The organism is Thalassobacterium sedimentorum, from assembly GCF_031127905.1.
Lineage (GTDB): Bacteria > Verrucomicrobiota > Verrucomicrobiia > Opitutales > Coraliomargaritaceae > Thalassobacterium > Thalassobacterium sedimentorum.
Genome location: NZ_JARXIC010000005.1, coordinates 57,672 through 173,014 on the forward strand (window position 1 = coordinate 57,672; position 115,343 = coordinate 173,014).

At 48.4% G+C, this 115,343-nt stretch carries 87 protein-coding genes and 1 pseudogene (2 of these 88 cut by a window edge); 43 read left to right on the top strand and 45 right to left on the bottom strand.

The window, feature by feature from the left end; translation table 11 throughout:
* Window positions 1-109, bottom strand: partial view of an MFS transporter gene (locus tag QEH59_RS04330; RefSeq protein ID WP_308984125.1) — the beginning only. The gene continues 1,292 nt to the left of window position 1, outside the view; the window shows 109 of its 1,401 coding nt (coding positions 1-109); it begins with the start codon at window positions 107-109; the stop codon falls past the left edge of the window.
* A 257-nt stretch (window positions 110-366) separates the two neighbouring features.
* On the opposite strand from QEH59_RS04330, the gene QEH59_RS04335 reads away from it, so the two are divergent.
* The gene (locus QEH59_RS04335) at window positions 367-1,092 is read left to right on the top strand and encodes a DNRLRE domain-containing protein (protein ID WP_308984126.1); all 726 of its coding nucleotides are present in this window, start codon (window positions 367-369) and stop codon (window positions 1,090-1,092) included.
* A 103-nt stretch (window positions 1,093-1,195) separates the two neighbouring features.
* Entirely contained in the window at window positions 1,196-2,551 is a 1,356-nt protein-coding gene (locus tag QEH59_RS04340; RefSeq protein ID WP_308984127.1) for a GH1 family beta-glucosidase, read from the top strand.
* A gap of 15 nt (window positions 2,552-2,566) precedes the next feature.
* On the opposite strand, the gene QEH59_RS04345 is transcribed toward QEH59_RS04340, so the two are convergent.
* The 4 genes from QEH59_RS04345 to QEH59_RS04365 form a co-directional block, all read right to left on the bottom strand.
* Window positions 2,567-4,360 carry a heparinase II/III domain-containing protein gene (locus QEH59_RS04345; RefSeq protein WP_308984128.1) on the bottom strand — a complete coding sequence of 598 codons (1,794 nt, stop codon included), beginning with the start codon at window positions 4,358-4,360 and terminating at the stop codon, window positions 2,567-2,569.
* Window positions 4,361-4,438: 78 nt separating this feature from the next.
* Complete coding sequence (locus tag QEH59_RS18970; RefSeq protein ID WP_425609234.1) at window positions 4,439-5,143, bottom strand: type II secretion system protein; 705 nt, start codon at window positions 5,141-5,143, stop codon at window positions 4,439-4,441.
* A gap of 44 nt (window positions 5,144-5,187) precedes the next feature.
* A complete protein-coding gene (locus QEH59_RS04360; RefSeq protein ID WP_308984129.1) occupies window positions 5,188-7,296 on the bottom strand; it encodes a hypothetical protein in 2,109 nt (702 codons plus the stop codon).
* Window positions 7,297-7,476: 180 nt separating this feature from the next.
* A complete protein-coding gene (locus QEH59_RS04365) occupies window positions 7,477-9,849 on the bottom strand; it encodes a glycosyl hydrolase family 28 protein (protein WP_308984130.1) in 2,373 nt (790 codons plus the stop codon).
* Between the two features lie 463 nt (window positions 9,850-10,312).
* Between QEH59_RS04365 and QEH59_RS04370 the strand changes: the two genes are divergently transcribed.
* Window positions 10,313-13,642 (top strand): hypothetical protein, encoded by a 3,330-nt coding sequence (locus QEH59_RS04370; RefSeq protein WP_308984131.1) that lies wholly within the window; start codon window positions 10,313-10,315, stop codon window positions 13,640-13,642.
* Window positions 13,639-14,397: a hypothetical protein gene (locus tag QEH59_RS04375; RefSeq protein ID WP_308984132.1), complete on the top strand. Its 759-nt coding sequence runs from the start codon at window positions 13,639-13,641 to the stop codon at window positions 14,395-14,397. The genes QEH59_RS04370 and QEH59_RS04375 overlap by 4 nt, the downstream gene beginning before the upstream one ends.
* Window positions 14,398-14,471: 74 nt before the next feature.
* Here the strand turns inward: QEH59_RS04375 and QEH59_RS04380 are convergent, their stop codons facing one another.
* Window positions 14,472-16,325 carry a carbohydrate-binding protein gene (locus QEH59_RS04380; RefSeq protein ID WP_308984133.1) on the bottom strand — a complete coding sequence of 618 codons (1,854 nt, stop codon included), beginning with the start codon at window positions 16,323-16,325 and terminating at the stop codon, window positions 14,472-14,474.
* A gap of 27 nt (window positions 16,326-16,352) precedes the next feature.
* The gene (locus tag QEH59_RS04385) at window positions 16,353-19,163 is read right to left on the bottom strand and encodes a glycoside hydrolase family protein (protein WP_308984134.1); all 2,811 of its coding nucleotides are present in this window, start codon (window positions 19,161-19,163) and stop codon (window positions 16,353-16,355) included.
* 150 nt (window positions 19,164-19,313) lie between these two features.
* Here QEH59_RS04385 and QEH59_RS04390 point away from each other — a divergent pair, with 150 nt between their 5' ends.
* Window positions 19,314-20,357 (top strand): LacI family DNA-binding transcriptional regulator, encoded by a 1,044-nt coding sequence (locus tag QEH59_RS04390; RefSeq protein WP_308984135.1) that lies wholly within the window; start codon window positions 19,314-19,316, stop codon window positions 20,355-20,357.
* Window positions 20,358-20,698: 341 nt separating this feature from the next.
* On the opposite strand, the pseudogene QEH59_RS04395 reads toward QEH59_RS04390, so the two are convergent.
* Both QEH59_RS04395 and QEH59_RS18865 read right to left on the bottom strand, forming a co-directional pair.
* Window positions 20,699-21,548: pseudogene (locus tag QEH59_RS04395) on the bottom strand (DUF4372 domain-containing protein).
* A gap of 500 nt (window positions 21,549-22,048) precedes the next feature.
* A complete protein-coding gene (locus QEH59_RS18865; RefSeq protein ID WP_345785324.1) occupies window positions 22,049-22,282 on the bottom strand; it encodes a helix-turn-helix domain-containing protein in 234 nt (77 codons plus the stop codon).
* Window positions 22,283-22,351: 69 nt separating this feature from the next.
* Between QEH59_RS18865 and QEH59_RS04400 the strand changes: the two genes are divergently transcribed.
* The 3 genes from QEH59_RS04400 to QEH59_RS04410 are packed head-to-tail and all read left to right on the top strand — an operon-like array spanning window position 22,352 to window position 24,128.
* Entirely contained in the window at window positions 22,352-23,116 is a 765-nt protein-coding gene (locus QEH59_RS04400) for a hypothetical protein (RefSeq protein WP_308984136.1), read from the top strand.
* 19 nt (window positions 23,117-23,135) lie between these two features.
* A complete protein-coding gene (locus QEH59_RS04405) occupies window positions 23,136-23,654 on the top strand; it encodes an HNH endonuclease (RefSeq protein ID WP_308984137.1) in 519 nt (172 codons plus the stop codon).
* Window positions 23,655-23,678: 24 nt separating this feature from the next.
* Window positions 23,679-24,128: a 5' nucleotidase, NT5C type gene (locus QEH59_RS04410; protein WP_308984138.1), complete on the top strand. Its 450-nt coding sequence runs from the start codon at window positions 23,679-23,681 to the stop codon at window positions 24,126-24,128.
* A gap of 503 nt (window positions 24,129-24,631) precedes the next feature.
* On the opposite strand, the gene QEH59_RS04415 is transcribed toward QEH59_RS04410, so the two are convergent.
* Complete coding sequence (locus tag QEH59_RS04415; protein ID WP_308984139.1) at window positions 24,632-24,838, bottom strand: hypothetical protein; 207 nt, start codon at window positions 24,836-24,838, stop codon at window positions 24,632-24,634.
* Window positions 24,839-24,998: 160 nt separating this feature from the next.
* Here QEH59_RS04415 and QEH59_RS04420 point away from each other — a divergent pair, with 160 nt between their 5' ends.
* The 4 genes from QEH59_RS04420 (at window position 24,999) to QEH59_RS04435 (ending at window position 28,224) form a co-directional block, all read left to right on the top strand.
* Entirely contained in the window at window positions 24,999-25,412 is a 414-nt protein-coding gene (locus tag QEH59_RS04420) for a type IIL restriction-modification enzyme MmeI (protein ID WP_308984140.1), read from the top strand.
* Between the two features lie 453 nt (window positions 25,413-25,865).
* Window positions 25,866-26,507, top strand: a complete 642-nt coding sequence (locus QEH59_RS04425; RefSeq protein WP_308984141.1) for a GIY-YIG nuclease family protein — start codon at window positions 25,866-25,868, stop codon at window positions 26,505-26,507.
* Between the two features lie 71 nt (window positions 26,508-26,578).
* Complete coding sequence (locus QEH59_RS04430) at window positions 26,579-27,583, top strand: AAA family ATPase (RefSeq protein WP_308984142.1); 1,005 nt, start codon at window positions 26,579-26,581, stop codon at window positions 27,581-27,583.
* On the top strand, window positions 27,580-28,224 hold the full coding sequence (locus QEH59_RS04435) for a DUF3226 domain-containing protein (protein ID WP_308984143.1): 645 nt from the start codon (window positions 27,580-27,582) through the stop codon (window positions 28,222-28,224). The genes QEH59_RS04430 and QEH59_RS04435 overlap by 4 nt, the downstream gene beginning before the upstream one ends.
* Before the next feature lie 319 nt (window positions 28,225-28,543).
* Here the strand turns inward: QEH59_RS04435 and QEH59_RS04440 are convergent, their stop codons facing one another.
* Window positions 28,544-29,974, bottom strand: a complete 1,431-nt coding sequence (locus QEH59_RS04440; protein WP_308984144.1) for a MobA/MobL family protein — start codon at window positions 29,972-29,974, stop codon at window positions 28,544-28,546.
* A 151-nt stretch (window positions 29,975-30,125) separates the two neighbouring features.
* Between QEH59_RS04440 and QEH59_RS04445 the strand changes: the two genes are divergently transcribed.
* Window positions 30,126-30,440, top strand: a complete 315-nt coding sequence (locus QEH59_RS04445; protein WP_308984145.1) for a hypothetical protein — start codon at window positions 30,126-30,128, stop codon at window positions 30,438-30,440.
* A gap of 472 nt (window positions 30,441-30,912) precedes the next feature.
* Window positions 30,913-31,161 (top strand): hypothetical protein, encoded by a 249-nt coding sequence (locus tag QEH59_RS04450; RefSeq protein WP_308984146.1) that lies wholly within the window; start codon window positions 30,913-30,915, stop codon window positions 31,159-31,161.
* A 1,190-nt stretch (window positions 31,162-32,351) separates the two neighbouring features.
* Here the strand turns inward: QEH59_RS04450 and QEH59_RS04455 are convergent.
* The 4 genes from QEH59_RS04455 to QEH59_RS04470 form a co-directional block, all read right to left on the bottom strand.
* Window positions 32,352-32,756, bottom strand: a complete 405-nt coding sequence (locus QEH59_RS04455) for an RNA recognition motif domain-containing protein (RefSeq protein ID WP_308984147.1) — start codon at window positions 32,754-32,756, stop codon at window positions 32,352-32,354.
* 272 nt (window positions 32,757-33,028) lie between these two features.
* Entirely contained in the window at window positions 33,029-33,472 is a 444-nt protein-coding gene (locus tag QEH59_RS04460; protein WP_308984148.1) for a 23S rRNA (pseudouridine(1915)-N(3))-methyltransferase RlmH, read from the bottom strand.
* 83 nt (window positions 33,473-33,555) lie between these two features.
* Window positions 33,556-34,350, bottom strand: coding sequence for an endonuclease/exonuclease/phosphatase family protein (locus QEH59_RS04465; protein WP_308984149.1), 795 nt, complete (start codon window positions 34,348-34,350; stop codon window positions 33,556-33,558).
* A 26-nt stretch (window positions 34,351-34,376) separates the two neighbouring features.
* Complete coding sequence (locus tag QEH59_RS04470; RefSeq protein WP_308984150.1) at window positions 34,377-35,153, bottom strand: hypothetical protein; 777 nt, start codon at window positions 35,151-35,153, stop codon at window positions 34,377-34,379.
* 234 nt (window positions 35,154-35,387) lie between these two features.
* On the opposite strand from QEH59_RS04470, the gene QEH59_RS04475 reads away from it, so the two are divergent.
* From QEH59_RS04475 to QEH59_RS04500, 6 genes are all read left to right on the top strand, one after another.
* The gene (locus QEH59_RS04475; protein WP_308984151.1) at window positions 35,388-36,827 is read left to right on the top strand and encodes a phospholipase D-like domain-containing protein; all 1,440 of its coding nucleotides are present in this window, start codon (window positions 35,388-35,390) and stop codon (window positions 36,825-36,827) included.
* Window positions 36,828-36,840: 13 nt separating this feature from the next.
* Entirely contained in the window at window positions 36,841-37,251 is a 411-nt protein-coding gene (locus tag QEH59_RS04480; protein ID WP_308984152.1) for a PGPGW domain-containing protein, read from the top strand.
* Window positions 37,252-37,312: 61 nt separating this feature from the next.
* Complete coding sequence (locus tag QEH59_RS04485) at window positions 37,313-37,540, top strand: dodecin (protein WP_308984153.1); 228 nt, start codon at window positions 37,313-37,315, stop codon at window positions 37,538-37,540.
* A gap of 147 nt (window positions 37,541-37,687) precedes the next feature.
* Window positions 37,688-39,331 (top strand): peptide ABC transporter substrate-binding protein, encoded by a 1,644-nt coding sequence (locus QEH59_RS04490; RefSeq protein ID WP_308984154.1) that lies wholly within the window; start codon window positions 37,688-37,690, stop codon window positions 39,329-39,331.
* A gap of 126 nt (window positions 39,332-39,457) precedes the next feature.
* Window positions 39,458-41,194: a DNA repair helicase RadD gene (gene radD / locus QEH59_RS04495; RefSeq protein ID WP_308984155.1), complete on the top strand. Its 1,737-nt coding sequence runs from the start codon at window positions 39,458-39,460 to the stop codon at window positions 41,192-41,194.
* Between the two features lie 225 nt (window positions 41,195-41,419).
* Window positions 41,420-42,331: an ion transporter gene (locus tag QEH59_RS04500; RefSeq protein ID WP_308984156.1), complete on the top strand. Its 912-nt coding sequence runs from the start codon at window positions 41,420-41,422 to the stop codon at window positions 42,329-42,331.
* 94 nt (window positions 42,332-42,425) lie between these two features.
* Here QEH59_RS04500 and QEH59_RS04505 read toward each other — a convergent pair whose 3' ends face one another.
* Window positions 42,426-42,890 (bottom strand): MarR family winged helix-turn-helix transcriptional regulator, encoded by a 465-nt coding sequence (locus QEH59_RS04505; RefSeq protein ID WP_308984157.1) that lies wholly within the window; start codon window positions 42,888-42,890, stop codon window positions 42,426-42,428.
* 371 nt (window positions 42,891-43,261) lie between these two features.
* On the opposite strand from QEH59_RS04505, the gene QEH59_RS04510 reads away from it, so the two are divergent.
* Window positions 43,262-44,596 (top strand): MATE family efflux transporter, encoded by a 1,335-nt coding sequence (locus QEH59_RS04510; RefSeq protein ID WP_308984158.1) that lies wholly within the window; start codon window positions 43,262-43,264, stop codon window positions 44,594-44,596.
* A gap of 113 nt (window positions 44,597-44,709) precedes the next feature.
* On the opposite strand, the gene QEH59_RS04515 is transcribed toward QEH59_RS04510, so the two are convergent.
* Both QEH59_RS04515 and QEH59_RS04520 read right to left on the bottom strand, forming a co-directional pair.
* Window positions 44,710-44,835 (bottom strand): hypothetical protein, encoded by a 126-nt coding sequence (locus QEH59_RS04515; RefSeq protein WP_308984159.1) that lies wholly within the window; start codon window positions 44,833-44,835, stop codon window positions 44,710-44,712.
* A gap of 274 nt (window positions 44,836-45,109) precedes the next feature.
* Entirely contained in the window at window positions 45,110-46,000 is an 891-nt protein-coding gene (locus QEH59_RS04520; protein ID WP_308984160.1) for a helix-turn-helix transcriptional regulator, read from the bottom strand.
* A gap of 76 nt (window positions 46,001-46,076) precedes the next feature.
* Between QEH59_RS04520 and QEH59_RS04525 the strand changes: the two genes are divergently transcribed.
* The gene (locus tag QEH59_RS04525) at window positions 46,077-47,960 is read left to right on the top strand and encodes an FAD-dependent oxidoreductase (RefSeq protein WP_308984161.1); all 1,884 of its coding nucleotides are present in this window, start codon (window positions 46,077-46,079) and stop codon (window positions 47,958-47,960) included.
* Between the two features lie 106 nt (window positions 47,961-48,066).
* On the opposite strand, the gene QEH59_RS04530 is transcribed toward QEH59_RS04525, so the two are convergent.
* The 5 genes from QEH59_RS04530 to QEH59_RS04550 form a co-directional block, all read right to left on the bottom strand.
* Window positions 48,067-49,380, bottom strand: a complete 1,314-nt coding sequence (locus QEH59_RS04530; protein ID WP_308984162.1) for a sulfatase-like hydrolase/transferase — start codon at window positions 49,378-49,380, stop codon at window positions 48,067-48,069.
* Window positions 49,380-50,942, bottom strand: coding sequence for an alpha/beta hydrolase (locus tag QEH59_RS04535; RefSeq protein ID WP_308984163.1), 1,563 nt, complete (start codon window positions 50,940-50,942; stop codon window positions 49,380-49,382). Before QEH59_RS04535 ends, QEH59_RS04530 begins: the two co-directional genes overlap by 1 nt.
* A gap of 15 nt (window positions 50,943-50,957) precedes the next feature.
* On the bottom strand, window positions 50,958-52,475 hold the full coding sequence (locus QEH59_RS04540) for a sulfatase family protein (protein ID WP_308984164.1): 1,518 nt from the start codon (window positions 52,473-52,475) through the stop codon (window positions 50,958-50,960).
* Between the two features lie 61 nt (window positions 52,476-52,536).
* Window positions 52,537-54,921, bottom strand: a complete 2,385-nt coding sequence (locus QEH59_RS04545; RefSeq protein WP_308984165.1) for an Nramp family divalent metal transporter — start codon at window positions 54,919-54,921, stop codon at window positions 52,537-52,539.
* Between the two features lie 100 nt (window positions 54,922-55,021).
* The gene (locus tag QEH59_RS04550) at window positions 55,022-58,597 is read right to left on the bottom strand and encodes a sialate O-acetylesterase (protein ID WP_308984166.1); all 3,576 of its coding nucleotides are present in this window, start codon (window positions 58,595-58,597) and stop codon (window positions 55,022-55,024) included.
* 161 nt (window positions 58,598-58,758) lie between these two features.
* Between QEH59_RS04550 and QEH59_RS04555 the strand changes: the two genes are divergently transcribed.
* A complete protein-coding gene (locus tag QEH59_RS04555) occupies window positions 58,759-60,939 on the top strand; it encodes a sialate O-acetylesterase family protein (RefSeq protein ID WP_308984167.1) in 2,181 nt (726 codons plus the stop codon).
* Window positions 60,940-61,286: 347 nt separating this feature from the next.
* Here QEH59_RS04555 and QEH59_RS04560 read toward each other — a convergent pair whose 3' ends face one another.
* The 13 genes from QEH59_RS04560 to QEH59_RS04620 all read right to left on the bottom strand — a co-directional run bounded on the left by QEH59_RS04560 (window position 61,287) and on the right by QEH59_RS04620 (window position 84,778).
* On the bottom strand, window positions 61,287-62,684 hold the full coding sequence (locus tag QEH59_RS04560; protein ID WP_308984168.1) for a sialate O-acetylesterase: 1,398 nt from the start codon (window positions 62,682-62,684) through the stop codon (window positions 61,287-61,289).
* A gap of 220 nt (window positions 62,685-62,904) precedes the next feature.
* Complete coding sequence (locus QEH59_RS04565) at window positions 62,905-65,427, bottom strand: sialidase family protein (RefSeq protein ID WP_308984169.1); 2,523 nt, start codon at window positions 65,425-65,427, stop codon at window positions 62,905-62,907.
* Window positions 65,428-65,710: 283 nt separating this feature from the next.
* Window positions 65,711-67,402 carry an autotransporter-associated beta strand repeat-containing protein gene (locus QEH59_RS04570; RefSeq protein WP_308984170.1) on the bottom strand — a complete coding sequence of 564 codons (1,692 nt, stop codon included), beginning with the start codon at window positions 67,400-67,402 and terminating at the stop codon, window positions 65,711-65,713.
* Between the two features lie 95 nt (window positions 67,403-67,497).
* Window positions 67,498-68,289, bottom strand: a complete 792-nt coding sequence (locus tag QEH59_RS04575) for a hypothetical protein (RefSeq protein WP_308984171.1) — start codon at window positions 68,287-68,289, stop codon at window positions 67,498-67,500.
* Window positions 68,286-71,528, bottom strand: a complete 3,243-nt coding sequence (locus QEH59_RS04580; protein ID WP_308984172.1) for a helix-hairpin-helix domain-containing protein — start codon at window positions 71,526-71,528, stop codon at window positions 68,286-68,288. Before QEH59_RS04580 ends, QEH59_RS04575 begins: the two co-directional genes overlap by 4 nt.
* A gap of 518 nt (window positions 71,529-72,046) precedes the next feature.
* Window positions 72,047-73,441, bottom strand: a complete 1,395-nt coding sequence (locus tag QEH59_RS04585; protein WP_308984173.1) for an arylsulfatase B — start codon at window positions 73,439-73,441, stop codon at window positions 72,047-72,049.
* A gap of 53 nt (window positions 73,442-73,494) precedes the next feature.
* Window positions 73,495-74,904, bottom strand: a complete 1,410-nt coding sequence (locus tag QEH59_RS04590; RefSeq protein WP_308984174.1) for a sulfatase — start codon at window positions 74,902-74,904, stop codon at window positions 73,495-73,497.
* 139 nt (window positions 74,905-75,043) lie between these two features.
* Window positions 75,044-76,411 (bottom strand): MFS transporter, encoded by a 1,368-nt coding sequence (locus QEH59_RS04595; RefSeq protein WP_308984175.1) that lies wholly within the window; start codon window positions 76,409-76,411, stop codon window positions 75,044-75,046.
* Window positions 76,412-76,519: 108 nt separating this feature from the next.
* Entirely contained in the window at window positions 76,520-78,361 is a 1,842-nt protein-coding gene (locus QEH59_RS04600) for a sulfatase family protein (RefSeq protein WP_308984176.1), read from the bottom strand.
* Between the two features lie 16 nt (window positions 78,362-78,377).
* On the bottom strand, window positions 78,378-79,616 hold the full coding sequence (locus QEH59_RS04605; protein WP_308984177.1) for a trehalase family glycosidase: 1,239 nt from the start codon (window positions 79,614-79,616) through the stop codon (window positions 78,378-78,380).
* A gap of 33 nt (window positions 79,617-79,649) precedes the next feature.
* The gene (locus QEH59_RS04610; RefSeq protein WP_308984178.1) at window positions 79,650-81,941 is read right to left on the bottom strand and encodes a family 78 glycoside hydrolase catalytic domain; all 2,292 of its coding nucleotides are present in this window, start codon (window positions 81,939-81,941) and stop codon (window positions 79,650-79,652) included.
* Window positions 81,942-82,040: 99 nt separating this feature from the next.
* The gene (locus QEH59_RS04615; protein ID WP_308984179.1) at window positions 82,041-82,688 is read right to left on the bottom strand and encodes a hypothetical protein; all 648 of its coding nucleotides are present in this window, start codon (window positions 82,686-82,688) and stop codon (window positions 82,041-82,043) included.
* Window positions 82,685-84,778, bottom strand: a complete 2,094-nt coding sequence (locus tag QEH59_RS04620; RefSeq protein WP_308984180.1) for an alpha-L-rhamnosidase-related protein — start codon at window positions 84,776-84,778, stop codon at window positions 82,685-82,687. The genes QEH59_RS04615 and QEH59_RS04620 overlap by 4 nt, the downstream gene beginning before the upstream one ends.
* Window positions 84,779-85,347: 569 nt before the next feature.
* Here QEH59_RS04620 and gspG point away from each other — a divergent pair.
* The 11 genes from gspG to QEH59_RS04675 all read left to right on the top strand — a co-directional run bounded on the left by gspG (window position 85,348) and on the right by QEH59_RS04675 (window position 97,950).
* Window positions 85,348-85,803, top strand: a complete 456-nt coding sequence (gspG, locus tag QEH59_RS04625; RefSeq protein ID WP_308984181.1) for a type II secretion system major pseudopilin GspG — start codon at window positions 85,348-85,350, stop codon at window positions 85,801-85,803.
* Between the two features lie 51 nt (window positions 85,804-85,854).
* The gene (locus QEH59_RS04630; protein WP_308984182.1) at window positions 85,855-86,364 is read left to right on the top strand and encodes a pilus assembly FimT family protein; all 510 of its coding nucleotides are present in this window, start codon (window positions 85,855-85,857) and stop codon (window positions 86,362-86,364) included.
* Entirely contained in the window at window positions 86,354-86,881 is a 528-nt protein-coding gene (locus QEH59_RS04635) for a hypothetical protein (protein WP_308984183.1), read from the top strand. Before QEH59_RS04630 ends, QEH59_RS04635 begins: the two co-directional genes overlap by 11 nt.
* A gap of 80 nt (window positions 86,882-86,961) precedes the next feature.
* Window positions 86,962-87,528 (top strand): hypothetical protein, encoded by a 567-nt coding sequence (locus QEH59_RS04640; RefSeq protein ID WP_308984184.1) that lies wholly within the window; start codon window positions 86,962-86,964, stop codon window positions 87,526-87,528.
* On the top strand, window positions 87,512-88,780 hold the full coding sequence (locus tag QEH59_RS04645; RefSeq protein WP_308984185.1) for a type II secretion system minor pseudopilin: 1,269 nt from the start codon (window positions 87,512-87,514) through the stop codon (window positions 88,778-88,780). The genes QEH59_RS04640 and QEH59_RS04645 overlap by 17 nt, the downstream gene beginning before the upstream one ends.
* Entirely contained in the window at window positions 88,780-90,096 is a 1,317-nt protein-coding gene (locus QEH59_RS04650; protein WP_308984186.1) for a hypothetical protein, read from the top strand. The genes QEH59_RS04645 and QEH59_RS04650 overlap by 1 nt, the downstream gene beginning before the upstream one ends.
* Entirely contained in the window at window positions 90,093-90,641 is a 549-nt protein-coding gene (locus tag QEH59_RS04655) for a hypothetical protein (protein ID WP_308984187.1), read from the top strand. Before QEH59_RS04650 ends, QEH59_RS04655 begins: the two co-directional genes overlap by 4 nt.
* Before the next feature lie 24 nt (window positions 90,642-90,665).
* Window positions 90,666-94,547 carry a secretin N-terminal domain-containing protein gene (locus QEH59_RS04660; RefSeq protein ID WP_308984188.1) on the top strand — a complete coding sequence of 1,294 codons (3,882 nt, stop codon included), beginning with the start codon at window positions 90,666-90,668 and terminating at the stop codon, window positions 94,545-94,547.
* A gap of 2 nt (window positions 94,548-94,549) precedes the next feature.
* Window positions 94,550-94,912: a hypothetical protein gene (locus tag QEH59_RS04665; RefSeq protein ID WP_308984189.1), complete on the top strand. Its 363-nt coding sequence runs from the start codon at window positions 94,550-94,552 to the stop codon at window positions 94,910-94,912.
* Between the two features lie 23 nt (window positions 94,913-94,935).
* Window positions 94,936-96,672 carry a GspE/PulE family protein gene (locus tag QEH59_RS04670; protein ID WP_308984190.1) on the top strand — a complete coding sequence of 579 codons (1,737 nt, stop codon included), beginning with the start codon at window positions 94,936-94,938 and terminating at the stop codon, window positions 96,670-96,672.
* A gap of 9 nt (window positions 96,673-96,681) precedes the next feature.
* Complete coding sequence (locus QEH59_RS04675; RefSeq protein ID WP_308984191.1) at window positions 96,682-97,950, top strand: type II secretion system F family protein; 1,269 nt, start codon at window positions 96,682-96,684, stop codon at window positions 97,948-97,950.
* Here QEH59_RS04675 and hisB read toward each other — a convergent pair.
* Window positions 97,947-98,549 (bottom strand): imidazoleglycerol-phosphate dehydratase HisB, encoded by a 603-nt coding sequence (hisB, locus tag QEH59_RS04680; RefSeq protein ID WP_308984192.1) that lies wholly within the window; start codon window positions 98,547-98,549, stop codon window positions 97,947-97,949. The genes QEH59_RS04675 and hisB overlap by 4 nt on opposite strands.
* Window positions 98,531-99,622 carry a histidinol-phosphate transaminase gene (gene hisC, locus QEH59_RS04685; RefSeq protein WP_308984193.1) on the bottom strand — a complete coding sequence of 364 codons (1,092 nt, stop codon included), beginning with the start codon at window positions 99,620-99,622 and terminating at the stop codon, window positions 98,531-98,533. Before hisC ends, hisB begins: the two co-directional genes overlap by 19 nt.
* A 142-nt stretch (window positions 99,623-99,764) precedes the next feature.
* Here hisC and QEH59_RS04690 point away from each other — a divergent pair, with 142 nt between their 5' ends.
* Window positions 99,765-100,652: a nucleotidyltransferase family protein gene (locus QEH59_RS04690; RefSeq protein WP_308984194.1), complete on the top strand. Its 888-nt coding sequence runs from the start codon at window positions 99,765-99,767 to the stop codon at window positions 100,650-100,652.
* 1 nt (window position 100,653) lies between these two features.
* Here the strand turns inward: QEH59_RS04690 and hisD are convergent, their stop codons facing one another.
* Window positions 100,654-101,949: a histidinol dehydrogenase gene (gene hisD / locus QEH59_RS04695; RefSeq protein ID WP_308984195.1), complete on the bottom strand. Its 1,296-nt coding sequence runs from the start codon at window positions 101,947-101,949 to the stop codon at window positions 100,654-100,656.
* Window positions 101,950-102,201: 252 nt separating this feature from the next.
* Between hisD and QEH59_RS04700 the strand changes: the two genes are divergently transcribed.
* The 8 genes from QEH59_RS04700 to QEH59_RS04735 all read left to right on the top strand — a co-directional run bounded on the left by QEH59_RS04700 (window position 102,202) and on the right by QEH59_RS04735 (window position 109,758).
* Window positions 102,202-102,954 (top strand): hypothetical protein, encoded by a 753-nt coding sequence (locus QEH59_RS04700; RefSeq protein ID WP_308984196.1) that lies wholly within the window; start codon window positions 102,202-102,204, stop codon window positions 102,952-102,954.
* 98 nt (window positions 102,955-103,052) lie between these two features.
* Window positions 103,053-103,904, top strand: a complete 852-nt coding sequence (locus tag QEH59_RS04705) for a hypothetical protein (RefSeq protein WP_308984197.1) — start codon at window positions 103,053-103,055, stop codon at window positions 103,902-103,904.
* 22 nt (window positions 103,905-103,926) lie between these two features.
* Window positions 103,927-106,140, top strand: coding sequence for a TonB-dependent hemoglobin/transferrin/lactoferrin family receptor (locus QEH59_RS04710; RefSeq protein ID WP_308984198.1), 2,214 nt, complete (start codon window positions 103,927-103,929; stop codon window positions 106,138-106,140).
* Between the two features lie 24 nt (window positions 106,141-106,164).
* Complete coding sequence (locus QEH59_RS04715; RefSeq protein ID WP_308984199.1) at window positions 106,165-107,028, top strand: heme/hemin ABC transporter substrate-binding protein; 864 nt, start codon at window positions 106,165-106,167, stop codon at window positions 107,026-107,028.
* Complete coding sequence (locus tag QEH59_RS04720) at window positions 107,029-108,084, top strand: FecCD family ABC transporter permease (RefSeq protein WP_308984200.1); 1,056 nt, start codon at window positions 107,029-107,031, stop codon at window positions 108,082-108,084.
* A gap of 1 nt (window position 108,085) precedes the next feature.
* Entirely contained in the window at window positions 108,086-108,901 is an 816-nt protein-coding gene (locus QEH59_RS04725; RefSeq protein WP_308984201.1) for a heme ABC transporter ATP-binding protein, read from the top strand.
* On the top strand, window positions 108,898-109,449 hold the full coding sequence (locus tag QEH59_RS04730) for a HugZ family pyridoxamine 5'-phosphate oxidase (RefSeq protein ID WP_308984202.1): 552 nt from the start codon (window positions 108,898-108,900) through the stop codon (window positions 109,447-109,449). Before QEH59_RS04725 ends, QEH59_RS04730 begins: the two co-directional genes overlap by 4 nt.
* Window positions 109,450-109,455: 6 nt before the next feature.
* A complete protein-coding gene (locus QEH59_RS04735; protein ID WP_308984203.1) occupies window positions 109,456-109,758 on the top strand; it encodes a DUF2470 domain-containing protein in 303 nt (100 codons plus the stop codon).
* A gap of 64 nt (window positions 109,759-109,822) precedes the next feature.
* On the opposite strand, the gene QEH59_RS04740 is transcribed toward QEH59_RS04735, so the two are convergent.
* The 6 genes from QEH59_RS04740 to bamA all read right to left on the bottom strand — a co-directional run.
* Window positions 109,823-110,518, bottom strand: coding sequence for a hypothetical protein (locus tag QEH59_RS04740; RefSeq protein ID WP_308984204.1), 696 nt, complete (start codon window positions 110,516-110,518; stop codon window positions 109,823-109,825).
* Window positions 110,519-110,594: 76 nt separating this feature from the next.
* Window positions 110,595-112,142 (bottom strand): glutamine-hydrolyzing GMP synthase, encoded by a 1,548-nt coding sequence (gene guaA / locus QEH59_RS04745; protein WP_308984205.1) that lies wholly within the window; start codon window positions 112,140-112,142, stop codon window positions 110,595-110,597.
* Window positions 112,143-112,504: 362 nt separating this feature from the next.
* Window positions 112,505-113,458: a ribose-phosphate diphosphokinase gene (locus tag QEH59_RS04750; protein ID WP_308984206.1), complete on the bottom strand. Its 954-nt coding sequence runs from the start codon at window positions 113,456-113,458 to the stop codon at window positions 112,505-112,507.
* 11 nt (window positions 113,459-113,469) lie between these two features.
* Window positions 113,470-114,522, bottom strand: a complete 1,053-nt coding sequence (gene lpxD / locus QEH59_RS04755; protein WP_308984207.1) for a UDP-3-O-(3-hydroxymyristoyl)glucosamine N-acyltransferase — start codon at window positions 114,520-114,522, stop codon at window positions 113,470-113,472.
* 69 nt (window positions 114,523-114,591) lie between these two features.
* The gene (locus tag QEH59_RS04760; RefSeq protein ID WP_308984208.1) at window positions 114,592-115,134 is read right to left on the bottom strand and encodes an OmpH/Skp family outer membrane protein; all 543 of its coding nucleotides are present in this window, start codon (window positions 115,132-115,134) and stop codon (window positions 114,592-114,594) included.
* Window positions 115,135-115,177: 43 nt separating this feature from the next.
* Window positions 115,178-115,343, bottom strand: partial view of an outer membrane protein assembly factor BamA gene (gene bamA, locus QEH59_RS04765; RefSeq protein ID WP_308984209.1) — the end only. 2,219 nt of this gene lie beyond the right edge of the window; 166 of the gene's 2,385 nt are visible here — the last part of the coding sequence; the start codon falls outside the window, past its right edge; it ends in the stop codon at window positions 115,178-115,180.

The following is a 115,343-nucleotide window of genomic DNA, read 5'->3' on the forward strand; positions in this document are numbered from 1 at the left end:
AAGTCCCGATTGTGCACAGCCCCGCATTGGTTGCGGTATCGTTAACTGAGAAAGCTAAAATTTGCCAGGGCTTGGCACGATGATAGTGGGTTGGGTGTGTTTCGCTCATAGTGATAACATGAATTCAAATGAAGCGCGCCCAAAGAGGAGTAGTTCCCGTCTATCCCGAGTGAGGTATTTGGGCGGCAACTAGAGACTTACTTCCCTAAAGGTATAACAGAACTCAATCCGCCATGTTACAGTCACACAAAACACCACCCGACAGATATGTGACTGTAACATACTCGTTTCGCTTTTCCTCAATGCTACTTTTGGCGAAACTATAAAGACTTTATTCCCGCTAAAACAAAATCAAAACCTATGAATATGAAGTTATCTCACTCCGCCTATTCACTTGCAGCTCTGCTTGCTGCCTTAGCATCCTTACCAATGGTTGTCTCCGCCGAGACACTTGACTTGGTAGCATCAGCCGACGGATTCATCCGAACTGGTCAAATCGTCGATAATGTCCAAGACACAACTGAAGCGAACCTCCTTCTGGTAGGCAACGTGAGTGCGTCGGATGAATTACGCGGTTTCTTACAGTTCGACCTCTCGGATCCATTACTCACAGGTGCCACCATCAACAGTGTCACGCTCACACTCACCATCGGAGGGGGAGACAGCAGTTCGGTTGATGGAGTAGACACACTCAACCTTTACCAGACAAATACAGCGTTCACTGAAGGTGGTGCCCAATGGGACACTCCTTGGACTACCGATGGCGGCGACTTAGATGCACTTGTCGCAAGCGCCACTGCTGATGCTGGAACAGTTATCACAGGCGACACTGTTAGTTTCTCTGGGGGCACACTGGACACGGCTGTTTTCAACACAATCGGCGGTTCCATCGGCTTGATTCTTTCAGTCGACTCGATTGATGCAGCCCGCAGCATCTTCCGCTTCACTTCAAGAACTCCAGTCGGCAACCCAGCTTCATATGTGCCTGTCTTAAGCATCGACTACACCGCAACAGTCCCAGAGCCTTCGACCTACGCCTTACTCGCTGGCCTATCTGTTATCGGTCTCGCAGTGATGCGTCGCCGCAAGTAGTTTATTTCAAATACATCCCCAAAGGCCTGTCGATGTAAAGCGGCAGGCCTTTTTTATTACATTTCACGATAACCCAATTCGCATTAATCGCGTTCCATTCACCATGATCCGAAGTCAGCCACTCTCTTTCCCTAAAAGCTTCCAATGGGGCTTTGCCGCGGCAGCCCCACAAATCGAGGGTGCTGCCTTTGAAGATAATAAAGGTCCCTCGATCTGGGACACCTTTGCCCGCATCCCCGGTAAAGTATTGAATGGAGACACGCTCGACGTCGCCTGCGACCATTATCATTTATACGAAAAGGATCTCGAGTTAATGGCTAAACTCGGCGCCAAAAACTATCGTCTCTCGATTTCCTGGCCACGTATTTTCCCCAAAGGGCGCGGCTCCGTAAATCCGCTCGGCATCGACTTCTACAATAGAGTGATTGATGCCTGCCTGCTCCATGGTGTGACCCCATGGGTCACAATGTTCCACTGGGATCTACCGCAAGCCCTAGAAGAAGACTTCGGAGGCTGGCGGGATCGCCGCACCGCTGATGCCTTCGGCCCTTACGCAGACACTTTAGTCAAATCTCTCGGTGATCGCGTTAAAAACTGGATCACAATCAACGAAATTTTCTGCTTCACACAGGATGGATATGGCAACGGCACCAAAGCTCCGGGAGCCAAAGAGTCGGAGCAAGTCGTCAACCAAACCTATCACACCGCCCTACTCGCACATGGCGAAGCCGTCCGGGCCGTACGGCAATACGGAGGCCACGGAGCACGTGTCGGCATCACGGATAACCCAATCCCGACCATTCCTCTGACGGAGACCGAAGGCGACATCGAAGCCGCACGACAAACATTTATTGAAATCAATTCACGCGTGCTCGAACCACTGTATAGGGGAGAATATACCGACGCTTATTTTAAAGTTGTGGGTCCAAATGTGGCCCATTTCCAGCAAGAAGATTTTGATCTGATCAGCCAAAAAACTGATTTCCTCGGACTCAATGTATATACTGGGCAGTTCGTGCGAACGGGAGCAAACGGCAGTCCTGAAATTCTCCCCTTTCCAAAATCGTATCCCACCGCAGATGCCACATGGCTGGCTCATGCGCCGCAGGCAATTTACTGGTGCGCCCGCCATGTCGCGGAGATTTATGAGGTGCCCTCAATCATTATTACAGAAAATGGTGCCGGCTATGACGATGCGCCTCCGGTCAATGGAGAAGTGCTGGATCTGCATCGGCGCGACTACGTCCGCAATTACCTGCGCGAGTTACACCGCTCGATTGGAGACGGTGTCCCTGTCGACGGTTACTTCCTCTGGTCGTTCATGGATAACTACGAGTGGATGGACGGCTATCAACGGCGCTTTGGTGTTGTTTACAATGATTATGCCACCCAGCAACGCACCCCGAAACTCAGTGCAAAGTGGTTCGGCCAAGTCATGGCCGAAAACCGTATCCTATAATGCTCAATCCACGCCTCACCAATCCGACATTGGCGGCATGGCTTGATCCGACTCCGACACAGTTCCCGGAATCAATTTGATCGAAATGCGCGCGATGCTGGATGCCGCTAAATTAAAAGTCACACACAGGAGCTTCGCTCCAGGATTCGGTGCATCATATTCGTTCCTCGGCTGGGAAATATCAATCACCTCCAAGATTGCAGATTCCGGTGAAAGCAATTCAAACAGTAAAGTCTGCTCCGACTGTTTCAGAAGGGCCCGGTTCGGATACGTCAAATCCACATCGGCATGAGTCACCATAGCCCAGCGAACTGCCGAAGTCCGGTTCAGCGATTCCAAGTCATCTTCAATCTGCACAATGCCATCCTGATAAACTGCAACACCTCGCTGGGCCGATTTCAACTGGCCGCCATACACCGCACTGGTATCCACAATCGTATACTGCTTCGATGCGTCTGCATGATGCGCAACAATCGGCGCAACCCCATCCACCAGCTGTGGTGCTCCATCCACCATCAATACGCCATGCCCCTGACTGCCGAAGCGAAAGACTTTCCAACGATCTCCCCCCCAAATATCCAACCCAGCGGCCTCTAATTCATGATAAGGCTGTGTGCCCAAGTCCACCGCCCAACGAACTCCATCGGACTCCATAACAAACTGTCCCACATCCATATGCCCGTGACTCGCTCCGGGAGAGCCCCCCTTCAACCCCACGAAAGTAGCGTCGTCATCCGTCCAACTCGTGCGATGAAAAGCCACAGGATTTTCGCCATGCCCCACCCAATGCGTTTGCATCGACCCACTACTTTGATAGCATCCAACCCGCCAAATCAATAAGAGCGGCAACATGCGATCATCGCCGATCAAGCGAGCACCTTGTGTTCGCAGATGCCGTAAATTATGCTCCGACAAACGAACCAACTCAGATTGGTTTTGCTGTTGGGCAAACCAATATAGTTCCGGTCGTATTCCCGGATTAGAACCTGAATCCGAATAATTAAAGAAAACGCCGGATGGCCCCACAGCATGTAGAATATACTCGGCTGATGCCATAAACCCAGGCGTTTTGGAAAGATCAAAATCGCTGCCCAAAACTCGCTCCAAAGCTGCCATCATCATAACCGAGTAACTTGTGCCATAGGCCCAATAACCCGGCCCTTCGGGATAAGCCCCATCGGGCGCATACATAATCAATCCCGATTGAACCTGGGTCAGAGCACGGTTCACAATTTCCAGAGAAACCTCGGGCGTGTCCTCGTAGATTGACAACGCCCCAAGAACCATGCCTCCGTGACAGACTTGATTCCAATTATTTGGATAGTTCAGCCACCACATTTTTGAATCCAGCGAAGCCTTTAGCCCTAAATTCAAAATGGCATTTCGAATCGTCACCTGACTATCCATTGTCAATGAATGATAGAGGCCGTCGTAACCGACTGCTAAAGCGGTAGTCATCTCCGCAACATCTAGAAAATGATCCGGATTCCAATCTTCAAAAGCAGCAACCGCCAGCATTTCCTGCTCCGCACGCAGTGTATAAATCTTTGAATCAGTTAAGCGGTAGGCCATTGACCAATACATTATCCTACGCAAACATTCACGCGAAACGCCAAGTAAACGACGACCTTCAAGTTGGCGCTCAAGAATAGGTTCATCCAATAGTCGATCCGCCTGCTGAATCACATAATCAGACAAGTCTGACATCAAAGGACCAGCATTCACCCGCTCTCGTAGCAGCGCCACATCGTCCTCAGAATAGAACAGGCGAGGATGCCCTTCCTTAGTTAATTCAAATCCTCGTATCATGGGATTTCCACGGAAGACAGCACCCCGTCGTCAACAGATACATACATAAAAAAACGAAAAATGCGTAGCCTCATCCGACTATTGAACAGCAGTCGCCCGGGGATCATAGTCCAAAGGCATCGCACTGACATGACCATCCAGATACAGGAAATTACGCGTCGTCCCATGCACTGCCTCAGTCGGAGTATTATTCGGACTGGCATTGCCCAAGGTTCTCCAGATCTCGGCATCCAGATCAAACATAGCCACCGCATCTGCAGGATTTGCCAGTTGACTGAGCAATAAGCCTTTCGCTCCGTAACTTTTCCCAAAGGGGCGACCTGTCATTCCATTATTCATTAAGACCGCATTATTTGCCAAATAACTCGCATGCGTCGAATCCAAGGCGGCCTCACTTGCTGGACACTGCATAACCTCAACATCCCCTTCCCCGTTCGTGATCTCAAAATACGGCAACAAATAGGTAACCAGAGTAAATTTATCTTTGTTTGTATAGTTATACTCAGCACTAATTTGACCATATAGGCCGGCATCACGCCCGGGGAGCTCTCCATTATTTTCACCTGCATATAATAAAATCGCTTCACCAATGTGCCTCAAATTCGACGCGCATTGGGTTTGCTGTGCAATGCGGCGAACCTTCCCCAAGGTAGGTATCAAAATACCCGCCAAAATCGCAATAATGGCAATGACAACTAGCAATTCGATTAGAGTAAATCCATTCCGGATGAACCGATTCTTTTGGATGTGACGCCGAGGGATCGAGTATGAAGTGTTTGTCATGGGGAAGCTATTTAGGGGGGGATTGAGTCGCGGGGATATTGAGGTCATTTCATCGAATTCACAAGCTTTCCTCGCTCGCGGTATTCATACATATTTTCTCCAATCTCACGTGCCGTTTGAGTGAGTTCTTCATAAGGTGTGTCGCCCACATCGACAAACCCAATTGCATAGCCTTCGCCATCCCAACGCCCCGTCAAAGGTTGATCACGAAACTGAAACCAATGCGTGCCCACGATAAAGGGATTCGCCAACGCCCCTTGAAGGAAGCGCGCATATGCAAATGCACGCTCGTCCTGAGTGAGACCAACAGGCGCTAAACCCGGGGCAAACATGCCACGATCATAGACACCAAAATGAAACTCTCCGATCATGATCGGCATATCCGGGAAATCTTGCTGCCAGAGGTTAGCGACACCATGCGAATAGATGTTCACACTCAACACATCGCAATACTTCTCAGCCGCTTCATACAAATCACGGCGAACTGCATCTGTCCCGATGAAACGGCAGCCCAAATACAAACGATGCGGTGCTACATTTTTCACTGCGGCGCGGCTCAGGCGGAAATATTGATCTACCGCTTTGACGAAGAACGTATGCGAATCCTTCCGGTATCCCTTGGACTTCGGCACATCTGTGCGCTCCAACAGGCTCTCCCAGTTCGGATATTCCGTCTCCCACGCTGTGTTCAATTTCTCAACCGTGACATATTTCACTTTGAGATCTTTCACCAACTCCTGTTTAGCTGCTTGCTTTGCAGGGCTTTTCAACACCTCATCGGTGAAAATTTGGCGATTTCGATTACCAAAGTTCAGCTCATTATCGATGAAATAGCCAATACACATCGGATCTGTCAGTGATTTAAGTATTAGCGGATCCCGCTCTGCTGCATCGACGAGCAAGGATTCCATCGCACGCACATATTCCGCATCAAACACATCATAAAACTTAAGTGCTTTGCCGGGAATCTGAGGCAGCCGGTCATCGTGATCGACTAATTCCGTCGTGTAAGGCACGCCCCCCATCAACATCAGATCCGAATGCCCCCAATTACCGATCGTATTGATGCCCCAATGCTCCAGCCGTTGAACCAAAGTTGAGAAGAATTCCGCTTCGTAATCCTTACGTTGATATTTTTTTTGCAAGTTCCAGTGTGTGAAGGCCAAATCCGACTTTCCTTCGACATCAAACCCAAACCACTTTTGATGATCCTTCACTGGAGTGGCATCCGTATGCGCACGCAAGACATCCAAACCCTGCGAGAAAAAGAGCTGCCCTGACGGATCGACTAAATACCACTTACCTTCGTATTTTTCAACACGAAAGGCCCCCGTCGCTTCCAACTGCGGACCGTCGGCCCAGCCACCGTATTCATTCCACGCTGACGGGCGTTTCGATGCGCTAAGCTCACGTGACTCCTTTTTTCGAGCCTCTACTAAGTCTTCAGCATTATGGACTTTCTCCGGCCATTCCTGATGCATGTTTTGTCCATACTTATCAATAAATGGCAGAAATGCGTCCTCAGCCACTCTATAAGAAACATCCGGATCGCCTTCCAAGCGCACATTTGAAATCTCACAATTGACTAAGCCATCATCCTTACGCTCGTAAGGCCATTGCATTTGCAACTCAAACCAATTGATTGCTTTCGAATCAACAGTCTTGGGCCCTGGAATTCCTTCTGGCGCCTGATACAGTTCACGATGCGGAATTAAAATACGGACTGTGCGACGCTCTCCGGGGTTCAACGCGATCCCCGAGTTTATTTCTGAATAGTCATCTGTCTCCTTATCTCCACTCGAGAGGTGTAGCGTTAGACGCAATTGCTTGTCTTCCGACAAATTCTCGATGTCCATCGCCAGCGCGTTCCCTCCAGAAAAATCCCAAAACTCCTCCCCCGCCTTCGGCAAAAAGCGCACTCCCGAATACCAAGCCGGATCATCAAAGCGCATCCGAAACTCGCCCTGCTTGACGTTAGTCCACTCAATTTTAGCCGATCGTTTGGCTTCGATCTGATCCTTTGAAAAAGGAAGCCTGGCAGCGGATGCAGAACTCGCAAAGGCAGCGAGACCCAAGATGCTTAAGCACTGTAACGCGCGTTGAAAAAGCCGTGAGCCTGAAGTGGCTTTAAAGCGAAAAGAAGTATATTTCATTTTAATTAGGGGTTGAATTTAATCATTAGCTAGAATGATGGCATTGGTTGTATAAGAGAAAAGGCTGAGAGGAAAGTTACTGTCACATGGATTGTAACTGCGACTGGTTTGAAGTAATGCACCTGAGCACACGGTCCAAGATAACTGCGCCATGTGTCATGGGATCGGAAGCGACCAGAACTATTTGGCAGAAAGCTTGAAAGCATCCAGCTCGATACGGTGCCCATCAGACATCCGATGCTTTCCGGTCACAGACAATCGCAACGCAAGCACCCCAGAAGAATCCAATTCAAGTTCGCCACAATCAATCACTTTGTATTCGGGACGCGGTGAATAAAAATCGATTTCCTTTACGAGCGAAGCTCTATTTAAACTCAATTTGGCGATACCTCCGTTTGGCGAAGTCCGCACCAGAATAGCCAATTCATACGAGCCCACAGCAGGCACTGAAATATCATGCTCGACGTAGTCTCCGGATGCATTTGCATCGAAAACTCGCAGACGCCCATGACTGGCATCCGACACATCGGCGATGTATTGTGCAGCCCCCTGAACGCGCGACTCACAGGCTTCCGCTTCAAAGGTTCCGGGAGCGCTTTCACGAGCTGAAGGCAGGGGTTGGTTAAAGGCAATATCCGTTACATAATCATTGACCGTAATCTGATCGAGCGAATCAACTGCGACTCCGGCATTGACACAATTATTAAATCGAACCGCGTTGATACGGTGCGTTGAGTCGTATCCACGAAGACGGATACGTCCGCCATTCATTTGAACATTCTCAAAAATAAGTCCATGGAAATGCCCCATTTCACTTAGGTAACCAGTTGAATTACTGTATCGGGTTTTGTCTATGTAGAAGTCAATTGGATTGGACGGTTTTTCAATCACGATATTCTCAAAGCGCAGGTTCTCCATCCAGGCCCAATCCGAGTAGTCACTGTAGATTCCAGCACCTGCATGTTGAAGAATATCTACATTGCGAATCGTTATATCACGCCAGAGCTGCGCTTCCATCGAAGCGCCAATGCGGATTCCGTTACCCGCGCCCGTATTCCAAATAACAACATTATCTGCCAAAGCGTTTTCCGTAATCATTTCGCCATTCTCCTCAGCATCCAACGAGTGCCAGCCAAGGCCATCATCTTCTGCTCGAATAAAGCTGTCGCGCACCACAAAATTTTTCACTGCGTCAATATCGACCCCATCGGTGTTCACACCGATTCCAAAAAGATTCATTTGAGAAACCTCAATGTTCTTCGAATTCAAATAAAGTGATTGCCACCAAGTGTCATTGCTGCGGACACCGATCCCATCGACCTTGATATTCTCCGCATGATCAAACAAAATACCGTGTAACTTCTCATTGCGCAGCGCATATCCGGAAGTATCCAAGATTCCACGTCCCAAGACCTTCACATTTTGAACTGCAGTGGCTTCGATCCGCCCCCGCACCAGTGCGCCTGGCGCGAAATAAACCGTCTGCCCACTCTGAGGGCGAATCACACCCGCATAAGTTACGCCTGGTTTAAAATAAAGGACATTGGCATCCTCAGGAGAAGGCACATCCACTTCTTCAGGCGTCGCGATAATCGCCAGCGGCTTCCGCCCGGGAATCTGCACCACCAGCTTCAAAGGCTCATCCAATGTAAACCGAATCGCATTCTCCATTCGCTGTGCATTCAGATGATGCCGATCCGGCTTCACACTGAAATCTGAAAAGGAATCCTGCACCATGACATCGACTAAAACTGGCTCATCTCGCATCGTGAACATAGCCACATCAAAATCGTAAGGCTCCGATTTCACTTCGATACGATGCCCACCAACAACCACATAATAGCGTGAACTATCTGGAGCTTCCAAATAACCGGGCACAGGCACCACTCCATCGACAGGCATTTCAGGCTGCCCGGGAAGCGGTGCTCTCAACGCCGCCACCGCCGCTGCCACCTCAGGTGAAGGCTCATAGTCGATGAGCAAACGTGTTTTCCCTGATTTGAAACGAAAAACGCTCCGTTCCTGATTCTCCACATCCAACTTAACTAAAAAAGAAATCGATTGCCCTCTAGCCTCTTGAACCGTCCGAGCCAAGGCATCGCTCTCAAAAGTCAACCACTGCCCGGCAGACACATTCCGTGGATTCGCCTCCACACTCGCCAAAATCGGCCCAAAATCGCCTCCGGGGCGGGACCATCTGGCTCCAAGACCATTCTGCAACCAGTCCACAGAAACCTCTTCAAAATCACGAGATAATGCATGTAGATTCATCTGCTCGAAACCTGATGCACTTCCACCTCCTGTATCACGTCCATGACACTCAAAAACTAATTTGACGCTACGGATCTTCGCTCCTTGCAATTCGGGGCGCGATAAATCATAAGACAAAACAGCGCGTAAGGAATCGTCTTTCGCTTCAGTGTCCCCCACAAGGAAAAGCACATTTCGAGTATTCTGAGCACTGTTCGCCGATAACTTATTTCGGATGAAGCCATCAGCGGAAGAGCCGAGCGAAAGCACCTCCGCAGACGAAACGCCCGTAATGAGGAGCATAGAACTCATCGCGGTCAATAGCCGGAAGGTAGAAAAAATCGAAGAAGGGAAAAGCATTAGTCGCTTGGGTTAGATAAGACAAATAAAGAAGTTCAGAATATGCAGTAAACTTAGGACGAAAGAAAACCCATCAATAAAAGTTACTGTCACACCCGCTGGCGAATATGCCTTCAGGAAAGGTTTGAGCATTCGCACAGGCGTCAAGGAATCCACGTTAGTCGCAAAGTTTTGGGGAAGCGGACAATAAGACGGACCGGCTAGGATGAGATAGTCAGTTATGTCATAAGTTTTGTGACAGTAACGCCCCCCCGAAGGTTCTAAACTCCAGGCAAACTGCTATTTTCAAATTCATTGAACCGCCACCTTCGCTTCTTTGATCGCTCTTCTTGAGTCCTCAAACAAGTAACCCCCTAATTCTCACACCTCCAAAACAATCGTCAATGGAGATAAATTCCTAAAACACATGTCTCGCTACGCCCCCGATCAAGTTTACAGTGTAAAAAGGCACGGTAAGTGCCCCAACCAAGGCTTTGCTCTTGTAATCGCGCTGAGTCTCATGGCATTCATGCTATTGCTTATTCTCGCTATAGTGTCTTTCACAGAGGTGGAAACCGCTAATGCAAATACCTCGAAATCGGTAACGCAAGCACGCCAGAATGCGCTGCTCGGATTGCAGATTGCCATCGGTGAGACCCAAAAAACACTCGGACCCGATCAGCGGATCACGGCCAGCTCGGACCGGTGGGATACTGACCCATATGATAGCGATGACCGGTCGCTCACGACTGGAGAGATCCTAGAGACCGATGGAATTGAGATCGGGCGCCAGCACTGGACAGGCATTTGGAATTCAACTACAAATGCTTCAGGTCGCCCTGAAACTCAATTCCGTCAATGGCTCGTCTCAGGCTATCCCGAAAGTCATAATGCCTCTCCAAATGACGTCTACTCTGGAGCCCCTACTTTTGACCAAAGTGTCCTCCTCTATACGGGGCATACAGACATTGAAGTCGGCAAGGAAGACATTGCAACCGGATCAAATATTGAGGGGCGCTACGCATACTGGGTCGGCGATGAAGGCATCAAAGCGAAAGTTAATTTGGCTCCAACAAATACTCTGAACGACCAGATCTCGGCTCAAACTACCGGAATCTCTTCACTGACTGATTCCGAATGGTTCACACAATCAACAGATGCAGAGATCCGCAAATTAAGCACTCCAGGCGAATACAAAATATTAGAGAAGAAATACAAAGGCAGCACTCCCGACAGCTACACACATTTCAACGATCTCACTTATTACGGCTTCGGACTTTTAGCAGACAGCCACAAGGGCGGTCTTAAAAAAGACTTAACCACCGCGCTTTTCGATACCGCGAACCAACCTGCTGAACAAATCTTCAACCCCACAAATGATGCAACGCCCACTTCGGCCGACCCAGGCGGGTCCCAGTGGGATCAATTGCGTTCATGGCTACAGACGCCACTCAACGCATCCAACGAGCTCCCGATTCAGCCATCCAGCGAATCTCAGGCGGGCATCTACCCCGTCGTCACGGGGTTCCAAGTGTATTGGGTTCCCACTTACGACCCCGAAGATAGTGATGGGAATACGCCTGTCCGTCTCAATTTCATGCCTTCGGTCACTTTATGGAATCCGTATGATGTGCCATTGGAAAGTGCCACCTACACGATCACCTTTGGACGCACTCTGATGAACGGAGGCAGTTTCGATAACTTTGTCAGTTTTTGGCGAAACTGGAACCTATATATCAAAACCGGTGGCACCACCTTCTACGAAGAAATGCAGGAACAAAACGCCCCCCTTCAACTGCATTTTACCACGGGCACCATCCAACCGGGCGAAGCCCTCGTGTTCAGTCCACCCACTGAAAACAAATCATATGACTTTAACAATCCATCCACGACCGATGCTGTGCTCGTCCGGGGATACAATCCAGGTTACGCATTTTATATCGACACCGCCCTCGAATGGAATGCCTCACAAAGCATCAGAGAATACCGCTGGGGTGGCTCCACAAGCCGTGTGCACGCACTCAAGATGTCGCTGGGCACTGGTAGTAACGCTATCCCTTTGCAAGTCGCGGTCTACATGACAGACAGCCCCGCAGTCGGACTCAGTTGGGCATCTAACTTCGAACCGATGTATCCCTCTCCTCTCCCTTCAGATCCGATGGATACTTTAGCGCTGCCCAATGCCTATGGCTATAAATTGCTCCATACCTTTATCGAAAACCAGCCTGTTTGGAATACAAGCGCAGCCAACCTCTCTCCCGCAACTCGTAAATGGCTCACTAATTTCAACCCCCGAGCGGCCACACTGGGCCCTTCGCCGCTCACTTTCGGCATGCCGACCTCATGGACCAGTGATGCCGCAACATTGAATCCGTCCTACATCCTCAGCCTACATCGTAGAGGCACCTATATGGACGATGGATTTGCCTCCTATGATTTGGCTGAAAATGTCAACGTGGGTTATTCCGAAAACCAAAGCAGTGCCACCCACACAATCCTCTTTCAATCGGCTCCCGAACGCGAGGAATTACATTCAATCGGTCAATTGATGCATGCGCCGCTTTTCAACGACCTCCCACTGAACCTGAATGGCGATCCCAACTATGCAAACGGCCTAGAGGAACGCTTTAGAAATGCACGTTTCGGGAATTTGATACCCGCTTACGCAATCGGCAATAGCGCAGCCGATCCCAATATCGAACTCGACGAAACTGAACGCACTTGGAATACCTCCGGCTACGAAAGCATTTATCAATTTCAAGGCACCCACCACGATGTATCCTACAAATTAAACGCAGCCCTCTGGGACCATTATTTCTTCTCCACACTACCCAGTAGCACCGCAAATAATACCCCGGAAAACACCCGCCTGATCCGTTTAACCGAAGAGGGCATAGAGCCTCGATCGGACACCGACCAAGCGGCAGCTGATCTCGCTATCAATGGAGCATTCAACATCAACAGCACTTCCGTCGAAGCATGGCGCGCCCTGCTCGCGTCCTTCTATCAAACCGATGTCATTCTAAACGACAACAGTCAGGTCTCTGCCGATCCAGCCAACCCCAGTTCCTCCATTCTGCGAATCAACAAACCACACGGCGGCACCACACTCACCCCCTCCACAAGTGATGACGAATCCTACATCGGCTATCGCAGCTTACAAGCGTCTGAGATAAATGCCTTGGCCGAATCCATCGTAGAAGAAGTCAAACTACGCGGCCCCTTTGCCAGCTTAGCCCACTTCATCAATCGTATGCCGGACACTGATGGCACTTTCGACGAGAGCACGGATGCCTTTCGATTAAAAGGAACTTTAGCCGCCGCTCTGGAAAAAGCAGACATCAACATAAGTCTTCAGCAAAATGCAAATCTTGAGGCTCAGAATACCGGCATCACCGGCATGCAAGCTCAGGCCGAAAGCGGCTGGCGCACGGAAAACCTCCCCGGATGGCTCAGTCAAGCCGATCTACTCGCTCGCCTCGGTAGCACCCTATCCGCACGCTCCGACACTTTCCGAGTGCGCACCTATGGTGAAGCCATCAACCCTGTCACCGGCGAAACGGTCAGCGCACGTTGCGAAGCCATTATTCAACGTATCCCCGAATATGTGGATAGCCTGAATAATCCTCCGGAAACTCCCTATGATGCCGCCGAAGCGAGCGCGCAGGGCTACGCTCCGTTAACCCAAACCAACCTGAGCTTTGGACGTCGCTTTGTGATCCTTGATTTCCACTGGCTCGAAGACTCCGACGTATGAAAACGATCCACTCTATTCTCATTTTTCTCACACTGCTACTCGCCCATTCACTTCCGGGGCAAGAGGAGGCCCCCACCGTCCAGATAAGCTTCCAAGCGTTTCTCTGGCCGAGCCATGCCCCGCTGGCCGCAAACAGTAGTCAAGACGGACCGTCAAACCAGACTCAAGCAAACAGCACCTACATTCCGCCGGAAGTCGCCTACTTGGAGAGCGGCAAAGGGAGCGAACGCAGTTTCCAACTTTTGGATGACCGGCGAACCGACGTAATGAACTACCGTGGTCCGGAGGCGCTCACTTTCTACAAAGCTGGCACAGCGATGGCCGCCCCCGGAGCACGCGTTGAATTAGGCCGGTTAAAAATCCCCCCAAAAGCCAAGGAATTAACTATATTCTTTTTCCCCTTGCCCAGCGGTGGCTACAAAATTTTCTCCATCGAAACCTCCCCCGCAACTATCCCTCAGGGGAGCACTTTGGTTTATAACTTATCCACCACACGCCTAGCGTGCAAATTAGACGAAACCAACTTCACTATCGATCCCGGGCAATCAGCTGTCAAAGCGTTTAGCCTGCCCGACAAACACTACCAACCCATATTGGTCGCCTCACTCAGCCGTGAGGGAAAATGGAAGCGAAGCCTCGCCAGAAAACTCATTGTCGACCAGAATGATCGACTCCTGCTAATCATTTACAATCTAGAGGCAAATCCGGATAGTTTCAATCTATTGCGACTCGTTTTCCGCCCTGATTCAGATTGACAAGAAAGCGTCATTTCGACAATAAAAAAGCGCAGCATACGTCTATGCTGCGCTGCACTTAGACAAGCCTCCACTTAGAGCTTGCTAATCTCAAATTTGTTGAGTTTCCATCCGCTGCTTTCGACAAGAACTCGCATTACTTGCCATCCAGCATCAAGGGTAACATCAACCGTCACATCATCCCAGTCCTGCAATCCTCCTGTACTTGAAAAACTAACAGGCCCGGTCTTATCAACATCATTAAATTCAATACGAAATTGGCCACCCACCGTTGAAGCAACACGCGATGAGATACGATAAGCACCTGGTGAAGTGACCCGAACCGTGTAGGTAATCCACTCACCGGAAGCGAACCAGCCGAGATTATAACCGCCTTCACTACAAACCTCAATGTCGACGTCACTCGGATCCAATCGATAGGCCCCGCCTGAATTCTTAGCAGTTGTATCATGATAGGCGACACTAGGGCCTCCTACATCAAAATCTTCCGCTTCGATGGTTCCAGCAATGAGATGATAATTCTCTCCTTCAAGCCAAGTAAAACGCTCCCAGCCACCGACACTGTTTCGATCACACCACATGGCACTCGCTCCGTTATTGGAGGACACATACTTCCCGTTACTACCTTGCAAGGAAATTCTATTATTATTCCCGTAGGTAGTCCAAGTAAATTGCTCCCAAGTTGAAGGCCAGTTTCGGTTGCACTGCATCGCGATTTGGCTGTTCTCCCCGGAGACAAACTTGCCGTTCGAAACACTCCGCAAAGTCACTTTACCATTCCCAGCATCTTCTACTAAAAACTGCTCATAACGATCATAGTAATAATCGTCAACACCGCACCACATAGGATCACCACTGGCTTCACAACTGACAAACTCACGATTATATCCACGCAATGTAATGATCTTGCCAACGGGAGGTCCAGAGATGCCCGGCCAACTGCCGAAATCAGGAACCCACCCAATAAACGCATCGTCAATCTGCGCCTTAAAACGAGTGTCGTCAGCCATCTGCCCAATCGTATAAAAGTTCAACCAAGAGGTCCAAGTGTTCTCCATTGCCTGAACATCATCGGACACATTACGAGCCGGATTTGGATAAGGCGTCAAATCTGTCTCAAATTCGGTGCACACCAAGGGATACCCAAGGTCTTTGACCGCGTAAATATAGTCTTCAAGGTCCTGCCCTTGTCCTGCATACGCGTGAAAAGCGATGGATGCTTTGGACCAGTCGATACCACTTCCTAGGCCAGCGACATCTGTAGGCACTCCAGTAGCACCTGCCACACCGCCACCACCTGCGGCATAACTAAAGAACATTACATGCGTGTCAGGCGCATGTGCTCGTATAACATCGTACGCTTGCCGATTCATGTTAACTGTCGACGTAGCATAGGGCGGATTATTACTATCATAGTGCTCTGGCTCATTCTTAATTTCGAACAGCACATGCGTCTCGTCTTTGTATCGATCAGCATAAAAGTCCCAGAAATTCAAGATGTAGGCGATATCATTACCACTGTCTCCAATTGTTAATACGAGATACAGGTCTTCTTCCTTTGTCCACTGCACATAGGTGTCAATATAGTGCGCACGACTACCAACTGGAATGCTCGGCTTCTCTCCGTAAAGATGTAAGGTATTCATGCCTCTTGTTTTGATATCAATCAGGACCTGCTTCGGGGGCATATTCACACCATAGAGACTATCCGTCGCAGTCATACAGCCACGCAGCATCTCACCGGTATCGGTGGCCACAGTTCCATTCTTGATTTGCACTCGACCACGGACTGCGTATGCCGAGGTTGTCGCCAAGCCGAACCCGACAAGTAGTAGGCTGGTGAATCGTTTCATGTTTTGTATCTCTTTCATGGTTCCTTTCTCTTTGTTATTAGGATCATTCGAAAGCACCACGGAGTATTCCGTCATGCTGATTCTAACCCGGTCAATGAAACACTACGGCTCCGCCACACGAAGCCGGTAAAAGATACGATCCGGACCTAGCTCCGACTTTACTTTGAGTCGCAGCTGTATATCGGATCCGTCTTCCGATCGAATGCTCTCAAATTCAAACTCTGGCCATTTCGCCAAACCTTCCAGATTCCATGACCACTCATTCGCCCCGATGGCAATGGATGCCATCGTGTCCCACTCCGAAAGATCCGATGAAACTTCGACGCGACAATCCAACAATGCTGGTATCGGATGTTTCCATACATATTGACATTCGCCATCCGTCCCCAAACTCAGTAGAGTGGAATCACTCAATTGAATGGGATGCGTCCCGATCATGTATTCAAATAGATTCACGACTCCATCTCCGTCCGGATCGTTCGCATCACTGCCGTCGCCCGTATTAGCACTGCGACCGAAGTAATCGTCACGCCAGGCCTGCAAGTCACTCAGAATCTTGAGTTCATCTATACGCACGTGATAGCCGGAACTCGCGACCGAACTTCCAACAATTTCGATGCGTAAGCGATAACTACCCCCTGCGGCCAAATCCTGAGGCCCAAAGTCCCAGATCTGCTCAAGCTCTGTGGTCTGATACAAGTCTTCCGTCCCGATCAGCGCATCGTTCAAATAGACATTGACCCGCGCCGACTCGGGTGTTCCCCACCCTCCGAGCTTCAGTCGATAATGACCACTATCACTGACTGAAAATGTATGCTCCATCGAATCACCGACCGCTCTACCGATGAAAACACGACGTCGCCCTTTAAGCGCACTGGGAAAATCCTCAATGTATTGGACACCTCCGCGAGTCGTCGATTCCAAGTCAGCGAGCACAAAACTCCCAGGATCCAAACTCGGGTAAGGCGTCAATTTCTCATCAAAACCGATATCCGTGACAAAGGCATTGACGCTGATATCCGATAAACTATTAACTGGATCACCTTGGTTCACACAGTTAATAAAACGAAGATTGTTGATCCGATGCGTGTCATCAAATCCGGCAAAGCGGATCAGACCGCCCTGCATCGTCACACTCTCAAAGACGACTCCGTCCATATGCCCCCGTTCATTCAGATAACTGGTTGAATTACTATAAATCGTGGTTCCGATATAGAAATCAATCGGCTTGGACGCTTTCTCGATCACGATATTCTCAAAGCGTAAGTTCTCCATCCATGCCCAATCGGAGTAGTCACTATAAATACCAGCACCAGCGTGTTGCAGGATATCCACATTTCGAATTGTGATATTGCGCCAGAGCTGTGCCTCCATTGAAGCCCCGATGCGAATCCCGTTCCCCGCACCCGTATTCCAGATGACGATGTTATCCGCCAGAGCATTCTCCGTAATCATCTCTCCATTCAGTGCGGCGTTCAGCGAGTGCCAGCCTAGTCCATCATCCTCCGCTCGAATAAAACTATCACGCACCACAAAATTTTTAACCGCATCAATATCGACGCCATCTGTATTCACCCCAATCCCGAAAATATTCGAGTGAGCAACCTCCACATCCCGGCAGTTCAAATACAGCGTTTGCCACCAAGTGTAAAAACTACGCACGCCGATGCCCTCCACAATGATGTTCTCACTATTTTCAAATAGAATTCCAGCATTCCCTTCAGAACGCACCGAATAACCAGCCGTTTCAAGAATACCACGCCCACAAACCCGGACGTCACTCACACCTTTAGCTTCAATTCGTCCTTTAACTAAAGCTCCGGGCGCAAAATAGATCGTTTGACCGCTTCGTGGCCGTATCACCCCCACGTCTTGTATGCCAGGCCAAAAGTAGCGCACGTCAGGATCCGATGGATCGGGCAAACCTCTTTCCAACGGAGTTACGATGATTGCCAGAGGTGTGCGCCCCGGAATCTGCAAAACCATGTTCCGAGCGCTCTCAATTTGAAAATGAAGCCGATTTCCCGAACGACTCACTTCAAGACCATACCGATCCGGCTTCAGTGTATAACTCGTAAAATCACTTGCACATTCGATATCAATTGCCACTACCCCATCCCCCATCGTGAACATCGCAACATCAAAACTGTAACGCTCGGCCTTAACAGCGACTGATCTCCCACCAGCCATGAGTGAATATCTAGCACTATCCGGACGCTCCAAGTGACCGGGCACTGGCACAACGATCTCACTAGGCGTGTAGTCGACCAGTAATACAGGCTGTAATTCATACGCTGCCGACCTTGAGCAAAAACGAAAAACCGAGCGTAATTGATTCTCTATACGGAGCTTGAGCAAAAGCGCATAGTCTCCTCCTATTGATTTTATAAAATCTTCCGTTAGATAGGGACTGCTGAATACAATCACGTCCTCTTCGTCAACTGTCGCCGGGTTCGCCTGAACACGATCTAATAAGGCACCGAAATCTCCTCCTCCATTCTGCCATAAATCTGAGTTGCTGCGGTGATACCAATCGACTTCCGACTCAATATAATCCACATCCAGCCTATGTAGATCCAGGTCTATTAAGTCATGAAGACTCCCCCCGCTGCTTAAATCTCTTGAGCTAATGGTTAGAATAAGCTGAACACGATTGATCTGAGTTCCCACTAATGCCGAATGCCGCGTATCAAAGCTTAGAAGACCTCTCAAATAGTCATTCGGTGTTAAGGTATCTCCTACAATGAAAATACCATTGGATTCATTACTGGTATTGGCAGCACTCTGTGAGGCCCGAATAAATGCATCGCGACTCGCACGAATCTCCAGAGTCGATCCGCCGACTGACAAAGCTGAAAGCAGAATACATACCGCGATGGGAAGGAATCGAGAAAACGCAAAGCAATTTCTCATTAATAATAACTCAGACATGATTTAGGGTAAAGCTGCCAAAGCGAATTAGCAGATTACTTTTTGCTCTGGAGGGTAAGCAGATTTAAACAATTTCAGTAAAACCTCCAAATATGAATTGCCCTGACAGTGTTACTGTCACACAACTATACCATGTCTGCCCCTCCTGAAAAAGAAGCTGTTTCTCTTCGCCACTTAGCTCAAGTGACTGGTGTTTCTCGAATGACGGTTTCTCGCGCTTTTAAAGAAGACGCATCAATTAAACCGGAACTTCGGAAGAAAATTCTCAAAGTCGCCAAAGAGCTTGGTTATGCTCCAGATACAATGGTGAGCGAACTGATGACTAGCTTCGCGAGCCGACGACCGATCAATTATCAGGAAACATTTGCAGCCATCTGGTGGCCGGAGCGTTGGAAACATATTGATTCCGGACACGGGTTCGAAGCCGACATCTACCATGGCTTAAATGAGGGCGCTCAATTGCATGGTCGGCGTATAGATCATTTTGTCCTGACCAAGGATATGCCGCCTCGAGTCATCTCCCGTATGCTTGAAGCCCGAAACATACACGGCGTCATTCTCACGCCACCGGCCTCTGCGGAAATCGAGGCTCCAAAATTAGATTGGAGAAAACTCAGCACGGTCACCATCGGAAGTTCTCTGCGCGAACCCAAGTTTCACCGAGCCCAGGCCAGTCACTATAACGCGATGATCCAAGCGCTGGAAATCCTTCAAGGCCGTGGTTATAAAAGTCCCTGCCTACTGGTTCGTAGCGATGTGGAACGTCGAATGCTCCGCGCTTACACAGCCGCCTTTCTCGCATGGGAATATCCCCACGAACACATTTGGCATGCCGTCACTCCTGGTTCGGAAGGCCTCTCGGCTTGGCTAAAGAAAATCGAGCCCGATGTCATCATCGCAGACTGGGATCCTTGGATCGACTATATACCAACAGATGATAAAGCCTGCGGCTTCGTCTCTCTAGCCGTGCGCGATGAAAATGGCCCCATCACTGGCATCTATCAAAATACGGCTCGAATCGCAAAAGGTGCTATTGACCTACTCGTGCGCGCTCGCTTAACCCACGAAGTTGGGGAACCACTTGAACCACTCTTAATGTTAACCGCTGGTGCATGGATTGAAGGAAGTAGCCTGCCCTCCTCATCTAATCCTAACCAAGAAAAGTGCTCCAACTAATCAAATCGATTACTTCAATATTCTGATTATTCTCAATAATTGGCACTTCGTAAACTGGATCATACAAATGACCGTCACCGCCTTCTACATAAGAACCAATAAACATATCCACTATGGTCGATTAATGCATAAGCTAAAAGTGCTGAATGCACAATCAGCCCCCCTCCTGTTAGCATTATAGTTCATTGCTTTTCTAGAACATTTCTCACAGTCAACCCATAGTAGGATTCGAAGAGGCGCCAGGCTGAGAGTTTAAGCTGATTCGATGGTATTGATTGAACTATGTCAGTATTGAAAACAGGCTGTTTGCTTCGAACTTGTTCGTATGCTGTCCCACAAGATTAGAGAGCAAATCTTGGTAAAAATGCGGTTTTCGGCTGGATACACATTCGCCACTTGTCACCTGCTGTCCCATAGAATCGCAGCGTATCACAGAGTTGAAATCGATCCCAGACGACGCTTCGAATCATGGTAAACAAGCGAGCAAAGCTATGCGGCCAGTCAGAGTTCCACGCTTAAAAACGCAGCAACACATACAAAAGCAAGGCTGACCCAAGCTGCCAACGGATGGCTTGTTTTGAGTGTCCGAGGAAATCGCAGATCTGAAGAGTCTGCTTGAAAAACACTTCGACAGCCCAGCGAGCTTGATATGGATCAAGCACGCTCGATGGTGCCCAGTCCATGTTGTTAGTGATGAAAACCATTTTGATCATTTTACCATCGACCTAGACTAGAGCCACAATCCGGCGCATTCGTTTTGGATAATTCCCTTTAGACTTCTTGGTTTTGAGAGTGATCTCATCATCGCTCAAAATATTGCCTATGACTTTACGCTTTTTACAGATATGATACTGCATGTGATCTTTCGACCACGTGACCCAGAAAATGCCGAGCTTGGTCAATGAGAATAGATGCTGGAAGTGCAATTTAGCTGCCACTTTACGCCTGCGGTGCTTGGCCCAGTCCATGCAATTAGCAACCAGCGCAATGGTCGAGAAATCGATACTGTAAACGGCTTTTTTAAATCGATGGGGAAGTCCGTTGTAGCGCATCGCAGACATCGTTCAGCCCGGTTGAACGAATCAGTTGCGCATAGAGAAGGCAGACCACATGGCTCCATGCCAAAAATGTCCGACTCTTTTTATCGACCCCATACTCCGAGGCTAAGTTACGAACCATCCCGACAGGGATGAGCTTGCAAAGCTGATTAAATACGACGTGACTGTGTTTGGTTTTGGTTTGTTCACGCTCGGTTTCCTTGGTCGGAAACCACCGAAAAGCCAACCACTTTTTAACTTTTAGCTTATCCCTATGGGATGGCAGTGAACATTTCTGTGAAGACTTGCTCGATTCAAGAGCTGACATTTACTATTATTTACTGTCTACTCAAAAGGCTCACTCACGACTCAATGCTATACATATGCAACTCTGCAGAGCTACAAATGAACCAGTTCAAAGCCTGCACAATAGAAAAAGCACACGCACGAATTTTGAGAATGAGTGCCACGCACCTAAGCCAATCCCAGAATCACCAGATTCGAGAACAGTGAAAAAGTTAATAATGAGACTTAAATAATTTAGGCGTTAAGTTCATCAACTATATACGTCCATTCGCCCCCCCCTAACTTCTACAAAAAATCAAGACAATGCTAAATCCAGGACGATTGGATTCTCAATGGTATGCTGAATCTTCAACTTAGCTCTGGCCTCAACGCTTCCACTTCCATCACGATTTGGGATGGCTGTACCCCTAAAACAGTCGAGAGATTAAAGACAGTGTGCAAGGTGGGTTGGCGCAAACCTCGTTCATACAAGGAAATCGCGGTGCTGTGCATACAGGCACGATGAGCTAACTCTTCCTGAGAAAAGCCCGCAGCTTTACGATGCGCTTTTAATACCTGCCCAAATGCTTGTCCGAATTCCACTAAGACAAATGTATCAATTTATACCTTGAAATAACCACAGACATTTGTCTTAGTTCGATTGTATTATCTATGAGTAAAAACTTAATCGAAGCCCTAGAAAACTACACAGGTAAAACGATCTGCTACACTGGTGGAAAAGGATCTGGAAAGACGACCTACGCGACATTAATGGCGCTTGTGACCAGTGAGAATCGCGAAGAACTAGCAATCGCGACACTCGACCTAGATCCGACAACCCCGTATAATCAAGACTCTCTGTTGCGTAACAGTATCGACCTAGACATCCCTCAAATTGAGTACGATTTAAGCAGTGCTGCACTAAGCGCCGAACTTGGAAAATATCAGTTAATCATAATTGATTTACCACTGAAAGATGATCTGCCGATCCAGCTACAGTCCAAAGCTGCTCAACGAAAAATGGCGCACAAGTCAGACCAAGAGAAAGACAAATACTGCAAAGAGTGGTATCAATCTTTCTTAAAATCGATGAGGTCCGCCTTGTTCATTCTGCCTGGCAACGAGATAGGACGTGCCACATACGACGCGATGAAATTGATCTCTAAGTATGATTTATCAACACCCACAACTGGTCTCAAATACTTCGACGCTCCGACACCCGACGGCTTAATCTATTTCCCGAAAATCGGTGAGGTTTTTGAAGAAATGAATATCGAATTATCCCAAGGAGCCGAACCGCTGACGCAGTCCGATGAGTTTGAAGGCATTATACACATGGTGTATGACGAAGACTCCAACCTCCTGTTTGACGATGATTATCGACTGCACTACGAGTCCATTTTATGCGCTGAGATCGAGCATAGCATGATATTTTAAATTATAATAAACGATAAGAATGCCAGCACTTCCCGTTCGAGAATTCAATATCCAGTTTAATGCAACTTCAAAGGTGCTACAAAAATTTGTAGCAAAGAAAGCAAACAACAATACGCAATGGTGGCATACCGGCCCAATAATGTGCCCGCAAGAAGACTGGCTTTTCATTTTTAAAAGTCTAAATTACCACTGTGTTTATTGCCTTAAAGCTCTCGATTCATCAACTGAGGAATTAATTACTGCGAAGCTTGACCACATCATTCCGCCCATGCATTTCACTCAAGATGACAGCCCTGACCATGAGCAAAATTTAGTCCCCTGCTGTTGTCTCTGTGCAGCAATAAAGCAGGGAATCACCATCGATATCCGCAGCGACCGTCTTCATCTGTGGAGCACACGAAAAGCTTATCTCGCTAGGTTACGCGAGATAATCAAAGAGATCAAAGATCAAGTCAAAGTCGATACGATGCAGTATGTGGATGCTTCGATACATTACCCGTGGGATGACTCTCCTGAGTATGCAGATTTCGTCGATTGACTGACACCACTTGATCAAAATCCCATGCAGAAAAGAATCTACATAGACATGGACGGAGTCCTGTGCGACTTCAAAGCAGCCTACTACAAGGCAAAGAAGACACACCCAAATATCGAATTTCCGCAGAGCATCCCTGGGCTATTCGAAGACTTAGATCCATGGCCAGATGCGATCAAATCGGTGTACTATTTACGGAGTGTTGCTGACGTCTATGTGCTCTCAGCACCGTCCGTGAAAAACCCTCGAAGTTACATGGAAAAGCGAATCTGGATCGAGCAGCACTTCGACTACGAATTCGCCAAACGGCTGATTCTTGCAACCAACAAATCACTGATGATAGGCGATTACTTAATTGATGATTATGACAGCGGGAACGGCCAAGAGAGTTTTACTGGCGAGCATATTCATTTTGCTTCGAAGCGTTTCCCAGACTGGCAATCAGTCTTAGATTATTTGTCGAAGAAAATCGCCTAAGCTAAATGTTCTTTCGCGTAAAACCTGATAGCCCAAACCATAATTAACCCGAAACTTCGACTAACATGGAGAGCGGTTCCTTGAATCAAGAATAGACCTAAAGCTGTGATTAAAAACGAGATCTTGCGCAAAAGTCGAATCATCGAAATTTAGAAACTTTAACGATCACATTTAGAGAGAAGCGCAGGACCAACCCATCAAAAACGACCAATTTCACGATCAAATAATGCTCCTACCTCGAAACCATTTTTAATCAAAAATGCAAAAACGAAATTCAGGGAGACACCCAATGGAAACTTCAAAAATGTAAGAAATCGTCACTCTACATATTCTAAAATCAACGCTTCTTAGAATTCAAAAATGGCCAAAATGAAGAAAATGGACGCTGACCGTAGCCTCCAATGGTTAAGTGCGCCCTTCCCTCGAACTTTAAAAGCCACAGATACTGCCCTGGAACACACCCCACCCACTCGAAAACGCACCAAATCCATAACACCGATCGCTTATCGCATCACGCCCCCACGCCTCAACATGGCCTGTCGATCCGCGAGTTTAGCATACCCTGTTGTCGGCTCTGTCGCCCGACCTTGAGCCTCTAAGTATTCAAGCACGGCAATATAATCGTCCTGAGTTAATCGCCCGGTAATCATTCCCAATTTGGCAGCAATTCGATATGTCTGCGCTTCACCGACTTCTAATTGTCTCTTCATGCCGAAGAGATACCGAATGGCAAAGCGCTAAGGAAACCCGCCAAATGGCAAGCTCCTCAAGCGGCTAAACTTGTCATTTTCGCTTCTGCCCATGGGATTGCTGCGATCAAACTAGATTTCAGACTTGCCCCGTTTACCAGCATCTAACGAAATACTGGGCATGTTGCCAGCCTCGCAGAATTCCACCCCCGCAATCGAAACATTCATCGCACGATGGGAAAAGGCCGAAGCTGCCGAACGTGCGAACTACCAAATGTTTCTTGCCGAACTGGCTGACCTGCTCGACGTCCCACATCCCGATCCCGCCGGAGCTGACAACGAGTTTAACCAATACGTCTTCGACTGTGCCATCACTCGTCAGAAACCCGACGGCACAGCCACCACCGTGTGGGCCGATTTGTATAAACGCGGCTGCCTTAAGTTAGTTATGGTCGAACGCAAAATATTAAGATCAGAATCACAAAAAATCACCATACCTAAAAAAAGCCCACGCCCCTTCGGCGAAATCATTCCTCACACCATAGAAGATGGGCAATCACGTGTCGAATGCAGGTTCGAGAACGAAACGATCTGACTCTCGCAGGCCTTGATGGCGGAGTTGTTTGGGCGCTCAAATAAAACGATTAATGAGCATCTAAAGAACCTATTCACGGAGAAAGAACTCATCGCTGAGACAACTATCTGGAAATTCCGGATAGTTCAAATTGAGGGCTAACGAGAAGTTGTTCGCGAAATCGAGCACTATAATAGATCAGTCATCTTACACTTCAACGAGCGCAACGTCCTACACGGCTCTGGAACGGTCAGCAAAGAGAAGCCGACATCAAAGCATCTTCTTAGAACGTATGTCATGCCCTCACACCAACTCGGCGAGAAAGAAACTGCCTTTCGTCATACTCCTGAAACGTATGTCGATTGAAATGACAAATGGATGGACAAGGCTCCGCTACACGATGGGACAGCTCTTCAATACCCTTGAAAACGCTTGTTTACGCATTAAAAACTAACAAAACCAGTGCCCAACAAAATGAACTCGAAAACTTGCGGCCACATATACTTCCTCACAAACCCGTCACTTTCAGGCTTGATCAAAATCGGTTACACCGAAAGAGAGCTCAACCGCCGCATTCATGAACTACGCGGCACTGGTGTCCCAACACCCTTTGTTTTAATCGCTGCTTTTTACGTGCATTTACCAAAGTCTGTGGAAGGTGCAATCCATAGACACCTGCGGTCATATCGAATTAAACGTGATCGTGAGTTCTTCAAAATAGCCGCTAGCAAAGCGTTGGATATGTGCGCAGGAATCATCTACCCGGCTCTTGCTTGCGACGAGGCGGAAGAATCGTTAAAAAGCATACAGAGCACACAATTGTCACAACCGCATTGCACGCTTCTAGAGTTGGCTTTTGGTGCTACACCTTTTTACGATCTACTTGAAATCTATTCCAGCGACTATGATACGCATCATCAAATAGTCCAAAGCTACGTGGACGACCTTGTAGAGTTGTGCCTTTTAAAGAAAACAAAGTATGGCTATGAATTGACTCCAGCAGGGAGAAAAACCTGCTTCAATCATCCCGGAGTCGATCTGGGTGCATACTTGGAAGCCCCATCCTCTCCCTCATGCAAAGATCCGCGACTGGATTACCTCGAGTCGCGTGATTGACGAGCAGGCAACAGTCTGCTTGATAAGTGAGACTAACAACAAACATCCAACCATCGGAAACCAGCACTTTCATGATCCAACAGCTCAATATACAGAATTTAAGGGGCATCGAATCGGTCACTTTCAAAGACCTCGGGCGCGTCAACCTGATCATAGGAGGCAACAACGCCGGAAAAACCTCCATTCTAGAGGCTCTGACTTTGCTGACCGGCGATCAACAACAACTTCAGCACTTGCCTGCCCTCTTCCGCGAAGTGGATCAGAATGATGAATGGAATGCTTTTTGGCCTTTTCTGGCACGCAATGGAAAGACAAAGGAACTCCAAGTCGCGGCCAACCAGGACCATGTGGTGCGTGTGGTTGGTAACTCAGACAATAATAATAACAACGACCTAAGCATTCGGCGCGCGGGTAACGGAACAAAAAACACTCTAATTCAAGAAAGTTCCATTGTTTCATTTACTCACAAACAAACCAATCGAGCCGAAACCCCTTGGCGCTTACGCATACTTTCGACCACGCAGCCTACACCAAAGACCACTTCCGAACTATTCAATACGGCAATTCCCTCCGATCCTGACAACGAGCTGAAATTGGAAGAACTTCTGAAAGCCTCCATTGAGCCACGATTACGCCGCATGCGCTACCTGAAGCCCCCCGGCTTTAAGCACCACATCGTCATGGTGGATCTAGGAAATGGCACGATGATCCCCTTCACTCAAATGGGGCAGGCTTTTGCCCGAGCGCTACATATTTACTGCGAGATTTTCGCGCACCACCCCGACATCCTAATCATCGATGAGATCGAGAACGGCCTTTACCACGAAGGCCTGGACGATTTCTGGAGAGGTCTCCTGCAAATTCTGGAGGATCGCCAAGTCCAGCTTTTTGCCACCACACATAGTCGAGAATGCATGGAATCCGCTCAGCGCGCAAATGTGAATATGCCCGCCCCCACCAGCTTACGCTACCTACGCCTCGACAGAGACGTCGAACAGCCCGAAAAGATCATCGGCACTACTTTCGACAGTGAAACCATGGCTACAGCCATTCAGTTTGGGGATGAAATGCGATGAGACGACCGATCGAAAAATACGGCCTAATCCTTGGTGAAGGACGCGACGATTGCGTTGTTTTCAAAAAAATTGCTCAAGCCGCTGGACTGTCTGGATTGGAATTCGAGGAACTAGGCGGCAAGGACAAGTTCGTACAGCGACTCACGCAGCTCAGCTTGAGCCCAGAGTTTACGCGCGGACAAATTAACAGGATTCTAATCACACGGGATGCCGATGGTTCGTGGGAAGCTGCTCTACATTCGCTCAGTGATGCAGTCGCCCGTGTTTTCGGACATGCAATAACGAAAACTCGCGAATGGGTCTCCGTGAACGAACACTGTGAAATCGCCCTTTGGATTGTTCCCGGCGATGATCAATCTGGCATGCTCGAAACGCTCTGTTTACAAGCAGCCAAAGAAGCCACACCATCAGATTTCGAATGCTTGGATCAATTTGCTGCCTGTCTTAAACAGCAAACAGATGCGCCACTACACGAAAAGGAAAAATTCGCTATCTGGAGCTTAGTGGCTCAAGAGAAACAACTCCCTAGGCAGCGACTCTCACTCCCCCGAGCTGTTGTCAATATCCCGCTGAATTGGCAGGATCCATTGTTCAGCGACCTGACGGAATTGATGTCAGAAGCCTCCATGCGGCACAGCTAATCGTTATTGGATTTTGAGCTTCCCGGTGCCCATCTCTGGTTATGCAGCGCTAAGCCAGTCGCCCATGCAATTCGCTCAGCACCTAGACTCTTACCACATCCCGGAGGGCCGCAGAGAAGAATACGTTGTCGCGCACGATACCCAAACTTTACCAAGCGACTGCGAGCCGCACATTCCTTCTCGATTCGTAAGAAGCGCTGTTCAATTATTTCAGGCAAAACTATCTGGTGTCGGAGTTGATCATGTTTAAGCACTTGCACCAGTGGTGCAGAATCTCTGCCGACTCGATTGATTAAATCAACCCCCTGCAAATAAAGAACTAAAGATCATCAAAAGGATCTGGCTCTAGCTGAGGTGGGAGTAGATCGGGGGAGGAAGGCTCATCCTCTAGCTTGTTGCACTGCTCGTCGTCCCAAAGAATACTCCTCCGAAGGCTTTCCAAAGTCTCCTCTAGAGGAGGCAGTTTATTCAGAATATCATTAGTGCTTAGTTGCTCTTCAACCCTCGATTCGGCGACAGGAATCGAATCATCTAGGTTAAATGAGGTAAAAAGGCGGCGAGCCCCTTCGTCTGTGATGTAACGATTACCATCACTACCTAGATACCAACCAGGAACAATTTCCTCAAATAACTCATCAGGCCCGAAAAGGTCGGAGACACGTCGCCACTCCTCCCTCTCTGCGAATCCACCCACCTCTTCGACTTCAGCAGCGAAGTGCTCATCCTCAGCCTCATCGATTCCGACAGCCTCTGCGCTTTTCAGTGTTTTCGATTTAGGCTGTTCCTCAGCCACGACTGACTCTTCCACTTTACTTGGCTCCGGCGGAATCTCAGCAATTCCCTCAAACAACTCATCAGGTCCGAAAAGGTCAGAGATACGTCGCCACTCCTCCCACACAGCTAATCCACCCGCCTCTTCGACTTCAGCAGCGAAGAGCTCATCCTCAAGCTCTTCGTGATAAAGCTCGTCCAATTGCTTCTCAGTTTCCAGCATCTCAGTCGAGTGTTTAATGCGCTCCTCTTCCATACGCTCTCTCTCACACTGATCAAAACTAGGATCATCACATTCGAGAGAAATCCCGTTACGTTTCAACGCGGTACGAGCGGGCCCCATGTGTTTACTAGGCTCTTTCTTAATACCACGAGCTCTATTGCTGAGGTGACTAATCTCAGGGAGTTCTGCAAATCGTGCAAACTCATTGTAAATATCCGCCCACTCTTTCCTAACATCTAACAGCGTCTTACTGTATTCAGCCCCATTCCATCGCCGATCTTTAAGCCGAGCGAATTTACCGGTTACCGGATCAACTGGCCGTGCGGTAAAAAGAAGGTGCGCGTGATAATTACGCGGATCCCCCTTTCTGCTGGGAGCGTGAATCGCAGACTCCACAGCAACACCATATTTCTGGCTCAAAAACCTCGAGTAACTTTCGACCAAAACGACGCGCAAGCCATCTCCACAAGCATGCGGCAAAGCAAAACGGACCTCACGCCCGACAACAGCATCTCTCCGCCTTTCAGCGGCCTCAGCGGCATTCCACAACTTGGCCCGCAATTCGTCCTGAATCTCCCCCTGGGTAATAGGATAGCCAACAACACCACTATAAATAACGCCCGACTTATGGCCGTAGTCATGTGTGACGCCGTAATGATCGTCACAAATGATACTGGCAGTCCGATAAGCAGCCGCAGCACAGACAGAGCGACCTTTCCCGCGACTGATGGCAGATACTGATAGGTGATAAATCATAGATTACTATAATAGCACGTACCATATCGACCTATTCTGAGTAAATGAGCCGAATCCTACCTATCTCGGGGGTGCCTGTCGGAACTGCTATACTAAGACACGCGATTAGAACTCACTGCAAAACGCAGGGGCATATCGCCGATGTAAAAATATGAAAAGAGATCAAAGAAAAAAGAAGTTAATTGCAGCTCGCGATTCAAAGCACAAGCAAGTCGAACAGCTTAATGCTCAAATTCGACAAATCGAGAACCTCGAAAAGCAGGAACTCAAAAAGAGCACGGATAGACTGCGCTATATAATTGGCGCCGTTATACTCACTAAATATCGTAGTGATGTGACAGACAAAGCCTACAAGCATATGACAAAGAAAGAGAAAAAATGGGCAGAGGAAACCTTCCCAGATCTGTTCCCTGCGAGTCCCCCTCCCAATGATTTAAAGTTAACAGCAGACGAACCGTCGAACTGATTAAAGCCAAACGCCCCACATAGTTTAGTATGTGGGGCGTTTTTTGCTCAAAATAATCGATGCATCATCCGTCATTATTAGAAATTACGGGATACTGACAGTAGTAAATAGGAGATTCAGGAATGTATCCGTTAACAACCAAAACAACTAGCGATCTAGCGTGAAACGGTCCTAAATCTCCCCCCCCGACCTGACTCTCAACTAGCTCTCCGAGCTGATATTGTGAGATTAAGCACACCAACCAATCCAGCAAAAAATAGGACATAAAGACCTACACTGCAAAGACTTAAAACCAGAAAAACAACCTCCCTTGCAGTTCACGCCTTCCAATTCTAAATAAAGTAAGCGACAAATATAATACAAAATAGCCCTCTCATCAGTATACTTGTAAAAGATATCTTTTCATCAAAATCACGCGAAAAAATGAGATAATCACTTTTTTCGCTAGGGGCATAAAAAAAATCGCTACTATATGGCCATGGTGAAACATATATTAGAAAATTCTGACGACTTCAATGATGCAAAATATGTCGACGCGGAGGGCTTACTCGTTGCCCTCTTTGCCGAAGAATCTAGACCATCCCTTCGCTGGGTCCGGAAAATGCAAAAGCAGCGGGTTATTCCTTTTTTAAAAGCCGGTGGATTGGTCAGATTCGACATCGCAGAAGTGAGAGCATCCCTCAGACGAAATAATATGATCGAGCCAACTGACGATATATAAATGCCGTTAATGGTATCAATGGATTCAATTATAAATGCTGAGCATTGATAGTAATTGAATTCTGTAAATTGGAGTAAAAACTACACTCCGTCATGCTGATCCGTTTTAAGCTCGGGATGTCAAACAGGACCAGATCGGCTAATATGAGGTGAAAACAGTCATGGAGCGTTTAACGACTCGGCCTGCATTCGATGAATACTGTTTAGCCACATCTTGAATTCATCTAATCCCCTCTCAGGCTGCAAAGGCTTAGACTTAAATCAGGTGTAGAGCTTTTAGAACACTACGGCACTGAACTGCTCACATCCACGATCTGCAAATACGTCGAGACCAACGTCGTCGCATCGCAGATAAATACTCTAAGCTGCAGGATTTCCGGAACGACCTGCCACCTAGCAGTGTGGATCAGATCTGATGGATCATCGTTCCCTTCGCTTAATTTGAAGATAAAAAATCAACTCAAACACAACCGATCCAATCTAGTAATCGCCGAGTTGGCTTCACATCTAAAGCACACATTTTCCCAATGAAGGTGCTACAACTCACTGTGCACGCAGCTACTTGAGTAATCGAACCGAACTACTCGACCAAATAGGCACCCAAGAACAAAAACTACCCATTAGTTCTGGACTCATCAAAGGCGGGCTAAATACGTGATACAATACAGAATGGATTATTTATAGGGTTGGTGGCGTAAACAAAGCGCAGTGATCTGCTAGATCAGCTGATGATAAACCAAAATCAGCAAACTCCTAGATATTCCTTCGTAGCGAACTTGAAGTGCAGTCGATAAGTTTCGATATAGCGATCTACACCCTTCAAAATATTTGCCAAACATTTGCCAAAAAACGTTCAAAAATGTGCGTCTATTATCATAAAAACGAATTCCGAGCATCCCATAAAATGCTCTAAATTAAGCACAAATGAACAAACATGAAAACAAGTGAACAGAGAGCACGGGTTCGACTCCCGCCACCTCCACCATTTGACCACCCTTGACAGGGTGCGACAGAAGTGAACTAGACACCTCACAATCAACAACTTCCAACACACCATTGGAAGTTTTTTTTCTGTGAATAGGTTGGCATTTACCCAGAATCAAAGAGAGCAAGTCTCCATGCGGCAGCACAAAAAAACGGACTCCGAATATACGAAGCCCGTTTGCAAATGATTAAGTGAATCTAGTCGAACTAGTAACTGTCGCGACCACCACGGCCACCACGATCACGGTCGAAACCGCCGCGACCACCACGGTCACCGCCACGGCCGCCACCGCGGTTAAAACCGCCACGACCACCGCCACCATTGCCGCCGCCGTAACCACCGCCGCCACCTTGTGGGCGTTCTTCACGGGGACGTGCTTCGTTGATGGTGAGGGCACGACCAAGGAATTCCTCGCCGTTCAAGCCTTCGATTGCTGCATTCATTTCTTCAGGAGTTCCCATCGAGACGAAAGCGAAACCGCGGGGGCGGCCTGACTCACGGTCTTTGACGATGAAAACGTCGCTTACGGTCCCGTGTGCTTCGAAGAGCTCACGAAGATCACTATCAGTCGTGTCGTAGGACAGATTGCCTACATACATCTTTGTATTCATTTATTTACCTTTATCTTTGGGCTATCCCACTTGCTTCTTTGCTTTGAGTTTCGCTGGAATGCGAATTCGACCTGACTGAATACATTTTTACTTTATCCAACTGATGCTACCCATGCTCTGAATGTTAACATGTGTTATAGTAAGCCCATCCTTATTAACAGTTCTGACGAAATAGCAAGGCACATTATTCATCCAAATGTGAGATTTAAGTAACAGAATCATCGACCTGCTATCGCATCGTTAAAAAACCGCTAGAACCTAAGGAAATGCCCCTATTCATGATGGTATTTCGAACCATTTTGAATCGAAACAGCACGGTAGAGTTGCTCGCAAACTAGCATTCGAGCAATTTCGTGAGTAAAAGTCAGCGGTGAAAGCGCGAAAAGTTGATGTGCATGCTGCTTAACTTCATCACTGAGACCATAGGCACCACCGATAATAAAGACAGCAGGTCGGCCCTGCAGTGCATACAGTTCATCTGCCAATTGCTGTGAACTACGTGTCTCTCCCTCTTCTGCCATCGCGTAGATACGGGCATCACTGCGTTTAATCAAAGCTTCTCGTATGCGCAGTCCTTCACTAGCAACGTCGCCGTCTTTAAGTTCGATCAACTCGAAATTCCCCTGCCGTTGCAAGCGCTTACAAAAATCGCCACACAACGCCGCCAACGAGCGATTCTTCATTTTGCCGATGGCGATTACAGTGTAGCGAAACATTATGCGAAATTAGGAATTAGAAATTAGGAGGTAGGAGCAGATGGGATCAGAGCTAAAGGAATATCAAGTGAAAAGAGTTATTCTTAATTCCGAATTTTCAGCTCCACCAAGACTGGTCGGTGATCACTCACATAACTGCGCAACACTTCGCTGGATCGGACTTGGTAGCTGGGAGGCACAAAGACGAAATCTAGCCCATGTACCGGTAACAGCGACGGAAACGTACGACTTTTCCGCCCGCTGGGGCATAGGGTATATTCGCATTGATCTTGTAAATAGCTGAACAAATGACGCACCGCATCACCTAGCTTGCCGGAGCCACTATTAAAATCACCACAGACAATGGGCGATAGGTGCGGCGTTCCAGCCTCAGTATACTTTTTGTCATCCAAAAACTGAATCAAGCGCTCAACCTGCTCAATACGTCGCACTCGCGAGCGAAAGTCGAGGTGCAGATTCACCACCGGTAAGATGCCCTGCGCGGTCTTCAACTCAGCACACATGAAGCCCTTTTCACCAAGCGAGGCGTGCCCAAATGCGATATGTTCAGCATGCACGATGGGAAAATGGGAGAGCAGACCATTTCCGTAAGCAAGCGGCAATTTACCTGAACGTCGATTATGCACCCCGAGATACGCATGCGTATAATCGGTTTGCGCTTTGATTGAGTCGAGCAAATGGATGCCGCGATTCCAATGCGAATCTTCATCGACTTCTTGTAAAGCGACTATATCGGCCCCAACTTGATTGAGCAAATGTGACACCCGCTTGAGACTGCGCTCAATCCCACGGGCCGAATGAAATCCTTGGTAAGTGGACAAACCACGCCCATGCGCGATGTTCAAAGTCAACACCCGCAGGATATCTGAATCAGACATTCGCTTACTCAGCGAGCTCACCTTCTTTAAGCACCATTAGCATCTTGTAACGATTTAGCATAGAGCGATACAGACTTGAACAATGTATCGGCAAAAGATGCGATAGTAACGAGAATCAGCTGTAACTCGATATCCGAAAAAGCGAGCGACTCACCTTCTTTGAACACTTTACGCTGGTCGATCAGCTTACCCTGAGGCTTCTCGGAATCGGCCCCCCGCTGTAGAATTTTAATCGTTTTAAGCTCAAGCACCAGCTCACCATTTTCATCCAGTTGTGCCTCCTTGACCACGCCGCCCTGCTGCATGAATGCCTGCATGATAAATCCAAGCGAAATGATCGAATCCTCCAACTCGCACATAATGCCGTAGTCCTGCTCCAAACGGTTAAACTTTTCGTCCAACTGAGCAGGAACGAAGGCCTGCTGTGCTTTCTGAGCTTCTTGCTGCGCTTCTGGGCTCACATTTGAATTGGCCTTGGTCGCCTTGACCAGAGCCAGAAAGAAATGAGCATTATTCATCCCCGTTACTGCGAGGTTTAGACAATCACCAATCACCTGACGCACCAATAAGTCGCGCGCATAGGCCTGCATTTGCTCAAAATTCTGGTGCCGGGCCGCTGCAGGCATAATTTTAGTCGCATTTACACAGGTATTATACGCCTCCTCCTGCACGCTCTCCCTAGCGGCCAGGTTGAATGCTAGCATATCGAAATGACGCTGCAATCCAGCCATAAACTGCTGGGCTATTTGTTGTAAATTGACCTGCTGAGGCTGGCCTTGGTTCGGTTGTGGATTTTCTGACATATAACTGGTAGGCAATCAATATTAATAAGAGGCACAATACCTGAATCTAAATTTTACAATTTTCATAATCAAACACCAATGCAAGTGCTCGAGCCGAACTCTCAACCTAACTAAACCCTACAGATCAGCCGATACTGTTCGTCACAAATCTCTGCAAGAGATCACAAAACCCACGAAATAGATGGCTGTAAATTATCGTCGCACTCATAGTATAACCTACATTGAATCAATACTATGTGGACTTGGATAAATGAGCAGATAGTCGATCCGCTAATACAGCTACTGGGCGGCAGCCTAGTCTTTATACTCACAAATTTTACTGCGATCCTAGGCTTTGTCCTCGCGCTGCTAATCATCCGCCGTGTGTTCGAGGAAAAACGCAATCCCAGTAATTTCTTTGCATGGTTTTTTATCGTCATCTTCATGCCCATCATCGGCGTCCCACTCTACTTCATGTTCGGCGGTCGCAAGAGTCGCAAATTGGTCAAAAATAAGCTGGAAGTCACCCACCGTGCGCTCGATATCGTTCAGCAAAGATCCGGCATCAATCGCGCGATTCAGCGTACGCATAGCCAAGGTAATCATTTCGAACTGCTGCCCAATGGCGAAGCAGCCTTCCAACGTATGTGTCACGAAATCGAGACCGCTGAACATACGATACATATCGCCACCTACATACTTGGCAACGATATCACTGGCCAAGCAATCGTCGATCGGCTCACAGAGCGTGCTCAAGCAGGCATTCAAGTGCGTCTGCTGCTCGACTCACTAGGCAGTTGGAATTGTACCCGGGCGGCCCGTTACAAGATCCGTCAGGCAGGCGGCAAAGTCGCCATGTTTATGCCAGTGCTCCCGATCCAAACGCAAACCTCTTCCAACCTGCGCAACCACCGAAAAATCGCCATTTTCGACAACTATCGCGCTATTACCGGTGGACAAAACCTCGACACCCGCTTCATGGGAGCTCATGCCAACTCCGAACGTTTCATCGATTTCAGTGTTGTCACGCAAGGCCCAGCCGTCGCCACCTTCACCCATACTTTTATAGCTGATTGGGCCTTCTCCAACAAAGAATCCCCCGCCCGGTACCAGGCTCTGCTACAGTATGTCCCTGAAGAAGCTGGCAACAGTACCACTGAAATCATTACCAGCGGCCCCGATGCCCCCAACGATCCACTCTGGGAACAAATCGTACGCATCATTCAAGAGTTTAAGCAGCATCTCACCATCATTACTCCCTATTTCATTCCCGACGAGGTCATTTTTCGCTCCCTCATAGTCAAAGCACACACAGGACGCCATATTCGCCTGATACTCCCACTCAAATCAAACCAAGGCCTCACCGACATCGCCCGCTATCATTATTTAAGACAACTCGACAAAGCTGGCGTGGACATTCAATTTTACACTCCTCGAATGATGCACGGCAAACTCATACTGGCTGATGGCAAAATCGCGATGACTGGATCCGCCAATATGGACATGCGCTCACTCTTCGTTAATTTCGAAATTGGACAACTCCATTACACAGTTCGCGATATCACCTTACTCACCCAGTGGGCGGAAACACTCATGCAAGACTGCATTAGCTACCGAGAAGCCATCCGCAGGCGTGATCTTATGCCCAACCGCATGATCGAAGACCTGGTGCATCTGATTGCTCCCATGCTCTAAACCTCCCCTCTCCATGTTACAGAACTTCCTCTCTCAGCACAGCGAAACCATCCTCTTACTGGCGAGTATCAGCTTATTCGCATTTGTGCTGTCAATCATACTGCTCCCCTTTTCCATCATCCGCTTACCGGAGGACTTTTTCGTGCGAGAACCACCGCCTCGCACTGCACTCTCGCCACTTAAACTCTTGTTTTATATTATTAAGAACTTTATCGGCGTCCTACTCTTGCTCGCGGGTATGGTAATGATCTTCATGCCAGGACAAGGCATTCTCACCATGCTATTCGGCATCACATTAATGGACTTTCCGGGCAAACGACAACTTGAAATCAGAATTGTGCGGGCCCCACGCGTGGCCCGCAGCCTGAACTGGCTCCGTAAAAAAGCCGACAAGCCAGCGTTTATCCTACCTGAGAATCACTAAATCAGATATTATTCTCCCGTTCGATTCGACTCATCGCCATTTTTAGCATAGGCTGCAAACTATGAGTGATCACGTATATAAGAAAATTGAGCTCGTTGGTTCTTCAAAAGAATCGATCGAAGCAGCCGCCCAAAATGCAGTCGTCACAGCAGGCAAAACCGTGCGCAACATGCGCTGGTTGGAAGTCGACGAAATCCGTGGTCACATCGTAGATGGCCAGATTGAACACTGGCAAGTCGGCGTCAAAATCGGCTTCACGCTAGAATCGGATCATTCCCCCAGCAGTTAAATAGGAAGGATTCCAGAGCTCGAAAAGGTAAAGCAGTAAGAAATCCAACCTCAATTACGCGCGGATAAATAGAAACCGCGCGATACGCATGACGTGACGCCTTTCCTCTTGCGACAGTCGTATAGGCAAACTATCGCCTAGTAGTAAATGCGTATTCAATTCCCGCACCTCTACTTCACACTACTCACTGCCATTGCTTGCGCAAGCTTACTCGGCTGCGTCAAACACCAAAGCAATGTCGACAAGGGCAACGCTGACCAAGAGCTATACATTGGAATTGGCACAGAACCAGAAGGCCTGGACCCACACATCGTAACCGGTGTCACTGAACACTACGTGCTGCTCTCTCTCTTCGAAGGGCTCACGACCGTGCATCCGGAAACGCTGGCAATCGAGCCTGGTGTCGCGGAGTCATGGGACATCTCCGCCGACGGCCTACGTTACACCTTTCACCTGAATCCTGCTGCTCGCTGGTCCAACGGCGATGCTTTAACTGCGGAGGATTTTCTCTTCGCATACGAACGTATTCTCACCCCAGCGATGGGCGCCCCTTACGCCTACATGCTCTACTGTATACGCGGTGCCGAAGCCTTCAATAAAGGTGAGATCAGGGATTTTTCACAGGTCGGCCTGAGCTCTCCAGACCCGAACACCCTGATCCTTGAACTCGAAGCGCCCACGCCCTATCTATTAAGTTTGCCCACTCACTACACTTGGTTTCCACTTCACAAAAACAGCGTACTCGCGCACGGCGGCATGACCGACCGTATATCCAAATGGACCAAACCGGCGAATCTCATCAGCAACGGCCCCTTCCAACTCGACACCTGGCGACTCAATCACTCCATCCACGTCACAAAGAACCCCCACTACACCGCCCGCAACAGCGTGCGTCTCAATGGCATCCACTTTCTCCCCATTGCAGTCGATGCTGAAGAACGAGCCTTCCGTGCCCACCAACTGCACATCACCAGCACAGTGCCGATTCCTCGCATCGATTGGTACCGTGAAAACCAGCCTGAACGTATGCGCTTTGACACCTATCTTGGCGTCTATTACTATGCACTCAACACCCAGCATGGCCCTCTCAAGGACCCCCGAGTGCGTAAAGCGCTCGCCTATTCCATCGATCGCGAAGCCCTAACTCAACACGTACTCAAAGGCGGCCAAAAGCCCGCCTACAACTTCACCCCACCCAACACAGGTGGCTATACTGCCAAAGTCCAACTCCCCTACGATCCTCAACTAGCCCGCGATTTGCTAGCCGAAGCCGGCTACCCGGGCGGCGAAGGATTCCCCACCTTTGAACTACTATTCAATACCAGCGAGTCGCACCGCACAGTAGCCGTCGCGATTCAACAAATGTGGCAACAAGAGCTGGGCATCGATATCGACCTTTATAATCAAGAATGGAAAGTCTATCTCGCCACCCGTAAGGCCCGCAACTTCGACATTGTGCGCGCAGCTTGGATCGGCGACTACGTCGACCCCAACACCTTCCTAAGCCTAAACACCAGTGATAACGGCAACAACCACACGAACTGGGGCAACGCCCAGTATGATCAACTCATTCGGCAAGCCTCTTTCGAACAAAACTCCAGTGCACGCTTGGCCCTGTTTCAGGAAGCTGAGAAAATTCTAATAGACGAAATGCCTGTAATACCGATCTATTTCTACGTGCGCAGCATGCTGATCGACGAATCCGTACAAGGATGGTCTCCCAACATTCTCGACTATCACCCATACCAGGATGTATGGCTCAACAAAGCCCCTAGTGATCAGAAAAAATAAATAACAACTAAAAATAAAGGCTATACAGCTAAAACAACTCTCGTCACAAATACCACACTTAAACAGGACGTGAAAGCAATCAAAATTCCTATACATTAAGGACGGCTTCTCATAGTTTCACTGCTGATGTATACTCTCAGATCATACCAACAGGAGGCGGTCAACAGCACCCTTCAATACTTCAGGAAGCAACGTCATCCTGCCGTGATCGTGCTACCGACCGGGGCCGGCAAAAGTTTGGTCATCGCAGAGTTAGCTAAGATTGCCAAAGGCAGAGTCTTAGTGCTCGCCCACGTTAAAGAGCTGGTGGAGCAAAACCACTTAAAGTATGAAAGCTATGGCCTGCTAGCGGGCATTTACTCCGCTGGCTTGAAACAAAAAGATTACGCTCAAAAGGTCATATTCGGCAGCATTCAATCGGTCGCAAAAGCGGCTGATACTTTTTTTCGCGATTTCACACTACTGGTTATAGATGAGTGCCACCGCGTAAGCATGGAATCGGATAGTCAATACGCGAAAGTCATCAAACAGCTCAAACTAAATAATCCTCGCATCTGCATTCTGGGACTAACCGCAACCCCCTATCGCTTGGGACACGGCTGGATTTATAACTATGCACTCCGAGGGGAAATAAAGACACAGGAGCTTCGTTTTTTTAAGCACTGCATCTACGAACTACCGTTGGAGTATATGATCCAAAACAGATTTCTGACGCCTCCAGTCAAAGTCGACATTCCAGTGACTTCATATGACTTCTCCGAACTCACCGAAGCAGGCAAGGCCTATACCATGGCTCAACTGGAAGAAGTACTTCAACGCCAAAGACGGCTCACCCCACTGATCATTAAAAACATCATCGATATTACCGAGCGCGATCAACGCCAGGGCGTCATGATTTTCAGCGCCACAGTGAAACACGCACAAGAGATCATGGAGCACCTGCCCGCAGGGCAAGCCAGACTAGTGATTGGCACCACGGAGCTCAGCGAACGTGATCAGATCGTGGATGATTTCAAACAGAAGTCCTTTAAATACCTAGTCAACGTATCTGTGCTGACGACCGGTTTCGACGCAGCACATGTCGATGTAATTGCAATTCTACGCCCCACGGAATCGATCAGCCTGTATCAACAAATCATCGGCCGCGGCCTGCGCTTAGAAAACGGCAAAAGGGATTGCCTAGTCCTAGATTACACTGGAATGGGGCATAGCATCTTCAGTCCAGAAATTGGCGAGAAGAAACCCGTATCTGAATCAGTTCCTGTGCAAATCACCTGCCCGGAATGCGGCTTTGTCAATGATTTTTGGGGAATCCTCGACGAAACTGGAAATGTGTTGGAGCACTATGGACGCAAGTGTCGCGGTGGGAAGGTCAATCCACACAGCTACGAATTCACGCCTTGCGGCTATCGTTTCCGCTTTAAAATTTGCCCACACTGCGACGCAGAAAATGACATCACCGCACGTGATTGTAGCACCTGTGGTAGCGTGCTAATTGACCCCGATGTTAAGCTCAAAGAAGCAAAACTCTCTAAAAATGCCCACGTACTCACTCCAGACTCGATTGAGATGTTAGAACGCGTCGACAAAAAAGGGACTCCTTATCTACAGATAAAATACTACGATTACGACGCTAACTTCGTGACAGAAATACACTACCTGAATAGTCAAACCAGTCTTAAGAAATTCAACATCAACTTCTTAAGATCACACTTACGAAAACCAGAATTGAAACTGAACCTCCACACCGTCGACGAAGTTGTGAAAATACAACCGCTACTACGAATGCCAGCCTTTGTAATCGCACGTAAACAAGGCAAGTTTTGGAAGATCACAGAGAAAATCTTCAGCGACGAGCTCTAGGAGCCCGGCGACCTTCTTTGAGTCTTCACGCACCTCCCCCCAAAAAACAACGCTCGAGCAAGAAACACAAAACCAAGAACACCCCACGTATACTCAATCCTCTGGATTGGGCCAACAAACATGCGAGTTACATCAACACACGCATGACTCGATCTGCAATAAACTGGCGCTCATGACTTGAAAAACAAAAACAGGCTGCATACTACTCAGCGCTTTATACATACAATGAGCGAGCCTACTACACAAACCACCCACCAAGGTTGGATCTTCCGAAAGATTGTCGATTCACAGCTATTCTCATCATTCATAATCATTGTAATTGTTTTTGCTGGAATCTTAGTCGGCATAGAGACCTTTCCTGCGATTGTAGACCGTCATTACCAACTGCTACATTTTCTGGACAATGCCGTACTAGCAATCTTTACGACAGAAGTCATTTTGAAGATGGCCGCTGAAAAAAAACAGCCGTGGCGCTACTTCAAAGATAGCTGGAATATCTTTGATTTCAGCATCGTAGCCGTCTGTTTTCTCCCCCTGGGAGGCAGCTATGTCGCAGTACTACGTCTCTTCCGCCTACTACGAGTTTTCCGCCTGATATCAGTCATTCCCAAACTGCAACTACTGGTCACTGCCCTACTTCGCAGCTTACCATCGATGTTTTATGTCTGCCTGTTACTATTTTTACTTTTCTACGTGTATGCAGTCATAGGCGTCATGCTCTTTAGTGGCAATGATCCAATTCACTTCGGCAACCTCTGGAGCTCATTTCTATCCCTATTCCGCATCGTCACACTGGAAGACTGGACAGACGTAATGTACCTACAAATGTATGGATCGGATGTTTACCAAGGCTATAATCAAACTTTGACTGATGTGGAGTTCAGCCCCAGGGCCATGCCAATTATTGGTGCCCTATACTTCGTATCTTTCGTCACCATCGGAACAATGATTATGCTTAACCTCGTGATCGGCGTCATTATTAACGGCATGGATGAAGCTCAGAAAGAAATCGCAGATCGCAATCTACACGCGATGCTCACGCACGAAAACTCTTACGATCAAACACGTGAGCAAAAAATAACCAATTTAAAACAACAACTAGATAAAATATCGAAAGAACTTTCAGATTTAATTTAGGCCAAACCTAATCCCCCCCCTAAACTTTCACGAACGACAGCCGACTGCATTGTGATTTAGCAGTCACAGAAACAACGCACCCAACATTAGACATTCAATCCAGGTGACGGATCATCGCATTTCCTATATTGCTGCGCATGCGCTGACACATCTTCTTGAACAATGCGATCTCCGCTGGCGTCGAACCTTGCGAAAAGGTCTGATCCAATTCCTGAATGATGCCCTTAATAATAGGCATCATCGCTCGTCCCTTGTTTGTTGGGTAAAGGCGAAAGGCACGAGCATCGTTGGCGTCGCGATCCTTACAAATATAACCGTTCTCAATTAACCGCCTCACAGAGCGAGCCACTGCTGATTTATCGATCTTACGTATGCGAGCGATTTCTTCCTGCGAGATACCCTCATTCCAATTCACTTCATTGAGAATATGAAACTGTCCATTGCCTAACGAATATGCATCCAAGGACTTAGATAACAACTGATTCTTATCCCGAATCAGTTCGTCAAGTATCAGATCCAACGGAGGGCGACTGAGAGAATTGTGCAATTTAGTTGACATGGCTACTACATTCGACTCGATGTTAGATAGTTGACATATAAACTACCTAACATCCACTCACACTGTCAACTCAGCAGAAAAAGGAATTCAGCGAACGGAGTAAGGCCATCAACTGGCCAATCCTAGGCGATTTAATAGAAAATGAACATAAAAGCACGCACAATGAAGGCGACATCGAAACTCCCCACAACTGACATCAATAGGATTCACAGCTAATCCACATAGTCAGAAACTGTAAATCAGCTATAATTCCTCAACACTATATAAAAAGGCTACAATTATGTCGGTTGATGCATTATACGGAATGAAGGAAACAAATTTGAGCGCTCTCAAGCCACTAGGCTGCAAAAGATCATTGGTTTTGCATTGCTATGAGTAAATTACTGACAGGCAGCGTCAAAAGCCGCCTTTTTTGGCTAACTCTGCCAACGATTGCCGGAACCTTTGCAATGATGGTCTTTAATCTGACAGATACGCTATTCGTATCACGTCTTGGCACTGAAGAGTTAGCTGCAATGGGCTTTACCTTTCCAGTGATTATGATCGTCGGCTCGCTGGCAGTCGGATTTTCTACTGGGTCGGCGTCCATTATTTCACGAGCTCTAGGGGCTGGGCAACGGGCATTAGCACGTCGTACAATTTCAGATGGTTTGGCTCTGACAATTCTCGGCACCTTAGTTGTGAGCCTGCTTGGCTTGTTGACCTTAAGACCATTCTTTTCAATGTTAGGTGCCGAAGGCCGTGTTTTGGATCTAGTCTGTTCCTACATGCGCGTGTGGTATTTGGGCGCGGTATTTGCAATTTTACCCCCGGTCAGCGACGGCTGTCTACGTGCAGCAGGTGATATGATACGGCCCGTAATGGTAATGATCGTATGTGCGACTTTTAATCTAGCACTGGACCCGATCTTGATTTTCGGATGGGGCCCAGTGCCCGCCTTCGGCATACAAGGGGCAGCCATTGCGACTGTGATCACACGTGCCCTGGGAGCCGGCACTTCGCTATTAATTTTGCACCATCGCTATGGCTTAATTGACTGGCAGTGGCCGCGACTACGTGCCTTATTGCACTCGTGGAAGAACATCATGGTGCTGGGAGTACCAGCAGCCTTAAATCAAGCACTCGCTCCACTTGCACAAGGTTATTACATTCGATTGGCCGCGAGTTATGGAGGTGTACAAGCCGTCGCCGCAATGGCGACAGGCACTCGAATCGAATCTATCATCTTTATGGTTTCAATGTCTTACTCGATGGCGATTGTGCCCTTTGTTGGTCACAACTATGGAGCACATGCACATGATCGTGTTTTGGAAACAAGGCGGATTAGCATACGCTTTGCATTCATTTACGCTGCGATTGCTTTCGCACTATTAATACCGAGTGCGCGCTGGATCAGTAATTGGTTTAGTACCGATCCTCTGGTGATCCAACTAAGCGTGACCTACTTACTCATTGCCGTACTAGGACATACTGGCTTGCACATGAGTAACTGGTTAAGTCAGCTACTAAATGTGATGGGACGACCACGGCCAGTGCTGCTGATCAGTCTGACACGCGTCTTTGTATTTGTCATGCCACTGAGCTTTCTCGGTATCTATTACTATGGGTTCTCAGGATTAGTAAGTGGACTCGCACTCGCCAATTTGCTAGGAGGGGGCTTGGCTATGCTAATGACACGTCGATTGTATGCTGATTCTACCGAATAAGCAACGAACTAACTTACCTGTAATATTTAGAAGATGAAAAGGCCTTTACCGGTATCCTAATAATCGCATGCCGTAACTCTGTCAGTGACAGTCATCTAATTACTTATTTAGAACTAAGCCATGATATCGACAGAAGCGCGAGTCAGCGCACAAGTCGGACTCACATGGAAGTCTGTAAAGCGCAGCGCTTGGTCATAAAAACGGTCGATATGCAGCGTTTCGACGAGCTCATTCCCCATACAAGACAAGTCCCCAGTCCCTTGTCATCGGTGATGACTCATATAATATTTGGTTTTGAGCCATGCAATGTTACTAAATCAGAGCTATGGAGCAAAGACGCGCTCCAAACGATAATAAAAGACAGCGTAAGCACACAGGTCCTCGATATTTTCATAAGATGGGGAATCAGGTTCACTAGTAGACGCGAGCAGAAAGATTCATAAGACGACTAGTAACAGAAGACGCCGTTTGCTGTCTACCACCACTATTAAAATTATGAAGTTATTTGATACATCACCCCAATGAACCTTGCCTTCTAAACTGCAAGGGGGTCATTTGAGTTCGCTTCTTAAACCAACTATTAAAATGGGCCGGCGAGGAAAAGCCCAAAGAATAGGCAATCGCTTTCATGCTATCGTGCTCCGCAAGCAATGCATCCTGAGCGGTACGTAATTTCCGTAAGTCGATGTATTGAAAGAGCGTACGGCCCGTTTCCGCTACCATCAGTCGTTCTAAATGAGTTAAACTCAGCGAAACCTGTTGTGCGATACTGGCGTTCGTCACGGATTTACCCAGCTCATGAATTTCAGCAGTGTTAATTAGTTCCAACGCTTGCGCCACTTGTGTGCTGCCCTTCCCCATCACGTGCGGATGCACTCCCCGAGCATGCAAAATCCCAGTAAGTTCAAGTAGAAAAGAGCGTAAAGCGTTTTGGGTAAGCATGTAATCACGCATATCCAATACCTGTTGCGAGCGCAAAAAGCCCGCATCCACATGCCGCGCCATTAGTCGCAGCACCTTGCGAGCCTCACGCTCTAGACGTGGCACTTGTGCCGCCTCAAAGATAAGAGGCAGCCCCTCATTATAGAGCGCTTCTCCCGTTGGCAGTTGAAAGCGATAGACGATCGAAAGTAACTCGCAATCTTCACTGAACTGTTGACGACGTCTCCCCTGCCTAAAAATAAGCCACTGCCCTGGCTCGGCGAGCTGCTCCTCATGGGTGCCTACTCCTACTTTTGCCCAGCCTTTGATTACAAGTGCGGCGCTTTGAAAATGATAATCCATGCGATCGATCACTTGCGGCAAGTTCCCCTGTTTCTGATAGGCCCATAGCAACTGAATCCTCAAACTGTTCCATTGCTCAAGTCGGTATTCAGGAAAGCTATTTGATCCAACAATGTTCATTATTTGATATAAAATGTGTAATATTGAATACGGTGTCGATTTGATTTTACCCTAGTGGTAACGAATACTTTTTCTAATGAATCCTCGACTACACTCCCAAGAACAGAAGACAGATGTATGCGTCGTTGGTGGCGGCATGACCGGATTGATCGCTGCGGTCGCTGCCGCGAGACGTGGCGCTAAAGTCGTTCTAATCCATGATCGGCCAGTATTGGGAGGCAATGCTTCGTCCGAAGTGCGTATGTGGATTTGTGGCGCCCACGGTCATCACCGTAAAGAGACCGGTATCTTGGAAGAAATTCAATTGCTTAACCTTAAGCGTAACCCCGATGGTAACTATTCCACCTGGGACTCAGTGCTGCTAGAATTTGCGAAGATGACGCCGGGCCTAACGACCTTACTCAATTGCACCTGTAACGATGTGACAATGGACGGCCATCGCATCACCGGCGTCAACGCGTGGCAATTAACCACTCAGACTTGGCACAGCGTAACAGCCGATTTATTTATCGATTGCTCGGGAGATTCCATCTTAGCCCCCTTATCCGGCGCAGAAGTGCGCTGGGGACGCGAGAGCCGCGAAGTAACTGGCGAGCCCATTGCCCCTTTGAAGTCAGATCTAAAGACCATGGGCAATACCATCCTACTGCAGTTGGAAGAAACGGCCGAACCACAGCACTTCACACCGCCCGATTGGGCCTATGTCTTTGATGAGGAATCCAACCTCCCCTCACGCGTGGCAAGTGGATTTGGTCACAATTTTTGGTGGCTAGAAATCGGCGGTCTGGGAAATACGATTACTGACTCAGAAAGCATTTACGATGAGTTGGTAAAAGCAGCATGGGGCATTTGGGATTATATGAAAAATCGCGGGCCGCAGGCAGAGAAACTAAGTAACTGGCGCTTACGCTGGCTCGGATCGCTTCCGGGCAAACGCGAAAACCGTCGCTATGTTGGGCCCCACGTACTGAATCAAATAGACGTGGAAGCGGGAGGTATATTTGACGACATCGTCGCATACGGCGGCTGGAGTATGGACGATCATCACCCGGCCGGATTGTATTATCCCGGCAGTGCAACCATCTTCCACCCGGCCCCTTCGCCTTATGGCATTCCATTCCGCTGCTTGTATTCAAATAACATTACAAATCTTTTCTGCGCGGGACGAAATATTTCAGCCACACATGCCGCCTTATCTTCCACCCGTGTAATGGGCACCTGCTCGCTATTGGGGCAAGCTGTAGGCACCGCAGCTGCACTCTGCGTGGAACAACAATGTTTACCGGCGGAGATTAGCAGTCAGAAAATACAAACGCTACAGGCGCATCTAATGGAAGACGATTGCTGGTTGCCGGGCAAAACACGTCCACTTAGTAAGCTCATGCAAGCGGTACAAATCAGTGGCTCCAACGGCGAAGCGACAGACGCCCTACTCGACGGCCACGAGCGAGAAGCCGACAAAATGCCCCACGCATGGACGGCCCCCATCGGAACATCCATCGAGCTCAAGTGGGAATCACCACAGGAAGTGGAATGCCTGCGTCTGATCTTCGACAGTAACTTAAATGATGATAAGTGTATGCCTTGCCGCTACGGATTGAAGGACAAAGCCATGCAGGTGCCTACCACAATGGTGCGTTCTTTCACGGTAGAAATCCAATCAGAACAAGGTGAATGGCTGGAACTTGGTAGAATAGAAGAGAACAGTCGACGCCTCTATGTGCTACCGATTCAGCAAACACTAAAAGCCGTTCGCTGGACAGGACATAGCACTTGGGGCGCAAGCGACCTGCGCGTCTACAGTATTGAAGCTTCTTCCAAGGCAATGCCGCTCTCACAAGACCCCCCAGCTGGCAAGCACTGGTCCGACATCATTTCAGAAATGCCCCCCGAAGCACTTGCCGAACCAGACCACGGACTCGAACACAAAGGGCACGGCTCTTCTCAAGTGGGCGCGTAACAGCCTTCCACTCAGGAACAGTGCTGGATATAAAATCATCGGATTGATACACAATACTACCTCAGTCATAGAATAAGCTGTCAGTCCAGACACAGCCTCTTTTTAACTAATTCGACAGAGCACTCAAAGGTGTTTTCTGATTCGAACGATGCCATTGACGCCACTGAGACTTCAATTCTTGCAGCTGTTCTGGCTGCCGCTCACTTAGATCTAAGGTTTCAGTAGAATCTCCAACCAAATCATAAAGCCCTGTTTGATTCGCGACTTGGGTCCACTTCAAGGCTCCAAACCGAACTGCTTTCTGCGTACCGTAAAATCGCCAAAACAGCTGGCGTATGGAAAGAGTATCTTGCTCCCCTAATAATAAATCCGCTAAACTCACGCCCTCTAAAGTTAACGGCACCTGCCCACCGGCAAGCGCAGCAAAAGTAGGAAAAAAATCCAAAGTAGAGACGATCTCGGAAGAGACTTGATTCGGCTCAATACGTCCCGGCCAGGAAATAAAGAGTGGCACCCTCACGCCACCTTCCCACAGCTCTGCCTTGGATCCTCGCAAGGGAGAATTACTGGCTCCATTACGAGAACTTCCGGGAATGAGGGCACCTCCATTATCGCTCACAAAAACAACTATTGTGTTATCTAGCTGAGCAGAAGCAGCCAATGCCTGCAGAACTGCACCAATTGCATCATCCATAGCCATCACCATCGCCGCATAAACTGGACGTCTGTCACCAGACAAGTGATTAGTTTTATTCAAATATCTCTTAGGCGCCTGTAAAGGCGTATGCGGCGCGTTAAACGATAGCCATGCAAAAAACGGTGCGGTATTACCAGCTTGGCGCATAATAAAATCGCTGGTACGATCAGCCAACTCAAAGGTCAAATACTGATTCAAAGATACAGGCTTAGCATCACCTTCTACGAGATCTCCCCAAAACGTATCTTTTGCTCGAAAATAATCATGCATTCCGGAAAGAAACCCAAAGAACTCATCAAACCCACGATCCAAAGGGCGATAACCTGGCTCAGATCCTAGATGCCATTTACCAAAAAGCGCAGTATGATAACCGGCAGCATCTAACATCGCAGGCAATGTAATTTCCTCTAACGGCAGACCCCATGTATCCTTAGGCCCAGGATGCCCTTCAAAGCCAAAACGTTCCTGATTTCTACCAGTAATCAATCCGGCTCTAGAAGGGCCACATACCGGTGCAGTAACGTATGCATCCGTAAAACGTATACCGCTTTCAGCCAAATCGTCTAAATGAGGTGTAGAAAAATCCTGATTACCATGAATACTCAAATCAGCGTACCCTAAATCATCCGCCATAATTAGCAGAATATTGGGTCGTATAGCCGCTCCCGCATTGCACACTACAAGAGACAAATAAAATAGTATTAGTAAGCTATAAATTTGCATTATGAATCAAAATCAGAAAAAAAGCCACGAGTGTTCAAGAAGCCCTTGGCCTTAGAAATAGTCTGGTCATAACCATTTGGGGAAAAGCCTGGATTAAAGAAACCATGTTTTTCCCCAGGATACACTTCTACCTCAACCTCATTCCCTAAAGCACGAGCACGTGATACGAATGATTGTACCATATCAGGGGGCGATACGTTATCGCGGTCACCAATCATAATCAACATTGGCGGCAGTCCTGTTTTCAACTGATGATAAGGTGAAAATTGTTCCCAATACTCACGCACTAAATGATTTGCAAAACCATCTGGTCCAGTATTCAAAACGGGATTAAAAAGCACCAATGCGTCTGGACGCGTCGAAATTGCTCGCGGATTAGGTACATCAATCTCGCTTTCCAAAGCTAACGATAGCGCTAATTGCCCTCCGGCAGACCCACCACCCGCAGCGATACGTTGAGGATCGATTCCCAATGAGGCGGCATTCGATTTGATCCACCGCATCGCCACCTTTGCATCACGGACTGCCTCAATTGGCTCCACACCGTCTCTACCTTTCGTACGATAATCAGCACTGATTGCAATCATCCCACGTTCAGCAAGTTCGCGGCACTGAGGGTAGAACGCAGTGCGGTTACCTGACTTCCAACTACCTCCATGTAAAAATAGAATGCTAGGTCGTAGCTCAGAAAGCGCCCCCAAAGTAGGCATAAACACTTCCAACTGATAGGATGTATGCCCTAGCACTTGATATGTATAGCTTTGTTGTACAAACTTAGGAACCGACAAATGAAGGTCTGAGCCTACTCTCAGGGCTGTAGATCGAGATTCAGCGCCAGACCAGGCAATCGAATCCAACTCTAAAGAACGAAGTCCGATCGCATTCAAAGCCATCGCATTCAGCCTCAGACGCGTCCGATAATTCAACTCAATAATTTTCTGAGAATCATGCTGCTCTACACGCTCAAGAATAAGCTTTCTTGAAGTTAAACTCAGCTTAAGTTGCACAGTCTCATCAACTGGAAATTCTACTTGTGCTCGCTGAGTATAATGCTCCTCTCCAGCGGTTAAATGTAGCGTCGCTACCCCCAACGGATTAATTCGAAACCAGATTCGGTCTCGCTCTTTATTAACCAATAGATTTTTTTCAGCTGAATCATCAAAAAGGCCATAATAAAAACCATCGAAACCTCCCCCCCCTTGAAGCGGAGCTTTCATCCGAATCGTAAGTTCTACTGAAAAGGGCCCAGTAAGAGGTTCAAGCGGGAGCTGGATGCCACTATTGCGTACTTTTCCATCGGATGCGGCTGGAAATACAGCACGCCCATTTCCAATTCCGGCCGCCCCCCCCAGAACCGGCACTTGGCTTTTATCCAAATGCTGCCAACAGCCAACACCGTCCAACAAAGGTATACCGCTAATAGGATCCCCCACCGCAAGAGTATCACGACCACTGACACGCCCCCCCCAGTCAAAATTTTCAACACTCGCCACGGCGCTACGAAGCAAACCGAGTATAATACCTACACTTATTAGAACTACTTGAACTCCCTGAAATCGCATAGCTTATATAGTCATTTAACGTTTTTTGTAAGCTTCATGGATTGCCTGCATCTGCTGGTCAAAATCAGCCAGAAACTCAGAATCTAAGAAAGGGTCTTTCGTCTCTAAACGCCATTCATTTAGACGAACATACGCCTGACGCAGTAATTGTGCGTATTCTGGATTATCGGCTAGATTAATTAAACTGAAAGGATCTTTCTGGAGATCAAATAGCTCATTCTGAGGTGGTTTTTCCACACGTGCATACGCAGCGGCAACCTTCAAATCACTAAAACCCGGCGCAGTTGCAGCTAGCCATGCTTCATCATACTCTCGGGCAACTAGCGGATTCTCACGTTCATCTCCCCAAATATTCAAAATATAATGAAAACGACCATCGAAAACGGTATAGCGTGGATACAGGTGCCAAGGCACATGAGTCAAATATTCTGTAAACAAGTATTCGCGCCATTCAGATGACGAGCGTTTACCACATAACAAATCAATAAAAGATAGACCGGTCTGACGCACATCTGGTTTGACCGTTTCAGCTCCTGCCGCATCTAGAAATGAAGGAAATAAATCTATTGTAGAGACCAGTTCGTCTCTAATTTGCCCCGCTGAAATATGCTGCGTCCAACGCACAAGATAAGGAATATGTGTCGCAGAATGATAGGCTGAGATTTTCCCACGAGTCACATCAGCACCATGATCCCCAATGAATACGATTAAGGTATTCTCCGGCACTAAGCGTTGATCCAATCCAGTCATAAATTCCCCAACCCCAACATCCAAACGTTGAACAGCAGCGTAGTAATCTGAGATCTCTGAACGCACGGCAGGCGTATCCACTGCCAAGTATGGAATAGGATGCGTCGCATCCGGGGGAATCGGCACTTCAGGCAGTCCACTGACCACACGTGGAAACTCCTGATTCTTACCAGGCCCATACGCTGGACCGCCACGATGCGGATCCACATAGCTCATGACTAGAAATAATGGGCCACTATCTTTATGAGCATCGATAAAGCCAAATCCCTTCTCATTCATCCATCGTACATTACGCTCATACACAACTTTCTGCCCATTAGTCTCCACATAATCCCAATCAAACTGATCGAAAGGCTGAAAATGCGTCTTCCCTACTATTGCTGTGGTGTAGCCCAAGCGCTTTAATTCATTCGGTAACTTCGGAACATCATCATGCATCGGTGGAGCGCCGTTTATGTGTGAAAGTCCGAACATGCCATGTTGGTGCGGATAAAGCCCAGTAAACATACTGCCACGTGATGGACTGCATGATGCCGCAGTGACATGCCCATTTAAAAACATAGCGCCGGATGCAGCCAAGGCATCCAGATTCGGAGTCAAATCATTGAGGTCACCATAAGCGCCCATCTCAGGACCAAAATCATCGGCAATGATCAGGATAATATTAGGCTGTTCGGAGGCAGCATCAGCCTGCCCCCCAGACAACCATATGCCAATCATGATCTGACAACATAACATTCCATGCCCCAAACATAATAACAAACGAAAAATAGATTTAAACATGACAGAAAAAAATAAAAGTTCGCGCGTAAACATACGCCGAATCAATATAATAAGCAAAACCTTAAAAATGATTAGCAATTCGCATCGCAGCTGGTCCACCGGGGCATGCCACGTTAATCCTAGTGTCGCGTAGACGATGCTTACTAATTTCATAAAACCGAATATCTTGCTCCGTGTTACTGGCAACTCCAAGGTAACGACTGTCAGGCGTAAAAACCGCTGCTTGCGGAATGCCTCCGACGCGAATCAAATCACAGGCAACGAAAGTACTCCCTTGGCGTTCCAGCAGCATCACCATCCCGCTACTGCGATAAGCAGGATTCTCTGGGCTCTGATTACTATTATCAAGACAGTTTACAGCTAACCAGCGCCCATCGGGACTAATATCCACTCCTTCAGCCAAAATTCCAATCGGTATGGTATCATAGGCTTCCACATGGTCCACTTCTACCTTTAGAACTGTCACTGTTCCATCATCCACATTACCAATAACAGCTAAACCACCCTCCGGCGAGAAGTCGGCTGCGTAAGGACCATCACGACCTTCAATACGCTGTAACACATTCACTTCATCATTTTCAACCGAGACATATAAAACGGCATCAGCCTTATTTAAAGTAATCAATGCACGTTGACCATTGGGGGAGAAAACAACATGTGATACACTACTCTCCGGACTGGCTACGCTAAAAGTCCCTAACAAATGCACAGGCTCTGGACTGTCCATAATTTCAATCAAGGAGACAGTGCCATCCGCACGATTTGCCACCAGAGCACGGGTGCCTGCTGCATTGATATCCACTCCGGACGGCTGGAACCCCAGCTCGATACTTTGCACAATCGTAGGCACCTCATCGCTCAAACTCACCACACTTAATCGAGTATCTGGAATTTGTTTTTGTGAATTATTTGGATCGACCTGCATTGCGGCCGTGACCAATGCATAACGATTATTCGGAGTAATCGCCACCGACGTTGGTGGGCCGATCAAACTGGTCGGAATTGAAGCAAGATGTTTGACCTCCAGTTGAGGTAAGGCCGCCGCATTAATAGCAAGCAGAGCCCCTGGACGAGCATTAGAATAAATTCGCTCCCCGCCTCCAACTTGAGTATAACGTTGATCGGTCACACACACCATCCAACTCTCGGGGGGGATCAATGCAGTTGATTCATCTGTTACTACGCTTGACGAAAGCAACGCCCCCAAACCTTTAATAGCAATAAAGGAGATAATAAGCGAAAATACAAATGCGATACTTAAGCCAGCATTCAAAAGTATGCCCGCCCGATGTTCCCCCATTAAATCCTGCTTATTCACAAGGGTCGCAAACACAACAATCACGAGTGGTAACACGAAGACCTGTGCGACTTGAGTTAAAATTTGTGCTACAATTGGATTGGCTCCTAAAACCGGAACTGTGAGCCCAAGTAAGCAGGCCACGGCACACAGAATACGAAACGTCTTACTACGACTATCAAACTCACCATTTTGATAATCCCCGACCAGCAATGGAGCCACCATACAGATTGGGAAAATAGAGGAAAGTCCCGCGCTCAAGGTTCCTAATAAGAAAAATGCAACCGCAAAACGCCCAGCGACAGGCTCCAGAGTAATCACCATATCCAGCACGTCATTCACTTCAAATCCCCGACTGTGCAGCGCACCAGCAGCACATGCCATGATGGAGCCACTAAGAATAAACATAAGTGTAGCTCCCACAATCGCATCCCGACGTTGATGTAGCATGTCCTTTTCTGTCCACCCCTTTGACTTAACTAATAACGGTCTAACCACAAAGGTCGGTGCCGCCATCGTAGTACCAACAAATGCAGCGATCATCAGCATACTGCCTGGCACCTCTGGAATAGTGGGGAGCAAACCGGTCGCAATCTCGGCTGCTGAAGGCATCACCACGAACATCGATAACAAAAAGGATACCCCCAATAAAGTAACAAAAAGGACCAGAATTTTCTCAAAGAAACTATAACCTCCGTGCCAAAGTAAACCATACATAGCCACTAGAATGACTATGGCAATTCCCAGCACTGGCCAATAGGCACTTTCACTTAGGCTTGGAACAAACAAACGTAAGCCCTCGTAGACAGCACTCGACGATAAACCGACCAGCCCAGACAAACAAAACCACTGTCCAATCACTACGCCCACTACCATGATTATCGACAACCACTTACCACCGGGAAGATAGCGCTTACAGCCATTAGCAGCTGTGCCTCCGGTGACCAATGCATAACGCCCAGCCGCCTCCATCAGAACACCTGAAAATACACAACTAAGCGCTAAGACCCACAGCAACTGGAAGCCAAACTGACTCCCGGCTTTGCTCATCGAGGTCACACTGCCCGTTCCAAGGGTGTAACCAATTGCGAAGATACCTGGCCCCACGGAAAGCACAAGTGTCACAAATCGACGGAATAATTTATTCATATGAGGTATAAGCGATAGAGATTTGGAATTAAAGCAGGCGCTATGTTAACTGAGTTGAGACGTCGCCTATCAACAATAGGCAACGTCACAAAAGATCGGACTAATTGAGGGGATGCTCAGACGAAAGAATGACTGCTGCTGCTTTTAACTGCTCACGTCCAACGGTATCAGTGGGGCCCGTAAAACCAGGTCCTCCTGCAGCCACGTAACCATCACTGCGCCCCGAAGCATCAGGACTCACCCAGAAGGAATACAGACTTCCAGAACTCATTTCAAAATGGACACGTACGGGCTTCCCTGCCAGTTGCGACAAGTCAGACACGGCATTCCAACGGATCTCTTTCAATGTGCTATCACTTCTCAATGGCAGGCAATTGTCCAAAGTAAATGGAGCGATCGGCTTCCCCTCCACATCGCGAAGTTCCGCTCGCAAACGCCCATGTTGCATATTCGCATTCACGAAAAGGCGCTTTCCCTGAAACTGAATCGGCCGAGTCGTCAATGTTCCAGTCTCAAGACCAACATCCATAGAAGCGAAACCATCGCGGCGCATATAAGCCAAGCCTGTCGCTCCATTGGTATACATACCATCGCGCGGACGCGTATCGTCACCTGCAAAACCACCATAATAGAACCAGAGTTGATCACCAACAATAGCACAAATGCCTGTAGTCGACTGTAAATAACCACGATCCCAAGTACCTTCCTTTCGTGCTGCAGGAATAGCTGCACGCCGATCCGGACGGTCCCAATGGAAGCCATCACGACTATAAGCAAACTCGAGCTCCGTTATTTTTGGAGCTCCCTCAGTCTTATTGTTATCAGGACCCAACCAAATTTGAAACATCCCGAGCATCAGGCTTTCATATGCAATCGCATCTAAATTGTATAGTTGCGGCGTTTTTCCGAGTTCAGCATCTACAGGATCCAATTTATCTGCACTAGTCCAGACTACAGGCTCACCTGGCTGCCAGCCGGTCCCTTTCCAAAAGTCACGTTTATCCCAGGTCCAAAAATTTCCCTGCAAAAAAGCATCAGACTCCCAATAATGCCGCGAACGCCCGGTGAACATGGAGCGTAAACTGAATACCCACTTCTCACGAAATGGATTATAGAAAACTGTACTACGATCTCCCATCGGACCAGTTGTAACTGCGTCACTCCAATTGACACCATCTGAGGACACATAACAATATGCACCAATGCCAAAGTCGCCACCAGGAGGTCGCACAAACAACTTGTAACGTTCATCTGGATTCTCAGTCCAGCTATCGAGAATCACATTCCATGAATCCGGCCGAACTCCACTTGGAGTCACCTCATTCAGTGCGCGCCTTTGCCCATTTCCTGAAACCTGTGGGCGTTGCCAGTGAATCCCATCAGAACTGGTAGCTAAGCCAATCCCTCCAAACCAACCTGCTTCATACCACAGTTTAAATAGTTGGTCCTGCGAATCCCACCACATACCACCACTTTTTGGTGTCGCAATAGCCAGACCGTTTGCATCCAATGCACGCTCTAAGCCAGTCTCAGGCGTCAAAACAGGATTACCGTGGTATTTGATTGGGAGATGAAAATTACGCGTCAGATTCGTATCTTCAATCAGAAAGTCATCCACAAAAAGCTGACGTCCTACATCTACCGGAATCACCTCAGGGATCTTCTTTAAATAAGGTACAGGCATGGGTTCCCGCGAAGCCACATATTGAGTTGGTGGCCATTCAGCTGGCAACTGTATGCCGTTGTAAAGAACTTCATCTAAGCCTTTTTTGGGCTGATACAGCTGCTTTTGTCCCTTTAGCACGGCATCAACTAAAACTGCCCACTTCTTGAACCTATACGTCTCGCCAGACTTTACCTTTTTTTTGTAAACGAGTACTCCGTCGCCCGGATTTGTTCCAAAAAGCGGAGACATCGTCACCCCCGTAACCAATTGAAAACCATGGGATTCTAAATTCTTCACCTGCGAAATGGATCCGCTGCTCTCCGGAGGAGTTAGCACGTATAATGGCCCTCCACGAATGACCGTGAAAAACAACGAATCAATACCTGCGCGGATAAATGGTAAATTATCTAATACTGCTGGTGGCGCATTTAGAACAAAATCACGGTCACGAAATATTCGAGCTCCGACAACAAAACGATCAACCTCACCTCGGCTCATGCGTAACACAACATGCTCGTCCGGGGCTGCTTCACCATGCACTGGAAGTTGAGCACTAGGTGCTGCCCCCACAATTACAGCCCACTTATTAAAAGTATAACTTTCTCCAGCCTCCACATTCTTTTCATAAACAAGCACGCGATCACCACGATTATCTCCAAACAACGGATCCATCATAACCCCGGGCACCAAACGAAAACCATAAGACTCCAAGCTTTCTACCTGTGAAACAGAAACGCTTGAGAGCGGAGCTGTCAGAACATATATTTTCCCTCCAGTTATCACAGAGAACGATGTGCCCGCAATATGGCCACGCATGAATGGCAAGCCCTTCAATAGGGCGGGTGGCACATTTAACACAAAATCCCGATCTTTAAAGACCTGAGTACCAGCAACAAAGTAATCTAGCTGCGCACTATTCATCCGTACTACAGCGTGCATCGCAGCAGATTCGGAATTCGACTTGTCCGCATCGACACTGGCTCTCAAAGTGTAGTCATCACCCGCTAAGTCTTTATCCAATACTGCTTGTCCTGAGTTCGTCACGATCACGTTCCCCAAGTCGCGTCCAATTTGCAAAAGAGCAGGTGTCGTGAAATGAAATTTACCTTCTGAGGTCGCATCGGCGACTGAATACAAATCCCCTGTCGTCGGTGTCATGAACACAGCATCCATCGAAGTAGCGACCGCTTGCTGAGCCACTGCCACCATCTCCCACTGCGCGACCCACGAGAGGTTGCTAGAATAAGCATATTGGGCAGGCGAGACTTGATTATATGCAAAAACAACCTGTTCACCGTAGGTTGCACGAATATCCTGAATAAAACGAGTCAAATGCTCTGCATATTCAGCTCCCTTATTTTCGAGTGCATCGGACTCCCCCTGAACCCAGCCCATCCCCATGACCACGATCTCACGCCCCGGATACTCAGCCTTTAAGGCTGCTATAGCCCCTTCCACCGTATTCTGAAAAAGACGGTACAACTTGCCATCTTCACGCTTTTCAGCAGTCCCATCGGGACGCCAATCCGCGATGTCATATAAACTAGTCCCTCCATGAGCAAATTTGACAACTGCCACTTTATCCTCAGTATTTGCTAAACGATCACGTATGGTGCGTCCCATACTGAGTTCCGGCCCAAAACGACATACAGGCTCCTTCAAATCAGGATAAAAACCACCTGGCTTTTCAGCCTTATGAGACGTGCCTGGTTGCAATTTAACTAAAGTATTTTCCGGTAAATATCCCTCGCCAGCGATCGTATAATAGAAATCTACATCAGCTTGCGGCTGCGCCAAAGGATCATTGTGCTCTAGTAAATACTGCTGATACCCCCAGCCCAGCGCATTCGATTGTCCTCCGAACAGAACCAGAAAAACACGCCCCTGAGAGCCAACAGCCTCTTGCCCCACTGCTGCCCTGCATCCCAGCAAGATCCCAAAGCTCAGCATTATGATCACAAGAATGCCTCTCACAGACAAAAAACTATTTGCAAAACAATTCTTAAACATATATCTTATCGTTTAATCAACTACAAGTTTTAATACAAGTAAAAAACTGCTCAATCAACCTCGACTCGAAGTAATTCCAAAGAGAAAAGATAATCCAAAGCCTGGCATTATGCAATTATGCCAGGCATGCTCAGCCCTCTCCCCTGCAAAATCCCAATCTAATGAATAGCTACAAGTTAAAGAGCTTACTGATATATGCGATAGCTATAATCAGTATCATAACCAACCTCAGTGCGGAAATAAAACTTCCATCCATTTTCACGGACCACATGGTACTGCAACGGGGGCAAAATATTCCCGTTTGGGGAACATCAGATGCCGGCGCTTCCCTAACGATTCAATTTGCCGATCAAATTCAAACGACAACCGCCGACTCTGAAGGCAAATGGCGAATTGATCTAGCGCCGCTATCAGCCTCCGCTACCCCCCGAAAGCTCAGCATCATCTCACCAAATCAAGACAAGCCACTCGAATTTCATGACATTCTAGTCGGCGACGTATGGCTCTGCGCAGGTCAATCAAATATGCAGTGGACCATGCAACGTAGTAGTGAATCGGATACAGATATAGCTAACGCCCAATCAACGACAATTCGACTATACAACACACCTCGAGTCGCATCCCCACAACCACGAAACACTGTTAACGCCCAATGGACAACTTGTACACCAGAAAGTGTCCGCGATTTCTCTGCTGTAGCTTACTATTTTGGACAGCAACTTAATCAGGAATTAGAAGTGCCAATTGGATTACTACTCAGCGCATGGGGCGGCACTCGCATAGAGCCATGGACTCCACCAATCGGATTTAAAGGCATCGAAGCACTCGCAGACATTCATGCCAAAGTGCAAAAAACCCTGCCTCAGACTCCCGATTATAAGCAAACGATGGGCCAATATTTAAAACAGCTCAAACAGTGGACAACAACAAGCTACGAAATCTTATCGGGGAACGGATATATTAGCGCTCCGCCCGCTTTTCCAAGCGAGCTGATACTAGGCGAAAGCCATCAAGAGCCGACTAAAATCTACAATGGAATGATCCACGCCCATATCCCCTTCGCAATCAAAGGAGCGATCTGGTATCAAGGAGAATCGAACCATGAAGATGGATTACTCTATGTAGATAAAACTCGTGCGCTCCTCAAAGGCTGGCGCTCACTTTGGGGCTATGACTTCCCATTCTACTTCGTCCAAATTGCGCCTTTTAACTATAATGAAGCACCAGAGCGACTCGCCGAGTTCTGGGAAGCACAGTCCAAAATCGTACAAGAGATCCCCAACACTGGCATGGCTGTTATCAATGATGTCACGGACTTAACTAACATACATCCGGCCAATAAAAAAGTGCCCGGTAAACGCTTGGCACGCTTAGCTCTTGCCAACACTTACAACAAAGATTTGGTGAGTACTGGTCCAGTATTCAAGAAACTAGAAATACTGAACAACACTTTAAAAGTCCACTTTGACAGCGCTGTAGGACTCAGCACACGCGACGGGAAAGCTCCAGATTGGTTTGAAATCACTGATAGAACAGGCGACTTCAAGCAAGCACAAGCCATCATCGAAGGCACAACGATTGTCCTAAAATCCAACGAAGTCGCTGAACCTTTAGCACTTCGTTTCGCATGGCACAAATTAGCCATACCTAACTTAATCAATGGTGTAGGTCTCCCCGCCTCACCTTTCCGCGCGGGAAAATTGCCAGAAGTCAACTTAGACACGCTTCCAGCGGCGAATGGTTTCCGTACGGTATACCAAATCCAACTTCCGAGCGATGCAAACTATGCACAAAGCAATCCAGACTATGACATAGATAATACAGCCTCGGCAGGCACATTTAATAAAGTTGCCTACTTTCTCGAATTACAGAAGCCCGGGCAAACTCGTAAGTATGTCTTCGTCTCCATGGACACATTCTCCAAAGATCCCACTAAAATTGGCATTCCAACTGCAAAAAGCGGCGCCCGATTCATGCAGAAAGTCTCAAATTTGACAGTTCGCAGCAACGTCGAAGAACTGAGCAACTGTGATTCAACAGATGGCGGTAATATTGAATTTTGGCCAGGAAACTACCGCCCCGCAAACGAACAAAAAATCGTTGGTGCAAGTCATAGTCAATTTGATTATGGAGATCGAGCCGACAATCACATCCCTGGCTACGGAAGTATGCAAATTCACAATTGGAAGAACAAGGAAACCGTCCTTGCGATTAACCACTGGGGCGCCAATGGCATACTTGATATCGGCATCGGCAATTCAACAGGGAAGAATTCTGATTGGACATTTAGTAAGAATGCCAAGGATTATTCCCTACGCCGCCTGACAGTATTGGTAAAATAACGAATAGATCCCCCACCATACAAGCCTTACAACAAAACAGACCGTATTACGAATCAAGCTATACGGTGTCTAACTATAATGGCAATGTGGCTCTCTTAGAGGGCCACATAATTAAGCTTTAGGGTCGACTGACACCTGCTTGGTTCGAAGGAACTAAGCTATCGTAAACATCTCAATTCAAGATTTGTTTCGAATTAATAGAATTCTAATAATAACGCCCACTTATAATGCCCCAAAGAACACTCGACTCCCCAACACCCGAGCTGAAATGACTGCTAGCGTACATCGCCACTTAGTAGTCTTGAAGTGAAGTTCTAGACCAGCTCATTGGCACTGCTTCCTAAGCCTCAATTTACGTTCTCCAAACTCGCTCCGACAACAATTGCCCATTTGCCAAACGTATACGACTCACCTGATTGCACCATTTTTTCATAGATAACTGCGTGATCGATTCGGAGATCTCCCCATAGAGGTGAATTCGATACCCCAGAGACAATACGAAAACCAGAAGATTCCAATTTTGAGGCCTGGGAAAGTGAAACATGCTGCGCAAGTGGCGTAAGCACATATAATTTGCCGTCTTCCACCACAGAGAATGAAATCCCGTCAATCCGAGTGCGCACGAAGGGCAACCCTTCAACCATAGCTGGCGGCGACTCATTTAATACATAATCGCGATTCAAAAACACCTCAGTACCTGCAATGAAGTTATCAACTTCACCATCCTTCACCCGAATCACTGCGTATGTATTAGGATCTGCCTGAGGCGAAATGACTACCTCTTCTTGTTCCCACCAAACCGGTTCGCCACTGACAACTGCAACATTCCCCGCAGATAAACCGCAATGATCCGCAATAGAATTTCCCAAATCACGTCCTATCTGTAGCAATGCTGGTGTCGTGAAATGCACGCCCCCTTCAGAAGTATTGCGTGAAACAGCATAATCAACACCAGCGGTTTCAGTCATATACACTCCACTCATTGAAGCGGCCACACGTCGCTGCGCATCAGCAACCATCTTCCATTGCTCCATACGAGCTCGATCCTTAGAGTGCATATACTGATGCGGAGACACCTGCGAGAACGCAAAACCAACCTGATTGCCATACGTATTTCGAATATCCTCAATAAAGCGAGTCAAATGCGTCTCATACTCATCTCCCTTAGATTTCATCGCATCCGCCTCGCCTTGCACCCAGCCCATACCGATAACAACGATCTGATGCTCAGGGTATTTCTGTTCAAGAGCAGTCATCGCTCCAGAAACAGTATTTTGAAAAATTTGATACAGCTGGCCATCATCCTTACTGTCTGCCGAACCATCCGGACGCCACTCTGAAGCATCATACAGACTCGCACCTCCACGAGCAAATTTAACAACACAGAGCTTATCTTCAGGATTCGTCATTCGCTCCCTAAAAACTGTAGCCATACTCAATTCCGGCCCGAAACGACATACAGGCTCCTTCAGTTCAGGATAAAATCCTCCTAACTTCTGATACTGGTGAGATGCTCCTGGCTGTAATGGAACCAGCTGATTCGTAGGCAAATATCCAGCTTCGCGCACTATAGTATAATATAGATCCACATCTTTTCGAGGCTCCACCAAAGGGATATCGTTATCGATCAAATACTGTTTATACCCCCAGCCCAATGCATTCGATTGCCCTCCGAAGAGAAAAACGAACACCTTTTTTTGAGAAACAGACAACTCTCTACCCACTGCGAAAGAGTGACTAAACATCAAACATAACCCAAACGAAATCCCCAGCAACACAGGGCGACACCGAAAAAAACGATTAGAATATAAAAATAAAATCATATAACAAATAATTCAAAATTATTAAAGTGCAGCAAGCCCTAATCATAAACTTCACTCCCAATTTTATAGACGCCCCACGACCAATAGCAAACCGCCTTTGAAAACCGTCAATCTATCGATATCCAAATCGAGCTCACTGTGACTAAGGGTTCAACGAGCGAACTGCGAGATCACCTGTAACCTGAAAGACACCAGATCCCTTAATTTGCTCACACTCATAGTCGGCACCAGACCCGATCGCTCCCCAAGTCCCCATCGGGCAAAGCTCACCATTGAGTTTCAATTTAGCCACTGGATACACACCCTGCTCTAGTAAGTGGACGCGTGCATCGTGCGAAATGGCGACCTTGCCAAATTCACTGAATCTAATTGACCCTAAATAAACTGTGACATTAGTGGTAACTAACAATTGATTCATCTGTCCGGGGCCAGCCAATCGAAGGCTCCCTGCACCTACGACATGCAAGTCACCGCTAGCGACAATCGGACCAGACAGTAATAATTCTGCTCCCGACGACAGTTTGAATTTCGTAGCCGAACGAAATTCAATTGGCACATCAATTTGATGCTTCCCTCGCAACAATTCCACCATGCTGGGAGCGTTTTCATTTACTAAACGCAGTGCGCCTCCCGATAAAGTATAGCTATGTGAATTATTAAAACTCAAACCGGCCAATTCCAATCGGTTGTGCTCAGCTTCAAGCTGAACAGACTCAATGTAGAACCGTGCTCCAGCGCAATCGCTATCAGTAACGGGCTGAATACGTAATTGAGTAATACGCTGCTGCGCCCACTGTGCGTGGCCGTGCATCTCAAAGACAAGGTCTTGAAACGCCCCTTTTCCAGTGTAGAATAGGCGTTTCACACAGGATGGATTCATACCATTATTAGTTGACGTCCCCCAATGTAAATCAACAGGAATGGACTCTGAGTGGTCCACACGGATCCGTATGCGGATATGTGACACTTGGTCGCCATCCAAATTCAATAAACTCCGACGAAGTTCAGCCCCGCCCTGCGTAAACACCCCCGACAATCCTAAAGCGCACACAGCGAATTCATTTACAGAGTGGCTCGTCCATCCCTGCGTATCCATATCTGTCCCAAAGTACCAACTACGATCCCGGGAAGGAATTTTAACAGTGCTATCTGCATCTGCCGCACTACCAAAAATTGCCGTTCCACCGCTCGCTTGAGGCGGGCTAAAATAGTACCAATTCCGCGGATTGGCCCACTCGTCACCACCCCGGCCAGTCCATGTATATCGATTCTCATCAACAGGTGGAATCACGACACTACTCGGCTGAAATGAAACTGCAGCCTGATCAACCACAGCAAGAAAATTCCCCATTGTATCAAAGCGCAGCACTCGTCCACTGCGCGCCCTGACATACACTTGCCCCTCCTGATAAGCAATACCATCCGGATGCAGAAAAGGAGCCCCATCAAACTGGCTCCCCAATGCAAAAGTCCCCAATGGAGCATCACTCAATGCAGTTGGCTCGTAACGTTGAATCACACCATTCTCGATACGTAAACGATGCGAATGCTTGGCAGTTCTAAAATCAACAATCCGATGAAACGTAAGTAAATTAGAATCATGCCCGCGCGGAGGCTTATGCCCTCCAACATCAAAGGCTGTCCTTGATACTAGCACTAGATCATCTCCATCAAAATCGAAATTAAAATATTGAAACCCTTCGTAACTCAGATTCTCAGAATATAAAAAAATCTGCTCCATACGCCAATGAAGCAAGTCTCTCGAGGAGAATAGGGCAGCCGTATTGCGTATGAGATCTGGCGCCAATGAGTTGCCTGCGTGTATCGACATAATCGGATTCGCTAAGGCATAATATTTCCCCGAAACTACATCGTAACGTACTGAAACCTTCTTCTCCCCCCCGCAAAAAGGCACGAAGTCCAGATCAGGATCAAAACTAACTCGGCCATTGCTCGCGTTTACAGTTGAAATGGCTAAATAAGGTAACAAACGAACCTTAGAAAGAATATTCAGGCCAAGATCTTCAGAAGCTGCGATCTGACCTTCACCTATAAAATTATCTACACGGCGATAGCCTCCCGCCAACCAGCTATTATGCGCGGGGGGGAAGCCGCTTTGACGCAACCATGATTCCTCTAGAAAGGGATCCGCTCCTACAGGAAATGATGCACTTGAGGTCGACGAAGCTAGCCAAAAGCGCTCCTGATATGGAATCAAATTATCTGGTGTCGCGAAGCCTCCAGAATCAAAAACAGCAGTCTCCCAAGTGGCTCCAAAATCTTCAGAACGCATCATTACCCATTGACTCCCCTTGGTATCATGATCGGAGCCACTAAGATACACAACGCCGTCATATTCAAATAAACTAGCCCGCAAAATTCCATGAAGACAGTCCCCTCCGTTCGTTGGCGCCCAGGTCAGACCTTTATCAGTAGAACGAAAGACCTGAGTCTGCCCACTCTCAGCAGAACCAGCCCCATTACCAAACTGTGCATGCGACGCGAGGTAGTCGCCATTTGACAGAACTAACAAAGAAGGATCCGAAACGTAAACGGCATTCAAAAAGGACCACCGTGGTGACGTAATTTCATTGATAATCACTCCCGGGACAGCGGCATGGCTCTGTCCGAAGATCTCATGCCCAACCAGCGATAGTATCGACATACAACCACATAGAAACACACGCCAGCCACAAATAAATAGGGGTAATCGCTTAAGAATATAATAATACATCGTAAAATAAGCAGATCGCATCTACCTGAGGCTTAGCTAGATTCAGATTACTATAAAGCAATCAATCTAAACCGAGAGTCAATTTTAATAGTCCTAGCCTTCTCAACTCTAAGACTCAAGCATCGCTCACAGAGCGAACAGCCAGATTAAGCAAAAAAAAGGTTTGATCCCCTTAACAGAGATCAAACCTAGCCTAATTGATACTACGTAATAATTACACCATCTCTCTTGGCTTACGACGCATAACCGACGCACTCACCACTAATATCCCCATCAAAAACGCAAATTGTGCTGACTCAGGAACAGCAGAAAGCACACCCGTGGCTTCACGAAATTCATAAGTCAAATTTGACGCCTGGTAAGTCCAAACTCCAGCTTCAGACTCAGTAAAGTTAAGAATTGAAAAACTCTCACCATAGATTGCACTCAAAGAAGCATCCACAATAGTCCACATGTTCTGGGCACTCGATGCGACATTCTCAAAGTCGAAGATAAATAAACCTGACAAATCAAGGTTACCGGTGCCAGTAATTTGATTATTACTACCGTCCTCGCCGATAGCAAAGGTCATGGAGCCTCCATCAGCAAGGACTAACGAGCCAGCATTGACAACTGTATCACCTAAATATGTATTGTTGCCTGTAAAGGTAAGCGTTCCTAGGCCCGCCTTAATCACAGATCCCGCGGCATCATCAACAAGATCCTGTGCGATTGCGATATCGTGATCATCACTGTCAAAAGTTACCCCACCGGACTGAACACGCGCTTGCGTTAAGCCTTCCAGAAAATTAGCATTCGTCGAACGCGCAACGATAGTGCCACCATTCAGATTGAGAATCGACGTGCCCCCTCCAGTCGCTTCACTACGAATTTGATTGGCACTGAGTGTGCCACCATTGAGCGTGAGTGTGCCGGAAGCGATGCCCTGTGCCACCAAAACATCGTCCAAGTTTGCCACAGCTGAATTAGACAAAGTCCAGGATGCTGTATTAGCATCGCCCGTGACATAGCGTGAAATGTACGAAATACCAGATACTTTATTCAGCGTACCTCCGCTCTGATTGAAATTAGCGACTGCACCACTGCCATGAGCAATAGCAAAGAAGCGATCAATATTAACGGTACCGCCCGTCATTTCAACTCGTCCCTTAGCACCGCTGCGTCCCACAAGCAACTCTGCAGCATTCAGAACTGCAGTACCACTTACATTATAAAGACCAGACTCTGAGTCATCCGTCCCAGCCACTCCATCGCCCACCACAAAAAATTCAGCATCGATTTGACCAGCACTATGATTTAATGTCCCATGTGCAGTCTCACTACCAGTTGTGCGATTACCAATGATGATATTAGAGCCCAAGGTATCAAGGGTACCACCGCTCATTGTATAAATGCCCGTGCTACGATGGCCTATCACTACGCCACCAGTAGCCTCAATAGCACCACCACTTTGAACAAAAGTTCCTGCACCACCCACCTCTTGAGCGAGATATAATAATTTTCCAGTATTTAGCTCACCACCACTTAAAGTAAATGTCCCGGAACCTGATTTCCCCACTTGCAAGTCGTCACGAGTGATAAGAGTGCCTCCCTCCATCTCAATATAACCACTCTCACCTGATAATGTTCCCATTTGAACACGAATGATATCACCAGCGGAATCAGCATCTGTAATTAGAAGCGTTCCACCGTTATCAACGTGAAACACATCAGAACTGCCTGGCACACGAGTCGTATTTACACTACCACCATCGAGCCAATTACTCATAACATTATACGAGCCTGGTCCAGAGACATTCCAATCATATGTACGAGCGCTCAATGGAGCAGCATAAGTCACAAGTGCTGACAATGCCAACAAATGCTTAGGGTTTGAAATCGCGTATAGCATCGATTTTTTATTCATATTTACTTTGGGGTTAGTCAGATTATATTATCTATAGTCTGTGGGTTGTTTATTGTTTCCTATTAATGAGAAATATCGCCAGTCATAATTACTAATCATAATGCAGTGTTAATGCTCAGAACACGGACACGATTAGACTCGGCATCACGTGGAAAAACAAAAAAAAGCAGTTTTTCATCGTCACTAATAGTCTGATACTCCGTATGACGGATCAGCCATTCACCACTATCATTGACTTTAACCATAATGCGTACAGGCACTAAATTATCGTCCTCACGACCTAAACTCATAAGCGTAACAGCACGTGGAGCCACAATCTGAGGATCCTTTCCCGTATACATAGCCAAGGTCTGCCGTGTTAAGTTATAGAACATGGCCTTACCATCGGGGATACGCTTGGTGGGTGCCTCCACTGGAAGAATATTATAAGCACTTCCCTCACCGCTAGTATTGGGAAAGAAAATTAATAAAACGTCTCCGGATAACTGTTCTACAGCAACTACTCCAAGAGGGATACGCTCTCCTGACTCAGCATCATTTTGAAAAAAAACAAGGGGCCCAAGTCCCGAATAATGGTATAGATCAGAGATCTGTCCATCACCCACATCAATTAACTGTGCACCACTTTCAATGCTCTCTTGATATGATATCTTAGGCGCAACATAACGGTATCCACCTCGTCCTTCCCCATCACTAATGTATCCAGAAATATCAAAATTTTGAGGCCATAGATAAATACGAAAAGAGACCTGAACAGGAGCTTCTTCAAAATCCGTAGATGACAAGATTTGAGCCTTCCCGACCGCTGAATACAGCAAATAGATGACACTTAGCATCGCCCAGAATGAGGACACACACGGCGCAGATCCAATATTCAATCGACTCATATTTCCTCCTCTGTCAACCAACGAAAACTTACGATTTCAAAACGGCGCCCAAACTCGCTGTTTGTATTATTGATATCTGCTAGTGAAGTATTTGGCACATCACTGGCATCCACATACTCAGGCACGCGTTGCACAATGGCTTCACACCAAACTCTATTAGGCATGGAATCACCGATGCCGGCACTTTCACCATAACTACGAATGCGAAAAGTGTCTGAACGTGCACTCATCGTATTACCAATGCGCGACATGAGATCTGCCTGACTTAACCACCCTGGCACTTGTTCGTTCGTCCATCCCGCTTCGGCTGAACTATTCGCCCACTCTGGGGCCAATTCTAGTGATTCGGCCTCTGTATATGCTTTCTGCAAACCAGCATTAATCCCAGCATTATCGATCGCTGCGGCCAAAGCCCCTCTCAATTGCAACGACTCGTTATCACTCCCATTCAGAGATCGATTAACAAAATCAGCCATGGAAGTAAAAGGTCCCCGCAAGCGGATCTGCCGTACAATCTCTTGCGACAAGTCTTCAATTTGCTCAAGGCTTAGGTTACGATAACCATTATATGTATTCTGACGAGTAGGGTTAATATTATTCACAGTAACCGGAAGCCCGACGGGCTCGCTGGTCCGTATAAAAGGCACTGCATCATCATTGTTGGACACTGAACTATCACTGAGAGTCACAGGTAAACCGTAATACGAAGTTAAGAGTGCTTGCCACGCCTGAATAGAGGTTGAATTCACATTAAATGCACCATCGAGCATTAAATGCTCAGCGGAATCATCTAATCCAATACTGAATTCGGAATTCCCTGACATCCGTATCAAACGCGGATTGACGGCTTCCGTATCTGCCGTCACTTCATCGGGTAACGTTGAGAGAAAATATTTATCCCACAGCACCTCGTTCAGCAAATAGGAATAATCATAACGATATACAACTTTACCAAAACGCTCTAAATTTGCATTGCCTCGAGGCATCTCAAAAAAAGTTGATGTTAAATCGACAACAAATGGATTCGCATTACTATTACCTACCGCATAACTAGGTATCATGTTATCAAAGCGAGCGTATTGTTCACGCCAGTAAGTTCGTTCGTCCAGACTCCCCCATGTAATTCCATCGGGTTCCCAACGAAAAAGTGGAGCGTGCATCAATTGCCCAATCGACCATAATCCTTCACGTCCAGGCGAAGCTTCAAACAGAACTGCGCGACTTACATTATTAATATTCTCGTCATGACCAGCAAAGCCGGCATCTCCGAAATTCGCAACTGACTGATCGTAACCATTAATAAAGAATTGGTTATAGAACGATAGATTACGTGCTGCGGCATCATCATAAGTGCGCCCGGCACTTCCCGAGACAACTGCACGTGGATTAAGTGCCGAGAGCCATTTAACCTTACCCGGCAGTGTTGATGTAGTTGTATTATCCGTATATGCTCGAACAAACTTAAAACCAACTACCTGTTGTTGTCGCACCGAACTAGTCAGCACTTCATTAAATTCTCGCATTTGCTGAGTCGACAAAGTGCTACTTTCATGGGAAAGAAACAGCACATCCTGCAACGGCTGTAAGTTCTCCCCACTCCCTTGGTGCAAGAACAAAGCTAACACTCCAGTCTTTCCTCCTGTCCAATAATAATCATCAAAAACTTCCGCGTTCAACGGATCTCCATCATCCTTCAAAGATGGCGTTGGATTTTGACCATCACCCGTGGAATTTTCATCCTCAGCAATACAGTAGAAAACACCCTCAGCTCTAAACCCTGGCGCCAGTTCATTCTCCCCCGCAGCCGGCACATCACGCCAAACATACTCATTCTTGCCAGCTGGCGCTGAAAAGACCTTCGACTCTCCCGGGGCCAAGGTGACGCTGGGAATTGTCAATGTTATACTATGACGATCTGGAGCTATTTTAGTGGTATCAAACAAGCTAGCATCCTCATTTCGTTGCAGCTTTAGTCTCAAAATCTCCAGCGGATTACGTCGCGTTGTTATGCTACCATTACCGAGGGTTAGATTACGGGCAAAAGTCAATGTATAGTCCGTAGTCTCGAGCGGTTGATCGTATGGATTCCACAAAGTAACAGCAGGCATCATATAGAGGTAGACGGCATTCCCCTCATCGGCCTTATATACAGGCATAAAGTAAAGTTGCGCCTGTGACAATACAGGGTAAAAACCAGCTTGAGTGTTCGTGGTTTCACGCACAGGAAGAGAATTAGTTCCACTAGTCGTAGCCCAAGAACGCAATTGTGCCCAATCTGGCCCTCCGGGGTTACTCAAACTTGGAGTTTCTCCCATTGCGGGTTCAAACATCGAACCACTCAATTCCGAAGCTGCGTTCGCCCCGAACAATCCAGCAGTCAGATCTTGCTTAAGTCCCCCATTAGCAACATCCGCAAGCACTCCAAAACTCCACACGGTCAAATCATGAAACCGCTCCTTCACGGCCAATTCTGCAGTGGGATCACCATTCGCTAAAAGTTGTAATGAAGAATTACCAATCAAGTTGGCAAAATTTTCAACAGACAAAGCATTTGCCCAGCTCATCCCTTCAGTCCAACCGACCCCAAGCCGTCGAGGTCCCATGAGTTCAGAATTCTCAGGCGAGAGCAGTTCCGTCTCCAAACTAACAGATCGATAGTTTGCCTTTGCTTTTACACCCTCATCCCCAACCCAGTAGGCGAAACTTCCTGAATGATCCGACACATCTACCAAAGGAGCATAAACTTCAACCGCATTCCCCGCTTGCCCACTAGTAAATTCGCCAACCAGCTGAACACTCTGATCTGCACTCAAGCTCTCTTTTGGATCAAAAAAATCATTATCCACCGGTATTTTCGCCTGATTCCCACTCACCAGCCATGTGAGTAGCTCTCCATCGCGATTCCACACACCAGTCCAGTTTGGTTGCAACACACTGGCGACTGCGCCAGAATCCGACAAATCCATATCTTCAAGTAGATCCGCCGAAGCAGTCACACGCTGGTCCGATCCAGCCACCTTCTGCAGCTCCCCCAAGGCCACCATCATACCGAGGTATGCATTCTGTCTCGCATCATCCATTGCCGAACGCTGACCTGAGGTCATAACTTCAACCTGCACCAAGGTGCTGATAGATAAAATCAGCATCAAAACAAAGCTCATTAAGAGCAGAGACATCACTAGAGCAAAGCCCCCACAGCGTTGCTCGTGCAAAGTGGGCTGACAACTAGGTTTCGACATGCCTAAGTGACTAGACCCCGTCATCCATCGCCAAAGCGATGCAGTCATATTCGACCTATTAATAATATATGAAACCACGCGCATTAGCGAAAACACTAGGTCAACAATTAGACTAAATGCAAACATTTTATTCACAACTTCTCTAAATAACCACAAATTATAGCTATAGCCTTCACAAAAAATCCCCCCAATCGCTCAAGAACATACCAGAATGCTCAACACAGGGCATTAAAGTCCAATAAAAACGCCTCAAACTAACTAAGCCATTAAATTTGTCGGCAAACATTGGCCCTAAAAGCAATATAATCCCGCACAGATAAAACATCGACATTTTAAGTTAAGTCACAAGCTAGGACATCTCCAAGATTCAAAGACATGACTAACTTAAACAAAAAAGGTCGTCCACGACTACCAGACCGTAGATAATAGGTCTTGCGTCGCACTCGCAAAAATTAATGTAAATCGAGGCCTACGCTGGATACTGCCATGCCAAACTGAGCGAATCGACCGAATAAACATCACTGATCCGGACCGATAATCGCATCCGCCTGCCAACCTGAGGGTGGATTTCCATCGCCGGGGCGCCAATATGCCTTGGGGGCGTCCACCGCTAACATATCCAGACGGGCACTCAACCAGCTCACAATCTCTGGCTTTAATTGCCCTAGACGATGGGCATTCCCTGCTTCATTTGGATCAATTTCCAAGTTAAACAGCTCATAGACCCAGTGCTGCCCCTCCAATGCTGTGCGACGCATTTTCCAGGGCCAGTGTATAATCGCACCCCTCCGCAATCGCTCACTATCTTCGAGCATAAATACAATCTCCCGGCGAAATGATGTATCAGTCTGTCCAAATAACACAGGACTCAAATCCAGACCATCAATCATACGATCCTGTGGCAACTCTGCACCCGCAAGCGCTGCGCTAGTGGCAAACAAGTCTGCCACATAAGCCAAAGCCTCAGACGTCTCACCAGCAGCAATACGTCCGGGCCAATACGCAAAGGCGGGCACACGAACTCCTCCCTCATAGTAAGTCCCCTTCGTACCACGCAGCTTTCCATTGGATGCCTGATGATTAACCGGCCCCCCATTATCAGAAAGAAAAAACACAATTGTATTATCTAGCTGCCCTTCAGCTTTCAACGCATCAATCATACGTCCGAATTGATAGTCCATAGCCGAAACCAAACCAAGTAAACCCCTCCGCTCCTCATTTGCCTCATCACTGAAAGGGGCCATATAGTCCTCAGTAGACTGCATCCAAGGATGCACCGCAAACATAGCATGATAAAGGAACATCGGCCCACTATCATAATCATGCTCATGAATAATGCGAACCGCATCATCGCCCAGCAAATCAGTCGCATAGCCCTCCTCGTATACAGGCTGACGATTACGATGCCAATCATGCCCTCCCTGCCAAGTATGTGTAAAGTGATCGATCGCAGTGTAGAGACCATAATGATAGTCAAAGCCTCGCTCAGTCGGCAGGTAAGCTGGTTGACTATGCCCAAGATGCCATTTCCCCACTAGATAGTTCTTATACCCGGCAGATTTGAGCACGTCAGCCAGCGTCACTTCATCGATCGGCAAGCCATAACTGAGATGGTTCAGCACTACGCCGGAAGCCATACCGCTTCTCCAAGGGTAGCGCCCAGTCATTAACGCAGTGCGCGTCGGTGTACAAATCGGTTGTGCGTAAAAACGATTAAAGCGCAGACCCGCAGCACTGACTCGGTCCAAATTAGGTGTCGGAGCTTCGCCCCCATGGTAGCCAATATCTCCCCATCCGAGATCATCAGCCATAACCAAAACTATATTTGGACGACTTGACGCGGCATTCAAGTATGCGTCTTGATCAAGTCCGCTGATAGAGAGGAAACACAAAAATAAGAATAATCGTTTCATAAAATAATACACAATGATTTGAATAATAAATAAGTAATCGCGATGCTTTCAGCTCAAAGATCAACACTCGGAACGTGCTCCAGCCAGCCAGCACGATGTGCGCTCGCTAACTCAAACAGAACATCTGAATAACGAGGATCATCGATTAAATTGATAGTCTCAGCGGGATCTTCACGCAAATCGTATAGCTCTCGTAAACATAGTTCGCCGCTAAGTCGGTGACGCCATTCAACATAGCTGAAATTAGCGGTTCTCATCGATCGGCCAATGACACCTTTCCAGCCAGCCCCTCTTCCTGCGAGTGAATACACCGCATCCTTCCATGCTCGCTCCGGTTCTTTCAATAATGGCACAAAAGAAGTGCCCTCCAAATCATCTGGCATCGAAACACCCGCCAGTTCACAAATGGTCGGAAAAAGGTCAACCAGTTCCACCAAACCAGCACTCACCTCCCCTTTACGAGCTGAATTCGGATCTATCACTAGAAGAGGCGTATGCGAAGCCTCTCGAAATGCGGTAAATTTACACCATAATTCTTTTTCTCCCAAGTGATAGCCATGATCACCTGTAACGACGATAATCGTATTCGCGGCCAGATCCAAACGATCAATCTCGTCGATGAGCCTTCCTAACATCGCGTCCACAAAGGATACACATGCGTAATAACCATGCATCAATGTACGGGTGAGCTCGTCCGAGAGCATCGCTTGATGCGGAATACCATCATAGAGTCGCAACTCAAAACCTTCATGATATGGCAGCGCAGGCGCATAAACAGGACGCTGACGAGGCAACGGGAGATCAAATTGATCACGATCGTATAAATCCCAGTATTCCAGCGGGCAGGTAAAGGGCAAATGCGGCTTTATAAAGCCAACAGAGAGGAAGAAGGGCTGATTCTGATTATTGCGAAGCTGATGGATTGCCTGCGATACAATTCGGCCATCGTAATACTGTAACGCATCCAAAGAAGCGGCTTCATATGCGGGCCCCACCAGCCACATCCCCTGACGTTCATCAGCTCTTGTAGCTTGGTACTCGCGGCTATTTTTCTGGTAGATTTCGCGATTCTGTTGCAATGCATAAATCGACTTTTTATGACTTGGCAACAGCTCAACATCCCAAACTGAACTATCACGGTTTCTAGCATCGAAAACCTTACCAATACTAATTGTTCGATAGCCCTGTGAACTAAAAGCTTCTGGCAAGGTAACTGCGTCGGGACGCGCATCACGGAATTGATCTTCATTAACGTAGCACTCTAAGGTGTCTGGACGCAAACCCGTCAATATCGAGGCACGACTAGGGGCACACAGAGAAATTTGCGAGTACGCATTTGACATTACGACGCCACGTTCCGCCAGTCGGTCGAAATTAGGAGTTTGTGCATGCGGATCTCCATACGATGATAAAAGAGGCCGCAAATCATCTACCATCACCAAAACTACATTTGTCTGCCTCATGTGACTACACAAGGGGAGGCATCCAATCATCAGCAAGGCACATTCCAATAGACGCCTCAAACTCACGAAGCTACCTTGTTTGATTTTACCGATCATATGTTTCATCAACCAGAGGCATTCATCAAAAAACAAATAAGCCTTAAAGCTCCTCGGACGGCGCTGCACGCCGTTGCTGGAGGATACGTTGCGTCTCTTCAGCGCGAGCACGTGAGATGGGGTAAAAATACAACAAAAGCATCCCTAGCATCACCACACTAGCTTGCCCAAGCACAAAAACAGTTTTAAGGCGATCCAGCACACTGGGATCCAGCGTACCATTTGCCGCAGCTTCAGCATCAAAAGCAATTAAACTCAACATTGAACCACCAAGGATCGATGCCACAGCTACTGACATTTTACGAGAAAAACCGCCTACGGCACTAAAAATGCCCTCGCGACGTAAACCGTTTTCGCGTTCGTCCTCTTCACAGACATCGCCAATCATTATAAAAAACATCATCCAAGATCCCTGCAGTCCAAAGCCAACCAAGGCAGTTGAAGCCAATTGTAAATAGGGCCACTCAGGACGCAATGTCCACCACATACTACTGACACCAAGCAAAGTCAATGAAAGCAAAATAAAGCAGGCAGGTTTCTTCCCCAATCGGGTGGCAATGGTCGTCCCTAACAACACACTCAAGTATGAAAACCCGGCATAGGTAGATCCAGCGATACCAGCCAAAGCGGTCCCTGCATCGCGATCCCCTCCATAGATATAGAAAATATTTACATATAGACTCAGATTCACGAATGTTGCCAAGCCAGTTAACATCACCACATTCGCAGATACGACAATTAGGAAGGCACGATTCTTTAGGGTGAGCTTAATTGCATCCAGAAGTTTAATTTTTTGCTGATCCTCAGCACGAGCAATCTCACGCCCGACTATAGCGGGCAATAACCCCGATACCAAAATAATCACGCCCATCGCAACACTGACCCAAATCGCCCCTGAAACAACACCACCAAAACCGTCAAATTCAATAAAACGCGGCAACCACGGCATAAAAAAGGACGCAGTAAGCCCAATATAGTTAGGCCAAGCTAATAAACGTGTTCTCTCATCATAATCAGAGGTCATCTCAAATCCCAAGGCTTGGTATGGGATGATAAAGACTGTGTACGCTAAGAAATACAGCACACCAAATATTGTTAACCACCAAAAAACCGTCCAATCAGCTGAACTCGGCGCCATCCACAATAATGGCAGCAACAGTACCGTCGCTATAATTCCCGCAACGATATAGGGACGACGACGCCCCCAACGAGTACGCGTATTATCCGAAAGGTTACCCATAATCGGATCTGTAATGGCATCAAAAAATCGTGGAATAGCCATAGCCCACCCAAGTAAAACAGGATTTACAAATAAGCCGATATTATAAACTGGAAGCACTAGAGCACTAAATCCATTCATAATCAGATTGTCCGCTAAAGCACCACTGGCATAACCTAGTTTCTGCTTCATTGACACTCGATCGCGGTGATCCGATGACTGTTGTTCTTTTGGGGCTGGCGAATTATTCACGTTTTAAAATTATATTGGGATAGAGCAGGTCCACCTAGTTGAAATGAATCAGGGCTTAGCTTGATGAAAGACAAAAGAAAGCGGCAAATCCCCGCGAGCAGCTTCTCCATTTTTATATAAATGCCCCGGCTTAAAAACATCTTCAGAATAACGCCATAGTCCCGCACGACGGGCTGGTAGAATACCAAGTGCCTCAAATTCTATGTAAAGAATTTCTCCGGGCGTCAATCCAGCTACTTCGAAATGAGCACGGCTTAGATTCAAATTGTAAATCTCATTAGGAGGAATCGTGACTTCAGCCAATAAATCCCCCCGAGGCCCCTGCTTGCGCAATCGAACCACCACGCCACGCTCGGGATAATGAGCGATAAAGAATGGCCAGCGCCACTCAACATGACGCAAGCGATCTGTTACTGCAATAAAGCTTTGTCCCACTGTTTGCACTGTAGAAAGATCAATTTCGGCATCCGGAAAATCGGCCCCAATACCCACTACTTCATAACTATTCACATACTCTTGGTAATCAGGCGCCACATCAACCAAGTCCGTTCGGTAACGAGACAAACGACGTTGCATATCCCGCACGACTTCACGGTAAGCTGGATCATCAATTAAATTCTGAAGTTCGAGCGGATCTTTATAGAGATCAAAAAGTTGCTCATACTGCGGCCTTGGCCCAGTATAACGCACGAGCTTATATCTATCGGTACGTACGCCGATGTTTTTCGGAATATCCCCAGGATACATCTCAAAGATATAATCATGAAAGACATCCTCACGCCAGTCACTTGGCACCCGGTCTTCGACGAGCGGCTTGAGACTACGGCCTTGCATGTGCTCAGGTACTGCGACATTCGCATATTCTAAAAATGTAGGGGCATAATCGATACTCTGAGTCAGAGCGTCCACTCTTTTCCCTCGATCAGCAGCTGGCAACCTGGGATCATATACGATCAATGGCACATGAATACTTGGCTCATACATCAGCCATTTACCATGAAAACCCCACTCATGCAGAAAGTGACCATTATCACTCGCATAGATAATAACCGTATTATCAGATAAGCCTTGCGCTTCTAATGACGCACGAATCCTTCCAACGGCTTCATCGAGTCCGATGATCAAACGATAGTATTCACGCACAAACTGCGAATGTACTTCGCGTAACTGATCCACACTGGCTCCATTGAGTGAAATACGAAACGTACGCATAAACGACGGTAAGGCAGCAATTGATTCTTCATTCAACGTGTCGGGATAAGGAATAACTACATCATCCAACTCACCCGCGAAACGTCGGTCATATTGATTCCACGGTCCATGTGGAGCCTTAAAGCTGACCGACAAACAAAAAGGACGATCCTTAGGTGCAGTTGCAAAAAAGGTTTCAGCCTGATCTGCCATCACTTGTGTCAAATGACGCTCTTGACGATTTGCAGTATAATAATGCCCCTGCCCGACTAAACCCTTCCAAAAATCGAAGCGTTTCCGATACGGCTCCATAGTAGAGGCAATGGTGGCAGCGACTCCCCACTTTCCGATAAAGCCTATGTAGTAGCCCGCCTCTTGGAGTAAAAACGGATAGAGTTGATCACGTTGCTCAGGAGTAAAATCAGCACTGAAATCACGCACACCAGAGCTACGATTGTACATCCCGCTAAAAATCGCCGCACGATTAGGCGCACATGCCGAAGAAACTACAAAACTCTGCTCAAATAAAACGCCTTCATCTGCCAATGCATCGATTTTTGGCGTGTCGAAAACAGTATTCCCAGTCACTCCCAGAGTATCATAACGCTGATCATCCGCTAGTAGAAATACTATATTCGGCCGCTTGGCATGCACCAAATGCAGCAACGCTAAGCATAAAAAAATTAGGGCGATTTTCATTCCAGGAGCAATACGGTCAAGAGGATGCGTCGAGTATCGAACACGCATATAAATAGACTCCAGAGGTCCATCCCATCATCGGCGGCATAGGATACTCATCTGAGACATCGATGCCTCCAGTCACTGCGTTATACTTCTCCCACAGCTGTCCGCTTCTTTCAAAGTTCAGCTCAATGGTGTCGGTATATTTACGTGCGATACCTTCCGCAATGTCCGGACGACCATAACGTAGAGCGCCCTTCATTGCTAAAAACTGAATCGGCGGCCATGCGTTAGGATAGTCCCACTGATAAATTTGCTCAGGACATAGTCCCTGATCGGCTCCAGTAGAAACACCGCAGGCTAATTCGAGCACACCATCAGCCGCTTCGAATATAGCAGCGGCCTGATCTGCAGACGGAAGCCCACATGCCAATGCATAATAATTGGATGCAGTAACCACAGAACCTTGCTCTCGGCGTGCCCAATCATAGTCAAAGTAAAGCCCTTGACTCTCATTCCAAAGAAACTCATCGCACAACATCCGTCGCTGTGCCGCACGTGCGCGCCAAACTTCAGCATCCTCCCCGAGTTCGGAGGCGAAGTCTCCCGCGATTTCTTCCATGCTCAAAACCAATGCGTTGAGGTCGACAGCATAAAAATCAGGACAACGACGGTCGTATCGCGGCGTAAAGTCCCAATTTTCTGCTTCAGCAATGGCAGCTGCTAAATAACGCCGCCGCTCAGAACGATCTTCAGGTATATCGTTTAAGCGATCTTTAACCACATCATAAAATTGATCAATTTCGACTGGACTTGCATGCGTGTAATGACGGTTCAGTCCATCCGGTCCAATACGCATCCCCATCCAATAGGAATACTCAATTTGCAATGCTTCGAATGCTTCAGCCAACCACGCCTTATCACCAGTCTGCTTATAAACAGCCTCATAAAGCATCGCGGCAACAGGCAGTTGCGACCGGTTTAAATGCCCTTCAATATTAAAATTAGGAATATATCCTAACGTATTACATAGGTGAATAAAATTATTTGCATTCGAGAGAGCTAAATCCAAGCGTCCTTCAAGGATTAGCCCCTCGCATGTAAAATAGGTATCCCAGTAGAAAAAGGCCCGAAACGTAGGCCCCATAGTGGGCACTGTATACTTTTCAGGCAGCGGTATGGCTCCAAGCAGTTCACTTTTCTCAACTACAGTGGCATCCCAATTCGCACTGATATAATCTTTAACGCGTTGTTGAATAGAAGATTCGTTCATAATTAATTAGTATTCCTAAAATGTGAGTGATGCTTAAACTACTGTGGTATCCAACACCACGGCCCCCTGATGATACTCAAAATCCAGTTCACCGTTGACTAGTAGCTCGCGACCATCGGCAAGCTGTAAACGTATATTCTCTGTAGTTCGAATAGAACATTGAAACACTCCATCATCTTGAAGTTTCCAGCTTAAATCTATTAAAGCTCCCGAAGACGTCGGATACGTCCCCTTCGCATAACTCATACCGCCAGCCATCGGTCTAAAATGGTACACGCGCTCCCCCAAGTCGAAGCGTGGCTGCAAGCCCAAGATATAGCGACTCATAATCCAGGTAGGACAGCCCGACCACTGATGACAGTGGCTCCAGCGCGTATCAAATACTTCAAACCAAGTCGTCACCCCTTGATCCAGCATCCACCCCCAGCAGGAACGGAACTGCTCAATCACAAACTCAATAGCACCATTCTCTGCCAACACTGGTAATACAAAGTGCATAAAAAAAGGAGTAATCAACTGAGTTGACTCAACGCGAGTATCCGAGAGTCGAGGCGCAGATAGATTATTCGGAAAGCAAGATTCAATATGCTCCTGCAAGAACTCTACACAGCGCTCACAATCCGAATCCGTAAACAACCCCTGCCCCAATGCAAGCGCAGCACTATGGAAGCCCATATCAGGAGAGAACTGCGATAAGCTCGTTTGCTTTAGCTCCTCAAGTAATGTCTGATATTTAGCGTCATAGCTAGCAACATCCTCATGTTGACCTATACGCTCTGCCCACCACGACAAACTTTTAAGTGCTTTCAAATAAAAGAAACTCAAGGCTGGATCCATACTTACATCCTGTGGTGAATTATCCAGAAACACACTCGCAGAGCCTTGATAGCCCCAATCGACAAAGTTCCACAAGTCAGGATTACGTCGCAGTCCGCCTCGCACTCGATATGGTTCAAAAAAATTAATGTTCTTACAAGCGGCCGGATAGAGCTCTTTCAGCATTGCGAGGTCGCCGCCCAATTTATAATACTGCGGCAGAGCTGAAACCCATTGAATCGAAAACGAAGGAAGATATTCACGAGTACCAGGATAGACCGCAGGAATCAGCCCATCCTCACGTGCACATTGAGCAGCTTGCCGCAAACCACGTGCCAAAGGCCTGAGATCCGAATACGCAACCGATAGAATATCCATGCCAGGTCCAACGACATCCCCCAGCCATTGCCCTCGTTCACGTGAGGGATTATCAGTAATTACATCCTCCGCGCAACTTCGCAGAGTATCAACTCCCACTTGCCAAATCCGGTTTAGGAGTGGATCACTGGTTTCAAAGCTACCTTCGCTGCTTACTGGATAATAACAGCGTTCCACAAAATCAAAAGCATGCATTCGTATGCTTGCTGCATTTGCCAGGACATGCAGTTCTATATACCGAGCCCCTTTAGGCTTCATTGGCCGAAATTTTTGTCGACCGCCCTGAGCCACAAAAGTATCCAAAGGGCAGGAATCCGTCCCTCCCCCACTTTTCAGATAGGGAACCACACGTCCCTGCGTCAAACTCTCCGCGTACGCAACTTGCACCAAAGCACCCGCCGGCAAATCGAGCTCGAAATCTACATGTCCAAGCTGCACCCGTCCAAGGTCATATCGCCACCAAAGCCCCCCCACTGGTATCTCCGTAGGGTTTAAATCACGTATAGCAAAGCTCATTGCCGGATCATGATCGTACATACTCATAGGAGCCAAATTTCCTTGTTCGATCACTTCACACCGGCAACGATGCCGTTGCATCTCTGCCATGTTAATCGGTGTGCTCTTCAGCAGATCCACCTCCGGAAGCATGAGTGTCCAATCACTATCATCAAAGTCTGCGAGTTTCCAGTTCTTAGCAAGCAGCCGTGTATCGACCCACTCCGACCATCCCAATACGCAACCAATACGACGGCCCGTACGTCTAAATGCCTCACATTTCTGTATGCGCCATTCTAAAGCATGGGATTTACCAGCCAACTCGCAAGCATAAGCAAAAAAGGGCTCAACATCTGCCTCCATTAAGCGGGTGGTCACCCCTTCATAATGTAATAATACCGCAAAAACATGTAATCCAGGCTCTAAGTGAAACTCAACTGACTGATACTCGATGGCACATTCTGGCGTTCGGTGCGGTCCCTCCTCTATAAAATCACCATTCAGAGCGAGTTCGAACCAGGATGCACCAGTAAATCTCAGAACCACTCTAGTTCGCTCAGCCAGCTCCACCTGCGCACGTAACTGCCAGTAGCTATCAGTCTCAAGCCCTTCTCCTATCTTAAATAAATTCAACATATCAACTAAAACACATAAAACAAAACAGAGAACTAACAATTCGTCCAAGCACTTAACCCCAAAGCTCCCTGTATTTACCGATCATCCAACACTCAACAATTATAATTCAGCAAAGAGTTTAAGATCGCGAAATCCGATCTCGATAGATTGCTGAGACAGCCCATTCGCATGCATAAAGATAGCTTTGAAAGCGACATTATCGAAATCAAAGCCTTCAAAACTCGTTTTGGCTTCACCTCGCCCATGCACAAAAGGTGAAATCTCCTTACCTCTATCATAAATTCTCTTAGTATCCTCACGCAAAGATGCTACATAAAGCACCCAGCCGTCCGCCGCCTTGCCAACAGGTCTAAATTCTACCACGAAGCTACGCCCCTTCACATCTTCCAAGGCCAAACTCATATTAATCGTGCGATCCGTCGGCTCGAGTGCCTTAATCAAGATCGACAATTCTTGAAAGCGAATTGGCATTAAATCCCAGACGAGCAACGCTCGCTCAAACCCTTTAGTCGGATCAACCACTGTATGTAAATAGCGTCCGTTACGATCATTCGCCACTGACCAACTACCAAATGCTTGGGCAATACGTATCTGCTTCTCTACATTACGATATGGAGCAAAATTCTCATAATACACAAGCCGCCGCGGCTCCATCTCTTCTGTCTCACCAGACAGGCTAATCAGCGCTGTAAAAAGAGAGCAAAAAGATAATAAACGATACAAGTGACACAAATATCTATAAATCATATCTTTTCCTCCATCACTTTCCCATTCAGCGAGAGTAACCAACGACCCATTGCTGGCAGCATAATCTGCCCCGCTTGCAAACTAGGCACAGTGATATCACGTCGAACGGAAACACTATATTTCTGTCCGTTAAAATACAGCCTATCGACAGAAACATGATCTTGTTCAGGCATAAGCTCTGGCTCAAATAAGAGTCCATCAGCCACTGGAGTCATCCCTAATATTCCATCGATAAAATAGTAGGGAACTAAACCAGACTCAGGGAATTCACGCACAATTCCAAATATATCAGAATTCCCCATATTATTGGCAGGATCACGGTTCAGCTGATCTAGGTAGAATTCCCGCACAATTCCCCTCCAGCGTTGCGCAACATTTTGCGGAGTCGCATAATATTTACGTGCATGTAAATCATAATAGGACGTATAAAAAATGGCCCCTCCGTTTTGAACCTGTCCACCGAATGCTGCATTCCCCCCGGGGTCGACACTGAGTGCCCCATTCCAAGTATTAATCGCATCTTTTGCCCACTGCGCATCTATGGTATTCGCACGCGCAGCGAAACCAAATACATAGATATCCGCGCCCTTAGAATCATCCCCTTCAACACGACGATGCCCATCCAACCATGCCAAAACCCGTCTGGCCTTATATTCATCGGCCAAACCTAAGGCCAGAACCATTTGATTCACAAATGTGAAACCATAATCATGCACCTTTCCGTTCACATCGATCCAGCCCACATAACGCCCAGTCTTCTCATTCCAAAAAGTAGAATTAAAACGCTCTTTGACCTGCATACGCAACGTCCGATACCGCTGCGCAGCCTCCTCCTCACCTAACGAAGCCTCGAGTTCAGCAAACTTTTCAAGTGATTCATAGAACAAGGCATTCGCATAAGCCGACTGATGACCAAACAACCAAAAATCCCAATAATTACTGCCGTGACTACCTGGAGCTCCATCCGTCTCTCGATCTTCAAATACCACTAAACCTTCGCCGCCCTTCAATTGCAGTAACGAATACTGCATGGCGCGTCTGGCCTTAGAAAGAATGCTCTCTCCTGTCTTAGGGTCCTGCTTATTCAAAAAGCGCAGATCTCGCTGCATCAAATAATGATGCGCCACAGCCATAGGATAAATCGCATTATTTACATAGTGGACTGAATGCCCTAAATGCTTCGGCGAATTTGGCGCAGCCCATACCAAGCCATCATCATCTACCGGATTGCCAGCAATAAAGTCTTCCAAGCGACGGGCTTCCGCATTCTCCCCTAACCAACTCAGTTTTTTAGCCCCCCAATAGAGCCACTCGTTACTGCCAATACAAACCATTCCACCATCGACGGGACGATTCGTCTCCCACCACGTGTCAAAACGCTGATGTACCTGATTCTTAGCCACCCCAAAAGTCAACCACATGTTCCACCAAGTCGCGCTCATGCGGGGATCCTCTCCTTCAATCGACCAAGCCATCTTGGTTTCGCCATAAATTTGAGCGGTTCCGATACTCCACGCCACCTCCCCCTGCTCCTCCGGGACTACAATCTTTATCCCACTAGCAATTAAATGATTTAATGGTATCCACAACTCATTCCCCTGCGGATCAGGCAAAAAAGAAAATACCGCGCTTGGCACAGAATACCATGGGCCACGCTCTCCTACGGTCGTCAATACCCGTAAATGTTTCGGGAAGGGCTGCCCCGACTGCCCCTTTAAGACCAGCCAATCCACAGAAACCAGTCCATCGAAAAGCAACTCATTGACCGCGCCCACATAGCTCGCGCCCACACCACTCCAGTCAACCGCCCCCCCGGACAAAGGCTGCCCGGTCCGTGAATCCAAAGCGACAACGGGCTTGGTAGCTCCCTCCGCATGCTGCTTACCAGATAAACCAATTGCTCGCCATTTAGCCATCACGGAGGTATCCACGTCCAGTGCTATATCAATTGGCGCACGAACATCCCCTTGCCCACGTGGCCCCAACACCCAACGCCCACTGCCAACATCCCAAATGTAGTAAACCGACTCGAGAGCTCCAGCCGGACCGCCCACATAACGCCCCCCCGCAAATGCAGTCAAAGCAATCACGGCCGAACAAAGATAAACTATTATTATAGATAGACGCAGCACAACTCGAAGATCTGTAAATTTTGATTACATTCAAGCATTATTTAACATAAAATTTTATATTAAGCACAACACACCCCCCGCTACGCAACACACGCACACCTCCCACCTCCTCCCCAGAACTTCCAATCAGCTACAAGTCGCGCTCAAAGAGAAATCATACACCACACTGCAAGCACCTAAAAAAAAAGGGCTTAATAACAAACGAAAAATAGCCCACGAATAACTCACAGAGCATCCATATCGAAAGTAAATTTCTACAGAACTCAAACTAAGCCAATCCCCACGCGCTCAAAAAATACATAAAAAATAAAAAAATACGGAACAAACAGAGAACCCAACAGACACTTAATTACGTAAAGAATCTACAATTACAATTGCTGCTTTCAACACCCCCCAATATAAGTAAAAATCGCACTTGAAATTTGCCCCCCAACCCAACGATAATAAGCCTCGCCTCACCCCCGACTTCAAATAGAAAACAAGTTTTTCTTGTATTTATAATCAACTAAAACAGAAACAGGACACAAATGATCCAAAAACAACCCAACCCAAACTCAAAAAAAGCAGCCTTCACGCTACTTGAGGTACTCATCGCAATCGCTCTACTCGCGGCGATTGCAGCATTGCTCATTTCCAACCTGGATAAAATCCTCGGTGGCGGGAACAAGGAAATCGCTCGCATTTTTGTCGAAGAAACACTAGAAACTCCGCTCATGACCTACAGAATCCACATGGGCAACTACCCATCCACGGAGCAAGGTCTGGCAGTGCTCATGAAAAAGCCATCCGATGAAGCGGTCAACTGGCAAGGCCCTTATGTTAAGAAACTTTCGAACGACCCCTGGGGCAAACCTTACCAGTATGCCTTCCCCGGCACACACAACACCGATTCGTACGACATTTGGTCCTGGGGTCCGGATGGCGTAGAGAGCGGTGACGACATAGGCAACTGGTCCAAAGTCAAAGACGAGGATGACCTTTAATTCGGGCTCTCAGCGCTCGGACCAGCATCGAATTCTCGCCTAAAGAATGCTATGCCGAACTCCCACACAGGCAAACAAGGCTTCACCGTAGCGGAAGTTTTGATGACTGTATTGCTACTTGCAGCGATACTGGGCCTAGTGGTCGCAAATTATTTTTCTTTCGACGGGGCGCTCGATAAGCGCCCTGCCGAAAGTCAAATTCGCCTGGCAGTAGCTGATGCACATCGCCTGGCACGCACCCATCGTGAAACAATTTTTTTAAGTTACGATAAGGAAGCCGAGCGTATCCTGCTCACTAATGACACTGGCAAGCAATTCGACAGCTATAATTTCCCGCAAGGCAGCGATGCCAGCGTCCATTTTTTTCGCATACTCCCCGAAACTCAATTTGAAGATGAAGCATCTTTTGAGCATGAAGAATATGCGGTGAATGCCTTACGTTTCCAACCTTACGGGCCTTCGGCCCCGTTTATTGTCGAACTAAAACTCGCCAGTGAACTGATCGAATTACGTTTTGACCCCTTTTCCTCAATCTATTGGAGACAAACCGATGCGCTTTAAGTCCAACCGATCTGCTGGCTTCACCTTAGCAGAAGTCGTTGTGGGGGTTTTGCTACTAGGACTCACCGCATCGCTGTTGGGACGAGCTATTTCTGACTCACTCCGAGCCTTTGAACAGAATCACCGCGGCGATGCCTACGCTTACCCAATGAAACGTGTCAGAGATGAAATTCTGCTGTCTACATCACGTGCCCAAATCGAAGAAGGCGGAGAATTAGAAATTCAGGTCACCACCAACACCCCTCGCGAAGGCGAAACACAGGAAACCAATACTATCAACGCTCGCTGGGAGGCGGAGATCCACTCTACTCGCATTATCAACCTCTATCAGGTCGACTTTTCGGTTAATTTTGATGGAGGCGAAAATGAAGCTCGGAAAATTGATAGCCAAATCATTGCCTTCCGCACAACATGGGCCGACCCCGAAGAAATGGAGCAACTGCTGGAAGCCAAAGAAGAGGAATTTAGAGAACGCCAAAGTGCTCGCGGCGAATCTGAGGAAGGGGAAAACATCTGATGCCCAACCACAAGCAAAACACCCAACAAGGGCTCAGTTTCCTAGAGGTATTGTTAACAGTTTCAATGCTCGGACTGCTCATGATAGCAGGATCCACCATGCTCTACTCCTTCAGCCGTACCTATTTCAATTTAGAGACTGGCCCCCAATTCGAACGCCATGCCGACGGCATTGTAGAGATGTTGGATTACTTCGCTAGTATTTCATCCGACCCAAACGCTCCTCCCGGACGCCATTATAATTGGAAAGAATCCCCAATTTCCAAACAACCGACTCTAGAGTTCACACTTGACCACGACATTGCTCTCTTTGTCAGCGATCTGGCACCATTACCTCCAATCAAAGCCTACCTCGAATTTCAAAAAGAAGAAAACCAGTTTTGGTTGGTTTGGTATCCCGACCCGAAATTCACCAATAACAAGCCAGAGTATCAGTACACACTCCTTTCACCATGGGCCGGAGACATCGAATACGGTTACTATGATAATGAACAAAAATCCTGGGAATTCGAACTCGCTAGTTCCGACAGCAGGCAACACGGGACACGCCGCCCCACCCGCGTACAACTAATCTTCGAACGCGAAGGACAAAGCCTTCGTCGCTACATCGACTTCCACAACGAAAACCGACGTGCCCTTACTTACTAAACAACCAGACCGACGAAAATCAGGAGTCGTACTTGTCATCGTGCTTGGCATTACGATGGTCATGGCGTGGCTGGCGATCGAAGTGCTGCAACATGTAAGGCAGGAACTCGCGATAAAAAATTCCCCCTTAACAGAAAACCAACTTCGCCAGACTGCCTATCAACTACTCGAAGTCAGCATTGCCGTCTTAGCAGAAACAAAACAGTTTGAGGGTGAACTCTACTCCCCAAGCCAGGGATGGGCATTTCCACTGATCTATGCAGGTATAGAAGACAGCGAAAACCTCTTAACAGCATTAAGTCCACAGACTGAGACCAGGGCTATAGACGATTCAAACGTCACCGACGATGATGTGACTAGTCCCACAGAGGATGAACTGCAGACTCCCCCGACAAGCGGCGAATCACTGCTGGACGACCTACTCACTGATGTCGCTGATAGTACACTGCCAACGAATGGCTACACGCGTGCAATTGCTCAGGTCGCGCCCTCTCAGTCACAAGTATCTTTCAGTGATTTAGCCTCCCTCAGCCTACCAGAGGGCATTCAAGCACGCGTCCGCCTCTACGATGAATCTGGCAAGTTATCCATCAAAGCCACATCGCCCGAACGGTGGATACTGTTTTTTCAGGAAATGGGATTCGAAGAATCCGAAAGTAAGGCCCTCTGCGATTCCCTGCTAGACTGGATCGATGCAGATAATGAAGAAAGGGAAAACGGAGCCGAAACCCTGACCTACAGCCAGCTGGAACCACCTTACCAAGCTCCCAATCGCGTATTACGCGACTTCCAAGAACTACGCTACCTACAAACATTTAAAACCAGCTTTTTTGATGAAAACGGACAGCCCAACAATGCATTTATCTTATTCAAGAACAACGTCTCCCTCTATCATAATGATGAAGTCAATCTGAACACAGCCAGCGAATTAGTCATCAACACACTCGCCGAAGAAAAAAACTTTGATGCCGACTCTCTTTTAAATTTCCTGGCAGGATCTGATATGGCATTTGGAACTCAGGATGATGCCATCCTACGCCCCGGACTTGAAGAAACTGATCTTCCCAAGGACGTAAATGGAGAACCTTTAAATTACAATCGAGCGATTCGCTACATTCGTGCTGAAATTGCGGTGAGCAATGGCCAAGCAATCTACTACCTAAATAGTATCCTCGATCTATCCACACAACATCCCGGTGGCGTCTATCCCTTCAAGATCGTACGCATTATCGAAAACCAGCCTCTTTCCTAATGTCCTCCTCGACTTCACTCACTCCCAACCCGGATTCCATGTCCACTCAAACACCAGAAAGTCACCCCGGCCCTCGATTGATTCCCTCGGCTCTGTTTTTTACAGCAATCTGCCCGGTTCCAGTAGGTATTCGTGCACGAGATATGTCGGCCATGGTACAAGGCTTGGTAGAAGAACACGCCCCCCTGCCCATCGAGCAAACCTCCTGGGGCTTCATACTGGACAATAAATCACGAAAAGAAAGTCACTTCCTTTACTACGCAGCCCCCCGTGATCTAGTATTCAACTCCACCGCAGAAGCCAACGATTCAAATCCAAATTCCGTAATTCCAAGCTTAGTTGCCACGACTGGCCTGCAATTCAAACGAGACACTTGGTTGTGCCTGTGGGAACCCGAATGCCTCAGCCTGATTCACTTCGCAGCAGGAAGCACCACTCCCGATCAAGTACATTCACAATTCCACCCGCATGATCAAGCCGAAGTCTCTATTACTGCGGATGCGCTACGCAGCAAGCTGCTCTCAGACTATGTAAACACAGCAGAAGATACAATCATCGACGGCTATATTCGCATAGAAAGCGCCACCCAAAACCAAAGAAAGGGCATCCAATTCAAATTATCTCAAAGTAACTCAGTGAACGGCACCTGGGCACCATGGAAACAAACAACGCTCTCACAACCAACGCGATTAATTGCGGCAGATTTACGAACTAAAGAAAGCCTATCAAACAGGCGATTACGCAAGCAATCAGGCAAGCGAATTGGTATCGTCATTGCATTGTTCGTGCTCACAGCCATGGTGCTGGGTATCTTCGAATACTTACAAATAAAGCAGCAAACTAAAGCTCAGGAATTGACAGAATTGGCGACTACACAGGAACCATTGGTGGATCAACTGAAAGAAATTGAAACGATGACAAAGTCTCTAAAAAGCATCTTTCAACAGGAGTTTTCACCCTTCCGTTGGCTCATGGCAATCAACGAGGCACGTCCAGTCACTCTATCTATCAGCAGCTACGCATTGGATAAGGAAGGCACTCTGACCGCCAACGGCGAAGCTAGCGAAGTCAAAGCGCTTAATTCATATGTCGATGCCCTAGAAGCAGACCCAAGGCTAAAATCCGTAACAATTGTAAATCTAAATACTAATAACGAAGGCGTCACTTTTAGCCTTAGAATGGAAACTGGTGACCTCCATGCCGAACCCTCACTCGTCCCAGCTCCTATAGCTGCAGAATCAGAGGAGGCAGACCAAGCAACCGCTGCACCACCAGCTGATTCTACAATGACGCCCCCGGAAGGACCACAATCATGATCCGTATTCTTCAAAATATTTCCAGCCGCGAGCGAACAATGCTGGCCGCGGTTATCTTTGTTTGCTTACTCATATGGCTGAGTTCCCTTGCCTCGCGTTGGGACCTGAGTAAGCAAACACTACAAGATGCCAATAAGCAAATCCGCCAGCAGAAAGTCTGGCTAGAAAATGCCCCACTGTTTCAAGCTCAGTTTGACCAGAATATGAGTCGTTTCGACACGAAGCAAATGCTTGGTGGCACCGAGCTCAGCACTTTCATCGATAGCTATGCACGGAAAAACAAACTGAAATACGAAATGACGCCTCCCGCCGTAAAGTCTGGCAAGTTATACTCCAAAGCATCGATGCGCGTCAGCCTCAGTAATATTTCGCTGGAAGATTTGATTAAACTTCAAATCGAACTCGACAGCAAGCGCCCATACATTGCGGTCGAAACCATTGCACTAGTAGCGAATCGATCAGATCCTCGGCTATTGAACGCACGACTCAATCTCACCTCACTCAGCATCCACTCGACGGACGCCCAAAAACTTAAAACACTTTAATTTCATTTCCTACGTCACTCAAAAATGAACGACTTCCACTTCAAACGTCTCACTATTGCACTCGCATTAATCATCGCCCCAGTGCTTCACGCACAGAATCAGGCGAGTCAAGAAAGTGCCCCCGAAACAGTTGCCGCCGCCGCTGATATCATCTGCACCCCTGCCCCGGGCAAGAACCCATCGGAACAAGTGGGTCCGATAGTCATGGGCAACATGCCCATCCTGCAAGTCATCGACCTGCTACGTAACATCAGTGGACGTGTAATTATACCCGGCGAAAATCTCCCCAAATCTAAGTTAAATTTCAACAGTGGTACCAAACTTCAACGTACGGAAGCCATCGCTGCACTAGAGAACATTCTAGCTTTGAATGGCGTCTCGCTCAGGCTGATGGACAATGGCTTTGTTCGCGCCATCGAATCAAAAAATCCTGACAATAGTGGTGCCCCATTAATCGAGCATATCCCAGAGGGTGTGAACTCCGAGCAAATATACTCCAAAATTTTCAAACTAAACTATTTTGACAGCAACACCGCCTTTCAACGACTTCGCTCCATGACTTCAACCAAGTCGCGGTCCGCAATCCTCAACCAACCCGAAATCAATTCACTAATTATCACAGATAGTTTAAATAATCTGAAGCGCATGGAAACGATTATTAAACTTTTGGATCAACCAACAGAATCTCGTTTTGAGCTCTATACCTTTCCTGTAGACAATGGCTCAGCAGGGGCGCTTCGTAGCAGCCTCTACCAAATTTTTCGCACAGAACTGAATAACCGGCTACGCACCAGTTTAGTTCATGCAGATAACCGCACCAATAAACTGATGGTGATCACTCACCCTTCTAATTACGAATTCTTTAAAAAAATAATTGAAGAGCTCGATCAACCCGTCGCCCCCTTCACAACCACTGAAGTCATCAAAATTAAAGAGGGAAACTATTGGCATATCTGGTCAACTATCCGCGGAATCGTCCGCCATCAACAATCCCAGTTTCAACGTCGTGGCTTTCGTAATGAAGAACGCAGTGACAATGAAATCAACCGCGTCACCACAACTGGCGAGCGATCGACCGTAGAAAACGATGATAACTCTGCAGAAGCCACCCCACCCGTCGAAGTGGCAACAGCTAATTCTGATCCGAACGTGGTCATGACCGAAGACAGCTCTCCTGAGCTACAATTTAGCCCTTATATTAGTCTCTACACAGACCCATCGAACAAGGCATACGTCATCTATGGGACCCAACAAGACATCAAACGCATGCGCGGGTTGATCGAAATGCTGGATATTAAGTCAGCACCCTATGTCACCAGCGAAGTCTTCGATATCCAACACGCCCGAGCCACTGAAATTCGTAATGTGATCGAATATACCGTAGTGATTCAAAGGCGTAATTTCTCACGCGCGGGTATACAAAGCGGCAATGAGAACAGCAACACGCAGCAAGCCAGTGCCAGCGAATCCGACCAACAAGGCTTCGAATATAGTAATTTCGTAGCAACGATCGCCGATAATCGCAACAATACCATACTCGTACAGGGCACCCAGCAAGACATCGCTCAAATCAAGGCTCTCATCAGCAAGCTGGACGTTGAATCGGCCCCCTTGACCTCCAACCAGGTCATTTACCTGAAACACGCCGAAGCCAATACCCTCGCACGTGTCATTCAAAATATCATCAATCAACAGCGTCACCTATTCGCTCGTCAACGGGTGCGCTCGCAAAGCAATTCTCCTAATGACAACAGTGTGCCTGATAGCCCTGAAATCGGTTTCGAATTTAGTGACTACGCAGTCGTCAATGCCGATCGACGCACCAATGCACTCTTTATCTATGGAACAAAGAACGATATTGAACGCGTAAAGTCCATAGTGGCCGAAAGCGATATCCCTGTCGAACCCATCACAGACACTCAGGTGTTCTCGCTCACTCATACCGATGCCACACAAACCTCATCGCTCATAAATCGAGTGATTAATGGCCAACAACGCGCACTACGCCAAGTGCGTTCTGAAAGCCGCGATGTGTCTAACCCCACTTCGGTTCAGAACTCTGCCTCAGATTCCACCTCCACAGCAGGCATTGTCGAAGGCCAAGAAGCACTACAGTTCAGCTCTTTCATCAGTATCACTCCAGACCGACGCAGTAATTCGATCATCGTGTATGGTACCGCAACTGATATCCGTCAGGTCCAAAATCTGATTGCTCAAATCGATATTGAAGTCTCGCCACTCACCACAAGTAAGATATTCCTACTGGAAAACACACAGGCACGCTCATTATATAGCGTTCTGAACAGTGTCGTGCGCGGACAAGAGCGCGCACTTGCTCAAGTTCGCTCCAGCATTAGGGAGATTCGAAATATCAGGCCTGATGATTCCAATCTAACGGAAGCAGAGCTTAGCCTCGAATCCTTGCAGTTCAGCCCCTACGTGACGATTACACCCAACGATCGAAACAATTCCATCATCATCTATGGCACAGAATCCGACATCTCGCAGCTGGAGTCGCTGATTGAAGTCAGTGATATCAAAATCGCTCCGAAGACACAAAGTCGTACATTCTTCATTCGGCATGCAGATGCCAACGATATTTCCAGCACACTTACCAACCTGATCCGCCAGCAGCAAAGAGTTCGCGAGCGTGAGAGCACACTCACCCGCGTTTTCCGTCGTGGTGATCAACTGCAAGATGAAAACGGCGAACCAATACAAGACAGTAGCGACAGTATCTCGAATGCCGACCTGCTCAGTGAGACTTCCAGCTCCAGCTATAACGACCTCTTCTCTTTTGACGAAGATCTACAGTTTAGCCCCTACGTCAGTATCGTGGCAGATGACCGCAGCAACGCGGTTCTCGCCTATGGCACCACCTTCGACCTCGATCAAGTCGCCAACCTTATTGAGCAAATTGATAATGTGCTCCCTCAAGTCAAAATCGAAGTCGTCATCGCCGAAGTCATTCTAAGCGGTGATCAAATCTCTGGCCTGGAGACCTTTGGAATCAGTTACAATGTAACGAACCCTAATCAAACTACGATAGGCATGAATTCCTCCACGCTTGGCGACACGAGCACACCTGGTTTTGATGCCAATTTCTCGCTCAATGACTTTAGCCTGGACTCGGTCTTCGGCTTAGCAAAATCCGATAGTAATGTTAAAGTGCTCTCGGCACCGACCATCACCACGACTCACAATCGCCTGGCTTCCATCAATGTGGGGGAATCACGCCCTATTATTACCAGTTCGGCATCCAACCTCAATTCCAGTGACTTGGTGACCCGCTCGACGATCGAATTCCGCGACATCGGCATCACCCTAAAAGTACGTCCACTAGTTAGCGAAAATGGTTTCATTCAAATGGACCTCGAGCAAATCGTGGAAACGGTCATCGATACCCAAACGATTGATGGCAACGTACAACCTATTATTGGTACACGCCGTGCATCTTCATTCGTTAGTGTGCGCAATGAAGAAGTCATCGTCATGGGGGGCCTACAAGCCGTTGATGCAACTGACAAAGACGGTGAAGTATTTGCCCTCGGCAAGCTACCAGTGTTCGGCTCACTATTCCGTCCGCGCAGTCATAGCTCCACCGTACGTGAGCTCATTATTTTCATTCGCCCCAGACTGGTCGAAAGCTCGCAGGCAGCCGAACTGATCACACGCGAACATCTACAATCCAGTAGCATGAGCAGCGACCTCGAAAGCTATTTCGAAACTGGCAAGTTCAAAGAGCAGATCGATAAAATGGAAGCCGAGTCCACCAGCGAGACTCAAGCACCTATTACTGAAGTGATCGAAACGTCAAATACGGAGCAAGGGCTCATTCCGGCAAAACGAGTGGATAGCCCACCTGCCTCCGTCACCCCAAGCCGCGAAACAGAACTAGCCGAATAAGCATGAAATCACACATCTCCATTAGCTTAGCGGTCGGACTATACTGTAGTTCGCTTCATGCAGAAACACTTGAAGATTATGCACCACTACTGCAAAATTCTCCATTCCTATCGCAGGCCTTTAAACTACGCTTGGAAAAGTCCGATGCAAAAGGAATCAAAAACTATTCATTTAATGGCTACACCAAGATTGAGAATGAATGGGAGATCTGCCTGATACATAAAAAAGAGAATATTGCGACTTGGTTAAAAATCAACGAGCAGCTTGAAGGATATACACTCACGTCATTTAACCCAAAACTCAACACGCTGACTTTCGAAAAGGATAGCATCACCACTGTGCTGCCCATGGAAATGCCAAAATGACTTCAATCAAAGAAAGGACTTTCATGAACGACGTACTCAGCCTCCCCCCCATCCAACGCATGTTGGAAAACTGCGACCCGAAGCAACTCCAAGCCGTAAAAGAAGCGCCTAGGGATGCGAAGTTGCGTACGCTCTCGGACATCACAGGGATAACTGAACGTGAGTTACTGGGAATGATTTCCAACGGCACAGGCTTAGTATTACTAGACCGTTTCGAGGCGGATCATGAGGCCTCCGAACAAATACCATTACGAATCATCCTACGCTACCAGAGCATGCCGATCAAAGCTCCAGCAGAATGGGAGGGCACATTTTGCATGGCGGTATCATGGCCCCCCGACGCGGTCATGGAGCAATGGCTCTATGCCTGCGTTCGCCAAAAAATCACTTTCTTTCTAGTGCTACCGGAAAAGTTAAACGCCTTTTTCACCGAGCAATATGGTGTCGGCTCCGAAAGTTTGGATGATCCCAAGATGCAAGCCCTATTGGATCGTCCGGAAACCCAAGAAGACGAAAAAGAAGACGAAAACGCGGCAATTATTAAGTTTGTGAACGAAGTCATCGCACAAGCCATGCGCGACCGCGCCACCGATATTCATTTCGAACCACGCAAGGAATCACTCAAAATTCGCTATCGGATCGACGGTAAGCTCGTCCCTGTATCTGTTCCCAAAAACCTAGTCGCCTACCAAAGTGCCATTATTTCCCGGATTAAGATAATGTCGCGACTCAACATTTCAGAGAAACGACGCCCACAGGACGGTCGTATCACTTACGGGGGAGGCCGTGATGAAGTGGATGTCCGGGTCTCCACGCTACCTACGATGTATGGTGAAAGCGTCAGTATGCGCTTACTCGCGGAACAAAACGAACCCGCATCGATTCGTGACTTAGGCTTTATTGATAGCGACGAACAAGCAATTGCCAAAGTGCTGGACCTGCCTCATGGTATCGTACTGATAACTGGCCCAACCGGCTCGGGGAAAAGTACCACCCTGAGCGCATTCATGCATCGCATCGCCACTCCGGATCGTCGTATAATCACCGTCGAAGATCCCATCGAATACGAAATTCCGGAAATTAACCAAACTCAAGTCAACCATGAAATCGGACTCACCTTTGCCAAGGCACTTCGCAGTGTGCTCCGGCAAGATCCGGATGTCATCATGGTGGGTGAAATTCGTGATAGAGAAACCGCCGACATTGCCGTGCGGGCTTCATTGACAGGACACCTGGTACTCTCGACCCTCCATACTAATGATGCACCGGGGGCGATCACGCGTCTTACGGATATGGAGATCGAACCCTTTCTAATCGCATCCTCGGTCGAAATGATCATCGCTCAACGACTGGTACGTCGACTGTGCCAATCCTGCGCAGTGCAAGACGATTCTTCTCAGGATTATCTGCAATCCTGCTTAGGTGCACTGGGAGTGCCCCTATCTGAGATGAAGTATGCCAACAACATCAAAAAACCTTGTGGTTGCGAAAACTGTCGTAACCTAGGATTCAAAGGGCGTATTGGTGTCTACGAAATCCTACGAGTTGATGATCACCTGCATGATCTCATCTACCGCGAAGCATCTGCACGCGAGATTCGTAAACGTGCTTTAGAGCATGGGATGCGCACGCTGCAAACTTGTGGTTGGAATCATGTCAAAAACGGCCTCACGAGTATCCCGGAAATGATTCGTTACGCCGACTTTGACAACAACTCGGAAGAAAGTGCCGAATCGACCAATTCGGCATCCCAATCTTAATCACCCACTATGCCTAGTTTCAATTATCGTGCCCTAGCTAGTAAGGGGAAATACGAAAATGGCCGTATCGAAGCAGCCAGTAGCAATGAAGTACGGCGACTGTTACGAGAGCGCGGTCTCAATCCGATCGAAATATCCGCAACAACAACTAGCAATGCACCAGTTGGAGGCAATACGCCGCGAACCAGCCAAAAGACGATTAAAAAGATCGACTTAAATAAGCTACAGCTCAGCCAGGCCAAATCTGATAAACTCAGTCTCGCATTTCTGGAGAAAGTTTATCAGCTGGTAGAAAGCGGTCTGCCGCTAGGAGATGCCGTCAAATCACTCAATCAACGACTAACCGAACCAACCTTACATGCAATTAGTGAAGAGCTCTGGCGCGATCTAAGCGAAGGTGCAACTTTAGCCGATGCGATGCGGCGCCGACCCGCTTTATTTGATCCGACAATCACATCGATGATCGAAGCGGGTGAAGCTACGGGCAATCTTCAACCCATACTTCAAAATATTATCGACTTACTGGAAGCGCGTATACAACTGCGTAAGGAAATCCTATCCGGCCTGTCCTATCCAGCTTTCCTACTGGTGGTAGTCTTCTTTGTACTACTTTTTGTCCTCTTCTATCTAATGCCCAAAGTCGAGCAAATGTTAGATTCAATGGGAGGCGAACTTTCTATCGCAGCCAAATTAATTATTGGGCTCGCAAATTTTTCTCTAACAGGAGGTCCGGTGATATTAGTGCTATTGTTAGTTTTAGGCGTTGTGATCTTTCAATGGCGCAAGAGCACCGAAGGTCGCCTAGCGTGCGACCGTGCCCTACTACGCACACCTGTCATAAAGAGCATTGTGCACAATGCTGAACTCAGCAGACTCTCTAACCTAGCCTCAATTCTACTGGAAAGTGGTGTGGATACGACGGATGCACTCAAACTCTTGGAAAAGAGCTTTCAAAATGAAGATATACGCCTGCGCTTTAAAATATGCCGCTCTTTAATCTCCGACGGAGCCTCATTTTCTGCCTCATTTCAAAATCAGAACATCGTCGAAGATATGGACGCCGACGTGCTCAGTATCAGTGAAAATACAGGCAGTCTGGTCAAAGGATTCAACCACATCTACCGCAACCGGCACCTAGCCCTCAGTGAGCAGATGAAGCGATTGACGACAGTCATATCTACTGGAGCCTTGCTCTTTGTATTTAGCCTCGTAGCTTTAGTCGTCTTTGGCGTGGTTTCTTCGATTATGCAACTCAGCTCCTCAGTATTAGGCGGCTAAATAGAAAGCGTGCCCTTGGTGCTGGGCAGGGCGTCGGCCATGCGGGGGTCCACCGAAGTCGCGACATCGAGCGCGCGTGCAAAGGCTTTAAAAATAGCCTCGGCGATGTGATGCGGCTCTTCACCATACTCTAGGTTGATATGCAGGTTGCAGGCAGCCTCGTTGGCAAAGGCTTGGAAAAACTCTTTGACGAGCACGATATTGAAATCGCGCACCATCGGGAATTGATAGGCTACCTTATAGACGAAGGCCTGGCGATTGGAAAGATCCAGCACGACACGCGCGAGCGACTCGTCCATCGGCAAGAGGAAGAAACCGTAGCGGCGAATGCCGCGCTTGTCGCCGAGTGCTTTTTTGACGAGCTGCCCCAGCACGATGCCCGTATCTTCTACCATGTGGTGGTAGTCCACATCAAGATCGCCAGTGGCTTTGACCTTGAGATCGAAGAGCCCGTGCTTGGCAAAGAGCGTGAGCATGTGATCGAAAAACGGGATCCCGGTATCAATTTCTGATACGCCGGAGCCATCGACATTCAGCTCCATTTGGATCTGAGTCTCTTTCGTGTTGCGGGTGAGTTGTGCTATGCGTGGTTCGGCCATGATTCGACGGCGGTTAAGAATGCCTTCATTTCTGCATCTGTTCCTATGCTGACTCGAATGAAAGCGCAAGTTAAAGGATGCGAGGGGAAATAGCGCACGAGCACGCGCTGTGATTTGAGATGCTCGAACAGATCGGCGGCCACTTCGGCGCTGGACTCTCCGGCGGCGTTTTTAGGCTCGGTAAACAGGAAATTGGTCGCGGAGGGATAGGTGAACCAACCATAGGCATCCAACTGTGCACGCGTCGCGTCGCGGGTGGCCATCACTTTCTGGCGCTGCACTTCGAAGTAATCGACATCCTCGAAAGCAGCCAAGGCGGCGGCTTGCGCCACGCGATCGAGATTATAGGCATCGCGCACGCGGTCGAGTATACCAATGATCGGCGCCGCAGCCATGGCGAAACCGACACGCATGCCCGCGAGGCCGTAGGACTTGGAAAAGGTGCGCACCACCACGAGATTTTCATAATCCTTGAGCAGCGTCACTGCGGACTCGCCGCCGAAATCGACATAGGCTTCGTCCACGACTAAGAGGCCATCAATCGCCTGAAGGGCTGCTTCGATCTGCGACAGTGGAAAGGCGACACCTGTCGGCGCGTTGGGATTGGTCAGAAAAAAGACTTTTGCCTGCGTCGCTGCCATCGCGTCGACATCCAGCTGCATGGAACGATCAAAATTGACATCCAATAGGCCCTGCCCCGACATCCCGGCCACCACAGGATAGAGTGAATAACTCGGCACAGTGTGCCCTGCGCCCGGAGCCGAAGCAAAGCAGCGGGTGATCAAATCCAGGATATTATCAGAGCCGTTGCCAATAATGACATTGGCCTGCTTCAGCCCAAAGCGCTGCCCAATCGCTGCGCGTAATTTGGCACTGATCGGCTCTGGATACTTACGTAGATCCGCAAGCTGGGCAGCAATCGCATCGGCCACCTTCGGTGAAGGCGCATACGGGTTTTCATTGGTATTGAGCTTCACCCAGCCCTCCCCTTGTGGCTGTTCGCCGGGCACGTAGGCGTGCAAATCTTGTATGTGCGGCAGCGCACGGTCCAGGGCATCAAAAGTCTTCTTCATTAGATAATAGATAGAAGAACCATTCGCCGCGCAGATTCAATCGGAATATCGATCTTCCTGTGCGAAATACACCGCAGGAGCCCAGAATAATCTACTAGGTTTGAATTGTCAGGCACACGCACGGCACTTATCACCCTCATTGATGCAAGCAACTCTCTTACTACTCGCGGCCGGAATGGGCTCCCGCTACGGCGGACTGAAACAACTCGATGCCATGGGGCCGTCGGGCCAAACCATGGTCGACTACGCGGTGCAAGATGCGGTTCGCGCGGGCTTTAGCAAAGTGGTGTTTGTCATTCGAAAGGACTTTGAAGACGCCTTTCGCACGCAAGTGGGCGAGAAGCATACGGATACAATCGAAGTCTGCTATGCCTTTCAGGACCTCAACGACCTCCCGAGCGACTATCGTGCTCCGGAAGGCCGTAGCAAGCCGTGGGGCACCGCCCACGCGGTGCGAGCAGCGCGCGACTGCATCCACGAGCCCTTCGCAGTGATCAATGCGGACGACTTTTACGGGCGCGAAGCCTACGCGCAAATGGCCGTACAACTGAAAGCAACCGACCCCAAGCAACTCAGCGCCAGCATGGTCGGCTACATCCTGCGCAATACGCTCTCACCACACGGGACCGTGAATCGCGGGATCTGCTCGCTCGACAGTGACAATTTACAAGGTGTCGAAGAATACACAGCGATCGGCCACGACGCCGACGGCGAACTACGCGGCATCAACCTAGCCGACGAGCGCGTGTCGCTGTCACCGGAAGCTGTCGTTTCGATGAATTTCTGGGGCTTCACACCTGCGATCTTCGAACACTTGGAAGCCGGCTTTGAAGCCTTTCTACAAGCGCGTGGTCACGAAGAGAAATCGGAGTATTACCTACCCAGCCTAGTCGACAGCCTGATTCAAGAGGGCGCGATCCGCTGCCCGGTCTTACAAACCGAGAGCCCCTGGTTCGGCGTCACCTACCCCGACGACAAGGCCCGCGTAGTTGCAAGCATTCAAAAGCTCACCGACGACGGTGTTTATTAATTTACAGGCGGATCGTTAGCGACTTGCCGTGCGCGTCGAGTTTTTCCAGACGTGCGAAGGTCTCCACCACCGGAGCGGCATTGGCTAAGCTCTTGGCATTATAACGCACGGTGCTGGAACGACGCATAAAATCAGTGGCTTGCAAGCCGCTGAAAAAGCGTCCGGCACGGCCGGTCGGCAGCGTGTGGCTGGGACCCGCCGTAAAGTCACCCAATACGGTCGGTGTTAAATAGCCCTGCAAGATGGCTCCCGCAGTCGTGATTTGCTTACTCAGCGGCTCGATGGATTTGTCAGCAACCTGCAGCTCCAAGTGCTCGGGGGCAATATAGTTGGCCACCTCAGCAGCTTGAGACAATTTCTTACAAGTGACCGCCAGGCAGCGCCCATCCAGCACCTTGGCGCATTTCTCCGCATGCGTCAGCGACGGCATTTGTTGCGCAATGGCTTTTTCTACCTTCTTGAGCAGCGCTTTGCTGGTGGTGGCGAAATAAATGATCTCCTTGCCGCTCCCGTGCTCCGCTTGCGCCAGCAAATCGGCCGCAACATGCTGCGGATTGGCTCCGGAATCCGCAATAATCATCACTTCGCTGGGCCCTGGTAATAAATCGATCCCGATGGTGCCCAACACCTGACGCTTGGCCTCCATCACGAAAGCATTGCCCGGCCCAAACACTTTATCCACAGCCGGAATCGTCTGAGTGCCGTAAGCCATAGCACCAATCGCTTGAATGCCCCCTACTTTATAAACCTCGTCGATTCCGATCATGGAAAGCGCCGCCAACATCGCAGGTGCAATTTGCCCCTCCGCATCCGGCGGTGTGCAGACCGCAATCTCCGGGCATTTCACCAACTTGGCCAACACAGCCGTCATCACGACCGTCGACACCAATGGCACATTCCCGCCAGGAATATAGAGGCCGACACGTTGGATCGGATAAAAGCGCTCCCCCACGATCCCGCCTTGTGCGTTTTTGGCTTTCCAGTTTTTGGGCAGTGTTTGCTTATGAAATTCTTTAACCAGTGCGATCGATTCGCGAATCGCCTTACGATCGGCAAGACTCAGAGATTTGACCGACGCCTTCAGCTCCTCAGCAGAGACTCGCATTTGATTGGCCTTCAGTTGTGCCCCATCAAATTTTTCAGTATACTCGAGCACCGCAGCATCCCCACGCTGACGCACCTCAGCCAGCACCGCAGAAACCACATCGGTGACATCTCCTGCCACGATCGCCTGCTCGCAGAATGTTCTGAGGGCTTGTTGAAATTTGGGCGTATCGGAAAATTCGATCTTTTGCATAATCACGTGAGAGGAACACTTCGATCCCAAGATCGCAAGAATTCAGATCAACAAATATCCAAGAAGCTATTAGAGGACTCCCTATATTTTGAAGTATCGCGTCAAAAATAGACCGAAATAAAAGATATGGAGTCTTTTTACTCCGTGACGGAGTAGTTTTTCATGAAAGCAATATGCTAACTTAATGTTCTTACACCGCGATGCATCTACCAACGTCAGCGATGTAGTTTTATTATATTAAGTTAGCAAATCATGACTACCAACCTACTCAAACTATCAGCCTTATTGATATTGGCAACCTCGAGCGCACAAGCAATCAACAATCTTCCAGGCGCATGGGGCAGTCTATCTGACATCTCGGCACTCAACAATGCCGACAGTGAATATGAAGGCTGGGAGAATCTAAACTCCACCAATACTGATATCGCTGGCTACGGCGGCAGCTACCCTGGCTATGCCGCATGGTCCGATGCAATTGACTCCAATAGCAGTGGCTCCACAGGTAACGGGGCTTATAATAAAACTGCGGGAGCCGGCTACGTAGGCAACACTAGTATCTATTCTTCGGATACCGGCAGCTTCAGCATCAGTAGCTCCGTCGATAGCTTGGACGACGTGAACACAGTCATCTTCCAATTTGATGCGGGTCTCCAAGATGACTGGACAAATTATGTAGCGACACTCAGCTACAACGGCGGCAGCCAATCACTTACAGCCGACTACACTGCACTCACAAACGGAAGCTTTACCAATGAATTTGGAGGCGAAACCATATACTCCTCCAACATACTCTTCCAGTGGGACCTCAGTAGTATCGGCGATACTATTAGCGAATACGTCATCAGCTATGATGTCGTCGCCCACACACAGACCTACGCACTGCAACTCGACAGTAGCGAAGCCATCTTATCCGGCTCAGTCATCCCGGAGCCCAGCAGCTTTGCGCTGCTGGCAGGGCTAGTGGCATTCACCGGCTGCGCGATACGACGCCGCCAGGTGAAATAGCCCCACAACAGAGTTTTCTTCAGCACTGAAGCATCGGATCGAAAGGTCCGGTGTTTCTTCGCTATTCCGGCACCTCCGAGTGAGGCGCTCAACACTCATTGCAACGAAACGCTACGATGCTCAACTCTCTCTACACTCGATTCATCCTTATCACTGTTGGCTTCGCAACTCAGGCATTACAAGCCCAGTGGGCAGACTTCGATGAGCCCAACTACGATGGCATCACTCAATACTCCGAATGGGAGCATTTCATCACCACCAACAACGCCACACCCGATGTCGCCAACGGGACCAACGGCAGCCTAAGTGAAACCACGGGAGCTGGCTTCCCCTCCTCGACACTTAATATTTACAGTTATTCGCTGGATACCAAATTTTCAATTTATGGCAGTTCTACCAATGATCTGGGACAGCTCAATTTACAGTTCGTCATCTGGGGCAGCGAAGACTTCCTCAATCTAGAGCCGCTGCTCCAAGTGACTGGTAGCGAAACGGGAATCGCAGCCGATAGCTCCAACCATGCCTCGGATGGCACGATCTATATCGAAGGACAAGGTGACATCGAGATCACCGTCTTTAGCTTTTTCTGGGATCTCAGCGAATACATCGTCACCGATTATCAGATCGACTTCGGTTTGGCCGTGCACACCAGCTTGGACAAAGTTCGTATCGATACCAGTACCGCCACATTGGTAACAGAGCCGGAGCCCATCGTCCCAATCGAGGTCACCACGTCCATCGTGGACGACGACATCGCACTCAATTTCCCGACCTATTCGGGCAATTACTACCAAATCAAATGGAGCAACGACCTGACTAGCGCTGGAACCGTTAACAACTGGAACGACCTCGGCACACTCATCGCAGGTAACGGTACCGTCCAGCAGATCATCGACCCAGACAGCAGCGAAGACGAACAACGCTTCTATTCGATCATCATCACCAACTAAGCGCAATCAAGCAGGCAAACATATGATGCATCGCACGACCTTCGCCCTACTCTTCGGCTGGCTGTCACTCTTGACAGCCAGCGAGCCCACAGAGCCAGAACTGCCCTTACAGCAACTCAGAGAAACCACGCTACTGGCCACTCGCAGTGAGCGCGAGTTAATGAAAACTCCGGGCAGTATCACTTCCATCAATTATGACACCTTTGCGCGTGAAGGCGTCAACAATGCGGGCGACGTGGCACGCTATCAAACCGGGATTTCGATTCCCTTTGAATTCAGCGGGGGCGATTCACTGGTGCCTTACCGTGGCAGCGGATTCACCAACTATCGTATGCGTGGAGTCGAAGGCAATCGCGTGCTCTTGATGATCGACGGCATTCGACAACCCGCTCAAATCGATGGTGCCGGCGGCAACGGGCGAGACTACTTCGATCCCGGAATCTTTGAACGGGTTGAAATCCTTCGCGGCTCAGGCTCCAGCCTCTATGGCAGCGACGCGATGGGCGGCGTGGTTAGTTTTGAAACACGCTCGCTCGAAGAGGAGCTGGAAGCCTCCGAACGGCCCTGGCTACTCAATAACCGCTTAGGTTACCAAAGTGCCAACAACGAATTCAGCCACGTGCTCAACGCCGGCCTGCGCGAAGGCCCCTGGTATGTGGCACTCAGCAACGCTCTGCGCAGCGGAGAGGAAACAGAAAACGACAAAGGTGAAATCGCAGCCAATCCCCTCGACTCATGGAGTAACCACCTGCTGGGCAAGATTAGCTATCACATGGACGAGGCACAACAACTGACCTTCACCGCAGAGCATTTCAATCGTGAGCAAGATACCGATTTAGACAGTCTCAAATCCAACGGCGATGGCGTGAGTTCACTCCAAACCGTATTGGCAGAAACCATCGCCGACGACAGCCGCACGCGCTACAGCATCGAATACCAGGACAGCAATGCGCATGCGCTTTGGGACCAACTCTCAGTCAAGCTCTACTACCAGTATTCCGAAACCAACACCGAGACGAATACCCAAACTCGCTTTGCCAACATCCTCTCCCGCGACCGGACCGACGACATCCAATTTGCGCAAAGCGCTCTCGGCCTGGCGACTCAGTTTACCAAAGAGTACCAAAGCTTCGGCATGGAGCACAGTTTCATCTATGGCATCGAGAGCTCGACCGAAAATGCCCAAAACAGCTTCACCCGCACAGACCGAGCCCTGGGCGGTAGCGACCCGGTCGAGCGTCCCGCCTTCGATGAAGCCGACCTACGTCGCTACGACCTGTTTTTCCAGAACTTGACGACGAAGGACCGCTGGCTCTTTCAAGCAGGCCTGCGGCTGGGCTACTACGAAATCCTACCGGCCAATAGCGACGACTTTCTGAACCAAACGAATGCCCCCGAAGCATCGTCCGACTATAGCAAGTTTTCCATCTCACCAAGTGCCTCCATCCAATACGAACTCAACGATGCAACCGTGCTCTGGGCCCGCTATGCCAAAGGCATCCGCAACCCCAGTGCAGAAGATTATGTGGGCTTCTTCAATCACTCTGCCACTGGCGCCTATTTCAACCAAATCCCAAATCCCAACTTAGAAGAAGAAACCAGCGATTCCTTCGATCTAGGCATCAAATACGCCAGTGAATCACTGGAATTGGAGCTCACTACCTACTACACGCTCTATGATGGCTTTATCTCGCTGGAGACCATCGGACAAGAAGCGGGGCCACCCGTGACTGAAATCCAGCAAGCACGCAACATCGGGGAAGTGGAAATCTACGGCATCGACCTACGTGCCGACTATCAGTTAGGCGCGATCAGCGATGCCTTTAGCGGCTATAGCACAGGATTGAACTTAAGCTGGGCCGACGGACACAATAAAACCACCGACGACAATGTAAATACCGTCGATCCCTTCGAAGCCGTGCTGCATTTCGGCTACGACTCAATCGACTCCGAAACTCCCTGGGGGCTCCGACTCTACGGCACCTATCGCGCCGAAAAAAAAGACACCACACGTGACTACGCATACTACGTGCCGCCCGCCTCCTTCGTGCTCGACCTCACTGGCTATTGGAGCCTCTCCGAAAACATCAGCCTCAACTTCGGCCTACGCAACCTGACCGATGAGCGCTACTGGATCTGGAGCAGTTCCAGCAGCACAGACCACGAATCCCTGACTTCCGAATACAGCGTGCAACCAGGCCTAAACGGCTTCCTCTCCCTCAATATCAAACTGTAAACAACAGATACAATACAACGACCAATGAAAGCATCCAAATTTAAAAAGATCAGCTGTCAGCTGATCGCACTCACACTCACCGCAGCAGCGCTATCTGCGGAGTCCACTGCCCGTATCGTCACAGTCGGCGGCGCGGCCACCGAAATCGTATTTGCACTCAACCGAGGCAACGACGTCGTCGGAGTCGACCTCTCCAGCACTTACCCCCAAGCCGCGACAAAGCTACCGCAGGTTGGCTATGTGCGTAGCATATCCGCAGAAGGCGTGCTCGCACTGGAGCCCACTCACATCGTCGGCACTAGCGATATCGGTCCGGCCAATGCCCTCAATCAAATCAAAGCCAGCGGAGTGCCCACCAGCGTGATCCCCTCCCCCGGCTCTCCCGAAGATTTATACCAAGCCATCCAAGTACTCGGAGAGGAACTGGAGCAAACAGAAGCTGCCACTCAATTAAAATCTAAAATAGAATCGCAACTCGCTAGTATTCAAAAACTGGAGACAAAACCAAAAGTGGTATTTTTCATGAGCAGCCCCGGACTCGGCCATCTAAATGCCGCAGGGCGCGGAACCAAAGCCACCGCCATGATTGAGCTGGCAGGCGGCGAAAATGTCATTCGCAGTCACCCCGGCTACAAGAGTATCTCGCATGAAGCACTGGTCGCCCTACAGCCCGACATCATTCTCATCGGACTCGCTGAAGGCATGCCGCACAACGAAACACGCATCCTCGATGGCGTGCTCCACAACGCGGCCTGGCAAAACGTGCCCGCGGTGCGCGAAAAACAGGTGCACACAGTGCCACTCGGACGCACCCTGAGTTTTGGTGTGCGTGTAGGAGAGGCCGCCCTCGAACTTAACCAACTGTTTGCCGAGACAGTTTCGAACTAGATGCAGCCCAGCCCCACCAAGCGAATCTGGCAACAGCCCGGAGTGGTGCTCGGCTTGATTGCCCTGGGCCTGCTGCTGGCGATGTTTGTGAGCGCCGCCTTGGGCGATAAATCCATTCCGCCCACAACGGTCGTGCACGCTCTCCTGAATATGGAAGCACACGATGATGCCATCAATGGCATCATCGTGCGCGACATACGTGCCCCGCGCATACTGACTGCGGTACTGGTGGGGGCGACGCTGGCGATCGCAGGTGCAGTGCTGCAGGCCATCTTCCGCAATCCGCTGGCCGACCCGGGACTCATCGGTGTCTCTGCCGGCGGAGCCGCAGGTGCGATCAGCTTTATCGTATTCGGCAGTTGGCTGATTCCGGCCAGCTGGCCCCTCCTACACGAAATAGGCATCAGTCTCTTCCCCATGGCGGGGGGCATCGGAGTGACCTTACTGGTTTATCGACTCGCACTGCATGAAGGCCGCATTCACGTAACAACCATGCTGCTAATCGGGCTGGCGATGAATGCACTGGTCGGCGCCTTGATCGGATACGCCGTCTTTTTCTCCAACGACGATCAACTGCGCGACTACACCTTCTGGTCCTTAGGCAGCCTAGCCCGCGCCAACTGGAACGTATTGAGTTGGTTAGCCCCCATCATTGTGCTACTGATCAGCGCCCTACTCCGCTATCGCCGTCAACTGAACTTACTACTGCTCGGTGAATACGAAGCCGTTCACCTCGGGCTCAATGTAGAAAAGCTGCGTCGGCGCCTCATATTGTTCACCGCGGGCGGGGTGGGACTGACTGTCGCCCTGTGCGGCATGATCGGCTTTGTCGGCCTCATCACACCGCACCTGTGTCGGCTCATGCTGGGGCCGGATCACCGCTGGCTACTGCCCGCTTCGGCCTTGATGGGAGCGACGACTCTAGTCATTGCCGACCTACTGGCCCGCATCAGCATACAATACTCCGAGCTTCCCCTGGGCGTGCTCACCGCCACAGTCGGAGCACCTTTTTTCCTATACTTAATCGTTCGAGCCAAGCGCCGGGCCAGCTTCTAACATGTTACGCTGCGACAACATCACCGTCAAACGCGGCACCCGTGCCGTGCTACGCCAACTGCACTTCGATCTACAAGCTGCGGAGCTCATCGCTGTGATCGGCCCCAATGGTTCGGGCAAATCCACACTGCTCAAAGCCCTGACAGGCGAACTCGCCCTCGCCCGTGGCACGGTCGAGCTGAATGGCCAGTCCTTGGCCACGCAGATGCAACGCCCACAAGACATCGCACGCTGGCGCGCGGTGCTCCCCCAGCAAAGCGAGCTCGCGTTCAACTTCCCCGTGATCGATGTCGTGATGATGGGACGCAGCCCGCATCTCGCTCAGGTGGAACAGGCGCGCAATTTGGAAATCTGCGAAGCCGCACTCGAGCAAGTCGACTGCCTGGCCTTAAAAGACCGCCGCTATCAACACCTCTCAGGAGGTGAACGGCAGCGTGTGCACTTAGCCCGCGTGTTGGCTCAGCTGCACGAAGGCCTCAACTCAGACGGCCCCGCGCTACTCTTTCTGGACGAACCCACCGCCAATCTCGACCTGAAGCATCAAATACAAATCCTCCATCTGGCCCGCCAATGTGCCGATCGCGGCGCAGCTGTCTTTCTGGTATTGCACGACCTGCAACAAGCACGTGCTTATGCCGACCGTGTGCTCATGCTCAAAGCCGGCCGTTCTGTTGCCTTCGGCAAAGCAGCCTCAGTGCTCTCCGCCAAACGAATTGAACGCGTATTCGACATTCCAGTGGAATGGGTACACCACGATGGTGATGCGCTTTTAAAAATCAAAAATCCTAACTCAAACACTACCAATACAACAACATGACCGAAAACAAAGATACCATACCACAAAGCGCCCACACTGGCTACGCTTCGCTCCTTTCCGGATTTCAGTCCATTCAACTTGGCACCGTGTCGACTAGCGGCACCCCCGAAGCCAGCTACGCGCCCGCCGTGCTCACCGAGTCACGCGACTTTTACGTGCATGTGAGCGAGCTCTCAGCACACACCGCTAACTTGCGCGACACACAAAAAGCCTCCGTGCTACTGATCGAAGACGAAGAAACCTGCGAGCAAATCTTCGCCCGCAAGCGTGTCACCTACGCTTGCACCACCGCAGAAGTCGAGCGCGATTCCGCCGAATGGAAGGACGCGATGGAGCGCTTTAGCGAAAAATTTGGTGGCATTATGAACCACTTAAAAGGCATGCAAGATTTTCACCTGATCCGCTTGAGCCCCAAGTCTGGTCGATTGGTCGTCGGTTTTGGGCAAGCCTACGACATCAGTGGCGAGCAAATGGAAGCACTCAGCCACGTGCGCGGCTTCAATGGCAAAGGCCACCGCAACGAACCCGCCACCGCCCACGCAAAATAAAAGATCATGAGCACACCTGAAAGCCCACTTAGCAGTCAAGACATTGCCCGCATCATCAGTCACATGAACGAAGATCATGCCGACTCGGTGCTCGCCTATGCCCAGCACTTCGGGCGCTTACCCGAAGCAAGCGCGGCGCAAATCGTCACACTCGACGAGAATACGCTCACAATCCAGGCAAAGGTCGGAGACGAAGTTCGGAATATAAAAATACCCTTCAAGCACTCACTCGAATCTACCCACGATGCTCACATGACCATGATTCAGATGTCAAAAGCAGCCAAACGTGCCTTAAGTCATTTAGAATAATAGCTGCACGTCGCGGTGCTTCGCCCGTAGACGAAGCACTGCAACGTGCCTCATAAAACTGCCTTTACTGCGTATCTCCTTCTGGTATATCGAATATGCCCACAGTCAGTGGCTTATTCACCTTAATTTCGTGCAGAAAAATAGTGTGTAATTTACGACCACTTTCGTAATATTCGATCGCCTTGGGGAACTTAATACCTCCTACGGTTTGCGATCCAACCCCAATACTCTCGACTCCATTCTCAGTGATGGTCGAGACCAATGTATCTTCAGCAACCGAGAAATAACGCACAGTTTTAGGACCACCAGGATATTCGTATAGGAGCTTGTAGCACCGCGTGTCACGATAAGTCTCCGTTCCCACCAAACTCACCTTTTCACCATTGCTAAAATCTGGACGGTAGAAATTAAAAAATTGACGCGTGCTATAAGTGACACGCTCTAACTCCGGACCGATCAAGTCACGCATTTGAGAGGCTTCTGCGTTCAGATTCGAGCGTATAATACATCCCCGATTACCATCCAAGATAGTGGTTTCAACGATATCATCGACCTTAATCTCCAGGCGCTGAGAAAGTGGTTTACGAGCAACAATCAACAGTGTCGCAGATGGCATATTAGTATTCGCAGGCTCGAGACTCCCCACTAATTCCATGGTCACCAACCCATCAAGTGCTGCATCATTTCCGATAGTCGCGCGTGCTCGGTTAATAACTTCGTGCTCACTAAGCTCTTGCCCCCAGAGCGATGTCGCGAACATACATAATAAACAGGTATGCAATAATATCTTCATATCGATGTACTGTAGACCGCAATGACGGCATTTTGTTCGAGACTTACTCCCACTCAATAGTGCTAGGGGGCTTCGAACTGATGTCGAGCACGACACGATTACAACCAGACACCTCGTTAATGATGCGGCTGGAAATCGTGCGCAGCACTTCATAAGGCACGCGCGCCCAGTCAGCAGTCATCGCATCCACACTCTCAACGATGCGCAGTGCGACCACGTTTTCGTAGGTGCGCTCGTCGCCCATCACGCCGACGGTTTTGACCGGCAAGAAGACGCAGAAAGATTGCCAAACTTTGTAGTAGAGATCAGAGGCCATCATTTCCTCTTGTAGGATCGCATCGGCCTTGCGCAGCACGACCAAATCTTCGCGTTTGATCGGTCCCATCACACGGACGCCCAAACCCGGTCCGGGGAATGGCTGGCGCCAGACCACTTCCTTAGGCAGGCCCAACTGAGTGCCGAGCTCGCGCACCTCATCCTTAAATAGCTCGCGCAGAGGCTCGAGCAGTTTGAGGTTCATCTTCTCAGGCAAGCCACCCACATTGTGGTGGCTCTTAATCAGCGCCGCAGGATTACCATCGATGGCGACCGACTCAATTACGTCTGGATAGAGTGTGCCTTGAGCTAAAAAAGTGTAATTACCGCGCTCTTTGAGTTCGGTCACGGCCTCATCGAACACCTCGACAAAGGAATTACCGATAATCTTCCGCTTCGTTTCGGGATCCGAAATTCCAGCCAAACGATCCAGGAAGAAATCTGCCTTGTCAGCCACCCGCACATCGAGATCGAAGTGGTCGCCGTAAAGTTTCTCGACTTGCTCACGTTCATGTAAGCGCAAGAGACCATTGTCCACGAAGACGCAAGTGAGCTGTTTACCGATCGCCTTATGAATCAGCGCGGCGGCCACCGAAGAGTCGACCCCGCCAGAAAGCCCCAAAATCACGCGTTCGTCCCCGACCGTGTCTTTAATTTTCTGCACGCTTTCTTCGATATAATTGGCCATCGACCAATCTGCAGCGCAGTTACAAATCTTAAACAGGAAGTTGGCAATCACCTCCGTGCCCATCTCAGAGTGCGCCACTTCCGGATGAAATTGCATACCATAGAAATTACGCTCCGCATCTTGAATCGTCGCGAAAGGAGAATTCTCGGTTGAGGCCACTGCTTCAAAGCCTGCTGGTAGTGCTTCCAGGCGATCACCATGGGAATTCCAGACGCGTAGCGTATCCGGCAGACCGTCGAAAAGTTTGCCCTTAATCGCAATATTTAAAGTGCCATGGCCGAACTCGCGCTCTTCACTTTTGCCGACACGTCCACCTAGCATGTGCGCCATCAATTGCTCACCATAGCAAATGCCGAGCACAGGCAGGCCCAGCTCAAACACCTTGGCATCGGGGCGCGGGGAGCCATCCAGCAAAACTGAAGAAGGCCCGCCCGACAAGATGACGCCTTGGGCACCCGCTTCTTTGAGCACGCTCGCCTGGGTATTGTATGGGTAGATGCGTGATAGCACATTGGCTTCGCGAATGCGTCGAGCAATGACTTGCGTATACTGTGAGCCGAAGTCGAGAACTGCAATATGGTCTGGCATAGGATGCAAATTAAGAGTTATGAAACTGGAATTAAGAAATTATACGGCGAAACTCGACGGATCGAGCAATGGCAGGCTTCATATGTAAAGCGTGCACACAAATTTAAGAAACTAAAAACGAAGCCTACCATTAGTAAAGCCACATTGGGGGCAATCGCATTCTTCGCTAAGATGAGGTCCTGTATAAATTTGACTGCATTTAATGCAATGGTAGATCACCTTAGCACGCTGTGCATCATGCAGATGCCGGTCACGCCAATCATAGTAAAACCAGAGCCCAAAGAGCAGAACAAAACCCGCCCCAAGATAGAGCAGGAAAAAAATATCCACATTGAGCCCAACCACAGGTTTAACAGGTTTAACTAGAAGCCTTTGATATCAAAGAGCCCCGTAACACTCTCATTATCGTGAATACGACGAATCCCCTCGCCGAGCAAGTCAGCCACACTCAGCACAGTGATCGGCACTCCTGGACGAGTTTGCACAGGCGTAGTATTAGTGGTAATGAGCTGATCGATCATACCACCTGCAAGACGCTCGTAACCCATCTCATTCAAAACCCCGTGACTAACTGCAGCCATAACGCTCTTGGCACCGTGTTCCTTAAGCAGCTTAGCCGCGGCACAAAGCGTGCCCGCCGTTTCCGTCATATCATCGACCAACAGGATATCGCGCCCCTCAGTCTCCCCCACTAGTGATGTCGCTTCAACCGTTTCTGCACTCGTACGACGTTTAGCAATAAATCCCAGCGGCACATCCAACATCCCCGCGTAAGCAGAGGCCATCTTCATGCCTCCTACGTCTGGCGAAAAGAGCGTCAAATTCTTAGTATCAATATCCTTCAGATACTGAAAGAGCACCGGCGAAGCATACAAATGATCAACAGGAATATCAAAGAACCCCTGTATCTGTTGCGCGTGCAAATCAACGGTGAGCACACGGTCCGTGCCCGCAGAAACCAACAAATTAGCGACCAGTTTCGAAGTAATCGGCACACGAGGCTGATCCTTACGATCCTGACGGGCATAGCCATAAAAGGGAATGACTGCTGTAATACGATTTGCGGAAGCACGGCGTGCCGCATCGATCATGATGAACAATTCCATCAAATTCTGATTGGCCGGATTACAAGTAGACTGAATAATAAATACATCAGCGCCGCGTACATTCTCATTAATACGAACGAAACTTTCTCCATCGGGAAAGCTGATGACATCAGCTTCTGCAAGCGGCACACCGAGAGATTGGCAAATCTCTTTCGCTAGAGCGGGATTGGAATTGCCGCTAAATATTTTAAGGGAGCTATCTTTCATCATGATTCGTTCTGTTACTGAGACTCGGAAGGCAGAGACTTCACCGTTTTTTCGAGTTGATCAAACCTTTTGAAAAGATCCGGCAACTTTCGTTGTAAAACGGTCATTCGATTAAAGAGCATCATGGGCATTGCAGGATAACCGCGCACTTTTAACTGTGGCTCGATATCACTGACCACCGCAGTACCGCCTGCAATCATTACACCCGAACCGATGTTTAAATGCCCGGCGAGTCCCGCTTGGCCGCCCACAACGACTCCATCCCCAAGGGTCGTGCTACCGCTAATGCCGACTTGGGCAACAATTAAACAATGACGACCGATACGTACATTATGTGCAATCTGCACCTGATTATCAATTTTGGTGCCCTGACCGATCTGGGTAGATCCAAATCGAGCGCGGTCGATAGTAGTATTGGCGCCGACATCCACATCTGCAGCCGTCACCACATTCCCGATCTGAGGAACCCGCTGGTGCGCACCATCTAAATACTCATAACCATAGCCATCTGAACCGATCACGCAGCCCGGTAATAGTCGGTTACGCTCACCAATCACGCAGTAATCCCCAATCGATACCCGACTAGCAATCTCAGCCCCATCCCCCACAATGGCGGAACGACCGAGGCACACATGGCTCGCCAATACAGCTGCCCCGACTCGCGCCTCTGCACCAATGTAACAAAAGGCCCCCACACTAGCCTCAGGAGCAATGACGGCACCGGACTCCACCACTGCCGTAGGATGAATCCCCGGCGCTGGCGCTGGCAACAGAGTACGCTCAATATCCCGACAAATTAATGCAAGTGCGAACGAGGGGTTCTCAAGTTTGAGGTAAAGTTGCCCCTCACTCGGAAAAAGCTCATAGTCTTTCGGCACCAGAACCACCGAAGCCTGAGAGTCGGCGACCGCCGATCGATATTTCGGATTGCCTAGAAAGGAGAGGTCTCCCGTGGTCGCCTCAGACAACGACGCAATGCCCTGAATGGTGCCCTCAAAAGTGCCGAGAACCTCGCAGTCATCGCCCAGTATTTCCAGGATACGTGATATGGAATAAGCTAGTGCCATAATGAGTAAAAAATAAAAAACCCTGTCCTTAGCGAGAACAGGGTTTTTAAAAAGTGAGCCAACAGACAATTAATTCGCTGCGTTCAACACGGCGATCACTGCATCAGAAATTTCTAAGGAATCAGAAGTATAGATCACAGTGTTTTTAGGAACTACGAGATCAATACCTTTGTCTTCAGCAACTGTCTTAACCGCTTCGACAGCCTTCGCTTGAAGCGGTGCAAGCTCCTCTTGCTGGCCTTGTTGAGCCAACTGCTGTGCTTGCTGACGGAATTGCTGAAGCTCAACTTGGGCCTGCTGCAATCGTTGTTGTAACTCGCCTACTTTGGCTTGAGCTTCATTGCGCGCTTCATCACTCGCGGCTGGGTTTTTCGCTTTGGTTTCAACTGAGCGTCCCTCAGCTACAATTGATTCAATGCTAGCCTGCATTTTCTTCATTTCCTCCTCAACAGGAGCCACGGAGCCTTTCACCTTCTCAACAGCTGCCTGGAAAGCGGAATAATCCGCGAGAACACGTTGCACATCCACCACGCCGACGACGGGTGTTTTTTGTGCGAAAAGACCTGTAGCGATCAAAAGTGATGCGATAAATACTGTAGCGATTTTTTTCATATAATATGTGTAGTTGGAATTGAGATGTTAGAATTAAGCATCACTAGAAACGCGTGCCAAAGGAAAAATTGAATTGAGTGCCACCCGCGGCACCGTCTGGAGATGTGATTGGAATACCTAAGTCTAACTTTAGCGGTGAGCCCATCAGCATAATACGCGCACCAACGCCCCAGTTATCGGCATAATTTGACATACTGAAATCAAAATCA

Coding starts and splice junctions, on each gene's coding strand:
- QEH59_RS04335 (WP_308984126.1), top strand. CDS start 367: ATGAAGTTATCTCACTCCGCCTATTCACTTGCAGCTCTGCTTGCTGCC.
- QEH59_RS04340 (WP_308984127.1), top strand. CDS start 1,196: ATGATCCGAAGTCAGCCACTCTCTTTCCCTAAAAGCTTCCAATGGGGC.
- QEH59_RS04345 (WP_308984128.1), bottom strand. CDS start 4,360: ATGATACGAGGATTTGAATTAACTAAGGAAGGGCATCCTCGCCTGTTC.
- QEH59_RS18970 (WP_425609234.1), bottom strand. CDS start 5,143: ATGACAAACACTTCATACTCGATCCCTCGGCGTCACATCCAAAAGAAT.
- QEH59_RS04360 (WP_308984129.1), bottom strand. CDS start 7,296: ATGAAATATACTTCTTTTCGCTTTAAAGCCACTTCAGGCTCACGGCTT.
- QEH59_RS04365 (WP_308984130.1), bottom strand. CDS start 9,849: ATGCTCCTCATTACGGGCGTTTCGTCTGCGGAGGTGCTTTCGCTCGGC.
- QEH59_RS04370 (WP_308984131.1), top strand. CDS start 10,313: ATGTCTCGCTACGCCCCCGATCAAGTTTACAGTGTAAAAAGGCACGGT.
- QEH59_RS04375 (WP_308984132.1), top strand. CDS start 13,639: ATGAAAACGATCCACTCTATTCTCATTTTTCTCACACTGCTACTCGCC.
- QEH59_RS04380 (WP_308984133.1), bottom strand. CDS start 16,325: ATGACGGAATACTCCGTGGTGCTTTCGAATGATCCTAATAACAAAGAG.
- QEH59_RS04385 (WP_308984134.1), bottom strand. CDS start 19,163: ATGAGAAATTGCTTTGCGTTTTCTCGATTCCTTCCCATCGCGGTATGT.
- QEH59_RS04390 (WP_308984135.1), top strand. CDS start 19,314: ATGTCTGCCCCTCCTGAAAAAGAAGCTGTTTCTCTTCGCCACTTAGCT.
- QEH59_RS04400 (WP_308984136.1), top strand. CDS start 22,352: ATGAGTAAAAACTTAATCGAAGCCCTAGAAAACTACACAGGTAAAACG.
- QEH59_RS04405 (WP_308984137.1), top strand. CDS start 23,136: ATGCCAGCACTTCCCGTTCGAGAATTCAATATCCAGTTTAATGCAACT.
- QEH59_RS04410 (WP_308984138.1), top strand. CDS start 23,679: ATGCAGAAAAGAATCTACATAGACATGGACGGAGTCCTGTGCGACTTC.
- QEH59_RS04415 (WP_308984139.1), bottom strand. CDS start 24,838: ATGAAGAGACAATTAGAAGTCGGTGAAGCGCAGACATATCGAATTGCT.
- QEH59_RS04420 (WP_308984140.1), top strand. CDS start 24,999: ATGTTGCCAGCCTCGCAGAATTCCACCCCCGCAATCGAAACATTCATC.
- QEH59_RS04425 (WP_308984141.1), top strand. CDS start 25,866: ATGAACTCGAAAACTTGCGGCCACATATACTTCCTCACAAACCCGTCA.
- QEH59_RS04430 (WP_308984142.1), top strand. CDS start 26,579: ATGATCCAACAGCTCAATATACAGAATTTAAGGGGCATCGAATCGGTC.
- QEH59_RS04435 (WP_308984143.1), top strand. CDS start 27,580: ATGAGACGACCGATCGAAAAATACGGCCTAATCCTTGGTGAAGGACGC.
- QEH59_RS04440 (WP_308984144.1), bottom strand. CDS start 29,974: ATGATTTATCACCTATCAGTATCTGCCATCAGTCGCGGGAAAGGTCGC.
- QEH59_RS04445 (WP_308984145.1), top strand. CDS start 30,126: ATGAAAAGAGATCAAAGAAAAAAGAAGTTAATTGCAGCTCGCGATTCA.
- QEH59_RS04450 (WP_308984146.1), top strand. CDS start 30,913: ATGGCCATGGTGAAACATATATTAGAAAATTCTGACGACTTCAATGAT.
- QEH59_RS04455 (WP_308984147.1), bottom strand. CDS start 32,756: ATGAATACAAAGATGTATGTAGGCAATCTGTCCTACGACACGACTGAT.
- QEH59_RS04460 (WP_308984148.1), bottom strand. CDS start 33,472: ATGTTTCGCTACACTGTAATCGCCATCGGCAAAATGAAGAATCGCTCG.
- QEH59_RS04465 (WP_308984149.1), bottom strand. CDS start 34,350: ATGTCTGATTCAGATATCCTGCGGGTGTTGACTTTGAACATCGCGCAT.
- QEH59_RS04470 (WP_308984150.1), bottom strand. CDS start 35,153: ATGTCAGAAAATCCACAACCGAACCAAGGCCAGCCTCAGCAGGTCAAT.
- QEH59_RS04475 (WP_308984151.1), top strand. CDS start 35,388: ATGTGGACTTGGATAAATGAGCAGATAGTCGATCCGCTAATACAGCTA.
- QEH59_RS04480 (WP_308984152.1), top strand. CDS start 36,841: ATGTTACAGAACTTCCTCTCTCAGCACAGCGAAACCATCCTCTTACTG.
- QEH59_RS04485 (WP_308984153.1), top strand. CDS start 37,313: ATGAGTGATCACGTATATAAGAAAATTGAGCTCGTTGGTTCTTCAAAA.
- QEH59_RS04490 (WP_308984154.1), top strand. CDS start 37,688: ATGCGTATTCAATTCCCGCACCTCTACTTCACACTACTCACTGCCATT.
- radD (WP_308984155.1), top strand. CDS start 39,458: ATGTATACTCTCAGATCATACCAACAGGAGGCGGTCAACAGCACCCTT.
- QEH59_RS04500 (WP_308984156.1), top strand. CDS start 41,420: ATGAGCGAGCCTACTACACAAACCACCCACCAAGGTTGGATCTTCCGA.
- QEH59_RS04505 (WP_308984157.1), bottom strand. CDS start 42,890: ATGTCAACTAAATTGCACAATTCTCTCAGTCGCCCTCCGTTGGATCTG.
- QEH59_RS04510 (WP_308984158.1), top strand. CDS start 43,262: ATGAGTAAATTACTGACAGGCAGCGTCAAAAGCCGCCTTTTTTGGCTA.
- QEH59_RS04515 (WP_308984159.1), bottom strand. CDS start 44,835: ATGGGGAATGAGCTCGTCGAAACGCTGCATATCGACCGTTTTTATGAC.
- QEH59_RS04520 (WP_308984160.1), bottom strand. CDS start 46,000: ATGAACATTGTTGGATCAAATAGCTTTCCTGAATACCGACTTGAGCAA.
- QEH59_RS04525 (WP_308984161.1), top strand. CDS start 46,077: ATGAATCCTCGACTACACTCCCAAGAACAGAAGACAGATGTATGCGTC.
- QEH59_RS04530 (WP_308984162.1), bottom strand. CDS start 49,380: ATGCAAATTTATAGCTTACTAATACTATTTTATTTGTCTCTTGTAGTG.
- QEH59_RS04535 (WP_308984163.1), bottom strand. CDS start 50,942: ATGCGATTTCAGGGAGTTCAAGTAGTTCTAATAAGTGTAGGTATTATA.
- QEH59_RS04540 (WP_308984164.1), bottom strand. CDS start 52,475: ATGTTTAAATCTATTTTTCGTTTGTTATTATGTTTGGGGCATGGAATG.
- QEH59_RS04545 (WP_308984165.1), bottom strand. CDS start 54,921: ATGAATAAATTATTCCGTCGATTTGTGACACTTGTGCTTTCCGTGGGG.
- QEH59_RS04550 (WP_308984166.1), bottom strand. CDS start 58,597: ATGTTTAAGAATTGTTTTGCAAATAGTTTTTTGTCTGTGAGAGGCATT.
- QEH59_RS04555 (WP_308984167.1), top strand. CDS start 58,759: ATGAATAGCTACAAGTTAAAGAGCTTACTGATATATGCGATAGCTATA.
- QEH59_RS04560 (WP_308984168.1), bottom strand. CDS start 62,684: ATGTTTAGTCACTCTTTCGCAGTGGGTAGAGAGTTGTCTGTTTCTCAA.
- QEH59_RS04565 (WP_308984169.1), bottom strand. CDS start 65,427: ATGTCGATACTATCGCTGGTTGGGCATGAGATCTTCGGACAGAGCCAT.
- QEH59_RS04570 (WP_308984170.1), bottom strand. CDS start 67,402: ATGAATAAAAAATCGATGCTATACGCGATTTCAAACCCTAAGCATTTG.
- QEH59_RS04575 (WP_308984171.1), bottom strand. CDS start 68,289: ATGAGTCGATTGAATATTGGATCTGCGCCGTGTGTGTCCTCATTCTGG.
- QEH59_RS04580 (WP_308984172.1), bottom strand. CDS start 71,528: ATGTCGAAACCTAGTTGTCAGCCCACTTTGCACGAGCAACGCTGTGGG.
- QEH59_RS04585 (WP_308984173.1), bottom strand. CDS start 73,441: ATGAAACGATTATTCTTATTTTTGTGTTTCCTCTCTATCAGCGGACTT.
- QEH59_RS04590 (WP_308984174.1), bottom strand. CDS start 74,904: ATGAGGCAGACAAATGTAGTTTTGGTGATGGTAGATGATTTGCGGCCT.
- QEH59_RS04595 (WP_308984175.1), bottom strand. CDS start 76,411: ATGAAGCAGAAACTAGGTTATGCCAGTGGTGCTTTAGCGGACAATCTG.
- QEH59_RS04600 (WP_308984176.1), bottom strand. CDS start 78,361: ATGAAAATCGCCCTAATTTTTTTATGCTTAGCGTTGCTGCATTTGGTG.
- QEH59_RS04605 (WP_308984177.1), bottom strand. CDS start 79,616: ATGAACGAATCTTCTATTCAACAACGCGTTAAAGATTATATCAGTGCG.
- QEH59_RS04610 (WP_308984178.1), bottom strand. CDS start 81,941: ATGTTGAATTTATTTAAGATAGGAGAAGGGCTTGAGACTGATAGCTAC.
- QEH59_RS04615 (WP_308984179.1), bottom strand. CDS start 82,688: ATGATTTATAGATATTTGTGTCACTTGTATCGTTTATTATCTTTTTGC.
- gspG (WP_308984181.1), top strand. CDS start 85,348: ATGATCCAAAAACAACCCAACCCAAACTCAAAAAAAGCAGCCTTCACG.
- QEH59_RS04630 (WP_308984182.1), top strand. CDS start 85,855: ATGCCGAACTCCCACACAGGCAAACAAGGCTTCACCGTAGCGGAAGTT.
- QEH59_RS04635 (WP_308984183.1), top strand. CDS start 86,354: ATGCGCTTTAAGTCCAACCGATCTGCTGGCTTCACCTTAGCAGAAGTC.
- QEH59_RS04640 (WP_308984184.1), top strand. CDS start 86,962: ATGATAGCAGGATCCACCATGCTCTACTCCTTCAGCCGTACCTATTTC.
- QEH59_RS04650 (WP_308984186.1), top strand. CDS start 88,780: ATGTCCTCCTCGACTTCACTCACTCCCAACCCGGATTCCATGTCCACT.
- QEH59_RS04655 (WP_308984187.1), top strand. CDS start 90,093: ATGATCCGTATTCTTCAAAATATTTCCAGCCGCGAGCGAACAATGCTG.
- QEH59_RS04660 (WP_308984188.1), top strand. CDS start 90,666: ATGAACGACTTCCACTTCAAACGTCTCACTATTGCACTCGCATTAATC.
- QEH59_RS04665 (WP_308984189.1), top strand. CDS start 94,550: ATGAAATCACACATCTCCATTAGCTTAGCGGTCGGACTATACTGTAGT.
- QEH59_RS04670 (WP_308984190.1), top strand. CDS start 94,936: ATGAACGACGTACTCAGCCTCCCCCCCATCCAACGCATGTTGGAAAAC.
- QEH59_RS04675 (WP_308984191.1), top strand. CDS start 96,682: ATGCCTAGTTTCAATTATCGTGCCCTAGCTAGTAAGGGGAAATACGAA.
- hisB (WP_308984192.1), bottom strand. CDS start 98,549: ATGGCCGAACCACGCATAGCACAACTCACCCGCAACACGAAAGAGACT.
- hisC (WP_308984193.1), bottom strand. CDS start 99,622: ATGAAGAAGACTTTTGATGCCCTGGACCGTGCGCTGCCGCACATACAA.
- QEH59_RS04690 (WP_308984194.1), top strand. CDS start 99,765: ATGCAAGCAACTCTCTTACTACTCGCGGCCGGAATGGGCTCCCGCTAC.
- hisD (WP_308984195.1), bottom strand. CDS start 101,949: ATGCAAAAGATCGAATTTTCCGATACGCCCAAATTTCAACAAGCCCTC.
- QEH59_RS04700 (WP_308984196.1), top strand. CDS start 102,202: ATGACTACCAACCTACTCAAACTATCAGCCTTATTGATATTGGCAACC.
- QEH59_RS04710 (WP_308984198.1), top strand. CDS start 103,927: ATGATGCATCGCACGACCTTCGCCCTACTCTTCGGCTGGCTGTCACTC.
- QEH59_RS04715 (WP_308984199.1), top strand. CDS start 106,165: ATGAAAGCATCCAAATTTAAAAAGATCAGCTGTCAGCTGATCGCACTC.
- QEH59_RS04720 (WP_308984200.1), top strand. CDS start 107,029: ATGCAGCCCAGCCCCACCAAGCGAATCTGGCAACAGCCCGGAGTGGTG.
- QEH59_RS04725 (WP_308984201.1), top strand. CDS start 108,086: ATGTTACGCTGCGACAACATCACCGTCAAACGCGGCACCCGTGCCGTG.
- QEH59_RS04730 (WP_308984202.1), top strand. CDS start 108,898: ATGACCGAAAACAAAGATACCATACCACAAAGCGCCCACACTGGCTAC.
- QEH59_RS04735 (WP_308984203.1), top strand. CDS start 109,456: ATGAGCACACCTGAAAGCCCACTTAGCAGTCAAGACATTGCCCGCATC.
- QEH59_RS04740 (WP_308984204.1), bottom strand. CDS start 110,518: ATGTTCGCGACATCGCTCTGGGGGCAAGAGCTTAGTGAGCACGAAGTT.
- guaA (WP_308984205.1), bottom strand. CDS start 112,142: ATGCCAGACCATATTGCAGTTCTCGACTTCGGCTCACAGTATACGCAA.
- QEH59_RS04750 (WP_308984206.1), bottom strand. CDS start 113,458: ATGATGAAAGATAGCTCCCTTAAAATATTTAGCGGCAATTCCAATCCC.
- lpxD (WP_308984207.1), bottom strand. CDS start 114,522: ATGGCACTAGCTTATTCCATATCACGTATCCTGGAAATACTGGGCGAT.
- QEH59_RS04760 (WP_308984208.1), bottom strand. CDS start 115,134: ATGAAAAAAATCGCTACAGTATTTATCGCATCACTTTTGATCGCTACA.